The sequence below is a fragment of the Gorillibacterium terrae genome, assembly GCF_051594785.1.
GTDB lineage: Bacteria > Bacillota > Bacilli > Paenibacillales > NBRC-103111 > Gorillibacterium.
In genome coordinates, this window is the sequence record NZ_JBPPGI010000001.1 from 115,210 (window position 1) to 228,646 (window position 113,437).

Annotated in this window: 106 protein-coding genes, 1 tRNA gene, 1 pseudogene and 1 riboswitch (2 of these 109 running past the window's edge); of the genes and pseudogenes, 84 read left to right on the forward strand and 24 right to left on the reverse strand. The window is 61.5% G+C overall.

Annotation, left to right across the window (positions count from 1 at the left end; translation table 11 throughout):
* The 5 genes from ACSEXS_RS00460 to ACSEXS_RS00480 all read left to right on the forward strand — a co-directional run.
* Positions 1-742: the 3' portion of a carbohydrate ABC transporter permease gene (locus tag ACSEXS_RS00460; protein ID WP_438431220.1), read on the forward strand. Its footprint begins 155 nt before the window's first position; only the last 742 of its 897 coding nucleotides appear in the window; the start codon falls outside the window, past its left edge; its stop codon occupies positions 740-742.
* 27 nt (positions 743-769) lie between these two features.
* On the forward strand, positions 770-1,768 hold the full coding sequence (locus ACSEXS_RS00465; protein WP_438431221.1) for a carbohydrate ABC transporter permease: 999 nt from the start codon (positions 770-772) through the stop codon (positions 1,766-1,768).
* A gap of 173 nt (positions 1,769-1,941) precedes the next feature.
* Complete coding sequence (locus ACSEXS_RS00470) at positions 1,942-2,991, forward strand: glycosyl hydrolase (protein WP_438431222.1); 1,050 nt, start codon at positions 1,942-1,944, stop codon at positions 2,989-2,991.
* Positions 2,988-4,115: an SGNH/GDSL hydrolase family protein gene (locus ACSEXS_RS00475; RefSeq protein ID WP_438431223.1), complete on the forward strand. Its 1,128-nt coding sequence runs from the start codon at positions 2,988-2,990 to the stop codon at positions 4,113-4,115. The genes ACSEXS_RS00470 and ACSEXS_RS00475 overlap by 4 nt, the downstream gene beginning before the upstream one ends.
* A 39-nt stretch (positions 4,116-4,154) precedes the next feature.
* Entirely contained in the window at positions 4,155-6,731 is a 2,577-nt protein-coding gene (locus ACSEXS_RS00480; protein WP_438431224.1) for a beta-mannosidase, read from the forward strand.
* 95 nt (positions 6,732-6,826) lie between these two features.
* On the opposite strand, the gene ACSEXS_RS00485 is transcribed toward ACSEXS_RS00480, so the two are convergent.
* Entirely contained in the window at positions 6,827-8,143 is a 1,317-nt protein-coding gene (locus ACSEXS_RS00485) for a deoxyguanosinetriphosphate triphosphohydrolase family protein (RefSeq protein ID WP_438431225.1), read from the reverse strand.
* Between the two features lie 490 nt (positions 8,144-8,633).
* Here ACSEXS_RS00485 and ACSEXS_RS00490 point away from each other — a divergent pair, with 490 nt between their 5' ends.
* From ACSEXS_RS00490 to abc-f, 13 genes are all read left to right on the forward strand, one after another.
* On the forward strand, positions 8,634-8,939 hold the full coding sequence (locus ACSEXS_RS00490) for an NIPSNAP family protein (RefSeq protein WP_438431226.1): 306 nt from the start codon (positions 8,634-8,636) through the stop codon (positions 8,937-8,939).
* A 255-nt stretch (positions 8,940-9,194) separates the two neighbouring features.
* Positions 9,195-10,043, forward strand: a complete 849-nt coding sequence (locus tag ACSEXS_RS00495; protein WP_438431227.1) for a helix-turn-helix transcriptional regulator — start codon at positions 9,195-9,197, stop codon at positions 10,041-10,043.
* A gap of 141 nt (positions 10,044-10,184) precedes the next feature.
* On the forward strand, positions 10,185-11,192 hold the full coding sequence (locus ACSEXS_RS00500; RefSeq protein WP_438431228.1) for a Gfo/Idh/MocA family protein: 1,008 nt from the start codon (positions 10,185-10,187) through the stop codon (positions 11,190-11,192).
* 78 nt (positions 11,193-11,270) lie between these two features.
* A complete protein-coding gene (locus ACSEXS_RS00505; protein ID WP_438431229.1) occupies positions 11,271-11,879 on the forward strand; it encodes a TVP38/TMEM64 family protein in 609 nt (202 codons plus the stop codon).
* Positions 11,880-11,939: 60 nt separating this feature from the next.
* Entirely contained in the window at positions 11,940-12,683 is a 744-nt protein-coding gene (locus tag ACSEXS_RS00510) for a DUF1361 domain-containing protein (RefSeq protein WP_438431230.1), read from the forward strand.
* A 168-nt stretch (positions 12,684-12,851) separates the two neighbouring features.
* Positions 12,852-14,537, forward strand: coding sequence for a peptide ABC transporter substrate-binding protein (locus tag ACSEXS_RS00515; RefSeq protein WP_438431231.1), 1,686 nt, complete (start codon positions 12,852-12,854; stop codon positions 14,535-14,537).
* 145 nt (positions 14,538-14,682) lie between these two features.
* Entirely contained in the window at positions 14,683-15,624 is a 942-nt protein-coding gene (locus ACSEXS_RS00520) for an ABC transporter permease (protein WP_438431232.1), read from the forward strand.
* A complete protein-coding gene (gene opp3C / locus ACSEXS_RS00525; protein ID WP_438431233.1) occupies positions 15,617-16,630 on the forward strand; it encodes an oligopeptide ABC transporter permease in 1,014 nt (337 codons plus the stop codon). The genes ACSEXS_RS00520 and opp3C overlap by 8 nt, the downstream gene beginning before the upstream one ends.
* A 13-nt stretch (positions 16,631-16,643) precedes the next feature.
* Positions 16,644-17,738, forward strand: coding sequence for an ABC transporter ATP-binding protein (locus ACSEXS_RS00530; protein ID WP_438431234.1), 1,095 nt, complete (start codon positions 16,644-16,646; stop codon positions 17,736-17,738).
* A complete protein-coding gene (locus tag ACSEXS_RS00535) occupies positions 17,711-18,661 on the forward strand; it encodes an ABC transporter ATP-binding protein (RefSeq protein WP_438431235.1) in 951 nt (316 codons plus the stop codon). Before ACSEXS_RS00530 ends, ACSEXS_RS00535 begins: the two co-directional genes overlap by 28 nt.
* Positions 18,662-18,814: 153 nt before the next feature.
* A complete protein-coding gene (locus ACSEXS_RS00540; RefSeq protein WP_438431236.1) occupies positions 18,815-19,624 on the forward strand; it encodes an alpha/beta fold hydrolase in 810 nt (269 codons plus the stop codon).
* Positions 19,625-19,645: 21 nt separating this feature from the next.
* Positions 19,646-21,289, forward strand: a complete 1,644-nt coding sequence (locus ACSEXS_RS00545; protein WP_438431237.1) for a sensor domain-containing diguanylate cyclase — start codon at positions 19,646-19,648, stop codon at positions 21,287-21,289.
* A 360-nt stretch (positions 21,290-21,649) separates the two neighbouring features.
* A complete protein-coding gene (gene abc-f, locus ACSEXS_RS00550; protein WP_438431238.1) occupies positions 21,650-23,491 on the forward strand; it encodes a ribosomal protection-like ABC-F family protein in 1,842 nt (613 codons plus the stop codon).
* A 218-nt stretch (positions 23,492-23,709) separates the two neighbouring features.
* Here abc-f and ACSEXS_RS00555 read toward each other — a convergent pair whose 3' ends face one another.
* A complete protein-coding gene (locus ACSEXS_RS00555; protein ID WP_438431239.1) occupies positions 23,710-25,173 on the reverse strand; it encodes a sensor domain-containing diguanylate cyclase in 1,464 nt (487 codons plus the stop codon).
* Positions 25,174-25,283: 110 nt separating this feature from the next.
* Here ACSEXS_RS00555 and ACSEXS_RS00560 point away from each other — a divergent pair, with 110 nt between their 5' ends.
* Positions 25,284-26,099: a nitroreductase family protein gene (locus ACSEXS_RS00560; protein WP_438431240.1), complete on the forward strand. Its 816-nt coding sequence runs from the start codon at positions 25,284-25,286 to the stop codon at positions 26,097-26,099.
* A 94-nt stretch (positions 26,100-26,193) separates the two neighbouring features.
* On the opposite strand, the gene ACSEXS_RS00565 is transcribed toward ACSEXS_RS00560, so the two are convergent.
* Positions 26,194-26,973 (reverse strand): MBL fold metallo-hydrolase, encoded by a 780-nt coding sequence (locus tag ACSEXS_RS00565; protein ID WP_438431241.1) that lies wholly within the window; start codon positions 26,971-26,973, stop codon positions 26,194-26,196.
* A gap of 123 nt (positions 26,974-27,096) precedes the next feature.
* Positions 27,097-27,885: an AAA family ATPase gene (locus tag ACSEXS_RS00570; protein WP_438431242.1), complete on the reverse strand. Its 789-nt coding sequence runs from the start codon at positions 27,883-27,885 to the stop codon at positions 27,097-27,099.
* Between the two features lie 207 nt (positions 27,886-28,092).
* Between ACSEXS_RS00570 and ACSEXS_RS00575 the strand changes: the two genes are divergently transcribed.
* From ACSEXS_RS00575 to ACSEXS_RS00625, 11 genes are all read left to right on the forward strand, one after another.
* Positions 28,093-28,165, forward strand: a tRNA-Lys gene (locus tag ACSEXS_RS00575).
* 100 nt (positions 28,166-28,265) lie between these two features.
* The gene (gene murI / locus ACSEXS_RS00580; RefSeq protein ID WP_438431243.1) at positions 28,266-29,072 is read left to right on the forward strand and encodes a glutamate racemase; all 807 of its coding nucleotides are present in this window, start codon (positions 28,266-28,268) and stop codon (positions 29,070-29,072) included.
* The gene (locus ACSEXS_RS00585; protein WP_438431244.1) at positions 29,065-29,361 is read left to right on the forward strand and encodes a hypothetical protein; all 297 of its coding nucleotides are present in this window, start codon (positions 29,065-29,067) and stop codon (positions 29,359-29,361) included. The genes murI and ACSEXS_RS00585 overlap by 8 nt, the downstream gene beginning before the upstream one ends.
* Positions 29,362-29,784: 423 nt before the next feature.
* Positions 29,785-30,327: a helix-turn-helix domain-containing protein gene (locus ACSEXS_RS00590; RefSeq protein ID WP_438431245.1), complete on the forward strand. Its 543-nt coding sequence runs from the start codon at positions 29,785-29,787 to the stop codon at positions 30,325-30,327.
* A gap of 39 nt (positions 30,328-30,366) precedes the next feature.
* Positions 30,367-31,476 (forward strand): ABC transporter ATP-binding protein, encoded by a 1,110-nt coding sequence (locus ACSEXS_RS00595; protein WP_438431246.1) that lies wholly within the window; start codon positions 30,367-30,369, stop codon positions 31,474-31,476.
* Positions 31,466-32,293: an ABC transporter permease gene (locus ACSEXS_RS00600; protein ID WP_438431247.1), complete on the forward strand. Its 828-nt coding sequence runs from the start codon at positions 31,466-31,468 to the stop codon at positions 32,291-32,293. The genes ACSEXS_RS00595 and ACSEXS_RS00600 overlap by 11 nt, the downstream gene beginning before the upstream one ends.
* Positions 32,274-33,071, forward strand: a complete 798-nt coding sequence (locus ACSEXS_RS00605) for an ABC transporter permease (RefSeq protein WP_438433050.1) — start codon at positions 32,274-32,276, stop codon at positions 33,069-33,071. The genes ACSEXS_RS00600 and ACSEXS_RS00605 overlap by 20 nt, the downstream gene beginning before the upstream one ends.
* Entirely contained in the window at positions 33,068-34,138 is a 1,071-nt protein-coding gene (locus ACSEXS_RS00610; RefSeq protein ID WP_438431248.1) for an ABC transporter substrate-binding protein, read from the forward strand. Before ACSEXS_RS00605 ends, ACSEXS_RS00610 begins: the two co-directional genes overlap by 4 nt.
* A 93-nt stretch (positions 34,139-34,231) precedes the next feature.
* Positions 34,232-35,233: an adenosylcobinamide-phosphate synthase CbiB gene (gene cbiB / locus ACSEXS_RS00615; RefSeq protein WP_438431249.1), complete on the forward strand. Its 1,002-nt coding sequence runs from the start codon at positions 34,232-34,234 to the stop codon at positions 35,231-35,233.
* Positions 35,234-35,264: 31 nt separating this feature from the next.
* Complete coding sequence (locus ACSEXS_RS00620) at positions 35,265-36,665, forward strand: pyridoxal phosphate-dependent aminotransferase (RefSeq protein ID WP_438431250.1); 1,401 nt, start codon at positions 35,265-35,267, stop codon at positions 36,663-36,665.
* Entirely contained in the window at positions 36,662-37,423 is a 762-nt protein-coding gene (locus tag ACSEXS_RS00625; RefSeq protein ID WP_438431251.1) for an adenosylcobinamide amidohydrolase, read from the forward strand. Before ACSEXS_RS00620 ends, ACSEXS_RS00625 begins: the two co-directional genes overlap by 4 nt.
* Before the next feature lie 86 nt (positions 37,424-37,509).
* Here ACSEXS_RS00625 and ACSEXS_RS00630 read toward each other — a convergent pair whose 3' ends face one another.
* Positions 37,510-38,385, reverse strand: a complete 876-nt coding sequence (locus ACSEXS_RS00630; protein ID WP_438431252.1) for an SDR family oxidoreductase — start codon at positions 38,383-38,385, stop codon at positions 37,510-37,512.
* A 112-nt stretch (positions 38,386-38,497) separates the two neighbouring features.
* Between ACSEXS_RS00630 and ACSEXS_RS00635 the strand changes: the two genes are divergently transcribed.
* From ACSEXS_RS00635 to ACSEXS_RS00655, 5 genes are all read left to right on the forward strand, one after another.
* Positions 38,498-39,448 carry a helix-turn-helix transcriptional regulator gene (locus ACSEXS_RS00635; RefSeq protein ID WP_438431253.1) on the forward strand — a complete coding sequence of 317 codons (951 nt, stop codon included), beginning with the start codon at positions 38,498-38,500 and terminating at the stop codon, positions 39,446-39,448.
* 193 nt (positions 39,449-39,641) lie between these two features.
* A complete protein-coding gene (locus ACSEXS_RS00640) occupies positions 39,642-40,043 on the forward strand; it encodes a Fur family transcriptional regulator (RefSeq protein WP_438431254.1) in 402 nt (133 codons plus the stop codon).
* Positions 40,016-40,735, forward strand: coding sequence for a winged helix-turn-helix transcriptional regulator (locus tag ACSEXS_RS00645; protein WP_438431255.1), 720 nt, complete (start codon positions 40,016-40,018; stop codon positions 40,733-40,735). Before ACSEXS_RS00640 ends, ACSEXS_RS00645 begins: the two co-directional genes overlap by 28 nt.
* A 206-nt stretch (positions 40,736-40,941) precedes the next feature.
* Positions 40,942-41,883 (forward strand): thioredoxin-disulfide reductase, encoded by a 942-nt coding sequence (trxB, locus tag ACSEXS_RS00650; RefSeq protein ID WP_438431256.1) that lies wholly within the window; start codon positions 40,942-40,944, stop codon positions 41,881-41,883.
* Positions 41,884-42,094: 211 nt separating this feature from the next.
* Complete coding sequence (locus ACSEXS_RS00655) at positions 42,095-42,412, forward strand: rhodanese-like domain-containing protein (protein WP_438431257.1); 318 nt, start codon at positions 42,095-42,097, stop codon at positions 42,410-42,412.
* Positions 42,413-42,550: 138 nt separating this feature from the next.
* Here the strand turns inward: ACSEXS_RS00655 and ACSEXS_RS00660 are convergent, their stop codons facing one another.
* The 4 genes from ACSEXS_RS00660 to proS all read right to left on the reverse strand — a co-directional run bounded on the left by ACSEXS_RS00660 (position 42,551) and on the right by proS (position 46,541).
* Positions 42,551-43,468, reverse strand: coding sequence for a hypothetical protein (locus tag ACSEXS_RS00660; protein WP_438431258.1), 918 nt, complete (start codon positions 43,466-43,468; stop codon positions 42,551-42,553).
* 21 nt (positions 43,469-43,489) lie between these two features.
* Positions 43,490-44,170: an AlkZ-related protein gene (locus ACSEXS_RS00665; RefSeq protein WP_438431259.1), complete on the reverse strand. Its 681-nt coding sequence runs from the start codon at positions 44,168-44,170 to the stop codon at positions 43,490-43,492.
* A gap of 73 nt (positions 44,171-44,243) precedes the next feature.
* Complete coding sequence (locus ACSEXS_RS00670; protein WP_438431260.1) at positions 44,244-45,206, reverse strand: helix-turn-helix transcriptional regulator; 963 nt, start codon at positions 45,204-45,206, stop codon at positions 44,244-44,246.
* A gap of 69 nt (positions 45,207-45,275) precedes the next feature.
* Positions 45,276-46,541: a proline--tRNA ligase gene (proS, locus tag ACSEXS_RS00675; protein WP_438431261.1), complete on the reverse strand. Its 1,266-nt coding sequence runs from the start codon at positions 46,539-46,541 to the stop codon at positions 45,276-45,278.
* Positions 46,542-47,119: 578 nt separating this feature from the next.
* Between proS and ACSEXS_RS00680 the strand changes: the two genes are divergently transcribed.
* Both ACSEXS_RS00680 and ACSEXS_RS00685 read left to right on the forward strand, forming a co-directional pair.
* Positions 47,120-47,992 carry an aldose epimerase family protein gene (locus ACSEXS_RS00680; protein WP_438431262.1) on the forward strand — a complete coding sequence of 291 codons (873 nt, stop codon included), beginning with the start codon at positions 47,120-47,122 and terminating at the stop codon, positions 47,990-47,992.
* Positions 47,993-48,103: 111 nt separating this feature from the next.
* A complete protein-coding gene (locus tag ACSEXS_RS00685; protein ID WP_438431263.1) occupies positions 48,104-51,031 on the forward strand; it encodes a response regulator in 2,928 nt (975 codons plus the stop codon).
* A 165-nt stretch (positions 51,032-51,196) separates the two neighbouring features.
* On the opposite strand, the gene ACSEXS_RS00690 is transcribed toward ACSEXS_RS00685, so the two are convergent.
* Positions 51,197-51,832 carry a TetR/AcrR family transcriptional regulator gene (locus ACSEXS_RS00690; protein WP_438431264.1) on the reverse strand — a complete coding sequence of 212 codons (636 nt, stop codon included), beginning with the start codon at positions 51,830-51,832 and terminating at the stop codon, positions 51,197-51,199.
* Positions 51,833-52,105: 273 nt separating this feature from the next.
* On the opposite strand from ACSEXS_RS00690, the gene ACSEXS_RS00695 reads away from it, so the two are divergent.
* The 4 genes from ACSEXS_RS00695 (at position 52,106) to ACSEXS_RS00710 (ending at position 55,065) form a co-directional block, all read left to right on the forward strand.
* Positions 52,106-52,642, forward strand: coding sequence for a cysteine hydrolase family protein (locus ACSEXS_RS00695; protein ID WP_438431265.1), 537 nt, complete (start codon positions 52,106-52,108; stop codon positions 52,640-52,642).
* A 57-nt stretch (positions 52,643-52,699) separates the two neighbouring features.
* Complete coding sequence (locus ACSEXS_RS00700) at positions 52,700-54,139, forward strand: nicotinate phosphoribosyltransferase (protein ID WP_438431266.1); 1,440 nt, start codon at positions 52,700-52,702, stop codon at positions 54,137-54,139.
* 103 nt (positions 54,140-54,242) lie between these two features.
* A complete protein-coding gene (locus ACSEXS_RS00705; protein ID WP_438431267.1) occupies positions 54,243-54,599 on the forward strand; it encodes a helix-turn-helix domain-containing protein in 357 nt (118 codons plus the stop codon).
* A 298-nt stretch (positions 54,600-54,897) separates the two neighbouring features.
* Complete coding sequence (locus tag ACSEXS_RS00710) at positions 54,898-55,065, forward strand: anti-repressor SinI family protein (protein ID WP_438431268.1); 168 nt, start codon at positions 54,898-54,900, stop codon at positions 55,063-55,065.
* 11 nt (positions 55,066-55,076) lie between these two features.
* On the opposite strand, the gene ACSEXS_RS00715 is transcribed toward ACSEXS_RS00710, so the two are convergent.
* From ACSEXS_RS00715 to ACSEXS_RS00740, 6 genes and pseudogenes are all read right to left on the reverse strand, one after another.
* The gene (locus ACSEXS_RS00715) at positions 55,077-56,657 is read right to left on the reverse strand and encodes a response regulator (protein WP_438431269.1); all 1,581 of its coding nucleotides are present in this window, start codon (positions 56,655-56,657) and stop codon (positions 55,077-55,079) included.
* On the reverse strand, positions 56,629-58,380 hold the full coding sequence (locus tag ACSEXS_RS00720) for a sensor histidine kinase (protein WP_438431270.1): 1,752 nt from the start codon (positions 58,378-58,380) through the stop codon (positions 56,629-56,631). Before ACSEXS_RS00720 ends, ACSEXS_RS00715 begins: the two co-directional genes overlap by 29 nt.
* Before the next feature lie 101 nt (positions 58,381-58,481).
* Positions 58,482-60,041 (reverse strand): type 2 periplasmic-binding domain-containing protein, encoded by a 1,560-nt coding sequence (locus tag ACSEXS_RS00725; RefSeq protein WP_438431271.1) that lies wholly within the window; start codon positions 60,039-60,041, stop codon positions 58,482-58,484.
* Between the two features lie 91 nt (positions 60,042-60,132).
* Positions 60,133-60,993 carry a carbohydrate ABC transporter permease gene (locus ACSEXS_RS00730; protein WP_438431272.1) on the reverse strand — a complete coding sequence of 287 codons (861 nt, stop codon included), beginning with the start codon at positions 60,991-60,993 and terminating at the stop codon, positions 60,133-60,135.
* Positions 60,987-61,864, reverse strand: a pseudogene (locus ACSEXS_RS00735) (ABC transporter permease). Before ACSEXS_RS00735 ends, ACSEXS_RS00730 begins: the two are co-directional and overlap by 7 nt.
* Before the next feature lie 153 nt (positions 61,865-62,017).
* Complete coding sequence (locus tag ACSEXS_RS00740) at positions 62,018-64,345, reverse strand: FAD-dependent oxidoreductase (RefSeq protein ID WP_438431273.1); 2,328 nt, start codon at positions 64,343-64,345, stop codon at positions 62,018-62,020.
* Positions 64,346-64,602: 257 nt separating this feature from the next.
* Here ACSEXS_RS00740 and ACSEXS_RS00745 point away from each other — a divergent pair, with 257 nt between their 5' ends.
* From ACSEXS_RS00745 to ACSEXS_RS00775, 7 genes are all read left to right on the forward strand, one after another.
* Positions 64,603-65,502, forward strand: coding sequence for an ABC transporter ATP-binding protein (locus ACSEXS_RS00745; RefSeq protein WP_438431274.1), 900 nt, complete (start codon positions 64,603-64,605; stop codon positions 65,500-65,502).
* Positions 65,499-66,797: an ABC transporter permease gene (locus ACSEXS_RS00750; protein WP_438431275.1), complete on the forward strand. Its 1,299-nt coding sequence runs from the start codon at positions 65,499-65,501 to the stop codon at positions 66,795-66,797. Before ACSEXS_RS00745 ends, ACSEXS_RS00750 begins: the two co-directional genes overlap by 4 nt.
* A gap of 200 nt (positions 66,798-66,997) precedes the next feature.
* Entirely contained in the window at positions 66,998-68,326 is a 1,329-nt protein-coding gene (locus ACSEXS_RS00755; RefSeq protein ID WP_438431276.1) for an ABC transporter substrate-binding protein, read from the forward strand.
* A gap of 84 nt (positions 68,327-68,410) precedes the next feature.
* A complete protein-coding gene (locus ACSEXS_RS00760) occupies positions 68,411-69,373 on the forward strand; it encodes a carbohydrate ABC transporter permease (protein WP_438431277.1) in 963 nt (320 codons plus the stop codon).
* Positions 69,370-70,215, forward strand: coding sequence for a carbohydrate ABC transporter permease (locus tag ACSEXS_RS00765; protein ID WP_438431278.1), 846 nt, complete (start codon positions 69,370-69,372; stop codon positions 70,213-70,215). The genes ACSEXS_RS00760 and ACSEXS_RS00765 overlap by 4 nt, the downstream gene beginning before the upstream one ends.
* A 102-nt stretch (positions 70,216-70,317) precedes the next feature.
* Complete coding sequence (locus ACSEXS_RS00770) at positions 70,318-72,057, forward strand: cache domain-containing sensor histidine kinase (RefSeq protein ID WP_438431279.1); 1,740 nt, start codon at positions 70,318-70,320, stop codon at positions 72,055-72,057.
* Between the two features lie 39 nt (positions 72,058-72,096).
* A complete protein-coding gene (locus ACSEXS_RS00775) occupies positions 72,097-73,716 on the forward strand; it encodes a response regulator transcription factor (RefSeq protein ID WP_438431280.1) in 1,620 nt (539 codons plus the stop codon).
* 22 nt (positions 73,717-73,738) lie between these two features.
* Here ACSEXS_RS00775 and ACSEXS_RS00780 read toward each other — a convergent pair whose 3' ends face one another.
* Positions 73,739-74,611, reverse strand: coding sequence for a helix-turn-helix domain-containing protein (locus ACSEXS_RS00780; RefSeq protein WP_438431281.1), 873 nt, complete (start codon positions 74,609-74,611; stop codon positions 73,739-73,741).
* 171 nt (positions 74,612-74,782) lie between these two features.
* Here ACSEXS_RS00780 and ACSEXS_RS00785 point away from each other — a divergent pair, with 171 nt between their 5' ends.
* From ACSEXS_RS00785 to mscL, 7 genes are all read left to right on the forward strand, one after another.
* Positions 74,783-76,801 (forward strand): hypothetical protein, encoded by a 2,019-nt coding sequence (locus ACSEXS_RS00785; protein WP_438431282.1) that lies wholly within the window; start codon positions 74,783-74,785, stop codon positions 76,799-76,801.
* Positions 76,802-78,211 carry an ArsB/NhaD family transporter gene (locus ACSEXS_RS00790; protein ID WP_438433051.1) on the forward strand — a complete coding sequence of 470 codons (1,410 nt, stop codon included), beginning with the start codon at positions 76,802-76,804 and terminating at the stop codon, positions 78,209-78,211.
* Positions 78,212-78,227: 16 nt separating this feature from the next.
* Positions 78,228-78,509, forward strand: a complete 282-nt coding sequence (locus ACSEXS_RS00795) for a hypothetical protein (protein ID WP_438431283.1) — start codon at positions 78,228-78,230, stop codon at positions 78,507-78,509.
* Positions 78,510-78,657: 148 nt separating this feature from the next.
* A complete protein-coding gene (locus tag ACSEXS_RS00800) occupies positions 78,658-79,827 on the forward strand; it encodes a cation:proton antiporter (RefSeq protein ID WP_438431284.1) in 1,170 nt (389 codons plus the stop codon).
* Positions 79,828-79,893: 66 nt separating this feature from the next.
* Positions 79,894-80,535, forward strand: coding sequence for a ThuA domain-containing protein (locus tag ACSEXS_RS00805; RefSeq protein WP_438431285.1), 642 nt, complete (start codon positions 79,894-79,896; stop codon positions 80,533-80,535).
* Between the two features lie 24 nt (positions 80,536-80,559).
* Positions 80,560-80,868 (forward strand): hypothetical protein, encoded by a 309-nt coding sequence (locus tag ACSEXS_RS00810; protein WP_438431286.1) that lies wholly within the window; start codon positions 80,560-80,562, stop codon positions 80,866-80,868.
* A 30-nt stretch (positions 80,869-80,898) separates the two neighbouring features.
* On the forward strand, positions 80,899-81,300 hold the full coding sequence (gene mscL, locus ACSEXS_RS00815; protein WP_438431287.1) for a large conductance mechanosensitive channel protein MscL: 402 nt from the start codon (positions 80,899-80,901) through the stop codon (positions 81,298-81,300).
* 122 nt (positions 81,301-81,422) lie between these two features.
* On the opposite strand, the gene ACSEXS_RS00820 is transcribed toward mscL, so the two are convergent.
* Entirely contained in the window at positions 81,423-82,655 is a 1,233-nt protein-coding gene (locus ACSEXS_RS00820) for a multidrug effflux MFS transporter (RefSeq protein ID WP_438431288.1), read from the reverse strand.
* 140 nt (positions 82,656-82,795) lie between these two features.
* Here ACSEXS_RS00820 and ACSEXS_RS00825 point away from each other — a divergent pair, with 140 nt between their 5' ends.
* Positions 82,796-83,443 carry a YhbD family protein gene (locus ACSEXS_RS00825; RefSeq protein ID WP_438431289.1) on the forward strand — a complete coding sequence of 216 codons (648 nt, stop codon included), beginning with the start codon at positions 82,796-82,798 and terminating at the stop codon, positions 83,441-83,443.
* A complete protein-coding gene (locus ACSEXS_RS00830; protein ID WP_438431290.1) occupies positions 83,440-84,174 on the forward strand; it encodes a bactofilin family protein in 735 nt (244 codons plus the stop codon). Before ACSEXS_RS00825 ends, ACSEXS_RS00830 begins: the two co-directional genes overlap by 4 nt.
* Before the next feature lie 211 nt (positions 84,175-84,385).
* Here the strand turns inward: ACSEXS_RS00830 and ACSEXS_RS00835 are convergent, their stop codons facing one another.
* Together ACSEXS_RS00835 and ACSEXS_RS00840 are read right to left on the reverse strand one after the other, a co-directional pair.
* Positions 84,386-85,021, reverse strand: coding sequence for an FMN-dependent NADH-azoreductase (locus ACSEXS_RS00835; RefSeq protein WP_438431291.1), 636 nt, complete (start codon positions 85,019-85,021; stop codon positions 84,386-84,388).
* A gap of 213 nt (positions 85,022-85,234) precedes the next feature.
* On the reverse strand, positions 85,235-85,585 hold the full coding sequence (locus ACSEXS_RS00840; RefSeq protein ID WP_438431292.1) for a winged helix-turn-helix transcriptional regulator: 351 nt from the start codon (positions 85,583-85,585) through the stop codon (positions 85,235-85,237).
* Between the two features lie 111 nt (positions 85,586-85,696).
* On the opposite strand from ACSEXS_RS00840, the gene ACSEXS_RS00845 reads away from it, so the two are divergent.
* The 9 genes from ACSEXS_RS00845 to ACSEXS_RS00885 all read left to right on the forward strand — a co-directional run bounded on the left by ACSEXS_RS00845 (position 85,697) and on the right by ACSEXS_RS00885 (position 93,468).
* The gene (locus ACSEXS_RS00845; protein ID WP_438431293.1) at positions 85,697-86,395 is read left to right on the forward strand and encodes a pirin family protein; all 699 of its coding nucleotides are present in this window, start codon (positions 85,697-85,699) and stop codon (positions 86,393-86,395) included.
* 82 nt (positions 86,396-86,477) lie between these two features.
* Entirely contained in the window at positions 86,478-87,593 is a 1,116-nt protein-coding gene (locus ACSEXS_RS00850; protein ID WP_438431294.1) for an aminopeptidase, read from the forward strand.
* Between the two features lie 45 nt (positions 87,594-87,638).
* The gene (locus tag ACSEXS_RS00855; protein ID WP_438431295.1) at positions 87,639-88,268 is read left to right on the forward strand and encodes a TetR/AcrR family transcriptional regulator; all 630 of its coding nucleotides are present in this window, start codon (positions 87,639-87,641) and stop codon (positions 88,266-88,268) included.
* Positions 88,265-88,714 carry a hypothetical protein gene (locus ACSEXS_RS00860; RefSeq protein ID WP_438431296.1) on the forward strand — a complete coding sequence of 150 codons (450 nt, stop codon included), beginning with the start codon at positions 88,265-88,267 and terminating at the stop codon, positions 88,712-88,714. The genes ACSEXS_RS00855 and ACSEXS_RS00860 overlap by 4 nt, the downstream gene beginning before the upstream one ends.
* A 38-nt stretch (positions 88,715-88,752) precedes the next feature.
* Positions 88,753-88,875 carry a hypothetical protein gene (locus ACSEXS_RS00865; RefSeq protein WP_438431297.1) on the forward strand — a complete coding sequence of 41 codons (123 nt, stop codon included), beginning with the start codon at positions 88,753-88,755 and terminating at the stop codon, positions 88,873-88,875.
* A gap of 10 nt (positions 88,876-88,885) precedes the next feature.
* Positions 88,886-88,949: riboswitch (Fluoride riboswitch) on the forward strand.
* Positions 88,950-89,006: 57 nt separating this feature from the next.
* A complete protein-coding gene (locus ACSEXS_RS00870; protein WP_438431298.1) occupies positions 89,007-90,398 on the forward strand; it encodes a voltage-gated chloride channel family protein in 1,392 nt (463 codons plus the stop codon).
* A gap of 358 nt (positions 90,399-90,756) precedes the next feature.
* A complete protein-coding gene (locus ACSEXS_RS00875; RefSeq protein WP_438431299.1) occupies positions 90,757-91,533 on the forward strand; it encodes an ABC transporter permease in 777 nt (258 codons plus the stop codon).
* Positions 91,530-92,321 (forward strand): ABC transporter permease, encoded by a 792-nt coding sequence (locus tag ACSEXS_RS00880; protein ID WP_438431300.1) that lies wholly within the window; start codon positions 91,530-91,532, stop codon positions 92,319-92,321. Before ACSEXS_RS00875 ends, ACSEXS_RS00880 begins: the two co-directional genes overlap by 4 nt.
* A gap of 115 nt (positions 92,322-92,436) precedes the next feature.
* Complete coding sequence (locus ACSEXS_RS00885; protein ID WP_438431301.1) at positions 92,437-93,468, forward strand: ABC transporter ATP-binding protein; 1,032 nt, start codon at positions 92,437-92,439, stop codon at positions 93,466-93,468.
* A 57-nt stretch (positions 93,469-93,525) separates the two neighbouring features.
* On the opposite strand, the gene ACSEXS_RS00890 is transcribed toward ACSEXS_RS00885, so the two are convergent.
* Positions 93,526-94,443, reverse strand: a complete 918-nt coding sequence (locus ACSEXS_RS00890; RefSeq protein WP_438431302.1) for a cation diffusion facilitator family transporter — start codon at positions 94,441-94,443, stop codon at positions 93,526-93,528.
* 433 nt (positions 94,444-94,876) lie between these two features.
* Here ACSEXS_RS00890 and ACSEXS_RS00895 point away from each other — a divergent pair, with 433 nt between their 5' ends.
* On the forward strand, positions 94,877-95,473 hold the full coding sequence (locus tag ACSEXS_RS00895; protein WP_438431303.1) for a thymidine kinase: 597 nt from the start codon (positions 94,877-94,879) through the stop codon (positions 95,471-95,473).
* Positions 95,470-96,780 carry an NAD(P)-dependent malic enzyme gene (locus tag ACSEXS_RS00900; protein WP_438431304.1) on the forward strand — a complete coding sequence of 437 codons (1,311 nt, stop codon included), beginning with the start codon at positions 95,470-95,472 and terminating at the stop codon, positions 96,778-96,780. The genes ACSEXS_RS00895 and ACSEXS_RS00900 overlap by 4 nt, the downstream gene beginning before the upstream one ends.
* Before the next feature lie 170 nt (positions 96,781-96,950).
* Here the strand turns inward: ACSEXS_RS00900 and ACSEXS_RS00905 are convergent, their stop codons facing one another.
* Positions 96,951-98,051, reverse strand: coding sequence for an NAD(P)H-dependent flavin oxidoreductase (locus ACSEXS_RS00905; RefSeq protein WP_438431305.1), 1,101 nt, complete (start codon positions 98,049-98,051; stop codon positions 96,951-96,953).
* A 302-nt stretch (positions 98,052-98,353) separates the two neighbouring features.
* On the opposite strand from ACSEXS_RS00905, the gene ACSEXS_RS00910 reads away from it, so the two are divergent.
* From ACSEXS_RS00910 to glpK, 16 genes are all read left to right on the forward strand, one after another.
* The gene (locus tag ACSEXS_RS00910) at positions 98,354-99,355 is read left to right on the forward strand and encodes an inorganic phosphate transporter (protein WP_438431306.1); all 1,002 of its coding nucleotides are present in this window, start codon (positions 98,354-98,356) and stop codon (positions 99,353-99,355) included.
* A gap of 161 nt (positions 99,356-99,516) precedes the next feature.
* Positions 99,517-99,774 carry a hypothetical protein gene (locus ACSEXS_RS00915; RefSeq protein ID WP_438431307.1) on the forward strand — a complete coding sequence of 86 codons (258 nt, stop codon included), beginning with the start codon at positions 99,517-99,519 and terminating at the stop codon, positions 99,772-99,774.
* Entirely contained in the window at positions 99,759-101,894 is a 2,136-nt protein-coding gene (locus tag ACSEXS_RS00920; RefSeq protein ID WP_438431308.1) for a LuxR C-terminal-related transcriptional regulator, read from the forward strand. Before ACSEXS_RS00915 ends, ACSEXS_RS00920 begins: the two co-directional genes overlap by 16 nt.
* A gap of 27 nt (positions 101,895-101,921) precedes the next feature.
* The gene (locus ACSEXS_RS00925; protein ID WP_438431309.1) at positions 101,922-102,935 is read left to right on the forward strand and encodes a TIR domain-containing protein; all 1,014 of its coding nucleotides are present in this window, start codon (positions 101,922-101,924) and stop codon (positions 102,933-102,935) included.
* Positions 102,932-103,153 carry a hypothetical protein gene (locus ACSEXS_RS00930; protein WP_438431310.1) on the forward strand — a complete coding sequence of 74 codons (222 nt, stop codon included), beginning with the start codon at positions 102,932-102,934 and terminating at the stop codon, positions 103,151-103,153. Before ACSEXS_RS00925 ends, ACSEXS_RS00930 begins: the two co-directional genes overlap by 4 nt.
* A gap of 56 nt (positions 103,154-103,209) precedes the next feature.
* The gene (locus tag ACSEXS_RS00935; protein ID WP_438431311.1) at positions 103,210-103,629 is read left to right on the forward strand and encodes a hypothetical protein; all 420 of its coding nucleotides are present in this window, start codon (positions 103,210-103,212) and stop codon (positions 103,627-103,629) included.
* 241 nt (positions 103,630-103,870) lie between these two features.
* A complete protein-coding gene (locus ACSEXS_RS00940) occupies positions 103,871-104,533 on the forward strand; it encodes an HD-GYP domain-containing protein (protein WP_438431312.1) in 663 nt (220 codons plus the stop codon).
* 142 nt (positions 104,534-104,675) lie between these two features.
* Positions 104,676-105,488 carry a phosphotransferase family protein gene (locus ACSEXS_RS00945; protein WP_438431313.1) on the forward strand — a complete coding sequence of 271 codons (813 nt, stop codon included), beginning with the start codon at positions 104,676-104,678 and terminating at the stop codon, positions 105,486-105,488.
* Positions 105,489-105,550: 62 nt separating this feature from the next.
* Positions 105,551-106,267: an ABC transporter ATP-binding protein gene (locus tag ACSEXS_RS00950; protein WP_438431314.1), complete on the forward strand. Its 717-nt coding sequence runs from the start codon at positions 105,551-105,553 to the stop codon at positions 106,265-106,267.
* A 5-nt stretch (positions 106,268-106,272) separates the two neighbouring features.
* Positions 106,273-107,541: an ABC transporter permease gene (locus ACSEXS_RS00955; RefSeq protein ID WP_438433052.1), complete on the forward strand. Its 1,269-nt coding sequence runs from the start codon at positions 106,273-106,275 to the stop codon at positions 107,539-107,541.
* Positions 107,542-107,686: 145 nt separating this feature from the next.
* Positions 107,687-108,112 (forward strand): HIT family protein, encoded by a 426-nt coding sequence (locus ACSEXS_RS00960; protein WP_438431315.1) that lies wholly within the window; start codon positions 107,687-107,689, stop codon positions 108,110-108,112.
* Between the two features lie 142 nt (positions 108,113-108,254).
* Complete coding sequence (locus ACSEXS_RS00965; protein WP_438431316.1) at positions 108,255-108,668, forward strand: hypothetical protein; 414 nt, start codon at positions 108,255-108,257, stop codon at positions 108,666-108,668.
* A gap of 352 nt (positions 108,669-109,020) precedes the next feature.
* On the forward strand, positions 109,021-109,458 hold the full coding sequence (locus ACSEXS_RS00970; RefSeq protein ID WP_438431317.1) for a BrxA/BrxB family bacilliredoxin: 438 nt from the start codon (positions 109,021-109,023) through the stop codon (positions 109,456-109,458).
* Between the two features lie 198 nt (positions 109,459-109,656).
* The gene (locus ACSEXS_RS00975) at positions 109,657-109,908 is read left to right on the forward strand and encodes a hypothetical protein (protein ID WP_438431318.1); all 252 of its coding nucleotides are present in this window, start codon (positions 109,657-109,659) and stop codon (positions 109,906-109,908) included.
* A 70-nt stretch (positions 109,909-109,978) separates the two neighbouring features.
* Entirely contained in the window at positions 109,979-110,419 is a 441-nt protein-coding gene (acpS, locus tag ACSEXS_RS00980; protein ID WP_438431319.1) for a holo-ACP synthase, read from the forward strand.
* Positions 110,416-111,894, forward strand: coding sequence for a glycerol kinase GlpK (gene glpK, locus ACSEXS_RS00985; RefSeq protein WP_438431320.1), 1,479 nt, complete (start codon positions 110,416-110,418; stop codon positions 111,892-111,894). Before acpS ends, glpK begins: the two co-directional genes overlap by 4 nt.
* A gap of 244 nt (positions 111,895-112,138) precedes the next feature.
* On the opposite strand, the gene ACSEXS_RS00990 is transcribed toward glpK, so the two are convergent.
* Positions 112,139-112,744: a response regulator gene (locus ACSEXS_RS00990; protein WP_438431321.1), complete on the reverse strand. Its 606-nt coding sequence runs from the start codon at positions 112,742-112,744 to the stop codon at positions 112,139-112,141.
* 2 nt (positions 112,745-112,746) lie between these two features.
* On the reverse strand, positions 112,747-113,437 hold the 3' portion of the coding sequence (locus tag ACSEXS_RS00995; protein ID WP_438431322.1) for a sensor histidine kinase. 434 nt of this gene lie beyond the right edge of the window; 691 of the gene's 1,125 nt are visible here — the last part of the coding sequence; the start codon falls outside the window, past its right edge — the gene reads right to left on this strand; its stop codon occupies positions 112,747-112,749.

A 113,437-nucleotide genomic window follows, 5' to 3' on the forward strand; every position in this document is an offset into this window, starting at 1 on the left:
CACGCTGCATAACATCGGCTGGGACAATTTCCATAACGCCCTGTTCGTGGACCCCAACTTCAACCGGATCCTGACGAACTCCATCGGCAGCATGCTCATCAACGTCCCGTTGATCCTGTTCTTCAGCTTGTTCTCGGCGGTGCTGCTCAATCAGAAATTCCCGGGCCGGACCTTGGCCCGCGCCATCTTCTTCCTGCCGGTTATCCTCGCCTCGGGCGCCATCTCCGCGGCGGAGACGGCCGGTCTGATCAACCTGGTCGGGAACGCCACGGTGGCCCAGGAGATGGGTCGGGCCGCTTCCTTCAACGGCGATGCGCTGGTGAACATTCTGGTGCATGCCGGCTTCCCGATCAGCATCACCGATTACGTGGTGGAAGCCGTCGGCCGCATCTATGAAATCATCCGCAGCTCCGGCGTGCAGATTCTGATCTTCCTCGCCGCGCTGCAATCCGTCCCTACCTCCATGTACGAGGTGGCGAAGATGGAGGGGGCGACCGGGTACGAAACCTTCTGGAAGATCACCTTCCCGATGGTGAGCCCGCTCATTCTGACGAACATCATCTACACGATCATCGATTCCTTCGCCGACAGTCCGGTGACGAAGATCATCTACACGACGGCGTTCACTTCCCAGAATTTTGGTCTCAGCGCCGCCATGTCCTGGCTGTATACGATCGCGGTCAGCATTCTGCTGATCATCATCGGCTACGCCATTTCCAAGAAGGTCTTCTATCAAAACTAACATCCGGATATAAGGAGGGAACGCGCGATGGCAACCGTCCCAGAGGCTGTTCAAAAAAAACCGGTCAAGTTCAACACCCACAAGCTGCGCAACAAAAGCGTCGATGTCTTGTGGTACATCTTCCGATACGCCCTGATCATCGGGATTTCCTTCATCATTCTGTACCCGATCCTGACCAAGATCTCGTACGCCCTGAAAGACAAGCAGGATATTTACAACCCGACGATCTATATGATTCCGATCCATTTCACGCTGGATAACCTGAAGCTGGCTGTGAGTCTGCTGCATTATTGGCCGCTGCTCGCGAATACGCTGGTGTTCGTGGGGGTAATGATGTTGCTGACCACCGCCTCCACGGCGCTCGCGGGGTACGGCTTCGCCCGGTTCAGCTTTCCGGGCAGCAACATCCTGTTCGTCCTCGTCATCCTGACCATCCTCGTGCCGCAGAGCACGCTGATGGTTCCGATGTATCTGCACTTCCGCAGCTTCGACATCCTGGGAATTATTCACGCCATTACCGGCAAGGACGGGCTTCATCTGCTGAACAGCTACTGGCCGTCGATCATCACCTCGGTCACGGCGAACGGCCTGAAGGCGGGCCTGTTCATCTACATCTTCCGCCAGTTCTTCAAGGGGCTGCCGAAGGAAATTGAAGAAGCGGCGCTGATCGACGGCGCGGGCGGCATCAAGACCTTCTTCCGGATCATGCTGCCCAACGCGATCCCGCCGATCATCACGGTCATCCTGTTCTCGTTCGTCTGGACGTACAACGATACCTTCTACACCTCGCTGTTCATGAGCCAGAGCAACCTGCTCCCGCTCAAGATCGCATCGCTGCCGGCGGATACGGCTCAGAAGCTGCCGATCCTCATGGGACTCGGCACCTCCGGCAAGGCGGACCCGAACTACGTCGCCCTGATTGTCGATACGGGCATCCTGCTGGCGATCATCCCGCTGATCGTGCTGTACCTGTTCGTGCAGCGCCACTTCGTTGAGAGCGTGGAGCGGACGGGTGTCGTCGGCTAACGCAAAGAAACCGATTCAGATTGAAAAGGCGGCCGGGTGTCGTCGGCTAACGCAAAGAAACCGATTCAGATTGAAAAAAGCGGCCGGAGCCGCGCCCGACGGGTGCGATTCCGGCCGCTCCTACCTAAGCCGCTAACCCGATTTATCGGCTGGAAAGAGAAAGGTGAGACGAGATGAACGAGACGATGGACCGCTATCGGGTGGAGCCCCGATTAGTCAATCCGCAAGCGGATGAAGGCGCTAGGCGCTTAATGGCTTACTTATGCGACATGTACGGCAAGCATATGCTGCTCGGCCAGCAGATCGGCGTGATGTCCACGCCCGAGTTCGAGATTCTGCACCGGGAGACGGGCAAGTACCCGGCCGTCGGCGGCTTCGACTTCATGAATTACTCCCCCTCCCGCGTCGAGCGCGGGTCGGTCTGCGAGGACACCGAGCTGGCCATCCGGCACTGGAACGAAGGCGGCATCGTCACCTTCTGCTGGCACTGGAACGCCCCCAAGGATCTCATCGACCTGCCGCCCGACCGGACCTGGGGCTCGGGTTTCTATACGAAGGCTACCACCTTCGACGTGGACTACGCCATGAGCCATCCCGAATCCGAGGAGTACCGGCTCTTGATCCGGGACATCGACTGCATCGCGGTCCAATTGAAGCGGCTGCGGGACGCCGGAGTTCCGGTGCTGTGGCGCCCGCTCCACGAAGCCCGCGGCGGCTGGTTCTGGTGGGGAGCCAAGGGGCCCAAGCCGTACCTTGCTCTGTGGCATTTGCTGTACGAGCGGCTTACGGTGTATCATCAATTGAATAACCTGATCTGGGTGTGGAACGGCGAACAGGCGGATTGGTACCCGGGAGACGAGACGGTGGATATCATCGGTGTGGATATCTATCCGCCCGCCCGGGATTACACGCCCCATGCGGACCGCTTCCGGGAAGCCCTGTCCTTCACCGCGATGAATAAAATCATTGCGCTGAGCGAAAACGGCACCCTGCCCGATCCCGATCGGATGCTGGCCGAAAACGCCCGGTGGGCTTGGTGCTGCACCTGGTACGGCTCGTTCGTGTACAAGCAAAGCGAGCGGAAGGAGCACGACTACTCCGAGGAGTTTACCGAGCTGGCCCAGCTTCGCAAGCTCTACGAGCATCCCTATACCTTAACAAGAGAAGATCTGCCGGATTTGAAAACCTACCGGCTGCCCGAAACGGAGGAACCTGGCCGATGACCTCACCGGACCTGATTTGGAAACACCGCAAACCCCTGAGCCGCCTGCTGATGGATAAGGCGGCCGACCTGCTTACCGTCGGCTTCATCGGCGGCTCGATCACCGATGGCCGTCCGCGCCACAATTGGCCGGAGCCGGTTACGGCCTGGCTGGTCGAGCAGCTCCCGAACACGCGAATCGCCGTGGAGAACGCGGCGATCGGCGCCACCGGCAGCGACCTGGCGGCGCTCCGGGCCGACCGCGATCTCATCGCGAAGGGCTGCGACCTCGTCTTCGTCGAATTCGCGGTCAACGATTACGGCGAGCCCGCCGAGAAGCGCGGCCGCACGCTGGAAGGACTCGTCCGCAAGCTGCTGGCGGACGGAAAGCGCGAGGTCGTCCTGGTCTATACCTTCAACCAGGACATGTACGAGGAAGCGATGAAGGCCGGCGAAGTGCCCGCCATCATCCGGCAGTACGACGACATCGCCGATTATTACGGCATCGGCTCGGTCTGGATGGGCCTGAATGCGCTGGACGAAGTCCGCAGAGGCCATCTGCGCTGGGAGGAATGGCTCCCGGACGGCCTGCATCCGACAAGCCGCGGCAGCCTGAGCTACGGACAGAGCGTCATCCGGTTCCTGGAGCAGGAACGGCAAAGGGCGGACGAGCGGGAAGCCCCGGACGCTGTCGATTGGCAGCAGCGGCGCGAACGGGCGCTCGAGCATCCGCTGAATCCCCGCAACTGGCAGAACGCCCGGCTGCTCGGGCTGAACGAGGTGCAGACCGAGGGGCCTTGGACGCTGCGCCGCTGGCTGTATTACCCCTGGCTCGACCAGGTGCTGGAGACGGCGGCGGTCGGTGCGAAGCTGTCCTTTGCTTTCGAGGGGCGCGGCTTGGCCCTCGGCTTTGACTTCGGCAAGACTTCCGCCGAATTCAACTATCGGATCGACGGCGGAGAGTGGACCGCGGTGACGCGGACCCGCGAGGATTGGGTCGGTCCCGACGGCTGGTTCCGGCTGAGCGTATTGGCCGAGGAGCTGGAGAGCGGCTCGCATGTCTGCGAGCTCGAAGTGGTCCACGGCGGCGGACCGAACTGCGCCGGAACGAACTTCCGGCTCGGGTTGATCGGCTTGTTACCTTGACGCTGCACCTAGAGAGAACAGCGAGAGACGGAGGATGGCATGAGCAAGAAAGTAGAGAAGCTGGCAGGCTGGAGGTTCAAGGCCTGGGACGAGACGGAATGGATGCCCGCCGAGGTCCCGGGCTGCGTCCATACCGACCTTGTGCGGAACGGACTCATTCCCGATCCGTTCTATGAGACCAACGAGAAGAATCTGCAATGGATCGACAAGAAGGATTGGGAATACGAAACCGTCTTTGACGCGCCTGCCGGTTTTTTGGAGGAGTCCCGCCAGGAGCTGGTCTTCGAGGGGTTGGATACCTATGCGGAGGTGATCGTCAACGGGCGGAAAATCCTGTCGGCGGACAACATGTTCCGCCTCTGGCAGACCGAGGTGACCGGTCTGCTTAAGCCGCAGGGCAATTCGCTGCTCGTGCGTTTCCGTTCCCCGATCAAGGAGGATCTGCCCAAGCTGGAGCGGCTCGGCTACGCGCTGCCCGCGGCGAACGACCAATCGGAGCTGGGCGGACTGGGCGACAAGAAGATCAGCGTATTCGCGCGCAAGGCGCCGTATCACTACGGCTGGGACTGGGGCCCCCGCTTCGTGACCAGCGGAATCTGGCGGGACGCCTGGCTCACGGCTTGGTCGGACTGCCGGATCACCGATCTGTTCATCCGCCAGGACAAGGTGACGGCCGAGACGGCTTGGCTCACGGCCGTGGTCACGGTCGAGGCGGAACGGGCCGCTCAGGGAACGCTGCGGCTGTCTGCCGTGGGCCGCACCTGGGAGCAATCGGTCGCGGTCGAAGCGGGCTTCACCCGCTTGGAGCTGCCGCTTGTGCTCGACCGTCCCGCTCTGTGGTGGTGCCGCGGGCTGGGCGAAGCGACCCTCCATGCCTTCCGCGCCGAGCTGGAGCTTGCCGGGGGAGCCGCGTCCGAGAAGAGCGTCCGCACCGGACTGCGCTCCGTTCGGCTGGTCCGGGAGCGGGACGAGGCCGGCGCGTCCTTCTTCATCGAGCTGAACGGCAAGCCCGTCTTCGCCAAGGGAGCCAACCATATTCCGAACGACAGCTTCCTGCCTTCGGTTACGGATGAGCGCTACCGGCATGAGATCGCCACGGCGGCGGCCTCGAACATGAACATGCTGCGCGTCTGGGGCGGCGGGGTCTATGAGGATGATCTCTTCTATGAGCTGTGCGACGAGAACGGCATTCTCGTCTGGCAGGACTTCATGTTCGCCTGCAGCATGTACCCCGGCGACGCGGCTTTCCTGGAGAACGTGAAGGCGGAGGCGGAAGACAACCTCGTCCGGCTGCGCAATCACCCCTGCCTTGCTCTCTGGTGCGGCAACAACGAGATGGACTCGGCTTGGGCCCACTTCAAGGAGAACGCGGGCTGGGGCTGGAAGCAGCCGTTCTCGCAAGCGCAGCGGGACAAGATCTGGAACGATTATGAAGCCGTCTTCCACCGCATTCTGCCGGAAGCGGTGGAGCGTCTGATGCCCGGTATGGCGTACTGGCCGTCCTCGCCGCTGTTCGAGCTGACCGGAGATATGCGGCAGCACGCAACGGGCATGGCCGGCGGCGGCGACATCCATTACTGGGGAGTATGGCACGGCAAGGAGCCGTTCGAGGACTACAACCGCAAGATCGGCCGCTTCATGAGCGAATACGGCTTCCAGTCGTTTCCGGAATGGAGTTCCGTGCAGAGGTATGCCGAGGACAAGGACATGGAGCTGGAGTCCGAGGTTATGCTGGCCCACCAGAAGAACGGCCGCGGCAACACGCTGATCAAGGAATACATGGACGAGTACCTGCCCGTTCCGAAGGACTTCCCGTCCTTCCTGTATGCGAGCCAGGTGCTGCAGGCGGATGCGATGGCGATGGCGATTGAGGCGCACCGCCGCAGCAAGCCGTACTGCATGGGAACGCTGTACTGGCAGATCAACGACTGCTGGCCGGTGGCCTCCTGGTCCAGCATGGACTATTACGGCAAATGGAAAGCCATTCAGTATCATGCCAAGCGCAGCTTCCGCGACGTGATGGTCTCCGCCGAGGAGACGGACGGCCTCGTCCGCTTCACGGCGGTGAATGACCTGCCGGTCGAGTTCCGCGGGCGGCTGACGGTCCGGCTGATCGACTTCTCCGGCCGCTGCCTGAAGGAAGAGAACGTCGAGATCCAGGTAGCCGGAGGGGGAACCGCCCCCGTGCTGCTTGCCGACCGCGGCGAGTGGCTCGGCGACGCCGATCCGGCGCAAACGGTGCTGGCGGCATCGCTGGCGGCCGAGGATGGAGCCCTTATTCATACCACGGAGCATTACTTCGCTCGGACCAAAGCGCTCGCGCTGCAGAAGCCGGACCTTCGCGTTGAGGTTTCGGCAACCGCCGACGGGAAGGGAGCCCGTCTCACGCTGACGACCGATACGCTCGCGAAGCAGGTCTGGCTTACGGCCGAGGCGGATGGCATCTTCTCGGACAACTACTTCGATCTGCTGCCGGGCGTGCCGCACACCGTCGAGTTCCTCGCCCGGCCGGAGGGCTCCGTCGCCTTTCTGCCGGCTGAGCCGGGAGCCGTCACGGTCCGCTCGATGGCCGACTTCGTTCACCTGCCGGCTCAGGAAGGCTCGGTCCGCGGGTAAGCCGCTTCTTCTCCGTTTGCATCGAAACGCCCCAACTGCGCAAGCCTCGCTCGCGCGGTTGGGGCGTTTATCTTTTCCAGCGGTCCCGGCGGGGGTTAGTCCATCTCGTAGATCGAGCCGGTCTTGCTGGCAAACAGCTCGGAGTACACCTTCTCGGCGTACGCGTCGGTCATGCCCGACAGATAGTCGGCGATGAAGCGCGGCCAGGCCCAATCGTGCTTGTGCCGGTCGTAATTGGCCAGCCAATCGGGCGGAATGATCCGTTTTCCCGCTTCGGGGTCGATGAAGCTCTCCCAGAGCCGCTTGATCATGATCTCGCTGCGCATCTGCAGCCGCTGAACGCGGAAATCCTTGATCAGCGTGACCCAGGCCAGCTTCTTGAGGATCTCCATCGTGCGCAGGAGCTCGAAGTCCTGCTCGCCGTCCCGCACGAAGGTCACCTTCTTCCAGCTCCGCGCCGGATCGTCGATGATGCCGATCCGTCCGGCGAACGTGCTGACCCAACGGGCCTTCATCTCGCGTCGGGCCCGCGAGGACTCCTTGCCGCTCAGCGTGTACACCTCTTCCCATTGATCGAGATAGGCCCCGAGCACCCGCCCGACCATCGCCTCGATATCGACCTGGTCCCAGCCGACCTCCAAATTGCCCTGGTCGTTCACGATTTCTTCGACCAGGTGCTTTTTCAGCCAGCCGTCCTCGAAGAAGGGGCGGTTCATCTGGATTTTGCCGGCCCGGATGCCATCTTCGATGTCGTGGGTGGAATAGGCGATATCGTCGCACAGGTCCATGAGCTGCGTTTCCAGGGTCGAGCAGCCGTCCGGGATCGCCCACTTGCGGCGCAGCTCGGCGATGGCCGCCCACTCCGACGAATAGACGCCCTTCAGCCGTCCCGGTTCATCGAGGTTGAACGGGTATTTGTTGATGGCGAGCAGGGTGGCGGCCGTCAGGTCGAGTCCGCTGCCGCTCTCGGCGCGCTTTTCCAGGAACATCAGGATGCGGAAATTCTGCGCGTTGCCCTCGTATTTCAGCCCGTACTGCTCCTGCAAAAGCCGGTTCAGAACATCCTCGCCTTTGTGTCCGAAGGGAGGGTGGCCGAGGTCGTGGGCGAGGGCGGCGCATTCGACCACCGCCTGCTCCAGCATGAGGGCGGGATGCTCCTTCTTGTCCAGGAACGGATACTGCTGGCCGAGACGCCGGGCCGCCTCCCGGGCGATCTGCGAGACCTCCAGGGAGTGGGTCAGCCGCGTGCGGTAATAGTCGCCGGACCCCGCTCCGAAGACCTGCGATTTGCCCTGCAGCCGCCGGAAGGCGGGGGATTGGATCAGCCGGGCGTAATCCCGTTCGTATTCTTCACGTTCCTCGCTGAACGTGCCGGTTGTCGATTCGTCGAGACGCATTTTGCGCAAATCCATAGCCATTCCTCTTTCCGCTTAAGCATGTCGTGTCCGCTCCCGTTCTCATTCTGGAAAAAAGGTCTTGTCGGGGTCGCAGCCGCCGAAAACCCATCGCCTACGCAGATTCCGAACCATCCGCTTCGTCTGTCACGGGCCTCGGGGTCCGCCTGTTCCTTCGCGCTGATAAGGGGAGTTAAGCATGAGACTAGCATAAAATTCGGCTAATTTCTATCCGCCGCAAGCGGAGGCCATGGATTGGCCGTTTATTACCACCGGAGAGCCGAGAATCAGGTGGGCCTCATCATCAACGAAGGAACGGCGGTGAATCGCCTGGATTACGCATATCTGCATGATTCCTGGGAACCGTTGCAAGCGCCCTTTTGATCAGACAAAAGAGAGGTTAAGAGGCTTCGTTGCTAAAACGGCGAGGCCATGATAAGGTTTTTGCAACTGCAAAAAGCGAGCTTGTCGCCGGCACCAGCCATCAAATCGTGGAGGAGGATGAGAAATGGTTACCTGCTATTTGAAATATGTGATTGACCCTTATAAAGTCAAAGAATTCGAGGAATATGGCAAGACGTGGATCAGGTTGGTCACTAAATTGGGCGGCAATCATCACGGGTATTATCTTCCGCATGAGGGAGCGAATAACATCGCGTATGCCTTATTCACCTTTCCCTCTTTAGCCGCGTACGAGGACTATCGCGAGAAGATGCATGTAGACGCAGAGTGTCAAGAAGCTTATAAATTTGCTGAGGACACAAGATGCATACTAAGCTATGAGAGAAGCTTTATGCGCCCAGTATTCGAATAAACAAGTATAAGGAGGCACCCGGATTGTCGGGGCCTCCTTATTTTTTGCGATCATCCTCGATAACATCGGGAATGTCCCGTTGACGAATGTTCAAGTGAACGATCCACCCCTGGACGCCTGGTGAGCGGCTTGCCGGTGGGCGATGATCGCAAAATCCTTCGTTTTCGTAAGGATTCTTGGCGGCTCGCGCGAAATATTCTACAAACCTTGCGTTTGTCCCGCTTCCTCGGCATAATCAAGGGAGGAGGTGCGGTTATGAACGGAGAAGGGTCCACCCACCCGGCGGACCGGCTGCTCTGGATCGAGGCCGTCAAGCACAGCGAAGCGATCCAGCCGGACGCGCATGACGACCACGAGGCCTACGAGATCTATTATTTGTTGTCCGGGGAGAGGTACTATTTCATTAAGGACCGCACCTATCATTTGCACAAGGGCGATCTGGTGCTGATTCCGACGCATGTGCTGCACAAGACGTCGAGCGCGCGCAAGGACGGCCATGAGCGGGTCCTCGTCAATTTCCGCTGGGAGGCGCTCGCGGGTCTTCTGCCGGAGTATGAGGACCGGATACAGGCGATGTTCGCGGAGTTCCCTCATCTGCGTCTCGCCGCCAAGGAACAGACGGTAATCCGCCGCATTCTCGACAGCATGCTGTACGAGCTGGAAGCGGGGAAAGCGGGGGCGGAACGGTACGCCCGGCTGCTGTTGGCCGAGCTCCTGCTCGTGCTGCTTAGGCTGACGGAGGGCCGCCACGCGGAGGTGGCCGAGTTTCCCAATTCCCTGCACCACAAGGTATCCGAGGTGGCGCAGTACATCGGCATCCATTTCGGCGAGCCGATCACGCTGAACGGCTTGTCCGATCAGTTTCACATCAGCCCGTTCTACCTGAGCCGAATCTTCCATCAGGTGACGGGGCTGCCGGTGGTGTCGTACATCAACCACGTGCGGGTGGAGGAGGCGCGGGTTCTGCTCGCCTCGACCGACCTCAGCGTGACCGAGGTGGCGCTACGCACGGGGTATCAGAGCGTGACCCATTTCGGCCGCGTGTTCAAGGCGGCCGTCGGGCTGACGCCGCAGAAGTTCCGCCAGGAGAAGGGGCGGGGCTGACGCGCTGGAAGCCGTGCGGCTTGCTGCCCAGCCGGAACCGTCGACGATGGGGCGGTGCCGACTGGCCGATCGCGTGCGCAGGTGGGTCGAAGTCTATGGATTCGGGGTATAAAAGGGAAAGGATCGGAGGGAGGAAGCGGTATGGGAAAAAAGTGGAAGGTTCTATTGGTCGGCATGGGCGATTTCGGCTCGACCTGGCTGGAGCGCGTGCTGTTGAAGCATGAGGGCGTGGGCGAGCTGGCCGTGGTGGACCGGCACGCCGACAAGAGGAACAAAGCGATGGAGCTGGCCGCGGGCCGGCAGCTCGCCGCCTACGAAAGCCTGGAAGACGCCCTGGCGGCGGGAAAGCCGGAGCTCCTGATCAACGTCACCCAGCCGCACCTGCACGCCGAGCTGAACCGGATCGCCTTCGAGCAGGGGATTCCGGTTCTGTGCGAGAAGCCGCTCGCCGTCGACTTCGAGGATGCGCTGGAAGCGAGCCGGCTGGCGGAGGAGACGGGAGTGCCGCTCATGGTAGCCCAGAACTACCGGTTCCTCGCGGTCTGCCGCGAGGTTCGCCATCTCTTGGCGGAGGGGGCCATCGGCAAGCTCCATTCCGTAGAGATCGACTTCCGCCGCTGCCACCGGATGACCAATTACCACGGCGAGATGGAGCAGCCGCTCCTGCTCGATGTGACGGTTCACCATATGGATTTGCTGCGGTATTTTACCAGCGAGGAGGCCGAGACGGTGTACGCTGCCGCCTGGAATCCCGCCTGGAGCTGGTACCGCGGCTTGACGAACGCCCATCTGGAGCTCAGGCTCAGCGGAGACATCGCGGCGTCCTACCGCGGCTCGCTGACCTGCCGCGGCGAAGAGACGGATTGGCGGGGGCGCTGGCGGTTCGAAGGCGAGCGCGGAACGCTCGCGTTCGCCGACGGGGAGCTGGAGCTGCGGACTTCCGTCGGCAAGCGCCGCTGGAAGGTCGCCCAGGAGCGGGACAGCCGCTGGGCGCTGCTCGACGAATGCCTGGCATCGCTTTCCGAGAACCGGCCGGGGGAGACGGACGCCCGCGACAACCTGTATACGGCCCGCATCATCCAGGGCGCTCTCGACTCCATCCGCGAGGATCGGTTGATCCGGTTGGACGGGCGCCAGGCGGAAGGCTGATCGTTTGACATTGATTTTGCGGCATGTATATAGTTAAATGACATGATGACACGATAACCGGAGAGTGAACTTGAATCCATGTCCGCACAACTGAACGAGTGGATCGACTGGCTGTTTGCGGCCGCGGGCCTGGACGGTTTTGCGATTCTGGCCATCACCATCCCGCTCGGAATCCTTCAGGGGCTGTTGGGAATCTTCCCCTTCGCCACGCTCATCCTGCTGCAGGTTTCCGCCCTGGGGATCGGCGGCGGACTTCTCGCCAGTTGGCTGGTGGGGACGATCTCCGCCTTGGCGGTCTTCTCCTTCAGCCGTTCCACCTTTGCCGATTGGTTCGAGCGGCGCTGGCTGGGCAAGCTGCAGAAGTACCAGAAGTGGCAGCATTCGATGCAGCTTTACGGCGGTTGGGCGATGGTGTTCCTGCGGACGATTCCGATCATGCCCAACAACCTGATCTCGTTCTCGGCGGCCATCATCAAAATGAAGCCGAGAGATTACCTGTGGTCGAATATCGTCGGCAACCTGTCCCACATTTGGCTGTTCGGCATCCTGAGCGCCGCGGTGCTGTTCCCCGGCGAGGACGTGCGAATGATGATCGTCGGCTACGCCGTCTTCCTGCTCGTCTTGCTCGCCGTCTTTATTTATCGCTACAACACGCATTACCGGCATCAGCGAAAAGCCGAGCCTTAAGACCTGCAAGACCCGCCGGCTGACGGGTCTTTTTGATTGCCCCGAAAAGGAGGAGCTTCCATGAAAGAATACCGCGAGAAGGAAACCGGCCCCCGCCGTGCGCTCTTGGAGCGACGGGAGGCGGTTTACCTGCTCGTTCTGCTTGCCTTTACGCTGTACAGCATGCACCAGGCCGATACCATCCGCCTCGGCACGCGATTCCGGCCGTATCCGTTTCTCGTCTGGAATCTGTTCCTGGCTTGGGTGCCCGTGGCTTTCCAGCTGTTGCTCGCCTGGGCGCACCGCCTTCCCGCCGGAGGATTGCGGCTGTTCCTGGTCCTTGCCTTTGGGGCGGGGTGGCTGTTCTTCTACCCGAACGCGCCTTATCTGGTGACGGATCTGCTGCACGTCTTTGCCCATTACCCGTTCAACCCCGAGAGCTATTTCTGGCGCGATCAGCGCTTCTGGGACCATCTGTTTGCCGTGCTGCTTCCGGCGCTGATCGGCCTCGTCGTCGGCTCGTATTCGCTTATGGCGGTGCATCGGCTCGTTCGCAGGAGCAGCGGCCCGGTTCGGGGGTGGCTGTTCGCGCTGGCGGTGCTTGCGGTAAGCTCGCTCGGCATCTACCTCGGCCGCTTCCTGCGGCTCAACAGCTGGGACCTGGTCTTCAGCCCCCGTTACCTGTGGTCGGTCGTGGCCGAAGCCCTGGAGCCGTCCAAGCTGCCTTTGGTCGCTTCCTTCTGCAAAGGCATGTTTGTTATCATGACATTTACTTATATTGGGTTGGTATTTCTATCATCTGGAAGGTCACAGGAGGAAAAGTGACAAATGTCGCAACGTAATTCCTTATATCCCTGGTTAAATTGATTTATGGAAGGTATATTGACACTAAAATAGGCGGCATTCTATAATTTTTGAAAAGAGAGAAGTCCTCACGCGTCGGGACTTCTTTTCTATTATCCGCATTTTGAGAAACGTGAAGGGGGAATTTCGTTGAAGCAAGCAAAATGGGTCATGGCCTTTACTCTCGTCCTCGTTCTGTTGGCCGGCTGCGCCAACTCCAAATCCGGCTCGTCCGCTCCGCCGGAGGGAACAGCCGGCTCCGCCGCTCCTTCCTCGGCCAGCGGATCGCCCGCCGCCTCGGGCGGGTCCAAGATTATCAACCTCGGCAAGGACGTCGAGCTGGCCTCCATGGACTCCGCCATCGCCACGGACGGCCTGTCCTTTGAGGTCATTGCCGCCACTATCGAGGGCTTGTACACCATCGACGCCGACGGCGTGCCGCAGCTCGCCATCGCCGAGAAGGCCGACGTCAGCGCCGACGGCAAGACCTACACCTTCACCCTCCGGGATGCCAAATGGTCGAACGGCACCCCCGTCTCCGCGAAGGATTTCGAATTCGCTTGGAAGCGGCTGGTCGATCCGGCGACAGCCAGCGAATACAGCTTCATCATGGGCGTAGCCGGTGTGAAGAACGCCGACGACATCGTCGCCGGCAAGAAGCAAATCGACGAGCTCGGCGTCAAGGCGAAGGACGACAAGACGCTCGTCGTCGAATTGGACCGTCCGGTCGCGTTCTTCAACTCGCTGTTGGCGTTCCCGTCGTTTTTCCCGATCAACGAAGCCTTCTACAAGGAAAAAGGCGACCAGTACGCGCTGACGGCCGACGCCCTGCTCGCCAACGGCCCGTTCAAGATGAAGACCTGGGAAGTGGGCGGCACCACCTTCTTCCTGGAGAAGAACCCGGACTACTACGATGCTTCCAAGATTCAGATCGACGGCCTGAATTACAAGGTCATCAAGGATACCCAGCAATCCGTGCTCGCTTACGAGAACGGCGATCTCGACTACGTGATGCTGTCCGGCGAGCAGATTTCCAAATACCAGAGCAATCCGGAGTACCACAGCATCATGGCCGGCTACCTGTGGTACCTGTCCCCGAACCAGAAGGTCAAGGGGCTGGAGAACGTAAACCTGCGCAAGGCGCTGTCGCTCGCCTTCGACAAGAAGGCCATCGTCGACGATATCCTCAAGGACGGCTCGATCGTCGCCGACTTCGCCGTGCCGACGCTGCTTGCGACCGGCCCGGACGGCAAGGACTTCCGCGAGACGGCCGGCACTTACCCGACCACCAATAAGGACGAAGCGAAGAAGTACTGGGAGAAGGCGAAGTCCGAGCTCGGCATCGACTCGATCAAGCTGGAGCTGCTGTTCGAGGATACGGAATCGGCGACGCTGGTCGCCCAGTTCATCCAGTCCGAGATTGAAAGCACACTGCCCGGCGTGACCTTCGATCTGAAATCTCAGCCCAAGAAGAACCGCGTCGAGCTGATGCAGAAGGGCGATTTCCAGGTGGGGCTTACCCGCTGGGGTCCCGACTACGCCGACCCGATGACGTACCTCGACATGTGGGTCACGGACAGCCCGAACAACTACGGCTTCTGGTCCAACAAGGAGTACGACGGTCTGATTCAGAGCGCCAGCAAGGGCGACCTGGCGAGCAAGCCGGAAGAGCGCTGGGCGGCGCTGAAGAAGGCGGAGAAGCTCGTCATGGACAACGCCGTCATCTTCCCGGTGTACCAGAAGGGCAACGCCGTCCTCATCAAGCCGGCCGTGACGGGAATCGAGTTCCATTCCGTAGGCGTCAACATCTACTACAAGAACGCCGTCAAAAAATAACCGGACCGCGTAAGCGCGGATACCGGCAAGACAGCCGATTGGAGTGAGCCCAAAGCCGGATTGCCGTGGCGGACCGCCCGCGCGGCATCCGGCTTTTTAAGAGGAATCGGCGAATTGATTATGCAAGCCCAAGAGGTGGAACGATTTGAGAAAGTATGTGCTTAAGCGCCTGGCCATCGCGGCGGCGACCCTGCTGGCGATTCTGCTCGTGCTGTTCCTGATGCTGGAGCTGATGCCGGGCTCTCCCTTCAACGACGAGAAGATTACAGCCGCCCAGAGAGCGCTCCTGAACGCCAAGTACGGGCTCGACCAACCGGTGTTTGTCCGGTTTCTGCACTATATCGGGGCGATGCTGACCGGCGACTTCGGCGTCTCCTACGTCATTCAGAAGAACATGCCCATTTCCACCATGCTGGGCGGCCGGCTGCCGGTCTCGATGCAGATCGGCCTGCAGGCGGTGGTGCTCGGCACGGCCATCGGACTCGTGCTCGGCATCGTCGCCGCGCTGCGCCGCAACAGCTTTGCCGACAGCTTCACCACCTTCATCTCCGTCATCGGCGTCAGCTTCCCGTCCTATGTGTTCGCGCTCGGGTTGTCCTATTATTTCGGCTCCAAGCTGAAATGGTTCCCGATCCTCTACACCGCCGACAAACCGGTCGTGTCGAGCATCCTGCCGACGGTCGCCCTGTCGATGTTCACCGTTGCGACGGTGGCGCGGTTCGCCCGCTCGGAGATGATCGACGTGCTCGGCTCCGACTACCTGCTGCTCTCCGAGAGCAAGGGAGTCGGACGGCAGAGGCTGATCTACGTGCATGCGCTCCGCAACGCCTTGATTCCGATCATCACCGTGCTCGCGCCGCTGGTCGTGGGGCTCATGACCGGCAGTCTGGTCATCGAACAGATCTTCAGCATCCCCGGCATCGGCAGCCTGCTCGTCACCGCCATCCAGGTCAACGACTATAACGTCATCCTCGCCGTCACGTTCGTCTACAGCGTCATGTTCATCGCCATCATGCTGGCCGTGGACATTCTGTACGGGGTCATCGATCCGAGAATCCGTCTGGCAAAGGGGGACCACCATGTCTAATCCGGCACAAGCCTTCGAGCCAACCGACTTTCAACTGGCGGACAATGCCGCCCGGGCGCAAGTGGACCACACGTACAGCAGCGATTCCTTCTGGAAGGACGCCTTCCGCCGCTTCACCGCCAACAAGGGCGCCGTCTTCGGCCTGATCGTCATCCTGATCATCACCGCGTTCGCCATCGTCGGGCCGATGCTCAGCGACCATACCTACAAATCGGTCAACATCCGGCACAAGAGCCTCGCGCCCCGCATCGAGGGGTTCGAGAAGCTGCCAGTCTTCAACGGTGTCGCGAACGGGATTAATTCGTACAAGGAAAAAGGGCTCGACAACGTCTATTACCCCTTCGGCACCGATACCCTCGGCCGCGACCTCTGGACCCGCACCTGGATGGGAACGCGTATCTCGCTCTACATCGCGCTCATCGCCGTAGCGATCGACATGGTCATCGGCATGGGCTACGGCCTCATCTCCGGCTATTTCGGCGGGGCGGTGGACAACGCGATGCAGCGCTTCATTGAAATCCTGAGCGGGATTCCCAACCTGGTCATCGTCACCCTGCTCATCGTGGTGCTGAAGCCGGGGCTGGTCACGATCACGCTCGCGCTCATGATCACCGGCTGGATCGGCATGAGCCGGGTGGCGCGGGCGCAGATTCTCAAGCTGAAGGAGCAGGAATTCGTACTCGCCTCGCGGACGCTCGGCGCGCGCAATTTCGCCATCATCTTCAAGGACATTCTGCCGAACATCTTCGGCCAGCTCATCATCATGTCGATGTTTTCCATTCCGAACGCCATCTTCACCGAGGCGTTCCTGGCCTTCATCGGCCTGGGGATTCCGCAGCCGATGGCCTCGCTCGGTTCCTTGATCAGCGAGAGCTTCAAGTCGATGACCATCTACCCGTACATGATCGTGGCGCCGGTCGTCGTGCTCGCGCTGCTCATGCTCAGCTTCAACCTGCTGGCCGACGGCCTGAAGGACGCGCTCGATCCGAAAATGAAGGAAATGTAGGAGGACGGACAAGATGAAGGAAACCGTATTATCCATCCGCGACCTGTCCATTTCCTTCAAGACCGGGAACGGCACGGTGAGCGCGATCCGGGGCGTCGATCTGGATCTGCACCAGGGAGAGACGCTCGCCATCGTCGGAGAGTCGGGCAGCGGCAAATCGGTCACGGTCAAGGCAATCATGGGCATTCTGAGCGGCAACCAGGCGATCGATTCCGGATCGATCACCTTCCGGTACGACCGCGACGGCGAGCGGGTTGAGCAGGACCTGCTAAAGCTCTCCAAGCGGGAAATGCGCAAGCGGATCAACGGCAAGCGAATCGCGATGGTCTTCCAGGACCCGATGACCTCGCTCAACCCGACGATGACCGTCGGCAACCAGATCATGGAGGGCATGATCCTCCACCTGAAGCTGAGCCGGGCGGCCGCGCACCGGCGGGCTTTGGAGCTGCTGCGTCTCGTCGGGATCAACGACCCGGAGAAGCGGATGAAGAACTATCCGCACCAGCTCTCGGGCGGGATGCGCCAGCGGGTGGTCATCGCCATCATGCTGGCCTGCAACCCCGAGGTGCTGATCTGCGACGAGCCGACCACGGCGCTCGACGTGACGGTGCAGGCGAAGATTCTTGAGCTCATTAAAGACATCCAGCGCAAGACGAACATCTCCGTCATCTACATCACCCACGACCTCGGCGTGGTGGCCAAGGTGGCGGACCAAGTGGCGGTGATGTATGCCGGCAAGATCGTCGAGCGGGGCACGGTGAACGAGATTTTCTACGATCCGCGCCATCCGTACACCTGGGGGCTGCTGTCGTCCATGCCGGACATCGGGACGGCCGACGAGAAGCTCTATTCGATTCCCGGCAGCCCGCCGAACCTCCTGCACAAGGTGGAGGGCGACGCGTTCGCTCCGCGCAATATCTACGCGCTGAACATCGATTTCAAGCAGGAGCCGCCGATGTTCAAGGTCAGCGACACGCATTATGCGGCGACCTGGCTCTTGCATGAGAACGCGCCGAAGGTCGAGATGCCGCCGGGACTCCGCGAGCGGATCGACCAAGCGGTAAAGGAGGCGGGAGGCATATGGCAGGACAGCCGCTCTTACGGGTAACCGAGCTGAAGCAGCATTTTCGCATGGGCAAGCGCTTCACCGTGAAGGCGGTGGACGGCGTATCGTTCGAGATTCGCGAGGGCGAGACCTATGGGCTCGTAGGCGAGTCGGGCAGCGGCAAGTCGACCATCGGCCGCTCCATCATCCGGCTGTACAAACCGACATCCGGCACGGTGTCCTTCGAAGGGGTGGAGATCTCCGGGCCCCTGCGGGAAAAGGAGCTGTCGCTCTTGCGGACGAAGATGCAGATGATCTTCCAGGACCCGATGGCAAGCCTCAATCCCCGCAAGAAGGTCATCGACCTGATCGCGCAGGGGCTCGACATCCACGGGTTGTACCGGTCCCGGGAGGAGCGGCGGGAGAAGGTCTACCGCATTCTCGACAAGGTGGGGCTGTCCCGGGAGCATGCGAACCGCTACCCGCACCAATTCTCCGGCGGCCAGCGCCAGCGCATCGGCATCGCCCGGGCGCTCGTCATGGAGCCGAGGCTGATCATCGCCGACGAGGCGATCAGCGCACTCGACGTGTCGATCCAGGCCCAGGTCGTGAACCTGATGAAGCAAATCCAGGAAGAGACCAACACGGCGTTCCTGTTCATCGCCCACGATCTGTCGATGGTCAAATACATCTCCGATCGGATCGGGGTGCTGCACCTCGGCCATCTGGTCGAGACGGGGACCACCCGCGAAATCTTCGAGAACCCGGTGCATCCCTATACCAAGTCGCTGCTGTCGGCGATTCCGCTCGCCAATCCGATCCAGGAGAAGGAGCGCGTCGCCATTCCCTACGATTACGCGACGAGCGGCATCGATTACACAGCGGGCACCCAGCACAAGCTGACCCAGACGCACAAGGTGCTGGCCACCCCGGAGGAATTGGCGGCGTGGACGGCGAATCCGCAATCTTTTCTATCCAGCCTATAGGGAGGTTTCCTCCGTACCGGGTCGGCCGCAGGGCCGGCTCTTTTTTTGTCTGTCAAAAGATGTCTTGTCACCTCCGAATTCTGACGATATAGTAAGATGGTGAAATATTTACACGTTTCGACAAAATATGACTAAATCCAGATGGAGGTTGGCATGACAGCATTGATCCGAAACCATGTCCGTGTCATGGGGCAAGGCAGTCAAACCCTCGTCTTTGCCCATGGCTTCGGCTGCGATCAGACCGTATGGCGGTCCATGCTTCCCTATTTTGAGAACGACTACCGGATTGTGCTGTTCGATTATGTCGGTTCCGGCCGGTCGGACAAGGCCGCGTATTCCCCGGAGCGCTATTCCAGCTTGCACGGCTACGCCCAGGATGTGAGGGAGATTGCGGAGGAACTTAAGCTGGAAGGAGCCGTCTTCATCGGCCACTCGGTGAGCGGGATGATCGGCCTGCTCACCGCCATCGAGGCTCCCCACTTGTTCGAACGGCTGGTGCTGATCGGCCCTTCGCCCCGTTACCTCAACGACCCGCCCGGCTATTACGGCGGCTTCGACGAACGCGATATCCGCGAGCTGCTCACGATGATGGAGATGAACTTCGTCGGCTGGGCCAGCATGAATGCGGCCGCGCTGATGGACAACCCCGACCGGCCGAAGCTCTCGGACGAGCTGAAGAGCACCTTCTGCGCCGAAGACCCGGAGATTATGAAGACTTTTGCCCAAACGACGTTCCTGTCCGATCACCGCGCCGATCTGCCGCTCGTTCGGGTGCCCTCGCTCATCATTCAATGCTCGGTGGACAGCATCGTGCCGATTGAGGCGGCCCGCTACCTGAACGGACAGCTGCAGGACAGCGTCCTGCAGGTGATCCCGTCGCGCGGCCACTACCCTCATCTCAGCGAGCCGAAGGCGACGGCGGAGCTCATCCTCCGTTACCTGAACGGTGAGCTTCCGGCCTAACCGGCCAAGGAAGGACAAACGGTGAACGATCGAATCAACCAAGCGCCCTGCGGCTACCTGGCGCTCACTCCCCAGGGAACGATCCGCGGGGCAAACCGGACGTTCCTGGAGCTGGTCGACTATGAAAAGGACGAGCTGGCCGGTCTTCATATCGAAGTCCTGCTGACCGGCGCTTCGCGGATTATCTTCCACACCCTGTTCTATCTCCAGTTATCGGCGACGGGGCGTGTCGAAGAAATCTACTTGACCTTCCGCTCGAAGACCGGCAAGGACGTGCCGCTGTTGCTGAACGGGCGGCTGGTCGAGGACCGGGAAGGCGCGGTCATCGACTGCGTCGTCGTACGGATGACGAAGCGCGACGACTACGAGCAGGAGTTGCGGCAGATCCGCGGCGAATTGGAGGAGGCTTACCGCTCCAAGAATGAAGCGCTGCTTCAGGAGAAGACGCTGCGCGAGCTGTTCGAGACGACCCTCTTTGCCATCAACGAAGCCATCCTGGTCACCGACGGTATGGGCCGGGTCACCCGCATGAACGGACTGGCCGAAGCCCTCACCGGCTGGACCGAGGAAGCGGCGGCCGGCCGTCCCTTCGCCGACGTCTTCCGTTGTCTGGATGCCCGGACCCGGCAGCCGCTCCCGTCCGTGGCGGACGAGGCTCTGAACGCGCGGGAAAGCCGCGATCCGGCGGAGCCGCTCCTCGTCCTGTCCCGGGATGGAACCGAGCGGCTTGCCGCCGGCGCGTGCGCCTGCGTCACGGACAAGGACGGCGCCGTCGCGGGCACGGTGACCTCCTTCCGCGACATCACGAAGGAATACTTGCAGGAAAAAGCCATCGACCACTTCCTCCTCGTCAACATGGACATGCTCTGCGTGCTCGACGGCAATTGGAACCTGCACAAGGCGAACCACAACTTCCAGAGCGCCCTCGGCTACAGCGGCGAGGAACTGCTCGGCCGGAGCCTGCTGTCCTTCGTGCACGGGGAAGATGCGCCTGCGCTGGCCGCCGTTCGGGACGGAAGCGCCGATCCGGATGCGGTTCGCGAATGCACGGTCCGCTTCCGCGCCAAGGACGGCGGCTTCCGCCATCTGGAATGGCGTATCCAGTCCGGCATGGGGACGTACGCTTACGCTTCGGCGCGCGATGTGACCGAGAAGGTCGTCCGGGAGAAGCGGCTGAAGCGGATCGCCGAGAAGGACGAATTGACCGGCTTGTACAACCGGCATTACCTGACGTCCGTTCTGGACCGGGAGATCGGACGGGCCGAGCGCGGCGGACCCGGCCTGTCGCTGGCCATCTTGGACTTGGACCGCTTCAAGCGGGTCAACGATACGTGGGGGCATCCCGTAGGCGATAGCCTGCTGAAGCATACGGCGAAGACGGTGCTCGCCAGCATCCGGCAAAGCGATCTCCTCATCCGGTTCGGCGGCGAGGAATTCGTGCTGCTCATGCCCGACACGCCGGTCCAGGGGGCGGTTCAGGCGCTGGAAAAGGTGCGGCTTGCCGTATCGGACGCCGTCCACCCCGCGACCGGCCGGCAGACCGTCAGCGTCGGAGTGGCCGAGCGGCGGCCGGGCGAGCCGTTCGAGGAGTGGTATGCGCGCGCCGACCAAGCGCTGTACCGGGCCAAGCAGGAAGGGCGCGACCGGGTGGTTGCCGCCCCTTGACGGGCAAGCGGCCCTTGCTTTTCTTTCCATCGGCCGTTATGCTGATAGAGACATCACTTCTGACGAATCACGGAGGATCTCCCCTAAGATGAAAAACTAACGCGTATCCGCACCAGACCGAGAATCTTGCGCAAGACAAGAGGGCGTTCGTTCGCTTGAGAACGGACCGGTCGGGATACGTATGTCCAAGGGGAGACGTGGGTGAACGCAGATGACAGGGTCGGCTACGGCCGTCCCGTCCATTCGCGCCGCCTGCGCATTCTGATCTTTGGCCGTATACCGCCCCTCGGGCGGTTTTTTTGTTGCGTTTTTCCGGGACCGATAAAACGCGGCAACCTACGGAAGAAGGGGAGAATTTCTATGATGGTTCTGGAAGCGAAAGACCTGTGCAAGGAATGGGAGGGTCGGACTCTGTTCCGGGGAGTCCGTTTCGAGATCGCCGAAGGCGAGCGGATCGCCCTCGTCGGCCGCAACGGCATCGGCAAAACGACGCTGCTCCTCGGCCTGGCCGGCCGGCACGAATTCGAAGGAGGCAGCGTGACGCGCGGACTTCCGCTGCCGGAATGGGGGCTGCTGGAGCAGCAGGCGGCTCCCGGCGAGTCGATAAGCGCCCGGGAATTCGTCCTGAGCGGAACGCCGCAGCTGTACGAGAGGAAGCAGCGGCTCGACCGGCTGCTCGCTCAGCTGACTGAGCGGGCGGACGACTCTGTCGTCGCCGACTACGGTCAGGCTTACGAGGCTTATCTGGATGCGGACGGCTACGGCTGGGAGCAGCGGGCCGACCGCTGCCTGACGGAGATGGGCGTCGCGCCCGGCGTATGGAATCTGCCGTTCGCGGCGCTGAGCGGCGGGCAGAAGACGAAGGTTCAGCTCGCCCGCCTGCTGCTCCGGGAACCGGGCTTCCTGCTGCTCGACGAGCCGACGAACCACCTGGACGAGGACACGCTGGACGCGCTCGAGGCGTGGCTCGGCCGGTACCCGGGCACCGTGCTCTACGTGTCGCACGACCGCGAGTTCATCGACCGGACGGCGACGGCCGTGCTGGAGCTTGCTCCGGACGGCTGCCGCAAGTACCCGGGCGGCTACAGCCGCTACCGGGAGGCGAAGGAACGGGAGCGGCGGACGCAGGAAGCGCTCTGCCGCAAGCAGGAGCTGGAGCGGGAGAAGCTCCTGGAGAGCATCCGCCGCTACGCCGAATGGTTCCGGCAGGCGCACCGGGCCGCCGGGCAGAACGATTTCCGCCGCTCGAAGTCGAAGAAGAACGTCTCGCGCCTGCACGCGAAGGAGACGGCGCTCCAGCGGCTGGACCGGGATCGGACGGCGGGGCCTCGGGACGAACCGGGACTAAACATGCGGCTCGTCTCCGCCGCCTTCGAGGCCGGAACGCTGCTGCGGTTCGCGCGGGTGGGGTTTGCTTATCCGGACGGTCCCGACTTATTCCGCGAGGCCGGGTTTACGCTCGCCCGCGGCGACCGCCTGGCGGTGCTCGGTCCGAACGGGACCGGCAAGAGCACGCTGCTTCGGCTGGCGGCGGGCCGGCTCGCTCCGACGCAAGGTGAGGTGAGTCGGCACCCGGAGGCGAAGATCGGCTATTTTTCCCAGGAGCTGTCCGGTCTGCCGTTCGCGGAAACCATTCTGGACAGCCTGCTCGTTCTGCCCGGGATGACGGAGACGCAAGCCCGGACCCTGCTCGGCTGCTTTCTCTTTCCCCGGGAGGACGCGTTCAAGCGAATCGCCGACCTGAGCATGGGCGAGAAATGCCGGGTGGCGTTCCTCCGGCTGTTCTTCGGGCAAGCCAATCTGCTCGTGCTCGACGAGCCGACGAATTACCTCGACATCCCGACCCGGGAGCGGGTGGAGGAGGCGATCCGCGAATACCCCGGTACGGTGCTGCTGGTCAGCCACGACCGGTATTTCGTGCGGCGGACGGCCACCCGGCTCGCTCTGCTGGACGGCGGCGGCAGCGTGCGGCTGTTCGAAGGAAGCTATGCCGAATACGAGGAACGCGGCGGCGGGGCGACGTTCAGCCCGGAGGAGCAGCGGCGCGCCAACGAACGCGGGCTCCTGGAGCTGAAGCTGGCGCGGCTGATCGGCGGCGAAACGCCCGAAGACGAGGAAGCGCGAATCCGGCTGACCGAGGAAATCCGCGAGACGAGGCAAGCGTTGGAAGCCCTGCGCGGCGAAGAAAAAGGACCGGCATGAAGGCCGGTCCGACGGAGGCGGAGGAAGAAACGGACGTTCCAAACGAAAGGCTTGGCTTCGACGTTAGTGAGGCGAGAACGATAGGGGAGCGAGAACGATAAAGAGATGAGAACGATAGAGAGGCGAGAACGAAAGAGAGGCTCTGGCGATATGAGATGAGAACGATAGGGAAGGAGCACGAGCACGGGAGCGGGAAGCACGCCGCGCCGTTCGTCCGGTCACCGCTTCTTGTGCTGCCGCTTGTGCTTGTACATCTCGTGGTCGGCCCGTTCGATCATGTCCTTCACGCTGATCGCCTCGCCCGGCCGGTAAGCGAAGAGACCGTAGCTGATCGACAGGCTGTAGGGCCTGTCCTCATCGTCGTTCAATTCTTCCAAATCGCAGGCGAGCCGCTCCCAGACGGCGAGGGTTTCCTCCTTGGTTCGGCCGAACACGAGGATGAATTCGTCACCGCCGTAGCGGAACAGGAAATCATTCGGCCCGAGCCGGCTGGAGAGCATGCGGCTCGCCTCCACGATCATCTCATCCCCCACCGCGTGGCCATAGCGGTCGTTAACCAGCTTAAGGTCGTTGATATCGGCAAAACACACCGTCAAAGCGTCGCCGGGACCGGTCCCGGCGATTTTCTTTTCCAGCATGGCCATGCCGTGGCCCCGGTTCGGCACGTCGGTGAGCGGGTCGGTGGTGGCGTGCTTTTCCAGCTCGTACTCGATCTTCTTCAGCTCGGTGATGTCGGTGATGCCCGTCAGCACGCAGGCCTCGCCTTCGTACTCGAAGGCTTCGTAATTGATCATGACCCATTTACCGGATGTGGGCGAGACGTTCAACTGACAGACCCGGTTCTTGACGCTTCCCGAGCGCTTCAGCTCCTCGATGATCTCCTCGCGGCTCGACTCGTCGGGGAAGAGAATGGCGGCGTCCACCGATTCGAAGCGCTTGGAGAACAGGTCGAAGAACTGGGAGGCCTTCAGGTTAATGAGCAGGATTTTGCCGTCGCTGAGGCGGGACAGCACCAGCGGAAACGGATTGACCGCGAACAGCTTGCGCAGCTTCTGCTCGCTCTCCTTCAGCCGCCGTTGATTGACGAATTCGCGGGTCATGTATTGGTAGAAGATCCACACAATGAAAATGGCGATGGCCGCGGTGGCGGTGGTGTTGATCTGCTTCGACAGCAGAACGGCGCGGTCCTGGTCGGTGCTGTAGAGCAGGAAGAGAAACAGGATATGGTTGACGGCGACAAACAGGGCGAACCGCTTGGGGTGAATCGGGACGAGCACGGAAATGCCCAGCACGATGATGATATACGCGTCCACGTTGCCGTTCAGGAGCTGGCTGTTCCAAGAGGAGACGGAAGCGGACAGCAGGTAGAGGGCGGTATAGACTTGAATGACAGCGAATACCCCCCGTTCCTGGGTACCGGTCCAATGAAATTTCAGTTGGCGGTGCATGAGCAAAAACAGGGCGGATACGGCCGCGCAAAGGAGATGGGTCGCGATCATCACCGTCCGGTAGCGGGCGGGCGCCGATTCGTCCATTTGGTAGAAATCGACGAAGTAAAAATAGGGATACGACAAGAGCAGCAGCACGGAGATCCATTTGATGCGCCATAGCAGATGCTCGTGGTACCAGCGGCTAAACTGCAGCGAGTCTTCGACTCGGATCGCGGGCGGCTTGGAACTCATCACGGGATACATCCTTTTTGTGGACTCGGTGCTATAATTGTAGCATAAAGTTCGTGCAAATATTTACAATTTATCCGAGATCAGCATGTGGAAAAGACAGGGGGAACGGGATGAGAATCCAGGAGATGGGCCCGGAGCTGTATGCCGGCATGGAGGCACGGGTATCGCGGCGGAAATACACGGCTGCGCCGTCGGCCGAGGAACTGGCGGAGCTTGCGCGGTACGCGGCCGAGCTCAACCGCGATGCGGACGGAGCGGTGCGCATCGGGGTATGGGCGGACGGAGCGGAGGAGGTCTTCGGCGGGCTGACCAACAGCTACGGCATGTTCAGCGGGGTTCGGGCCTTTGCCGGTTTCATCGGCCGCTCGGGCGGGGACGGGGAGCGGACCGGCGTGCTGTGCGGGTATTACGGGGAGCAGTTTATTCTGAAGGCAACCGCGATGGGTCTCGGCACCTGCTGGGTCGCCGGCACCTTCGACAAGAGCATGGCCCGGCGCATTGCCGGGGTAAACGAGGGGGAGACGCTCTACTGCGTGTCTCCGCTCGGAGCCGTACCCGAGGCGCTCGGCCTGCGGGAAAGGCTGGTGAAGGGCTTCTCCGCGAAGCGCAGCCGCAAGCCGCTCGCGGATCTGCTGACAAGTCCAGAGGCGCTTGCCGCAGCGCCCGCCTGGATGGCCTCGGCGCTCGAATCGGCGCGGATCGGACCCTCCGCCATGAACGCGCAGCCCTGGCGGTTCCGCCTGGCGCAGGACCGGCAGGCAATTACCGCCTACCTGGCGAGCCATCCTGCAGCCAAGCGGGTCGACCTCGGCATCGCCCTCGCGCACATCGAGATCGCCGCGCTGCAGGCGGGCGTGCGCGGCGTCTGGACCGAGGGAGAGGAGCCGCACGCCTGGACGTTCCAGGCGGAGGACGTGCGCCGATGAAGCGATTCGGCATCGGCCAGTACGGCCGCTGCGACGAGGAGAAGGACCGGCGGGACTAACGCCCCGGTTTCCGGCTTTCCCTTAAGCCTGCCCCTTATCCGGGAAATGGTCGACTCGCCAGCTCGGCCAGCCGGGGGCAGGCTTCTTCGCCCCGGACGACGCCTCCGTGATAGCACCAGATCACCTCGGGCTGCAGCGCGGCCAGCTTGCGGAGCGAGGCGTAGGCCTGCGCGGCCTCGTGGCATAAGGCGGGGTCGGGGCCGGCGAGCTTGCCGTCCTTCACTTCGAGGGCATCGCCGGCTATGAGCGTGCGGCTCGACGGCTGGAACAGGCTGATGTGCCCCGGTGTATGTCCCGGGGTCGCGACCGCGATCCAATCCGACGCGAACGGCAGCGGCAGCGGTTCGCCGTCGTCGACGATCGCATCCACCGGAGCTTTGGGCGGTTGCTGTAAGAGGCGGAGCAGCGGCCCGCCCATCGCTTCGGGCATCCGCACGAGCTGCTCCCTAGCGGCCGCCAGCTTCAGAAGGGGGAGCGAGCCTTCGACGTAAGGCTGTTCCTCGAAGCTGGTGAGGACGGCCAGCTTGTTTGGGGCCGAGGCGATCAAGCCGGGCAGGCCGCCGATGTGATCGATATCGTGATGGGTGAGGAAGACGGCCGAGAGCGAAGCTTCGGGCAGGCCGGCTTTCCGGATCGCCGCGAGCAGAACGGGCGCTTGCCCGGGATAACCGGCGTCGACCAGCAGCGAGCGGCCGCCGTTTTCGATCAGCATAGGGTAGATGGTACGCGATTCGCCAAGCAGGAATTGGGTAATCTCCAGCGGAATGAGACGGCTGGGCTGAGGGATGATGCGAGGGTCAGGCGATGAAGTCATGGGGGTTCCTCCCGTCCTTGGAATGGGTGCAGGAGGAGTATACCCGTTCGATCAACAAAAGTAAAATTATAGCATAATAATATTAATTTGTCAATATACCGTCCGTGAACATTAGGCGAATCTTTAAGCTTCATCCGAAGAGTCGGCTTCGTCGTCGCCGCGGAACAGCTCCCGCAGCATTTTATCCGGGTTGGTCAGGAACTCCCGGGTGATGAGAAAATGATCGGTTTCCTCCAGCTTTTTCGGCTGCAGCCCATCCGGCGTCAGCTCATAAATCTGCGCATCGGGATAGGCCATGAGAATGGGCGAGTGCGTGGCGATGATGAACTGCGAGCTCTTGCGGACGAGCTGGTGCATCCGCGACAGGAACGCCATCTGCCGGAAAGGCGAGAGAGCGGCCTCGGGCTCGTCCAGAATATACAGGCCGTTGCCGGAAAAGCGGTGAACAAAAGCGGAGAAGAACGACTCGCCGTGCGACTGCTCATGCAGCGAAGCTCCGCCGTAGGAATCCTTGATCGGCGGGCCGAAACTGAATTCCTGGTCCAACTGATCGACATTCGTCGCCAGGTTGTAATAGCTCTCCGCGCGGAAAAAGAACCCGTCCCGCGGACGCCGCACTCCGCGCACCAGCCGCAGCGCTTCATATAATGGCGAATGGGTGGCGGCGGTGGAGAAGTTGAAGTTGAGCGTTCCTCCCTCGGGGTTGAAGCCCCAGGCGACGGCGATCGCCTCGATCAGGGTAGACTTGCCCATGCCGTTCTCGCCCACCAGGTAAGTTACCTTGGGATGAAACTCAAGTGGGTCGAGCGCTTCTACGGCGGGCAGGTTGAACGGATAGACGCCGAAATCGGGAACCCGTTCGCGCAGGAGCTGAACTCGAAGCAAATAGGGGTTCCGGTCGAAGGATGCCATGTCTGTCTCCTCCAGACGAGCCGAATCCGCAGGCAGCGGGCGGAGCAGGCTCCGGTTCTTTCCCCATCTTAGCATTCCGGTTACGCGGAGGAAAGGAGCGGCGGCAAAGGCGAAGGGAAGAATTTACCGGTTCGCGGGGCGATAAAAAGCAGGCCAAAAAAACTTGCGCGCCGATTTTATCCGTGCTATTATATGTTTCGTCGTCTCGGGTCTGTAGCTCAGCTGGTAGAGCAGTTGACTCTTAATCATCTGGTCGTGGGTTCGAGTCCCACCGGACCCACTTTAATACCGAGCGCTAAGAACAGCCGAGTATCCAGGTACCGGTTGTTCTTTTTCTTATATCCGGTGATCCATTCTAAACCAAGCTGGGCGGTGTTCGCATGAGTATTGTGCTAATCGATTCGGGGTTGGGCGGATTGACGGTGCTGCATGAAGCCCTGCAAGAGCTGCCCCATGAACGCTATCTCTTCTTTGCCGACAACGGCAACGTTCCGTACGGAACGAAGCCCAAGGAGACGGTCCGCTCCTGCATCTTGTCCGCCGTCCAGGAGCTGGTGACCGAGGAGACGAAGGCGCTCCTCATTGCCTGCAACACGGCGACCAGCATCGCGATCGCCGACTTGCGCCGCCTTTACTCCATCCCGGTCATCGGCATGGAGCCGGCGGTGAAGCCGGCGGTGGAGCTGAACCGCAACACCGGCAAGCGGAGCCTGGTCATGGCGACTCCGCTCGCCTTGAAGGAAACCAAATACCACGACCTCGTCAACCGGCTGGGCGACACCGAGCACATCGACTCCCAGCCGATGCCCGGCCTCGTCACCTTGGCCGAAGAGCTGGAATTTGACGGCCCGCGGGTACAGGCTTATCTGCAAGAGACGATCGGGGATCGCGACTGGCAGGAGTACGGCACGGCGGTGCTGGGCTGCACGCATTTTTCCTTCTTCCGCACCGCGTTCGCCAAGTTCCTGCCGCCGCATATCGAGCTGATCGACGGCAACCGGGGCACCGTCCGCCGCTTGCAGGAGCTGATCCGCGGCCGGGAGGAAGCGCCGGATTCGGCCGCCGCGGCCGGTCCGGTCGTCGAATTCCGGCATTCCGGCTCAGACCCGGCCTACCGGGAGCGGATGGAGCAAGCGCTGGACTGGTACCGGCGCGACCGGGAGCGGGCGGGACGTCCCCGTGCGTAAGGAGGAGCTCCGTTGGAACGAGGAGCCGATGCAGTTCGACACCCTGCGGGAAGCGCACGAGTGGGCTTACAGCGAAGCCTATAACGAGATCGGCCATCTATATGACGGTTATATCACGACAGACGAGAAGCTGGCCTACGCCTTGCTGTTCGAATTGGTCCGCTCGAATACGCTCCTCTCCAAGCGCTTTGAAGTTTTTGCCGACGTGGACTTCGGAGTTCCCAACCGGTACCGGGTATGGGTGGAACCGGCCGGCCGCACGTCGGACAGTGACCGAGCAGCGGAATAAGCTTTCCCGCATAAATCATTAACGCCATCAACCGGGAGCACCATGAGCCATTCATGCGTGCTCCCTATTTTTTTCTCTAACCAGGATTCAACTCCAGACCAAGCTTCTACTCCACACCAGGCGATACCACCGACCATGCTCTTTATATCGCCTTCTAGACTTCTTCCGATTCCTCTTGGTCGCCTCCGAGACTTCTTCCGATGCTCTGCAAGAGTCAATCCGATGGGTCATCCCGCTCGCAGCAGGACCGTCCGACTCTCCGGGCGGCTATTTGCTTGCTCAATTTTGTCGAAAATTAGCTCTTGCGCTGCGCTTGCTTTGTTGTATAATAATCTGGTTAATACTAAACAAGCAGTAACGTGATTGCAAACATTGTTTACAACGGGTTTAGCGTTTGTAAACTCGGGAATAGAGGGTTTGCCCATGGAAATCGGCAAGAAAATCAAGAACCTGCGGCTCAAGAAGGGCCTCACCCAAGAGGAGCTCGGCGAGCGGACTAATCTGAGCAAGGGCTACATTTCCCAATTGGAGCGGGACCTCAGCTCGCCCTCGATCGAGACTTTTTTCAGCATTCTTCAGGTGCTCGGCTGCAAGCCGAGGGACTTCTTCGACGAGGACGAGCGGGAGCAGAAGGTGGTCTACGGAGCGGAGGAGCTGACCGACATTCGCGACGAGGAACGCGGCTACGGCCTTCAATGGCTGGTGCCCGATTCCAACGAGCGGATCATGGAGCCGATCCGGCTGACGCTTACCGTGCGGGGGCAGTTCAAGGAATTCGAGCCGTCGCGTTCGGAGACGTTCGCTCTCGTGCTGAAGGGCCGGATTCAGATCCGGCTGGGCAAGCGCGTGTACACCGCCAAGGCAGGCGATACGGTTTATTATTACGCCTCGGACGAGCATCAGATCGTCAACGATGGGGAAGGGCCGGCCGAGCTCATTCTCGTGGCGACGGATTCCTATCTGTAGGTTCCGTTACGGCAAGCATTTGGAAAAGGAGAGAGGAACATGACGGAGGATCCGATCATCATTCGATTTGAAGGGGTCACCCAGCAATTTGACGACGACGAGGCGGTGCTGAAGGACGTCAGCTTCGAGATCGAACGGGGCAAATTCTACACGCTGCTCGGGCCCTCCGGCTGCGGCAAGACGACGATACTCCGGCTGATCGCCGGCTTTATCGAGCCGTCGCGCGGCAATATTTTCATGAACGGCAAGGTCATCAACCGGGTTCCCGCCAATCAGCGGCAGGTGAACACCGTGTTCCAGGACTACGCGCTGTTCCCCCACTTGAACGTGTTCGAGAACGTCGCCTTCGGCCTGCGCATCAAAAAGCTGAAGAACGCCGAGGTAAAGAGGCGGGTGCTGGAGGCGCTGAAATTCGTCAACCTCTCCGGTTACGAGAACCGCGAGATCCGCGAGATGTCCGGCGGCCAGCGGCAGCGGGTGGCCATCGCCCGCGCCATCGTCAACGAGCCGGAGATCATCCTGCTCGACGAACCGCTGTCGGCGCTCGACCTGAAGCTGCGCACCGAGATGCAGTACGAGCTGCGCGAGCTGCAGCGCCGGCTCGGCATCACCTTCATCTTCGTTACGCACGACCAGGAGGAAGCGCTCGCCATGTCGGACTGGATCTTCGTGCTGAACGGCGGCGTGATCCAGCAGAGCGGCACGCCGATGGACATTTACGACGAGCCGATCAACCGCTTCGTCGCCGACTTCATCGGCGAGTCGAACATCGTGCCGGGGCGAATGAAGCGCGACTTCCTGGTGGAATTCGCCGGCAAGCAGTTCGAATGCGTCGACCAGGGCTTGCACCCGGACGAGCCGGTCGAGATCGTCATGCGCCCCGAGGACCTGGAGATCACCACGCCGGAGCTCGGCAAGCTGCAGGTGCGCGTGGACACGCAGCTGTTCCGCGGCGTTCACTTTGAGATCAGCACCTACGACGATGCCGGCAACGAGTGGCTCGTCCACTCCACCCGGGCGGCCAAGGTCGGCGACCGGGTCGGCCTCACCTTCGATCCGGAGGCCATTCACGTCATGCGCTTCGGCGAGACCGAGGAAGAGTTCGACGCTCGGCTGGAAGCCTACAGCGAGGCCGGCCATGGAGAATAAATCGCGCAACGTCTACCTGATTCCCTATGTGCTGTGGATCGCCGTCTGTGTGGTCGCGCCGATCCTGATGATTCTGTACTACTCCTTCTTCGACATCGAAGGGCAGTTCACGTTTGCCAATTACGCCAAGTTCTTCACGCCGGTCTACCTGCGGATGACGGTCAGCTCCTTCTGGTACGCGCTGCTCATCACGGCTTTTTCGCTGCTCGTCGCTTACCCGACGGCGTATCTGTTGACCAAGACGAAGCACAAGCAGCTTTGGATGCTGCTGATTATCCTGCCGACCTGGATCAATCTGCTGCTGAAGGCGTACGCCTTCCTCGGCATCTTCGGCACGTACGGCGCCGCCAATCAGATCCTGGACTTCATCGGCATCGGCACCAAGCAGATTCTGTTCACCGACTTCAGCTTCATCTTCGTGTCGGTGTACATCTTCATCCCGTTCATGATCCTGCCGATCTTCAACTCCCTCGAGGAGCTGAACCCGACGCTGGTGGATGCCTCCCGCGACCTCGGCGCCTCGTCGTGGACCACATTCCGGCGGGTTGTCTTCCCGCTGACCGTCGAAGGGGTGAAGTCCGGCAGCCAGGCCGTGTTCATTCCGGCGCTGTCGCTGTTCATGATCACCCGCCTGATCGCCGGCAACCGTGTCATTACGCTCGGCACGGCGATCGAACAGCATTTTCTCGTCACCCAGGACTGGGGGATGGGCTCGACCATCGCCGTGTTCCTGATTATCGCCATGGCGCTCACCATGATCGCAACCGGCCGGAGGAAAGGAGGAACGAAGCGTGAAAATGACGTTAAAGCCGTCTAATCTGTTCCTGGCCTTCATCTTCCTCATCCTGTACGCGCCGATCCTGTACCTGATGTATTACTCCTTCAACAGCGGCGGCACGATGCACGGCTTCGAGGGCTTCACGCTCGACTATTATAAGGAAGTGTTCCAGGACACGCGGCTGATCATCATCGTGATCAACACGCTGGTCATCGCGCTGTTGTCTTCCGCCTTCGCCACCATTCTCGGAGTGATCGGCGCGCTCGCGATCATCGCCGTGCGCCGGGGCCGCCGCAAGAATACGCTGCTCACGCTGAACAACGTCTTGATCGTCAGCCCCGACGTCATCATCGGCGCGTCGTTCCTGATTCTGTTCACGCTGCTTGGCGTCAAGCTCGGGTTCATTTCGGTGCTCCTGTCGCACATCGCCTTCAGCGTGCCGATCGCCGTGCTGATGATCCTGCCCCGGCTGCAGGAGATGAGCCCGACCCTGATCGATGCCGCCCGCGATCTCGGGGCGAGCCGCTGGAACGTGCTGACCAAGGTCGTCGTGCCGTACATCAAGCCGGGCATCTTCGCCGGATTCTTCATGGCGCTGACGTATTCGCTGGACGATTTTGCCGTCACCTTCTTCGTCACCGGCAACGGCTACTCCACGCTGTCCGTCGAGATTTATTCGCGGGCGCGCCAGGGCATCTCGCTGTCGATCAACGCCCTGTCGACGATCATCTTCCTCTTCACGCTGGTCCTGGTCTTCGGCTATTACTGGCTGAACCAGAGGCAGCACCGCCCGACCCGATTGGAGGTGCGCAAATGAAACAGCTCGTCCAGACGTTTGCCGCGATCTTCATCGTTGCCTTCGGCCTGCTGTATGTCACCCATTACATGAACGCGTCGGAGGGGCTCAGCGGGGGCAACACGCTCACCGTCTACAACTGGGGCGATTACATCGATCCCGAGCTCATCACGAAGTTCGAGCAGGAGTCGGGCCTCAAGGTCATCTACCAGACCTTCGACTCCAATGAGGCGATGATGACCAAGATCGAGCAGGGCGGCACCACCTTCGATATCGCCGTCCCGTCGGAGTACGCGGTAGATAAAATGCGCAAGGAAAATCTGCTCCTGCCGCTCGACCCAAGCAAGCTGCCGAACCTGACCAATATCAACCCGGAATTTCTCAACCTGTCGTTCGATCCTGGCAACCGGTATTCGGTCCCGTATTTCTGGGGAACGGTCGGGATCGTCTACAACCCCGAGCTGGTCAGTAACCTTACGTTCAAGAGCTGGAACGATTTGTGGGACCCCAGCCTGAAAAACAAGATTCTGTTCGTGGACGGAGCCCGCGAGATCATGGGCATGGCGCTCAACAGCATGAACCAATCCGTGAACGACACGAACGAAGATCATCTCCAAGCCGCGCTCGCCAAGCTGCATACGCTGACCCCGAACGTGAAAGCCATCGTCGGCGACGAGATCAAAATGCTGCTCGCGAACGAGGAAGCGGCGGTCGGGATCGTCTGGTCGGGCGATGCCTCGGAGATCATCGATGCGAACGACAAGCTGACCTACGTGCTGCCCGAAGAAGGAACCAACCTGTGGAGCGACAATATGGTCATTCCCAAGACGGCGAAGAACATCGAGGGAGCACATCAATTCATCAATTTCATGCTCGATCCCGAGAACGCCGCCCAGAATGCCGAGTACGTCGGCTATTCCACGCCGAACGACAAGGCACTGAAGCTCCTGCCGGAGGACATCTCCCAGGACAAGCGGTTTTATCCCGATCTGGGTTCCATGAAGCTCGAGGTCTACGACAACTTGGGCAAGCGGATGCTGGCCCACTACAACGAGCTGTTCCTGGAATTCAAAATGCATAAAAAATAGCGGCTCGCAAGCCTGATGCGGGGCTCCGGATTGACTCATGCCGGAGTCCCGTTTCGGCTGTGCGGGGCGGGAAAAGGATGGAGGAGAGCGCAAATGGCGGGACTCGGATTCTACGGCTGGCCGGAGGCATGCTGGATGGCGGCCGCCGCCCTCGCCCTGGACTGGCTGATCGGCGATCCGCGGTGGCCGACGCATCCGGTGATCTGGATGGGCCGCGCCGTGCAGGCGCTGGAAAAGCGGCTGCGGCGCAGGGATGGGCTTTCCGCCGCCGCGCTCCGTCGGCGCGGGCAGGTTCTCGCAGCCGCGGTGACGCTGGGCTCCTTGGCGGCGGCATGGCTGGCGGTAGCGGCGGCGCGCTTCGTGCATCCCTGGCTCGGCTACGCGGTCAACACGTGGCTGATCTCCACGACGCTCGCCGTCAAGGGGTTGAAGCAGGCCGCCGACCGGGTGGCGATGCCGCTCGCGGCGGGAGACCTGCCGGAGGCGCGCAAGTATGTCGGCTGGATCGTCGGCCGCGACACGGACCGGCTGGACGAGCCGGAGATCGTCCGGGCGACGGTCGAGACGGTGGCGGAGAACACGGTCGACGCCTTCGTCTCGCCGTTCTGCTTCGCCCTCCTCGGCGGCGCGCCGCTCGCATTCCTGTACCGGGCGGCCAACACCCTCGACTCCATGGTCGGCTACAAGAATGAGCGCTACCTCGATTTCGGCCGGGCCTCCGCCCGGCTCGACGACGCGCTCAATTACTTGCCCTCCCGCTTGTCCGGGCCGCTCATCGCTCTGGCCGCCTGGATGTCCCGCGACCTGCCGGTATCGGCGCGGCGGGCGCTCCGCTCGGTGCGTACCTTTGCCGGGCGGCACCCGAGCCCGAACAGCGGCATTCCCGAGTCGGCGGTGGCCGGCGCGCTCGGCGTCGAGCTGGGCGGCGTGAACATCTACTTCGGCGTGCCGAGCGAACGCGCCCGCATGGGGTGGCCGCTGCGGCCGCTCCGGCAGGAGGACATCCCGGCCAGCGTGAAGCTGCTGTACCGGACGAGCTATCTGCTGTTCGCTGCCGCGCTGCTGGCGGGAATCGGGCTTATGGCTCAAGGATAACGAGAACGAGATGCGAAGGAGACGGGCAACCATGCTGGAACAATACGGACACGGCGGCGACCTGCTCACCGCCCGGCAGCTATACGGGCGGGAGGAATTCGCCGACTTCAGCTCGAACATGAATCCGCTCGGCCCGCCGGAGGCGGTGGAGCGGATTCTGCGCGGGCCGGCGGATTGGATCGTCCGCTATCCGGACCCGGCGGTGCGCGAGCTGCGCGCGCGGCTCGCGGAACGCCACGGAATAGCGGAGGACTGCATCCTGGTCGGCAACGGGGCCGCCGAGCTGATCGATCTCGCGGTGCGCGAGATCCGGCCGAGGCTGACCGCGCTCGCGGCACCCTGCTTCGCCGAATACGGCGAGGCGGCGGTCAAGGCGGGGAGCGGAATCGCGGCGATCGCCCTGGCGGAGCAGGGCGGCTATCGACTGTCCGCCGGACAGGTGGCGGCGCTTGCCGGGACGGCGGGGGAGGGGACCGGCGAGGCATCCCGCGCAGCGTCCGCCGGGGCATCCAGCGTGGCAACCGGCGAGGCATCCCGCGGCGCTTCCGCTGGGGCGGCCGACGGAGCGACCGGCCGGACAGCGTCCGAGGATGGTGCGGCCGTCCCGGACCTGTGGCTGCTCGGCCATCCGAATAACCCCACCGGCCGGCGGCTGGACGCCGAAGCGGTGGCGGCGGCCCGGGCGACCGGCCGGCCGGTGATCCTGGACGAGGCGTTCATGGACTTCATCGAAGCGGCCGAGGAGGCGGGGACCGGGCGTAAGCCCGAATCCGCTGAGAAGAAAACCGCGGCAAGCGCGCCGGAAGCTACGGCGCGGTCGAAAGAAGCGGCCGAACCGAAAGAAGCGGCCGGATCGCATGAAGCGCCGCCGAATCCGGCGGCTTCCCTCATTGCGGCCGCGGCGGAAGACCCAAACCTGCTCGTCCTCCGGTCGATGACCAAATTCTACTCCATTCCGGGCATCCGGCTCGGCTACCTCGTCTCGCATCCGGAGCGCATCGCCCGGCTGCGTGCGCTGCAAGTGCCGTGGAGCGTCAACGGGCTCGCCCAGGCGATCGGCTGCGCCGTGCTGGAAGACGAAGCATTCGCCCGCCGCACCGGCGCCTGGCTCGCGGCGGAACGCCCCTGGCTGGCGAACGGGCTGCGCCGGCTCGGGCTGACCGTCTATCCGAGCGAGGTCAATTACCTGCTCGTGCGCTTGCCCGATTCCTCCGGCTGGACCGCTTCCGCCCTGCAGGCGGCAATGGGACGGAGGGGCTTGCTGGTCCGCGACGCTTCCCGCATGGGCGGGCTCACGCCCGGCCACATCCGCCTGGCCGTCAAGGCCCGGCGCGACCACGAGCGCCTGCTCGCGGCGCTGGAGGAGTGCTTGCGGCTCGGGCCGTCGCCGTCGGAGCCTCCCCAAGCCGCAGAGAGGAGGGAGCGCGGATGACGCTGCCCTTCATCGATGAATCGGCGGGCACCGGCCTGTTTCGGTCCGCCGTCTGGCCGGGCCTGTCGATCCGGCTGGACGGCGACTGCCTCTTGACGGAAGCGCCGGAACCGCTCGACTGCCTGAGCAGCGCCGTGTTCCGGGGCGGGCGGAATCCGGCCAGGCTCATCGCCAACTGGATGGTGCACAAGGATTACGCCGGACACGATCCGGAGGAAGACTGCCGCGCCATGCTGGCCGCGCGCGGCCATAATCCGCAGGAGGCCGTCGCCCTCCAGACGGCGGCCGTCCTGCGCCGCGCGTCCGTGGCCGAGGAGGCGGGAGACGGCTTCGCCCTCTGCGTCTGCACGACGAGCGGCACCCGCAACGCCGCCCGGGCGGGCTGGCCGCGCCAGACCTTCCCCGCCTACCGGGCGGGCACGATCAATACCGTCATCCTGCTTCGCGGCGCGGTGAGCGAATCCGCCCGGGTCGGCGTGTTCCTCACGGCGACCGAAGCGAAGGCCGCGGCGCTGCAGGATGCGGGCATCCTCGATCCGGAGAGCGGCCGGGCCGCGACCGGCACGACGACGGATGCGACCGTGCTGGCCGTCGGAAGCGGACAGGCGGGGGAAGCGGCGCCCGTTCATCTCTATGCCGGAACCGCCACCACGCTGGGCGACGCCGTCGGCCGGCTCGTCTACTCCACCCTGCGGGAAGCCATAGAAGCGGACCGCCGGGGAAACGCCGGCGGTCCGTACGATGCTTTATATCGTTAACGGCCGGCCCCGCTTCCCCCGAATCCCGCCCCGCGCGGTACCCGCTGCGAAGGCCGAGCGATAATCGACTCGTCCTATCGTGGCCTTTACAGATTAGCCTGCTTGAAATAGTTGCCCCAATGCGGCCGCGTGCCGTCCGCATCGGTAAAGTCATATTCCTCGGACAGCCCCCACGTACTGAGCGATTGGCCCGTTTTGGCCGCCACGTTCGGGTCGCCCGCCAAGGCCGCGATAGCCGCGCCGATATAGGCGGGCGTTTCCGAAGCGATGAAATGCGGGTCGATGCGGGCCGCATCGCGCCAATTGTCCTCGGTCACGCCGAAATGATCGAGCATCGACTCGGAGCGCAGAAACCCGGGCGTCACCGCCAGCGCCGTGATGCCGTGCGGTTTCAGATCGGCTGCCATCGCTTCGGCCAGATGAATGGCGGAGATTTTCGCCAGGCTGTAATAGAGGTTCCCCCGGTAATGATAGCCCACCCCGTCCGTGATCTCGACGATGAGGCCGCTCCCGCGAGCAATCATCAGCGGCGCCGCATGATAGCTCGTGATCAGATGCGAGTGAACGGCCTGCCGCTGAAGGAGCAGGCCATTCGCCAGCGAATGCTCCCAGAACGGCGTTTCCCATTCGCTCAGCGGATCGCCTCCCCACACATCGTTCACCAGGATATCGAGCCGGCCGTCCTGCTCCCGCTTCACTTGCTCGAACAAGGCGCATACATCCGCTTCGATCGTATGGTCCGTTCTTACGGCAATGCCGCGACCGCCCGCCGCGTCGACAAGCTCTGCCGTCTCTTCGATCGTCTCCGGCCGGTTCATGCTCGAAGGCATGCCCCGGACGCTGCGGCCGGTGACGTAGACGACCGCCCCCGCTTCTCCCAGCTTAACGGCAATGCCGCGTCCCGCTCCTCGCGTCGCTCCCGCCACGACGGCGACTTTTCCCTGCAACGGTTTTGACTTCATCGGGTTCACTCCTTGGCTTATGGTGGTGGGCTTGCAGGAATAACCGTATCACAACCAATAAGACATCCTTTGTCCTATTGCTGTGTTAGAATATCGGGGAGGAGGGAAGGCCATGCGTGCTGATCGGCTATTGACGATATTGCTGCTCTTGCAGGAAGGGCGAAAATGGACGGTGAAGGAGCTGGCGGAGCGGCTGGAGGTATCGGAGCGGACGATATCCCGGGATATGGAATCGCTCTCGGCCTCCGGTGTTCCGGTCTATGCAGACCGAGGTTACCGCGGAGGATGGAAGCTGGCGGAAGGCTACCGGACGGCGCTGAACGGAATGGGCGGGGAGGAGCTGAGGCTGCTGCTGCTCGCTCAAACATCCCGGCTGTTCGACGATTTGGGCATCCGCAAGCAGTCCGACCGGCTGCTCGATCGGCTGGCGGCGGCGGGGATCGCCTCGGCGGCGCGCCGCGAGGCGAATGCAGTCCAGGAAAAAATCCATATCGACGGAGCCGGCTGGAGTGAATCCATGGAGAATTTCCCGTATTTGCCGCTGCTGTACGATGCCGTCTGGAATGAGAAGTCGGTCGTCATCCGGTATGCGCGCGGGGAAGAGACGGTGGAGCGGGAGCTGCATCCGCTCGGCCTCGTGGCGAAGGGAAGCATCTGGTATGTGGTAGGAAGCGTCGGCGGCGAAATCCGCACCTACCGGGTCTCCAAAGTAACGGACGTCAAGGAGGGGGCCGCGCCGTTCGAACGGCCCGAGGGCTTTTCGCTGGCCGAGTACTGGGAGCGTTCCACCGCCGATTTTCGCAGGAGGCTGCCGAGCTACCCCGCGACCGTCAAGCTGAGAGACGCCTCCGCGATCCGCCGGCTGCGCTCCCTCCGGTACGTCTCGGTTCGAACGGTCGGAACGGAAACGGAGTGGATGACGGCCGACGTCGATTTCGAGACGCCGGAATATGCTTGCGGCGCGGCGCTGAGTCTCGGCAAGGACCTCATCGTTGTAGGTCCGCCCGAGCTGCGGCAGGCTGTGCTCGAGGCCGCTTGCGAAATTGCCGACCTTTATCGATAACGCGTGAAAGGAAGCGGGGGAATGCCATTTTTTCGTGCCGGGCTGCTCGCGTATCGGAATCTTGGGTAATTCCCTCCCTTGCGGGACATACCAAGGAAAGAATAGGAAGCATCGGCGGGCGGGCACCCGCTTGACAGGTTATTAGAATAAATATAAACTTAGATTAAGTTCAAATATAAAGGAGATGCGGCCAATGACTCGCAAGGGACAGTTAACCACGCCGCGCAAAACCGTACTTGAAGTCGTCTGTGCTTCCCACACCCATCCGACCGCTGCGGAGGTCATGGAGCAGCTTAAGGAGCGGGGGGCCAATTTTGCCTATGCGACTGTCTATAATTCATTGCGATATCTGACCGAGGAAGGCCTGATCCGCGAACTCAAGCTCGAGGGCGATGCCAGCCGCTACGACGGGTGCATGGAGACGCATCATCACATCGTCTGCACGAACTGCGGGCGGGTGGATGAGGTGTTTGCCGAATTTCCCGCCCAGTGGCTGGAGCAGGTTGCAAAGGAAACCGGCTACCGCGTGGATCAGGAACAAGTTCTATTCAAGGGGGTGTGCCCGCAATGCCGCAGCTTGAAAGCCGAGGAGTAACCGTTGCCGAGACCGCCGCAATGCCGGAAGGGTTCTACTGCACCACGACCCGCCGCATCGTCATCATCAGTCCCTATCCGGCCGGACTGCTTCCGCTCATCCATGAGATGACGGCCCGCTGCTACGACGTGCTGGTATTCCACAACGAGAACGATCCGGTGCTCGCCGTGCTGCAGGCCGACCTGTTCCTCTTGGACCGCACCATGGGGCTTCCGCTGGAGACCTTTCGGCTGAGGCAGCCCGCCGACGTGCTGGTGCTGGTGCCGAACGGCGACCGGAGTCCGGAGCGCAAGGGAGAGCCCGTCCAGGAGTGGCCGGCCGAACCCCGCAGCGTCCTCGCGCGGATGGAGGCAATCTTCGGCGAGAAGAGTCCGGTCAATCAGTGCGATCCCTATCAGCTTCGCGTAAAGGACTTGGTGCTCGACCTTCGGCGGATGACCGTCCATCGCGGCGATGACAAGATCGAGCTGACCAAGACGGAGTTCGACCTTCTGCGGGTGCTGCTGGAAGCCGACGGCGCGGTGCGGACCCGACAGGATTTCATGGAGCTGGTGTGGGGCGACGAATATTTTGGCGGCAGCAATTACGTGGACGTCCATGTCAAAAGCCTCCGGCAAAAGCTCGGCGACGATTCGAGGAGCCCGCGCTACATTGCGACGGTCCGGGGCGTCGGCTACCGGCTGGCGGATTGACGCATCCGACTGGCGAATGGACGCATCCGACTGGCAAATGGACGCATCCGATATCGCCCCTCTGCCTTTTCACGGCAATTTCATGCATCCTTCATCCGCTCTTCATGCAGGAAGAACCGGCGGGTGATAGGATTTTATTTAAACTCGATAATTATACTTAGTCTAAATTTCGAATTCATGCTTTCCCACAAGGGAGGAGATGCCTTATGTACAAATCGATCATCGTCGGTACCGGCCCCGCCGGACTTACCGCCGCCATCTACATGGCCCGCGCCAATCTGAGCCCGCTCGTGATCGAAGGCCCGCAGCCAGGCGGCCAGCTCACAACCACGACCGAGGTGGAGAATTTCCCCGGTTTTCCCGACGGGGTGCTGGGCTCGGAGCTGATGGACAACATGCGCAAGCAGGCCGCCCGCTTCGGAGCGGAGTTCCGCACCGGCTGGATCACCTCGGTTGACCTGTCGAAGCGGCCGTTCACGCTGAAGGTGGAGGGACATGGGGAGTTGACCGCGGAAACGCTGATCGTCTCCACGGGAGCCTCAGCCCGCTATCTCGGCATCCCCGGCGAGCAGGAAAACATCGGCCGCGGGGTCAGCACCTGCGCCACGTGCGACGGCTTCTTTTTCCGCGGGAAGAAGATCATCGTCGTCGGAGGCGGCGACTCCGCGATGGAGGAGGCGCATTTCCTGACCCGCTTCGCCTCCGAGGTGACCGTGGTCAACCGCCGCGGCGAGCTGAGGGCCTCGAAGATCATGCAGGACCGGGCTCGGGCGAACGCCAAGATCGGCTGGAGTCTGAATCGCACGCCGCTTGCGGTTCAGGCCGGAGACAAGGGCGTGACCGGGCTTAAGGTGCGCAACAACGACACAGGCGAAGACGAAATCCTCGCCGCGGACGGCATCTTCATCGCCATCGGGCATACGCCGAACACCGGCTTCCTCGGCGGCCAACTGACCACCGACGAGCTCGGTTATCTCGTCGTTCGTCCCGGCACGACCGAGACGGGGATTCCCGGCGTGTTCGCCTGCGGCGACGTGATGGACCGCCGGTATCGCCAGGCGATCAGCGCAGCCGGAACCGGCTGCATGGCGGCGATCGACTGCGAGCGGTTCCTGGAAGGCGTGAACGCCGAGGCGCTCGTCCTGTAAGTCCGGATTGCCTGAGGTTATACCGGCGCATCCGGCTTGGGGGAGCAGAGGTGCGGCATTTGGTAAAACCGGGCTTCCTGCGGTACGATGGAGAGGGGGCGGGAGTCCGCCCTTTCCGTTTTTTGCGGAAGCTCAGGACAGCGGCAGGGCTGCCGTCCGCCGGAAACAACTCATGGCGGATTCACAACCGCCGAAAGGATGGAGTAGGAGCATGGCAGGAAAGTTTTCCAAAGCGATTGAACCGGCTGCCGTCCAACGCCGGTTGGAACAAGAGCCCCTCTTCCTCGTCGATGTCCGGGAACCGGATGAATGGGAAGAAGGGCATATCGAAGGGGCGACGCACATTCCGCTCGGCGAACTGGCCCAGCGGCTCGGCGAGCTGCCCCGGGACCGCGAGCTGATCATGGTCTGCCGCAGCGGCAGCCGGAGCGGGCTTGCCTGCGAGTATATGGAATCGCTCGGCTACGATGTGGTCAACATGACCGGCGGCATGACGGCTTGGCCGGGCAAGATCAAGAGAGGACGCTAGATAGAAGGAAAGCCGCTGGGCGCAGGATGAAGCAGGCCGCGCCCAGCGGCTTTTTTGTCGTTCCGACGGACAAGGGCGGTCAGAACCGGCCTTCGCCTACGTCTTCCCTTCGCCAGCGCCCGGCCTTCCGTCGCCGGCTCAGAGCCGGGCAAAGCCCTTCAGATAGAGCAGGTTGTTGATCGCGATATCCGACTTCCAGGCCAACCGGCTGATGGGCCATTCCTCCTCGAAGGCGTCCCACGACCACGTAACTGGCCAGCTGCCGTCCGCTTGCTGCGTCCGTTCGAGGAAGCCGCACTCGAATTCGCTAAGCTCGCGGTTATCGGCATAGAACGGACTCTGCGGGGAGCGCACAAATCGCGACGGCCGGCAGACATAACCGGTCTCCCACTGGGCGGTGTCGGCGGTCAGGCTGTACCGGACTTGCTCATGCAGCCTCGCTTGCAGAGCGGAAAGCTCAAAGGGCAGGTCGGTCTCCGCCCGCTCGGCATATTCCATCAGCCGCACGTAACAGAGCGCCGTATGCATATCCGCAAGAAGCCCCTGGGCGAAATAAGCCTCTACGGCTTCTCCGGCGATCCTCTTTGCCGTTTCGAACAGCTCGCTGCCGGGATCGGCATACACCAGGGCAAACCCGGCCAGACTGGCGGTCGGGTTATACGAATGATGGCTGGAGCTCTCGCTGCCTTTGCGCCACCAGGGCGCATGGGGATAATCGTTGTTGGAGGCGATCACAGCGGCCCAGCTCTGCCCGTCGAAATCCCGGCCGCTGCCGAGGTAGCGCAGGATTCCCTGGACGAGCGGATGCTTCTTGTCCGTGTGTCCGATCTCCAGCAGCAGCTCCGTGGCGGTCCAGGTTTGCATCGGGGACGAGTTCGGATTCCAGGAATCCGGCTCCAGCGCATGGCCGAAGCCGCCGTCTGCATTCTGGTAGTCCGCGAGCGCATCCAGCACGGCTTCGCGGGGACCGCCTTCGAAGTGATACCGCCAGCGGGCGTAATCGAGCGGCCGGGCCGCCCGGGCAAAGAACGGTTTGGCTTTTTCCAGAGCGTTCATGGGCTGTTCCTCTTTTCGCGATTAAAGTAGGTAGAGCTTGCGGAAAAACAACAGTGCTTCCGGACTGACGGCTTCCTCCAGCCGCTGCCGCGCCAACCGGCGGGCGGCGGTGAGGGGCAGCGCTTCCGGCTCGATGTTGCTCTCGCTCATCCAGGTCTCGGCCAGAGCGTACGAGACGCTGCTCCAGCCGCTCGGCCGGCCGTCCGCCTGATAACGGACATGGGCACCGGTGACGACGACGTCCATCGCCTCCTGAAGCGCGCGGATGCCCCGCTCGTAGCCGGCCTTGCTCTCGCGGGCCTTCATGCCGGCGGCGGCTCTCAGCTCGCGCGTGTCGATGCGCCCGGAGGCTTCGATCGTCTCATAGAGGACCAACGCTTCGCGGGGCAGGAGGCCGTCGCGGTACCGATCCCGGACAGACGCTCCGCGGGAGGCGGCGGTCTTGAGGAGCGGGAACAGATCGGGCGCGATCAGTACGGACTTGCCGCGGAAGAATTTGCCGTAGGCGGCATCTCCGGCGGCGGGAAAGCGCACCCGCCACGTCCAGGGATCGCTCTCTTCGCCGGTGTGCCACGCCTCCGGCGGCGTGCAGGCGGCGAACGAAGGGTGATCCGGCACAGCCGGAGCGAGCGGCAGTATGCCTAAGTCTTGAACGAGCTCGCGGGCTTCCTCGTACGTGGTGATGCGGGGTGTCGTTGACAAGGGGGAAACCTCCTTCAATTGAATGGCTGGTGCATGAGACGAATGGGACGAACGGGCCTTCGGTCCGGCAGTCTCACCCATCCGAGGGCGAACCGTCCGGGTCTGCGCCTTCCGCTGCATCGGCTTCATAGCGGCGGGCCACCTCGGCGGCCATCCGGCGAATGTCCGCCCGCAGCCGGGCGGGCTCGAGCACCTCGGCCTCGGGGCCGAGCCCGTAGAAGAAGCGCACCGCCCATTCCCATTCGGCGGCGGGAAGGCGAAAGTCGGCCTCCCAGGCGTCGCCGCCGGCCGGAGCGACCGATTCGCCGATGTGCCGGTCGCGCTCCACCTGCAGCAGGCCCCGCCATGTCAGCCGCACGCGGATTCGCACCGGCGGGCGGAGATCGGCGGCGGGCGCGGGCGCCGGTGCGGGCGGAGCCGCGACCGGCTTCAGCCCGTCCATGCGGTCGACGCGAAACAGCCGCTGCTCGCCGTGCGTCCAGGAATAGGCCTCGCAGTACCAGAAGCCGTGCGAGGCATAGATGCGCTCCGGGCGCAGCAGCACGGTCTTGGCCCCCGACCGGGAGCGGTAGGCCACCTCCAGGCAGCGCTCCCCAGCGGCATGGCCGATCAATTCGGAGAGCAGGGGCGTGCGGTAGTGCCGTTCCGGCACATCCAGATCGATCCGGTCGAGAACCGGCTGGAGGGCGCTCAGCATGTCCGCCGGAAGCAGGGCCGTCAGCTTGTTAAGCAGCGTCCACCGCTCTCGGTTGAAGGGCGTATCGGGATAGCTGCGCAGCGCCTTGGTGGAAAAGAAGAGCGCCAGAGCCTCGCCGGCGTCAAGCTGAAGCGGAGGCAGCCGGTAGCTGTCCATCAGGCGATATCCGCCGGCCGGCCCGCTCTCGGAGTAAAGCGGCACCCCCATCTCCGAGAGCATCTGCATGTCGCGGATGATGGTGCGGGTGGACACTTCGAATTTGGCGGCCAGGCTGCCGGCCGTCTCGTTGCGCTGCTGCAGAGCCAGGATCAGGGCGATCAGCCGGTCCTGTCGCTTCATGCGCTCCGCCTCCTCTGAACCGTCTGGTTTCATTATAAACGCATATCGGTGACAGCTTGAGTGTCACGGTTAATTCCGGCGCAGAATCGCCGCCGCTTCCGCCAGCACCTCTTCGCGGGCGATCAGCCGCTTGTCCCGGCCTGCGGCCAGTTCAAGCCGGCCCGCGGAAGTGTCCTTGCCGACCGTCAGCCGAAGGGGCAGGCCGATCAGGTCGGCGTCGTGGAATTTGACGCCCGGCCGCTCTTCCCGGTCATCCAGCAGCACTTCGTACCCGGCCAGCTCCAGCTCGGAAGAGACCTGCTCGGCCAGCTCCCGCTGTTCCTCATCGCGCGGGGCGAGCAGCAGCAGGTGAATTTGGTACGGGGCCACGGCCGCCGGCCAGTTCAGGCCCGCATCGTCGGCATGCTGCTCGGCAACGGCGGCAAGCAGCCGGGAGACGCCGATGCCGTAGCAGCCCATGAGGACCGGACGCTGCTTACCGTCCGCTCCAACCGCCAAGGCATTCATGGCGGCGCTGTACTTGGTGCCGAGCTTGAACACGTGGCCGACCTCGATGCCCCGGGTCGCCGAGAGCGGCTTGCCGCAGCGCGGGCAGGCGTCCGCCGCCGTTCGGCCCTCCGCCGCTTCGACATTGGCGCCGTAGCCGCAGGCCGGGCAGACCAGCAGCGTGTCCTCGCCGGATTCGGCGAGCGCCATGAACTCGTGCGAGCCGCCTTCGCCTCCGATGGGACCGGAGTCCGCTTCCACGGCGAGCGCCTGCAGGCCGATCCGGCGAAAGATGGTTTCGTAGGCGAAGCGCATACGCCCGTAGGTTTCCTCCAGACCGGCTTCGTCGGCATGGAAGGAATAAGCGTCCTTCATCCGAAATTCCCGGCAGCGGAGCAGCCCGTAGCGGGGCCGCCGCTCATCGCGGTACTTGGTATGAATTTGGTAAAGTGTCACGGGAAGCTGCCGATAGGAGGTCAAATCTTGGCGGATGAGCGCCGTCACGACCTCCTCATGCGTCGGGCCGAGGGCGAAGCCGCGGCCGTTGCGGTCGGCCAAGCGGACGAGCTCCGGCCCGTAGGCGGAGGCTCTGCCCGATTCCTCCCACAGCTCCAGCGGCTGCAGCGTCGGCATCAGAATCTCCTGGGCGCCCGCCGCATCCATTTCCTCGCGGACGATCGCTTCCAGCTTGCGCAGCACCCGCAGGCCGAGCGGCAGGTAGGTGTAGACGCCCGCCGCCAGTTGGCGGATGTAGCCTGCCCGCAGCAGCAGCCGGTGGCTCTTCGCCTCGGAGTCGGCCGGGGCCTCCTTCAGGGTGGGAATCCATCCTTCGCTTTGTCTTTGTCTCATGGGGGTTCCTCCTCTTCGAATCGAGAATAAATAACGCGCCTTCATCCGCAAGGGACGAAGGCGCGTTCGTGGTACCACCCAAATTCAACCCGCCGGCGGCTGCCGAGGGTCCTTTGACTTCGGTAACGGGGCGTTGACCCCGGCCGCGGATACTCGAATTCCCCGCGGCGACTACCGGAGGGGAGGCAAACGGACGGGCGCGAAAACCTCACAGCCAAGGGTTTTCTCTCTGAAGAGCCCGGGTTCCGGTTGCCTGTGTTCCGGATGATCGTCTTTTCACGTTGCTTAAGTTTTTCATTACGTTACCAGATGGCGGTTGTTCCAGTCAAGGGGGAAAAGGAAAGCGCCCGGGCGGCCTATAGGCGAAGCGGACTTCCGGAAGAATCAGCAGGGGCGCGGGGACGGCAGAACGCCGCCGTATGGACCGTCGGCCTAGCAGGAACGCGGCATGGACCGGTGCCGGAGGATGCGGCAGGGTTTGCAAAACCCCGCCGGTTGCGGCATCATAGTAGCGATGAACGACGGCAATTTCCACACCTGAAATCGAAATCCCTTGGGGATTTAAGGAGCTGGCAAACATGGCGGATCACCGCATACAAACGTACACCGATGCTTTTGAAATGGTGGAATTGACGGAAGAGAGCACGGATTCCTCCGTTATCCTCTGTCCGGAACGGGGGGGAATCGTCACCTCGTTTCGCAGCCGCGGCCGCGAGCTGTTGTACCTGGACCGGGAAACCCTCCTCGATCCGGCGGCGAATGTCCGCGGCGGCATCCCTGTGCTGTTTCCGATCTCCGGTCAACTGCCGGGAGGCGAATACGTCTGGGAGGGACAGTCCTACCGCATCCGCAACCATGGCGTCGTCCGCAATCGTCCCTGGAGGGTCGTTGGCACCTCGACGGAGGATGGAGCAGCCGTCACCATTCGGATCGCAAGCGATGCCGGAACGCAGGGCGAATACCCTTTTACCTTCGAGCTGACGTTTACCTACCGGCTTCGGAACGGGGCGCTGCGGATCGAGCAGGAGTACGCGAACCTCTCGGAGCGCGCGATGCCGTTCTACGCCGGGCTTCACCCTTATTTCAACGCCGCGATCGGACCCATTGCCTACGAGACCGACGCGACCCGGCTGCTCGATCTGAACGACGGTGCGGAGAAGCCCTTTTCCGGCACGCTCGACCTGAGCGGCGCGAAGGAATCGGCGGTGCTGCTGGATGCGCGCGAACCCATGATTTCCTTCGCTGCCGATGAAGGCGCCCGAGTAGCCCTCCGCTACAGCCCGGAATTCCGGTATATCGTCCTGTGGACCGTGCCCGGCAAGCCCTTCATTTGCGTGGAGCCGTGGATGGCGAAGAACGAAGAGATGCTTCGCGGCGACGAGCTTGCGCGGCTCGACCCGCAAAGCCGGCTTCGCCTCTTCGTCGAGATTTCCGGCGAATCGGTCCGGTGAACAGCCGCCGTTCCCGATAGGAAGACTTTTTGACTTGAACCCACCTCTTCTTTCGCGATATTATTATTTGATAGAGATTCATCGAATCGCAAGGAGGAGGATTCGGATACCGTGAGCTTTTCGAAGAGGCAGTTTCTGGGGTTTGGCCTGATTCTCGCCATGCTGTTTATTCTGTTTGCCATCATCATTGTCATGTTGAGTTCGCTGAAGGGGGATTTCGACGAGATTACCGGAGACCGTTACGGCAAAGTCGATATCATCACCGACATCCGATCGAATATTTACCAGATAGATAGCCAAATGGGTCTGGCTCTGGCCGACACCGGACGCGCACGGGCTCATCTGGATACCGTGCAAAAGAGCAAGCAGGAAGTGGTGGAGGAGATCGCCACCCTCAAGCAGCTTGTCAACACCAGCCAGGGCAAGGGCATCCTGTCCGTCCTGGAGAGCCGGACGAACGATTATTTTGCCGCCCTGCAATCCTTCTCCGCCAGCCTGACCGACGGAGACGGATCGAGAGCGCGCGAGCTCTATTTGTCGCAGGACCAGATGGTGACGGCTCCGATTGCCGAGACCATTGAAGAATTCGAAGCCTTCCAGAAAAATCTCGTCGATCAGCGGATGAGCGCCTATGAGAACCGGCATAAGTTGACGGTAAGCCTGATTCTCGGATCAGGTGTGCTGTTCCTGCTGTTGGGCATTCTCATCGCCTTGTGGGTGATCCGCAGCACCACCCGCCGCCTGCGCGAGGTGAAGGATACGCTGTATCAGGTCGATGTGGCGAGCGCTTCGGCGCTGCCGTCCCTCGACGTAGCCGTCCAAGACGAGATCGGCGACATCTCCGCCGCCTTCAATCAGATGATCGTCCACTTGGAGAAATACCGGACGAACGAACGGTTGTACAACGCCCGGATGGAGCAGCAGAATCTTCTGCAGACTCGGCTGGCCGAGGTCTCGGAGCTGTACCTCCGGCTGTCCGATACGCCGGCGCTGGCCGAGCGGTTGATCCGCAAGGTGACGCCCATGCTGGAAGCGGCCTTCGGAGCTTTCTACCTGGCCAAGGGCCATCAGCTTCACAAGTTGGCCGCTTACGCAGACCAGGGAAATCCGGCGGGAGAGGACATCGTCGCCTTTGGTCAGGGACTCACCGGGCAGGCGGCGGTCGAGCAGCGGATTCTTCGCCTTAACGAGGTGCCCGATTCTTACATTCGCGTCTCCTCGGCGCTCGGATCGGCTCCGGCGCGTTCCATTCTGGTCGCCCCCGTCGTCTATCAAGGGCGAACCCTGGCCGTGCTGGAATTTGCCTCGCTCGGCGAATTCGGCGAGCAGGAGGAGGAGCTGGTGGCCCGCATCCTCGAGACGCTGGGCATCACCATCGACAATGTCGAAGGCCGGATGGAAGTGGAACGGCTGTTGGTGGAATCGCAGACCTTGACCGAGGAGCTCCAATCGCAATCGGAGGAGCTGCAGACGCAAGCCGTCGAGCTGCAATCCCAGTCCGAAGAGCTGCAATCGCAGTCGGAGGAGCTGCGCATCTCCAACGAACAGCTGGAGGAGCAGAACGGTCTGATTCTGGACCGCGCCCGCGAGCTGGATCAGATTCGCAAGGAGCTGGAGAGCCGCAACGGCGAGCTGGAGCTCAGCTCGCGCTACAAGTCGGAATTCCTCGCCAACATGTCGCATGAGCTGCGTACGCCGCTGAACAGCATTCTCATCCTGTCGCAGATGCTGATGGAGAACCGTCAGGGACATCTGAACCCGGACGAAGAGGAATATTCGCGGACGATCTACCAGTCGGGCCGCGATCTGCTGGCGCTGATCAATGACATCCTCGACCTGTCCAAGGTGGAGGCGGGCAAAATCCAACTGGATATCGGCGAGGTCAGCCTGCGCGACCTGCCGTCCAGCCTCAAGTGGAGCTTCCTGCCCCAAGCGGAGAAGAAGGGACTCGCTTTCTCCGTCGAGGTGGCCCCGGGTCTTCCGGAGGTGCTCAATACGGACGAACAGCGCCTGCAGCAGATTCTCAAGAACCTGCTGTCCAATGCCGTCAAGTTCACCGAGAAGGGCTCCGTGGGCCTAAACATTTACCGGCCGGACGAAGCCGAGCTCGGCCGGACGCTGCCTTGCGGTAAGCGGGGCGACGAAGGGCTGCGGTTGACCGCCGACCCGTTCGGAGACGGCGCAGGCGAAGCGGCGTCCTGCTGCGAGTTCATTGCCTTCGCCGTCCGGGACACGGGTATCGGCGTCCCTTGCGACAAGCAGGCGCTCATCTTCGATGCCTTCCAGCAGGCGGACGGCGCCACCAGCCGCAAGTATGGCGGCACCGGCCTCGGGCTGTCCATCTCCCGGGAATTTGCCGGGTTGCTCGGCGGCTTCATCGCCATGGAGAGCGAGGAGGGCAAGGGAAGCACCTTCATCCTCTATTTGCCGGTTAGCTACAACGAAGGAATGGTGCAGCGGATCGCGGCGCTCGGCGGCGTGGAAGCAGCGGCCGAGCGGATGGCGGCGGCCGCTGCCGAATCGCTCACGGCGTCGGTCTCCGGACGGGTTCTGAACGAATCGGCGGAGCCTATGCCGGACTTGGCGGAAGCCTCCCAGCCGGGAACAGCCATGGCCGAGCATCTGCTTAAGGACTCGGCTTCGCCGCTTCCCGAGAATGAACGTTTCCGCGGCAAGCGGGTGCTGATCGTCGACGACGATGTCCGCAACGTGTTCGCGCTCACGGTAGCGCTGGAAAACCAGGGTATGGTCGTCCATTCGGCGATGAACGGCCGGGAGGCCGTCGAGGAGCTGATGAACAGCGCCGCTTACGATTTGGTGCTGATGGATATCATGATGCCCGAGATGGACGGATACGAAACCATGCGGACCATTCGCGGCGAGCTCGGTCTCGACAAACTGCCGGTGATCGCCCTTACTGCCAAGGCGATGAAGAACGACCGGGAGAAATGTCTGGAGGCGGGGGCTTCGGATTACATCAGCAAGCCGCTTAACCTGGAGCAGTTGTTCTCCCTGATGAGGGTATGGTTGACCTCCTGAGAAGCGGGCTGCCCGATCGACAGCAAAAACGACGCTTTCCACTGCCCGAGCGGAGGAAGCGTCGTTTTTTTGGGGAGGGCGGCGGCAAACGGCCGTCCAATAAAATAACCCGAACATCCGCACACTCGTGAACGTCGGGCGGCAGCTTCGGATTGCCAGTCTTGCTCATGATAGTTGAGGTTTCTCCCGGGAAGGCCGGTACCATTCCGTGTCCCCGAGCAGGATTTCGACGCAGCGGTCGACAAGCCGGGAGGCCCGCTGCACCTGCTCCTTGGGATTGCCGGGCGGGTCCAGGAAGTTCATGATCATGCCGTGCAGCATGAACAGGTAAATGCGGTAAAGCGTCTGGGCAGCATCCATGCGCTTCGCCGGCAGACAGCCGATCACCGCTTCCCGCAGCCGGGAAAAGATGCGGCCGCGCAGCTTGTCGCATTCCTCCGGCTCCTCTTCGGCAGCGGGCTTGGGAGGCGCGCCCTGGAAGAGGATCATCGTGGCGCTTCGCTGAAACAGACAGAACGCGACGACTTCTGTGCTGACGAGCCGAAGCCGCTCAGTCGCACTCAGCACCGGATCGGCCATCAGCTCCTCCAGCTCGGCTTCAAGCTGCTCCAGAAGCGGACAAGCCATCTGGCGCAACAGGTCTTCCTTGTCCTTATAGTACATGTAAATCAGAGTATGGGAGCAGCCGGCTTCCTTGGCGATCTCCCGCATGGTTACCCGGTTGAAGCCCTGGCTGGAAAAGAGCTTGCCGGCTGCGTCCTCAATGTTCTTTTTGGTGACGATTCCCTTCGAAACCCGCATCCGCATCCACCCGCTCTCACCCGGAATCCAACCAATTCCCTGGACTCTGTCTCTAACCATTGGTTGCTTCGTTTTATCATACTGGGAGAGCAAAAAGGGTGTCAATAAAATATTTAGCGAATTAACACTTTAACGCAATAAAAAAATCCATTCACGGCAACAAAAACTCGTTTTCACCTGACGGGACGAGCGTTTGGGATGGATTGTCCTATAGTATATAATAGAACCGGGAAAAGGCAATTGTTTTTTTTCTAAACGAAAGGGGAACTGCTCATGGAAGCCTTGCTCGTGATCGATTATACGGTTGATTTTGTAAATGGGGCGCTGCCGGTCGGCCAGCCGGCGGAGGCGATTGAGGCCCGGATCGCCGAGCTGACCGAGGAGCATCTGAAACGCGGCGATCTGGTGGTCATGGCCGTTGACCTGCACGAAGCCGACGATCCGACTCATCCCGAGAGCAAGCTGTTCCCGCCTCACAATATTCGCGGGACGGCCGGCCGCGAGCTGTTCGGCCGATTGAGGGCCGTCTACGAGCAGAACCAAGACCGCATCCTCTGGATGGACAAAACCCGCTACAGCGCCTTTCACGGCACGGCCCTCGCGGACGAACTGAAGAAACGCGGGATCTCGCGGGTGCATCTCATCGGCGTCTGCACCGATATCTGCGTCCTGCACACGGCCGTGGACGCGTACAACCTCGGCCTCAAGATCGTCGTCCACCCTTCGGCGGTGGCTAGCTTTAATTCGGCGGGCCACGATTGGGCGCTGCAGCATTTTCAAGGGAGCCTGGGAGCGGAAGTTCGCGACTGAGACCGGGCCGTATCTGCCAAATCCGCTTATACTTTGTTGCTAAGGAGAGTTCAGACCATGCCGGAACAAGCGCAAGCCCTGCACACGGACAAATATCAGATCAACATGCTCTATGCCCATTGGGTTAACGGCACGCTCAACCGTCGGGCGGTGTTCGACGTCTATTTCCGCAAGCAGCCCTTCGGCGGCGGCTATGCCGTCTTCGCCGGCCTGGAGCGGGTCATCCGCTATCTGGAGGAGCTGCGCTTCGACGAGGAGGCCATCCGCTACCTGTCGGAGCAGGAGGAGCAGTACGATCCCGCCTTCTTCGACGAGCTGCGGACATTCCGCTTCAGCGGCACCCTGCACTCCGTCGAGGAGGGGGAAATCGTCTTCGCCGGCGAGCCGATCATGCGGGTGGAAGCGCGGATGTTCGAGGCCCAATTGATCGAGACCGCCTTGCTCAACTTCGTCAACTTCCAGACGCTGATCGCCACCAAGGCCGCCCGCATCCGCCATGTCGCTCGCGAGGACGTGCTGCTCGAATTCGGCAGCCGCCGGGCTCAGGAGCAGGACGCCGCCTTGTGGGGGGCACGGGCGACCTATCTCGCCGGGTTCGATGCCACCTCCAACATGTTGGCCGGTTACCGCTTCGGAATTCCGACCAAGGGGACGCATGCCCATTCCTGGGTGCAGGACCATGACAGCGAAGAGGAGGCGTTCGCCCGGTTTGCCGATGCGCTGCCGGATCAGACGACGCTGCTCGTGGATACCTACGATGTGCTGAAGAGCGGTGTGCCCAATGCGATCAAGACGGCCAAGCGGCTCGCGGAGAAGGGCAAGCGGCTGAAGGGCATCCGCCTGGACAGCGGCGACTTGGCCTACCTGTCCATCGAGGCGCGGCGGATGCTGGACGAAGCCGGGCTGACCGATGCCAAGATTACCGCGTCCAACGACCTCGACGAGGATACGATCTTTGAAATCAAAGCGCAGGGGGCGAAGATCGACATCTGGGGCGTCGGCACCAAGCTGATTACCGGCGGAGACCAGCCCGCGCTCGGCGGCGTCTATAAGCTCGTCGCCCGCGAGAAGGACGGGGGGCTCGTTCCGACGATCAAGATTTCGGCCAACCCGGAGAAGATCACCACCCCCGGCATCAAGGCCATTTACCGCATCGTCAGCCGGGTATCCGGGCGCGCCGAAGGCGATCTCATCACGCTGGCCGAAGGGGATGTTCCCGACGGTCAGCCGATTCAGTTGTTCAATCCGACGCACACGTACATTCAGAAGAAAGTCAAGGATTACGAGGCGATCCCTCTCCTGAAGCCAATCCTGAAGGACGGCGTGCAGGTATACCAAATTCCGCCGCTTGCGGAGAGCCGCCGGTTCCATACCGAGCGCCTGAAGCTGTTCTGGCCGCAATACCTGCGGCGGCTTAACCCGGAAATCTACCCGGTCGACCTAAGCCGCAAGGCGTGGGAGATGAAGATGCAGCTCATTCAGGAGCATATGTCCTAGAGCGGACGGGGGCCGCCGCGGGGGCGCGCGGCAACTTCCCCTAATTGCGAATTTTTTGTTATAATGGACGCAGCAAGCATCCACTGGTTCAAGGGAGAATTCAATGATCGGGAAACGAGTCCAAGAGTTGCGTTTGAAGAAAGGGCTAACCCTCTCGGAGTTGGCCGAACGGGCCGGCGTGGCCAAGTCTTACCTCAGTACGATGGAGCGGGACATTCAGTCCAATCCCTCCATTCTCTTCCTGGAAAAAATCGCTTCGGTTCTGAACGTGACGGTCGAATCCCTGATTCATGCAAGCCCGGAAAACGGCGGTGAGGAAGCCAAGCGAAACGAGGAGCTCGACGAGGAATGGCGGACGCTCGTCCGGGACGCGATGGCGTCGGGAGTGAGCAAGGAACAATTTCGCGATTTTTTGGAATACAACAAATGGCGGCTGAACAAAGGCGACAAGGACGAATAAGCCCGTCCGGCGGAGCCTTGGTTTGGACGCGGCAAGCCGACCCTAACCGAACGGCGACCGTTTCCGGGAGAATCCCGGAGGCGGCCGCCGCTTTTTTTGGGGAAAGTTCCCCGCCTCCCCGGACAGGCTGTCGGAAGCTGCTGGAATCGTTCCAATCTTGTAAAAAGTTTCTTCCTTCCGACAACGGATTGCGACAATCATGTACGGGGATATCCGCTATAATCAGGAAACGGAAAAGAACCCGCCTGCGCCGTCATGCGCGAGAGCGGGTCAAAACGGGTCCTTGGAGGCGGAAGCGATGAATGGAACGACCGAGCGTATGAGGGAATGGGACGTCGAGTGGCAGGAGCTGATCCAAACCGCCCGGGACATGGGGTTATCTGTTCAGGAGGTGCGGCTGTTCCTCGCTTGCCCTTGCCCGCCGGTCTTGCTGGAGTCCGCCGGGATCGAGGCCAATTCGGTTTGACCGACACAGGCTCATTCGCGGGATGAGGGAGCATCGCCGTTGTCCTTGCGGTAGCGGCCCGGGGTCTGGCCGGTCCATTTCTTGAAGGTCTTCACAAAATAATTGTCGTTCGGGAAACCGACGATGCGCCCGATCTCGCTGGCGGCGAGGTCCGTCTCCATCAGCAGCAGCCGGGCTTTGTCCACGCGCAGCCGCTGGATGTGGTTGATCAGCGTATCGCCGGTTTTTTGCTTGAACAGCCGGCTCAGGTAATGCTCCTCCATGGCCACCATCCGGGCCATGCCCCGAAGGGAGAGGTTCTCTTCGTAGTGCTGACGCAGGTAATCGAGAATCCGGTTGATCTCGGCGTGATCGGTCCGGCTTTCCCGCGCCTTCGCGGTCGCGGACAGCCGCGCCTCCGCGCGGCCGAGGAGCAGCCGGAGCAGCGCCGTATGGGAGTCCGCGGCGTCGTCCGCGAGCGGCGGGTCGGCGGCCGACGTTCCTTCGGCGATGCTGGCGAAGATCCGGTCGAGCCGCGCCGCCGCTTCGCGGACGAGGCGGAAGTCCGTCCGGTTGTCTTCCAGCCTGCGCCAGTAGGAAGCGAGCGCGTCGGCCAGCCCGTCCCGCCGCTCTCGCTCGAACGCCTGGATGGCTTCTTTCTCCGCCGCCCAGGAGAGGGCCTCCCCGGCAGGAGACGCAGGGGAGGGAGACGCGGGCGAGTTGGGGGAGGCGAAGGAAGCGGAGCTTCTCTCCGGCCGCCAACCCGCCGCGCCGTCGTACCAGAGCCGTCGCATCTCCGCCAGATGGCCCCGCCACCTGGCGGCAAGCTGCTCCGGCGGGACGGGGTGGCTGTAGACGCCCCGGCCGGGCAGGGCGGCAAAACTCGCCGGCGCCGCTGCAACGGGCGCGTCGCGGTACCAGAAGAACAGTGTGCGGAGGCCGTCTGCGGCAAAGGCGCCCGTCCATATCCCCGGCTCCCGGGATAGCGCCCCTCGCTCCAGCACGTCGGCCGGGGACAGCGCATCCGGGCCGTCCAGCTGCGTGAGCAGAATCACCCGGCCGAAGCGGGGAAGGGCCGGGGAGACGGGAGGCACGGGCAGAACGGGCGGGCATTCGGCATCCTGCGCCCCCTGCCTGCCCGTTGCGCCCGTCCCGGATTCGCAGACCGCCGTCCATACCTGGCGGTAATAGTCGTCGTAGAGGCGGCTCATCAAGAGGTCGTTGCGTTCGTGCTTCTCGGCCAGCTCCGCGCCAGCCTTCGTAAGCGTATCCTGCAGCGCAGCCACGCTCATCGACAGCTTCAGCAGATACCCGCTCGCCCCCAGCTCCAGCGCCCGGCGGGCATATTCGAATTCGTTCATGCAGGTCAGCATGACGAACCGGCTGGACATGCCTTCGGCGCGGGCCGCCTTCAGCAGCTCCAGCCCGTCCATGACCGGCATGAGAATATCCGTGATGACCAGATCGGGAAGCTCTCGGCGCATCTCGGCGAGCGCCTCCTCGCCGTTGGCCGCTTCCCCGGCGACGGAGAAGCCCAACTCCTCCCAAGCGATCAGCTTGCGGAGCTTCCTCCGGACAAAGGGCTCATCTTCCACCAGAAGTACCTTCCACACCGAACTCGCCTCCTGACTGATACGGTTTTGCGATGAGCAGCGGCAGCTCGATCCGGGCGAGCGTCCCCCGTGTGACACCGACGAGCGAGATGCGGCCATCCTCGCGGAACAAGAGCTGCAGCCGCTGCGCGAGATTGGCGACGCCGATGCCCTTGCGCCCTCCCGGCGGCGTCTTCGCCGCCGGCTTCAATCCGCTTCCGTTGTCCTCGATTTCCATCACCAGCGCGGAGCCTTGCTGCCGGGCCCGGACCGTGATCCGCGCATCCTCCGGCATTCGGGCAAAGCCGTGCTTTACGGCATTCTCCGCCAGCGGCTGCAGGCTCAGCTTGGGGACGAGGGCGTGCTCCAACTGCTCCTCCACTTCGTACACGACCGTAAGCAGACCGTCATAGCGGAAATTCTGAAGGAACAGATAAGCCTGCAGCAAATCCAGCTCGTCCTTCAGCCGGATCAGCTCGACCTCCGAGTTAAGGCTCGTCTCCAGCAGCTTGCCGAGGGAGATGCAGATGTCCGCCGTTTCCTCGTCCCCCTTGTCCAGCGCGTTCCATTTGATAATGTTCAGCGTGTTGAGCAGGAAGTGGGGGTTCATTTGAGCCGTCAGCATTTGATAGTGAACCGCTTCCTTCTGTCGTTCCTCCAGCTTCAGCTTGAGCAGCAGGCTGTGGATATCCTCCATCATCGTATTGAAGGTCAGCGCCAATTCCTGCATCTCTCCCTTGAACAGCCGTTCCGGGACACGGGTGCGCAGTTCCTTGGCGGCCGATTCGGCCATTTTGCGCCGGAGCAGCTGCAGGGACCGGGAGATGGCGGAGGAAATGAACACCGTGACCAGAATGAACGCCAGCGACAGCAGGAGATACGACCCCAGCAGATTGCTGCGGATTTCCTTCATGTTCCCCAGGTAGGTGTTCATCGGCAGATAGGACAGGAGATACCAGTCGAATTCATACAGCCGGGTCCCGCTGAGAATCGAGGTACCGCTTCGATCTACCAACTGATAGCGGTCGTTCGCTCCCAAATGTCGGATCAGCCGTTCGGTCAGGCCCGGCTCGATCTCCATACGGGCGTCGCTCTGACCGAGCGGCGTCCCGTTGCTGTCCACCAACTGGTAGCTCTGCTGCAGCAGCAGGTCCCGCGAGGTCTCGCTTAGCCAGTTGCCGTAAAAGAACTCAAGACGAAGATACCCGAAGGGTTCGCCGTTATCGCCGATCAGGAGAGCGTAGAGCGAGAGGGTGGAGCCGGGAACCCAGCGGTAGCTGTCCGACTGGGGGGAGAGACCGACGAAGCCGGGATCGTTGCGGAAGGCTTCGTAATCTCCCGGCTCCCCGTTCTGGCCGTCGGGAAGGTATAACTGGCCGCTTCGGTCGGCGAAGGTGACCGCCACCTGGGCGGGCAGCGCAAGCGAGCGAACCCGGGCGGAATCCTCCAGGACCAAGACGCGCTCCTGTCGGTTCATCGAGCTTGGCTCGGCAAGCGCCTGTTGGGTGTTCCGGTCCTTCTCCAAAAACAGATAATAGCGAAACATATTGCCGATGGCATCGGTCAGGGACCGCTTCATGAGGTCGAGCTGTTCGGCCGCCTTGTCCTCGAATTCGCCGGTGACGGAAGCTTCGATCTGCCGGTAAGAGTAGAGCTGCAACAGGAACAGAGGCAGCAAGATAAACAGGAGGACGGCAGCGAACAAGCGGTTTTTCAAGGTCTTGGGCCATAGCCGGATCCGCATGCTGCCTCACCTCCTCCGATGGTCCTATTTTTTCCATTATAACACGGAGCCACAAAGCCGGCGCCCGCTTAAAGCGGTGCCGGCCAGATGCAGCTTGTGTGTTACGGGGCGAACCCGAGTTCTTTCAACTGGGACATGGCGCTGTCCCGATAGGTCTTATATTGGAAGGTGGTGTCCAGCTTCTTCAGGAAGGCGTCAAAGCTCTCCAGCTTGTTCTTGCCGTAATAGAATTTCAGCAGCTCCTCCTGCTTGAAGCGCTCGGCGTCGGCTGAATTGTAGCCGGCGGGAAGCGTGATGTAGCCGCCGAAGATTTCGATCAGCTTGGCCGCATCGTTGGCTTCGATATACGGCTTCTGCTCGGGGAATTTGGTGCTGAGGTAATCCTTTTCCGGTCGGCCGGCCAGTTGATACACATAGGTATAGGCGGCTTCGGGAGATTTGTCGGTAAGGACGGCTTTGCCGTCGGCTCCGAGCGTGAAGTGGGTATCTTTCACTCCGAATTGGACCAAGAGCGAGCCGTCGCCCTTCGCCATGTAATTCAGCATTTCCAGAATCTTGTTCAGCTTGGTTTCATCCTTGGCTGCAGCCTTCGAAATGGTTACAAAGCCGCTGGTGACTGCGGTGTCGTTCTGGCCGACCATGCTGCCGCCGGGGCCGGTCAAGTCGCTGACCATCACCCAATCGGCGTTCGGGTTGGCTGCCTTCCATTTCTGTTTTTCCTCGTTCTTCATAATCAGCGACCAGTCGCCGACGAAGATGCCCGCCTTGCCCTGGAACGCTTTGTCTTTGGCGTTTTCCGGCTTGTTGCTGGCGATTTCCGGGTCGACCGATCCGGTGGCGAGCAGCTTGTTCATGTAGCTGATGGCCGCCTTCATCTCCGGCTCATAGAGGCCATGGACCATTTTGCCGTCCTTCAAATAGAAGTTGTCCGCCGTTCCGTGCAGGTTGGTAACGACGCTGCTCAGCATGCCCAGCTGTCCGGTGATTCCGAAGGTATCCTTCTTGTTGTTGCCGTCGGGATCTTTCTCGGTAAACGCTTTCGAAACCTCGACCACTTCATCGAGCGTCTTCGGAACGGGCAGGCCCAGATGATCCAGCCAGTCCTTGCGAATCCAGAAGAAGGGGTAATAGGCGGTGGGATTCTTGGACACTGCATAGATCTTGCCATTGACCTTGGAGCGCTCAAACGTCTGGTCGCCGATGGCAGACTTGACGTCGGCCAGCTTGTCCATATACGGCGTCAGATCGAGGAGCAGGTTCTTCTTGGCGTATTCCTCATACTGAGTCTTGTCCTTGAATTCGATCACATCCGGCAAGTCGCCGCCGGCGGCGCGCACGTTCAGCTTCTGAATCATCTCTTCGGGCGTTGCGGACAGGGTCAGCTTGATGTCGGTGTTCAACGCTTTGTCGAGTCCTTGCTTGACGAAATCGTCAGCCGGCTTCGGCAAGGTGTTCGTAACGGACCAGCCGACTTCCATGATCTCGATCGGCATCGCCTTCGCCGAAGCGGAGCCCGGCTTGGCAGAGGCACCGCTTGCCGCCGGATCGGCCGAAGCCCCGCTGTCGGATGCCGATTTGCCGCAGCCGGTCAGGATCGTGGCCGTGATCAGCGTGACGCTCATGGCGGTGGCGGCCCACTTCTTGGCTTGCTTGTTGTTCATTCGCTACATCCCCTCTGTAGTTGAATAGTTAGGAAGTTCTCTATTGAGCCGGGGCCGGAATGCGAGAGCCGGCCCCGGATTCAAACGTTCGTCAGCCCTTCAGGGCTCCGATCAGCATTCCCTTCGTTAGGTGCTTCTGTACGAAGGGGTAGATCGCGATGACAGGCAAGCAGGCGACCACCACCGAAGCCATGCGCAGCGTGTTGGTCGGCAGTGTGGCATCGACGTTGCTTTCCGCCGATTCGGCGGACATCAGCAGGCCGCGGACGATCACCTGCAGCGGATTCAGGTCGGTGTCCGTCACGTAGAAGACGGCGGGGAAGAACACGTTCCAATTGCCGACCATGTAGAACAGGCCGACGGTCAGCAGCACTGGAATAGAGAGCGGCAGAGCGATGCGGGTCAGGATGGTAAATTCGCCCGCTCCGTCGATGTGCGCCGATTCGTACAGTTCCTCCGGAAGACCTTCGAAGAAGGTTTTGGCCACCAGAACGTTGAAGGTCGAGACCGCTCCGGGGATGATCATCGCCCAGATGGTGTTGAGGATGCCGGTTCCTTTGACCACCAGGTAGGTGGGGATGAGTCCGCCGCTGAACATCATGCTGAACACGATCAGGAAAATGAACAGCCCGCGGCCCTTCAGTTTTTTGCGGCTTAAGGGAAAGGCCAGCAGCACGGACAGGATGAGGTTAACTGCCGTTCCGACCACCGTGACGAAGGCCGTTACCCCGAATGCCCGGGGAATGGACTCCATGCCGAAGAGAAGCCGGTATGCCTCGAAGGTAATCTTGTGCGGGATGACCACGAAGCCGCCGTTCCTCAGCACTTCGCTGTACGGGGTCAGCGAGACGGAGAACACGTACAACAGGGGAAAGACGGCGACGACGGCGATGAGGATCAGGAAGCAATAGATCAGGATATCGAAATAGCGCTCCGAGCCGCGGTTCACCATAAGCTGCCACCCCACCTTCGGCCGAGCAGATTGGACAAGTAGACCAGCGTCAGGCCGATCAGCGATTTGAACAAGCCCACGGCGGTGGCCAGGCTGAAATTCATCTGCTCCAGACCGACCCGGTAAACCCAGGTATCGATGACGTCGGCGACGGGATAGACCTGAATGTTGTACATGATGTAGATCTGCTCGAAGCCGGCATCCATGATCGAACCGAGCTTCAGGATCAGCATCAGCATGATCACGGTGCGAATGCCGGCAGCGTGATATGCCAGATCCGGCGCAGCCGGCCCGCTCCGTCGATCCGCGCCGCCTCGTAGAGCGTCGGATCGATGCCGGACATGGCTGCCAGGTAGACGATGGCTCCCCAGCCCATGTCCTTCCAGACGTCGGTGCCGACGAGAACGCTGCGGAACAGCTCCGTGGAGGTCAGGAACGGGATCGCGGCGTGGCCGCTGTCCACCGCCAATCGGTTGACGAGACCGGAGGTCTCGGAGAGGAAGGCGATGCAGATGCCGTAGATGATCACCCACGACAGGAAGTGGGGCATGTAGCTCAGCGTCTGAACGATCCGGTTGAGCCACATCACGCGCCCCTCCTGGAGCAGGATCGCGACGAAGATCGCCGGGATCATGCCCCAGAGCAGCTTGTAGAAGCTGATCAAGAACGTGTTGGTGATGAGCTGCGTGAAGTAGGGCGAATCGAAAAAGAATTTGAAGTGCTTATACCAGGGATCGGCCCAGGGACTCTTCAGGATGCCTCCCAGAATGTCGTAATCCTTGAAGGCGATGAGTACGCCGTACATGGGCACATATTTATAGATGATGTAATAGGCGATTCCGGGCAGCAGCATCAGATAGAGGGTGCGCATCCGCCAGATTTCCCGGTACCAGCTGACCGCTTTCGCTTGCTTCGGAGAGGCTGTCGCCTCAAGAGCAGCGGTTGGTTCATCCAAGGCCTTTCACCTCCTGTGTGTGAAACTCGCCTGCGGTAGGGAAGCAAGCGGATAGGAGCAGCGATGGGTTTACCCGTAGCAGCGAATCTCGTAGACGGCGGCGGCCGGGTCGCCGTTCGTGGCGGTTATGACAACGCGCAGCTTCGAGGCGAGCACGGCTGCGTCCAGCGCATGCACGCGCTTCTGCTGGTAATTGCCGCTCTCCCGGTGCAGGACGGTCCATTGGCCGTCGATCCAGCCTTCGATCTGGTAATCCTTCGGGCACTGGGGATCGCGATAGAATGGCGGGTAGTCGTGATATTCGCGTATCAGATGGCCGGGAAAGACCAGCTCCACCGAAGCGATCCGCTGCGGCTCGGACCAGCCGAGCTCCAGCCACTGCGGCAGCGGCTGTGCCGGATCGGAGCGCCACAGGTTGGTCTTGCGGTGCGGCCGGGTCGCGCCGCTCACCGCATGGGCGGCTCCGTAGCAGGGCTGCGGCGGATCGATGCGGAAGCTCCGCGTGTTCCAGCCGCCCCGCAGCCGATCCTCCGTGATGCTGTAGGCGAAGGGATGGCCGGGCACGATGGTGCCGGTGGAATGCCAGATCACTTGCTCGTTCGGCAGAAGATCGAGCCGGACATAGCGATTGGCGGCAAGTCCGGTAAGGGCGGGGGACCAGGCGATCCATTGCTTCTCGCCCGGAGGCACCTCAAGCGTGCCTTCGGCGATCGGCTCGCCGGTCTCGAGGCGGTAATCCCAGATGTGCTCGGTGGGCATGAGCCGTACCCGGAGCGTCTCCGTGCTGTCGCCGGTATTGGTTAAACAGACGCTGATCGTGTTCAGCTCGCCGCATCCCAGGCCGATCCATTGGGTTTTGACATCCCGGAGCCGATCCCACTCCCATCCGGCGTGGGGGTCCGGCTCGACCGGCTTCTGCGGCCGGGTTTCGCCCCAGCCTACCAGGGCAGTCGGGTCATTCGGCTTCGGCTCAGCCGGTTCCGCGCCGAAGAGCAACGCTTCGCTGCTCGCGGAGACGGAGGCGGAGCGGGCCAAGTCGGCGGGATCGCCGTTGACCGCATTGGGCAGGAAGCAGCCGTCGCGCAGCAGCGTCTGCTTCAGCGTCTCCGCTTCGGTGCCGCCGCCGTAGGCGGCGAGGGGCAGGCCGCTCTTGCGGGCGAGCGCGGCAGCCGTGCCTACCGCTTGGCCGAGCAGGGCCGTTGTGCCCTGCACGCGCACGGTTCCGAGCGCAGCGTGGGTCACGCTGATGTTGCGCCCGGCGAGCAGCAGGTTGTCCATATCCTTCGACACGCAGGAACGATAGGGAATCCCATAGGGGCCGCAGTACTTCTGGGCGCCTTCCTTGGCATTGTAGTCGTTGGCGGCTTCCGGCTCGCTGCTCGCCGCAAGCAGTCCGCCCGGCGTGTGCAGGTCGAGAAACCAGCCGCCGAACGCAATCTCGTCGGGAAAGACGGTCAGCTGCGTGATGTCGTGTTCGGTCATGAGGTACTGACCCATGACCCGGCGGCTTTCCCGCTTGCCGGGGACTTGTCCTACCCAATCGAGCGCATAGTTGGCGGCAAGCTCCTTGGTCTCGGGGTCCTTGTTCTTGATCCAGTCCCATACGCCGAGGGTGTGGCGGGTTAACTCGTGGCGGATGAGCTCCGCATCGTAGATCGTATGCCAGGGCATGCCGATCTCCAGCCACCAATAGCCGCCGCGGATGTCGTAGGGCTTGCGCCCCTGGTTATAGAAGAAGCTGGCATCGTCGTATTTGATGGCCCAGTCCGGCGCGTGAAAGGGAACCGGCCGGCCCATGTCCTTGGCCTTGAAGTGAATCGAGTTGCCCATGACGTTGTTGTTGGCCGTGAGGGGCGCGTGCGGCTCTCCGAATTCGTCCCGGCCCTCGCAGCCCATCCGCCATTCGCATCCGGCCAGATCGGCCACGAGGCCGTCGCCGGTGCAATCGATGAAGGTGTCCGCTTCGAAGCGGATGCGGGTTTCGCCGTTCGCGACGATGCCGGTAACGCTCCGGATGGTCCGGTCGTCGGCTTTTTCCACCTCCTGAACGCTTGTATTCAACCGGATGGCCAGATTGGGCGTATTCACCGCCATGTCGTACATAACCATGTCCCAGACGCTGTTGGTCCAGCCATTCTCCAGGATGACCTCATGGTTCAGGGCCCGCTCCTCGATCAGCAGCTCGGAAATGATACCGGTTTCCCGGGCATAGGGATGAAAGGCGGCAGCGCCGTGGGGCGTGACGCGAACCTCGGAGGAGCTGTTGCCGCCGAAAACGGGCCGGTCCTGAATGAGGCAGACGCTCGCTCCGTGGCGGGCCGCGGCGACCGCCGCGCAGAATCCCGCCAGTCCGCCGCCGCATACGGCGATGTCATACCGCTCTGTGATGTGCTTCATAAGTTCTCTTGTGCCTCCTTGTATAGGGCTTCCCTGTCAGTATAGCGGGAGCGCCGGAAAGGAGGGAGGAACAGATTTGACCACTTAGTAGAACAAATTTATCTTTTTTTGAGCGACGGGGGCCTTGTCCCTCTCTTTTTTCGGCGGAGAAGGTTGGCAGGTGATTCCCAATCCGTTACCATGAGAATGGAACGTTTTATGAATCTTTTTCAAGACGAAGCGCGTATAGACCGGATATCGACAGGGGAGGGAACCGAATGAGTGTTTTGCAGCTGGAGGGAGTCACCAAGCGCTACGGCGACAAGACGGCCGTCAGCGGAATAAGCCTGAATGTGGAGCGCGGCGAAATCTTTGGTCTGCTCGGGGGAAACGGAGCGGGAAAAACGACGACCATGCGCATGGTACTGGGGCTCATCTACCCGGACGAGGGCCGGATTCTGTATCACGGCAAACCGTATTCGAAGGAACTGATCGGCAAGCTGGGCTACCTGCCCGAAGAGCGCGGACTCTACCCGAAGATCAAGGTCAGCGACCAGATTCTGTATCTGGCCGAGCTCCGCGGCGTCCCGCGGGCGGCGGCGGACAAGGCGCTGAAGGGCTGGTTGGACAAGTTCGAGGTGCCGGAGTATTACGGCAAGAAGGTCGAGGAGCTGTCGAAGGGCAACCAGCAAAAGATTCAGTTCATCGCCGCCGTCATCCACAATCCGGATATCCTCGTGCTGGACGAAGCGTTCAGCGGTCTCGACCCGGTCAATGTCGAGCTGCTGAAGGCGACCGTGCTGGAGCTGCGCGAGCAGGGGAAGACCATCCTGTTCTCCAGCCACCGGATGGACCATGTGGAAGAGCTGTGCCGGAATATCTGCATCTTACATAAGTCGAATACGGTGCTGAAGGGAAGCCTGCGCGACATCAAGGCCTCCTATCCGAAGGAGCGGGTGCTCCTGGAAACATCGGTGCCGGTGACGGGGCTCGACCGGCTGCCGGGCGTTGCCGTGGTCAAGGCCGAGGAGTCCCGCTACGAGCTGCGGGTGTCCGAACCTTCGGCCGCCCAGCAGATCCTGCAAGCCGCGATGGCGGAGGCGGACGTCCACCGGTTTCAGATTCTGGAGCCGACGCTCACCGAGATCTTTATCAAGAAAGTGGGGGATGGCGAATGAGAGGCTTCTGGACCGTTCTTCGCTTTACGTTCCTGAACCGCATCCGGTCGAAATCGTTCATCTCGGTCACGATTATCTTCGCCCTGCTGATCGCCGCGGGCGTGAATGCGCCGAGCATCGTTGCCCATTTCTCCGAAGGGAAGACGACCAAGGTCGGCGTATTCGCCGACGGCGAGCTTGCCCCGCTTCTGAAGGAAGTGGTGGGCAGCCAGGAAAAAGACAAGCTGTCGCTGGTCGAGTACCCCGACAAGGGCTCTGCCGCCGCCAATGAAGCCTTCGCCCAGACCGCCGTGGAGAACGGCGAGGTCAGCGGCTTCCTCGTCGCGAAGCCCGGGGCGGAAGGGACGTTTCCGAGCTTCCGCTATCTGTCCAAGGGCACCTTCACCCAGACCGGCACCAGCACCAAGCTGGAGGCGGCGCTGCAGACGGTCAAGCTGAAGCAGACCGTCAAGGAGCTGAAGCTGACGGAGGAGCAGATCGCGCTCCTGAACGCCCCGGTCGTGCTGGAGCGGCTGCAGATCAATTCCGGCGGCACGGGAACCGACCATGCCTCGGAGGGCAAGACGCCCTCGGAGCAACTCGTGTCATACATCCTGGTCTACGCGCTCATGGTGCTGCTGTTCATGGCGCTGTCCATGTACGGCAACATGACCGCCTCCGAAATTACGGCGGAGAAGAGCTCGCGCGTGATGGAGGTGCTCATCACCAGCGTCTCGCCGCTCAAGCAGATGTTCGGCAAGGTCTTCGGCATGTTCCTGCTCGGCGTCGTGCAAATGGCCGTGTTCATCCTCGTGGCGGTGGGCAGCCTGAACCTGCCGAACAACCAAGACTTCTTCGCCGAGAATAACCTCGATTTCGGCAGTGTCCCGGCAAGCCTGTACGTCTACTTCGTGCTGTTCTACCTGCTCGGCTTCTTCCTCTACGTGATTCTCTATGCGGCGATGGGCTCGATCGTCAGCCGCACCGAGGAGCTCGGGCAGGCGATCATGCCGGTCACGATCCTGTCGCTCGCAGCCTTCTACATCGGCCTGTACGGCATCAACGCGCCGTCCGGCACCTTCATCCGCGTGGCGTCGTTCATCCCGTTCTTCACGCCGAACGTCATGTTCCTGCGGATCGGCATGCTGTCCGGCGTCCCGGGGTGGGAGATCGGGCTGTCGCTCGCGCTGCTCGTCGCCGCCATCCTGTTCTTCGGCTGGCTGTCGGCGAAGATCTACCGCACCGGCGTGCTGATGTACGGCAAGCGGCCGTCGATCAAGGAAATCCGCAAGGCGATGAAGGCGTATAAGCTGTAAGGAACGCACTCGAATCCAAACCATACTCGCGTCTGAGTGGGATATCCATTCAGGCGCTTTTTTTGTTTGCGTCGAGCTTCGCTTTCCGCATTTCCGTGAGATTTTAAAATAAATCGTGCATCGCTCTCATAGGAACGGCATTTCCGGGATGATACGATAACGGGGTAGACAATAGGGAGTTCAAAGTAGGAGGGTTTAAGATGTTGAGATGGAAGCGTTCTCTCTCGGTTTTGGCCATGACGGCATTGGTGGGAACCTTGGCCGCATGCGGCGGAAACGGAGGAGCCAAAGATGCCGACTCGTCGGTAAAACCGACGGGCACTTCGGCAGCGGAAACGAAGGCGCCCAGCAACGAGCCCGTCAAGCTGCGCATCATGTGGTGGGGCTCTCAGCCGCGCCATGAAGCCACCTTGGCCGCACTGGATTTGTACACCAAGAACAACCCCAATGTGACGTTTGAGCCGGAGTATTCCGGGATGGATGGCTATTTGGATAAATTATCGACCCAGGCTGCGGCCAAAAACGCACCCGATGTCGTTCAGCTCGATCCGGGCTGGATGCCGGATTGGATGTCCCGCGGCCAATTGGCGGAGCTTGCCCCTGAAGTGGACGTAAGCAAATTCGACGAGAAATTGCTGTCCGGCGGCCAGCTTGACGGCAAGCAGTACGCCGTTCCGCTCGGGTCCGTCGCTTTCGGAATGGTCTACGACAAGGCAGCGATGGATAAGCTCGGCATCAAGAATCCGCAGAACGGCTGGACCTGGGACGATTTCTTCGCGTTGGCCAAGGAATCCAAAGCCAAGCTGCCGAAGGGCCAATACTTTTCCCTGGATTACGGCGGCAACTACTTTGTCTACTCGGCTTACCAATACGCCAAGGGCAAGGGTCAGGTGATTACGGATGACGGCCACTTCAACGTCGATCAAGCCACCTTCCTGGAATGGACCAAGAAGTTCCAGGAGCTTCGCAAGGAAGGGCTGGTTCCGCCTGCGGACGTGAACGCATCCGATAAGGAAAACGATCCGCAAATGGACCTGCTGGCCGCAGGCAAAGTACTCATGCGCTACAGCTTCTCCAATAACCTGGGGACCTGGGACAGCATCAAACCGGGGGCTTACGCCTTGGTCACGATGCCGCGGGCCGAGCAAGCCGGCGGATGGCTGAAGCCGTCGATGTTCCTGGCGGTGACCAAGAACTCCAAGCATGCCGAAGAAGCCAAAAAATTCGTCAACTGGTTCGTCAATAGCCAGGAAGCGGCGAACATCCTGCAGACCTTCCGCGGGTTGCCGGCCAACAAGGAGATTGCCTCTTCACTGGAAAAGAGCATGAGCGACTTGGATAAGGTTGGCTTGGGACTTCTTCGCGCCACGGAGCCGGATGGCCAGAAATGGTCGGCCGGAGCAGGCGGCTGGACGAACTTTATCGACAAGGACTGGGTGCTGGTCCGCGACCAGCTGATGTTCGAGAAGGTGACGCCGGAGCAAGCCTTCGATCAACTGAAGGAAGCCGCGCAATCGTACGAAAAATAATTCATCCATAGTGCCCAAGGGAGCGGTGGCTACCGCTCCTTTGCACTTCGTCCATCCCACACTGAACCTCAAGAGGTGACCGCCATGAACCGAACGACCGCTGCCCTGCCCCCGGCCGCCGCGAAGCCGAAGATAAGGTCCTCCCGTCGAGGCAGATGGGGAGCTTCGCTTACGGGCTATCTGTTTATTTCGCCGTGGCTGATCGGATTTCTCGCGCTCACGGCTTATCCGTTGTTCCTGTCGCTGTATTACTCTTTTACGGACTATACCTTAATGAAACCCATCGAGTGGACCGGAACCCGCAACTATGAGCGCATCTTTACGGCGGACCCGAAATTCATCGCTTCCGTAAGGGTAACCTTCACGTATGTACTGGCCTCCGTTCCTCTGAAGCTCATCGCCGCTCTGCTGGTTGCGATGATCTTAAGCAAAGCGGTACGAGGGATCAGCTTCTACCGGACGGCGATTTACTTCCCTTCGCTGATCGGCGGCAGTATCGGGGTATCCCTGCTGTGGCGCAACATTTTCGGCGTGGACGGGATCTTCAACAAGATCATCGGGTTCTTCGGATTTGAAGGGAAGGGCTGGATCACCAATCCGGACACGGCGCTCGGTACGCTGATCCTGCTGACGGTCTGGCAGTTTGGCTCGACCATGGTTATCTTTCTGGCGGGGTTGAAGCAGATTCCGAACGATCTGTACGAAGCGTCCGCCGTCGACGGGGCCAACCGGGTAACCCAATTCTTCAAGATTACCCTGCCGATGCTATCGCCGATCCTCTACTTCAACTTAATCATGGCGGTCATCGGCGCCTTCCAGATGTTCACCGCCGCCTTCGTCATTACGAACGGCGGGCCGATGAATTCCACGTACGTCTATGCCTTGTACTTGTATGAACGGGCATTCAGCCGGTATGAGCTGGGGTATGCCTCGGCGCTGGCCTGGATCATGCTGGTCATGATCGTGGCGGCCACGGTTCTGATTTCGTATACCTCCAAGTACTGGGTGTTCTACGAAACCGATTCGGGAGGGGGGAAACGGAGATGACGCGGAAGCCATGGAAGCCGGTAATCCGACACACGTTCATGATCCTGTTCAGCTTCATCATGCTGTACCCGGTTCTCTGGTGGGTCGGGTCCTCCCTGAAGCGCAGCACCGAGCTCGGGTCCCCGGGGATTTTTCCGGCCGTCCCGCAGTGGAGCAACTATGTAAAAGGCTGGCACTCCATCCCGGGGCATACGTTTACGGACTTTTACCTGAACACCTTCGGATTGGAACTCGCCGTCATTGCAGCGACGCTCGTCTCCTGCACCCTGGTGGCCTTCGGCTTTGCGCGGCTTGACTTCCCGCTGAAGGGGTTCTGGTTCTCCATCCTGATGCTGACGCTGATGATGCCGGGCCAGGTGCTGATCATTCCGCAATACGCCCTGTTCTATAAACTGGGTTGGGTGAACACGTATCTGCCGTTTATCGTTCCCCACATGCTGGCCGGCGGGGCGGGCGGAACCTTCTTCGTCTTCCTGCTGATTCAATTTATCCGCGGCATTCCCAGGGAGCTCGACGAATCGGCCAAAATCGACGGGTGCTCCTGGTTCGGCATCTACTGGCGGGTCGTGATTCCGCTGACGATTCCGGCGATCATCACGGTCATGATCTTCTGCTTCCTGTGGAATTGGGACGATTTTCTCGGTCATCTGCTGTACCTGAACACGGTCGAGAAGTATACGGTCGGCCTGGCCCTTAGGATGATCAACGATTCCCAGTCGGCGCAGGAGTGGGGCCAACTGCTCGCCATGTCGCTGGTTTCCGTCGTTCCGGCCACGGTGATCTTCACCTTCCTGCAGAAGTACTTCGTCGAGGGGATTGCGACTACGGGGATTAAAGGATAAGATGGAGGCAAAACTCCGTCCCATAGCGGTAAAACGTCGAATTTTCCTTCGCCGTTTTACCGTTATTTCGCTTGAATCGGCAGGAAAGGAAGGCTGGGGCTTTTGACCAATCCGTTTAAGAAATTCAGGATCGACCGCCTGTTCTTTCACGGCTATGCCGGCTTTCTCATTGTGGTGATCGCCGTTACGGCCTGGACGAGCTACAGCAATTCGTCGAAGGCGCTCGTCCGGACGACCTCTTACTACCAGCAGCAGCTCCTGGATGAGCTGAACAATGAGATTACGACCCGTTTGGATATGATCGAGCAGATTTCCCTATCCAGTTCCCGCGACAGCGAGTTAACGAGCTTTCTGCAGAACCGGCAGGATGAATTCGAACGGCACCGCAGGCGGGGGAACGTGGAAAGCGCCCTGTCCAATCTCACCTTCGCGATTCCCTTGATTCAGGGAATCGATCTTTATATGAACAATCCCACCCCGAGCGAGCGGCAGAATTACATTCAATTCCGGGACTTCGGGACGCTCGACAACCAGGAGTTCTCCGCCTGCCTGGAAAAGAATGATTTCTGCTGGTCGAAGGAGTATTCCTTCCCCAGCTTCCAGGGAACAGTTCCGGTGCTCAGCTTCGCCCGGAAGATCGTCTACGACGATGACTATCTGGGCGTCCTCGTGATTCACATCAAGGCGAACGAAATCCGCAAGCTGCTGACCGGCAATTCCCACAGCTCCAACCGAATCCTGGCCAATGTCGAAGGGGATCGGATCATGAAGATCGGTGAACCGCTGGACCAGAACGAGTGGTCGGAGTGGATTCACCAACAAAACGGCAAGTCGGGCTATGTCCATATCAAGGGGCCCGACAAATCCGCCAATACCCTGCTGGTCTATTCCCGGCTGGACAATTCCAACTGGACGCTGATCGAGTTCACCTCGTGGAACCGAATCACGTCAAGCAGCTTGCAACTGGCGGAATGGATCGGTCTGATCGGGATCGCCGCCGTGCTTCTGGTCCTGCTCTTGACCCTCGGGCTCAGCAAACAATTCACCAAGCCCATCAAGCAGCTCGTTACCGCGATGCGCCTGTATTCGGTCGGCGGGACCAAACCCGAGCTGCCGACCGATTACCAGAATGAATTTGGCTATCTGTTCGCCGGCTACCGCAAACAGAACGAGCGGATCGAGGAGCTTTACCTGTCGCTGGAACGCCGTCACGAACAGCAGAGAAAGGCCGAGATCGAGGCGCTTCAGGCCAATATCAATCCGCATTTTCTCTATAACATGCTGGATCAATTGAACTGGATGGCGATCGACGCCGGCCAGAAGGAGCTCAGCCGCATTCTGGAGTTGATGGGACAGATGTTCCGGATTGGCTTGTCCAACGGCAACAGCTTTATCCCGATTGCGGATGAGCTCAAGCATGTCCAATGCTATTTGGAGATTCAGCAGCTGCGCTGGGGCGATGGCCTGGACTACCGGATTGAGGCCGACCCGGAGCTGCATGAGTATTTCATTCCAAAGCTTATCCTGCAGCCGTTCGTCGAGAATTCCATTGTCCACGGCTTCAACAAGCGGCCATGCGGTCAAATTGTCGTCCGCATGCAGCGGGACGGGGAGGGACTGCGGGTGATTATCGAAGACAACGGAACCGGTCTGAAGCCGCAGGAAGACCGGCAACCGAAACGCCATACCGGAGGATACGGCGTACGCAACGTGAAGGAGCGAATCGCCGGTTATTTCGGAGAGGCTTACGACGTGGTGCTGATGGAGCGGGAAGAGGGCGGGACGAGGGTCGAGATTGGTCTGCCCCTGCTGACGGCGCCTCCTTCCATGTCGGAAAGGTAAAAGGCCGCGCTGCTTGGCGGACGCAGGAGGGGGATATTGATGTGGAAAATTGCCATCGTAGACGATGAGCGCCAGGTGCTGCAGGGGATGAAACGGGCCATTCCTTGGGAGGAGCTGGAGGCGGAATGGGCAGGCGAAGCGATGAACGGAGCGGACGGGCTGGAGATGATCCGGTCCGCCTGTCCGGATATCGTGATTACGGATATCTATATGCCGGTGATGAACGGCCTGGAGATGATGGAGCAGCTGCGCAAGGATGGGTTCCCGGGCAAAATCATCATCTTGAGCGGGTATTCGGATTTTGAGCACGCGAGGCAGGCGCTCCGGTTTCAGGTCAGCGACTATGTCTCCAAGCCGATCAGCATCCCTACGCTCACCGCGATCTTGACCAAGGTGATTCAAGAACTTGCCGAGGAAGAGGACAAGCGAAAGCGGCAGGGCGAGCTGGAGCTGAAAATGTCGCTGTTCGAGCCCTTCATCGAGAAGGAATGGGTGCGCTCTGCGGCGATCGGCACCCTCGACCCGGCCTACCGCGAGGATAGCCACCTTCCGCCGCCCTACCGGTATTGGCGGGAGCGCAGCCATCTGACGGTTGGCATCGACCTTCTCCGCGACGAGCGGGCGGGCTGTCTATCCGTCTCCGATTGGAACCTGTTTCGCTTTGCGGTCAGCAATATCGCCTGCGAGGTCGCCCGCAAGCCCTTTCCGGATGTGGAATACACCGAGCTCCACAGCACCCGGTCCTTGCTGATTCTTCATCCGCAGCCGGAGGATGAAGGGAGGGAACTGGAGAAGCGACTGGAGGAACTGGGAATCCGCCTGGCCGACAGCATCGGCAGCTATCTGAAGCTGGCCGCGCGAATCGGAATTGGCGGCCTTAAGGCCGAATGGACGAAGATCTCCGATTCGACGGAAGAAGCGTTTCGCGCCATCGACCAGAGGGCGGCAAAGGCCGACGCGGCCTACGAGGTCTACCTGTATCGGGAGGAGCGGGGAAGCCAACCGGAGAGCGTCGTTCCTTTTCCGGTGAAGCTCTCCTACCGGCTGGCCAGCGCGATGAAATCCTCGCAGGAAGCCGAAGCGCATCAGCTTGTGCAGGAATATATGGCTGTGTTGAAGCAGCATAAGGGAATTTCGCCCGCCTATGTGCAGATGCTGGCGAGCGAGCTGTGGGGCATCATCGCCTACTCGCTCTATGAAACGGGCATGCTGCTGGACGAGTGGTTTACGAGCGACCGGATTGCCAGAGAAATCGGCAGCCTGTTGGTGCCGGAGCAACTGGCAGGCTGGCTGAAGGGCAAAATAACCGAGCTTTGCCGCAGCCGGCAATGGAAGGGAAACGGCAAGCACCGGCAGGTCGTCGAATATATGACCGGGTATATTCATGAGCATTACGCCGAGGAGCTTACGCTTGCCGAGCTCTCGGAGAAGGTGTTTATCTCGCGGAATCACCTCTCGATAATTTTCAAGAATGTGACCGGCGAATCGTTCAACACGTATTTGACCCGGGTGAGAATCGAGAAGGCGCGCGAACTGCTCCTGGAGAGGAACATGCTGGTTTATGAGGTCGCAGAACGCGTCGGCTACAAGAATATTCCTTACTTCAGCACGCTGTTCAAGAAGATTACCGGAATGAATCCGACGGAGCTGATTAAATGATCACAGTCCGCCGCGCCGGTGTTTATCGGGCAGGCTTTCCTTGGGGAAGGCCTGCTTTTTTCTTGGCAAACGCCCCGGGAGAAAGGCCGACGAGCTTGGTGAAACTGCGAATAAAGTTGGCGTAGTCGTTAAATCCGGATTGATAGCAGGCTTCCGTGATGCTGAGACCTTCGCCAAGATAGGATTTGGCCATGGCAATGCGGCAGTCCAGGATATAGGAACGCAGGGTAAGTCCCGTATGCTTCTTGAACTGGCGGCTGATGGAAGTCCCATTTAAGTAAAATTCGGCGGCGAGACGCTCAAGCGTAATCTCCTCCGTGAGATGCGAGCCGATGTAATCCATTGTTCGGCGCACCAGCTCCGGCATGATATCCGCAGGAGCGAAGCGGGCCTGTTGGAAGAAGGAATTTGTGAGAACCAACAATTGAGCGATGTGGCAGTTGGCCATGACATCCGACCCATACGCTTCGGACGCGAGAGCTTCCTCCAGAGCCAAGGCGGATTGAAGGAAGGACTTCAACTGGCTTTCGTTCAGATGAACGATGTTTCCCCTTCCCTTCGGGCGGGCATCCAGGCATTCGGAGAGAGGCGTGGCGGCAGTGGACAGCCGCTGCAGGTAAGACTTTTGAAGATTCAGCGTAATCCGCTCATAGTCCGTCTCGTCCAAGCTGTAAGAACGGTGCATTTCTTCCGGTTGGAGCACAATGAAGTCGCCGGGCTCCAGATGGTAGCAGGTCGTCTCAATGTAGAAGTTGACGTTGCCGCGAAGAAACAAGTACAGCTCGTAAGCCTCGTGCCGGTGATAGAAGGTGCCTGCGTTGTTCGTCGTCGTTCGATGCAGGTAGAGAAAATCCCTTCCGATGGGATCATAGCGAAGCTCAAAAGGTTCGATCATCTGAAGCCGGCCTCCCGATCCGTTCGCGCAATAAACTTGGCGGAATGTGCAAGGATTTGTCTTGAGAACTCTACTAAAATGTCATTATCCTATATAGACGCAACAAAAGAAATAGCAAATCGAGCTTCATCAGGCAAGCGCTTTATAGGAAAGCGCGGATCGGAGGAGACCATGAATCTGTTGATAACGGCCAGAAGCAGGGCACAGGAGGATACGGAATACAAAGCGCTGAAGGAGCAGGGCCTCAGCGCAGCGGTAGAGGCAGCGACAGGCACCGGTCGTCCCAGGGACCCCTTCCGGGTCCGAATCGGGATTACCAATGAAGGCAGCGAAGCCTGGTCGGGCGTGATTCACATCGAACTGCCGTTTGCCCAAGTCCATCCGCGCTTTTTCCTGCCGGCCTTCCTGTATGGGCGCAACCGCGGAGAGGCTCCGCAGAATGTTCCGAACGAATTTCCGCGGCTCCGGGAGGGGAATCCCTCGCGTCCGTCCTCCCCGTGGTGGATGGTGCGAAGCGACCGGCTGTCTCATCCGGCGGCATTTGCCTACGACAACGGCAAAGTTTACGGGCTGTGTGCCAGCCCCTATTTTATCCGCAAGGATGGCGTCATCCAGCAGTGGAATCCGGCGGCGGAAGAAGAATTCTATCAATACGGTGGCTACAGCTGCTCGCTTGCGAACGGCACGGTCGGGTATACGCTGGGCTATGAAAATGCGCCGCTGCTGTTCATCAAGTCGCGTCTGGTGAAGGAGCGGGCCCCCTTGGGTGATAATGGCTTCGAACTGGCGGCGTCCGAATCGGTCATGGTCGCCCTCGATGTATATGACTACGAAGCGGAATCGGAGCTCGGGATCAACGAGGCGGTGGAGGAAATCTACTTCCGCTATCACCAGCCTCCCCGGAAGGGAAGCAATATCCAAACTGCGGCGTCCGATTTGGCCGGGGCGATCAGCCGCTATGCCTGGCTTCCCGAAGACAAGAGTTATTCCACGTTTGTCTATGAGGACCCCGGGACGGGAGGCTACCGCTACAACAAGATCCTGTCCATCAGCTGGACGGACGGGTTAACCGTAGCGACGCCGGTGCTTATGGCCGCCCTGCGGCTCGGCGATGAACCGATGCGGCAGCAGGCGCTCACCTGCATCACGAACATAGTCGAGCATTCCCTGAACCCGGCTTCCGGGCTTCCGTACGAGGCTTATCAAGACGGGAAGTGGAGCATTCGCGGCTGGTGGTTCGACGGGATGCGGACGCCGGGGCATTCCGCTTATCTGTGCGGGCAAGCGCTGTTTTATATCCTGAAGGCCTATGAGTTTGAAAAAAGATGCAAGGCTGTCGTCCATGAGGAGTGGATGGAGTTCGTGGAGCGAGTGCTCCTCCGGCTGGAAAAAACCAAAAACTCGGATGAAGAATACCCCGCCATCCTGTCCGAGCGAACCGGAGCCGGCCTCGAGTACGATTCCTTCAGCGGCGCGTGGTGCTTGGCCGCGTTGGCCTACTACAGCTGGCTGACGGGCGACAAGACCCGGCTGGACAGCCTTAGGCGCAGCGAACGGCATTATTATCAGACCTATGTGAAGCGGATGGAATGCTACGGAGCGCCGCTCGATGCCGACAAGGCTCCCGATTCGGAAGGGATTCTGGCGTATATCAAAGCCGTCCGGTTCCTGCACGCCCTGACCGGAGACGACCTCTATCTGGATCATATGAGGGATGCCCTGGGCTACGAGTTCAGCTTCAAATTTGGGTACAACTCGCCGGTTAAGGTGCCTCCGCTGAGCACCGTCGGCTGGTCCAGCTGCGGGGGCAGCGTCACCTCCGTGGCCAATCCGCATATTCATCCGATGTCCAGCAACCTCGTGGATGAACTGCTCTATTACGTGCGGCAGCGGAACGATCCCTATATCCGGCAGCGGATGCAGGATACCGTCGGCTGGGGCTGCCAGACGTACAACCGGTTTGACCGGGAATTCGACCACGGCAAAACAGGCTGGATGTCGGAGCGGTTCTGCCACTCGGAAGGTCTGGTCACCGAGAAATACAGCGACGGAACACCGGCCAGCACCTGGTTCTGCCTGATGCCCTGGGCGGGGGGCAGCGTGATCGAGGGCTTGGTCGGCGACTACTGGGACGCTCATGAGCGCGAGGGATTGCGGGCGGCCGCCGATTCCGGTATAATGAACGAATAAATCCCATACGATTCGACCGGAGGAGCCTGCCACCAGCGGGCTCTTTTTGCGTTTTTTTGGGCATACCAGAAGCGAAACGCGTCGCCGGGGCAGTCGGACGATTCGGCGACCATGCAGGAGGAGGCCATTATGAACGTTCAAGCTTACGGGGCCATCGTCATCTTTGCGGTGACCTACGCCCTCATCATTTCCGAGAAAATTCACCGCACCGTCGTGGCGATGCTCGGGGCGGCGCTGGTGCTGGTCCTCGGCATCGTAAGCCAGGAGACGGCAATCCATCACATCGACTTCAACACGCTCGGCCTGTTGATCGGCATGATGATCATCGTCAGCGTGACCGCCGAGACCGGGGTGTTCAAATACATCGCCGTCTGGGCGGCCAAACGGGCGAAGGGAGAGCCGATCCGCATCCTGATCGCGCTCAGCCTGATCACCGCGGTCGGCTCCGCCTTTCTCGACAACGTCACGACCGTGCTGCTGATCGTGCCGGTCACCTTCAGCATCACCCGCCAGCTCAAGGTGAATCCGGTACCTTTTCTCATGACGCAGATTCTGGCCGCGAACATCGGCGGTACGGCGACGCTGATCGGCGACCCGCCGAACATCATGATCGGCAGCGCCGTCCCGGAGCTTACCTTCGTCTCGTTCCTGACGAACCTCGCCCCCATTGTCGTGCTGATCATGCTCGCGTTCCTGCCGATCTTCGTCCTCTTGTTCCGCAAGAAGATTCAAACGACCCCGGAACTGAAGCAAAACCTGCTCAAGATGGACACGTCGGGGATCATCACCGACCGAAAGCTGCTCATCCAATGCTTGTCCGTGCTGGGTCTCACCCTGGTGGGGTTCTTCCTGCACCAGGCGCTGCACCTGGAGTCGGCGACCGTCGCGCTGACGGGGGCGTTCCTGCTGCTGCTCATGACGGGAGAGCGGGTCATGGAGGAGGCCTTCACCCGAGTGGAATGGCCGACGCTCTTCTTCTTCGTCGGACTGTTCGTGCTCGTCTCGAGCCTGGTGGAGACCGGGGTCATCGCCCAGTTGGCGGAGAAGGCAATCGACTGGACGGGGGGCGATCCGCTGGCGTCCTCCATGCTGATCCTCTGGCTGAGCGCGCTCGCCTCCGCATTCCTGGATAACATCCCGTTCGTCGCCACGATGATCCCGCTCATTCAGGAGATGGGGCAGATGGGCGTCTCGAACCTGGAGCCGCTCTGGTGGAGCCTCGCGCTCGGGGCCTGCCTCGGCGGCAACGGGACGCTGATCGGCGCGAGCGCGAATCTGATTACTGCGGGCCTTTCGGGCAAGGAGGGGTATCCGATCCGGTTCCTGGACTATCTGAAGATCGGGTTCCCGCTGATGCTGCTGTCGGTCGCTATGGCGAGCGTCTATCTCTATTTGCGTTACCTGATGTAGAAAAGGAGGAGCTTCCATGGTTCGCTACGAGTACGATTCCCGGCTGCTTGAGATCGCGGAAACGCAGGACGAGACGGGCACCGAATTTGTCATCCGGTTTCACGAGACCGCGCCGTATGCCGAATGTCTGCAAAAGGTGGAGCATTACTTTGAACGGAACCGGGATTTGACCGATGTGCTGTTCTACAAATACCCCGGTTCGGAATATCGGGTCATCGTGCGAAGAGATCAAGTCGTTCCGTTCCTGGCCGAATTGTTCAAGGCCCGCCTGCTAATCCGGCTGGAGTGGGCAGACTAACGAAAGGGACTCGAGGCCGCCTATATAACCTCATAAGCAAAAAGTAAGTGGAGGAGTCTGTCGCCAAGGGAGTGCCGTGTCTATTTACCGGCATTCATTGGCAGCAGGCTCTTTTTTGTCCAACGACTACTTGAAGGAGGAATTGCCCATGTTGATTTTTGACCTTGCCCTTATCCTTGCCGCATCCAAGTTGGCCGGAGACCTCTCCGTAAAGCTTCGCCAGCCCGCCGTGCTGGGCAAGCTGCTCGTCGGGATTGTGCTCGGTCCGGCGGTGTTCGGCTGGATTCAAGAAACGGAGATTCTGGAGGAAATCAGCCAGATCGGTGTGATCCTGCTGATGTTCCTGGCCGGGCTGGAAACGGATGCGGACGAATTCAAGCGCTCCGCCAAATCCTCCGCCTTCGTGGGAACGGCGGGCATCCTACTGCCGTTCCTCACCGGCTGGGGCGCCGGACTCTGGCTTAACCTGCCGACCCTGCAAGCCGTGTTTCTCGGTCTGCTTCTGTCGGCGACCAGCGTGAGCATCCCGGTGCAGTCCCTGAAGGAGCTGGGCCGGTTAAAATCCAAGGAGGGCGCGACCATCCTGGGCGCGGCCGTCATCGACGACGTCGCGGTGATCGTGGCGCTGGCCTTCGTTATGAGCCTGTCGGGCGGAGACGTCCAGATCGGCGCGGTTCTTGTGAAGAAGGTGGCCTTCTTCGCCGTCGCGATCGCCGCGGGACTCAAGCTCGTCCCCTGGCTGATGAAGCGGTTTGCCGCCCTCCGGGTCAGCGAGACGGTCATCTCGGCCGCGCTGATCCTCTGCTTCGGCTTCGCCTATGCCGCCGAGTCCGCGGGCGTGGCGGCGATTATCGGCGCTTACCTGGCGGGACTCTTCATCAGCCTCACGCCCTTCCGCCACGAGGCGGCGGAGAAGACGGAGACGATCGGGTATTCGATCTTCGTACCGGTTTTCTTCACGATGATCGGGGTCAAGGTGAGCTTCGCGGGCCTATCTGCGCAACTTGGTCTGATCGCGGGCCTGACCCTGCTGGCGGTCGCCGGCAAGCTGGCGGGAGCGGCCCTCGGCGCCCGGCTGGCGGGCTTCGGCTGGCAGAGCTCGCTTGGGATCGGCTCGGCCATGGTCTCGCGGGGAGAGGTGGCGCTCATCCTGGCGGCGATCGGCGAGGAAGCCGGGCTGCTCGGCGGAGAGTGGATGACCGTGCTCGTCGTCGTGGTCTTGGCGACCACCCTGATTTCGCCGCTGCTGCTCAAGGTGTTTTTCGGACGGCAAGGGGAAGGCGTGTCTTTACGGAAACGGGGGGAACGGGTAAAGTGAAGGAGAGAGACGTTGAGAGGAATTACCGGAGCAAGCCTAAGTGAATGAAGCGGAGGAGAGTGCCCCATGGCCATCAAGAAAGCGCTGGCGCTTGGAACTTACGAAGGAGCCCCTTATCATCCCTTTACCGGGGTGGATAAGGTGCTGGAGCAGGTGCTGGCGGACGATTTCGCGGTCGACTGCACCGACGATTACGGCGTCCTGAACGACAAGACGCTGAGCGGGTACGACCTGTTTATCTCTTACACGGAATTTGACGGTGTCGAGCTGTCCGACGAAGCGGCGGCCGCGCTCGTCTCCTTCGTTGCCCGCGGGGGAGGGCTCCTGGCGATTCATAACGGCATCTCCCTGCAGCGCCGCCATGAACTGGCTGCGCTGATCGGCGGGTACTTTACCCACCACCCGGAATTCACGGATCTGCCGATCCGGATCGCGCCGGAGGCGGCGGAGCATCCCGTCGTCCAAGGGCTTGCGGGCTTTACCCTCGGGGAAGAGCCGTACCGGTTCGACCGCTATCCCCATTACGAATCGACGGTGCTGGCCGAGTATGAGCAGGACGGACAGCTTTGGCCGGCGGCTTGGGCCCACGGTTACGGGCTGGGCCGGGTCGTGTACGTCATGCCGGGACATCATCTTCCCTCCTTTCAGGTGAAGGAAGTCCAGGACTGGATTCGCCGGGGAGCCCAGTGGGCGGCAAAACGGATCTGATCCCAAAACGGAGGGGGAGTATTCGTGGCTAATCGACGCAAGGGTTGGTGGGTCGCCATCAATCTGCTGATCGGCGCGCCGGGCGGGTTTGTCTTTGTCTTCACGGCAATCGGCCTGCAGGGCTTCATGGGCCCGCCGACCCGCAAGGGGCAGCTTGCAGCCGCCGTCATGGCGGTCATGTATACGATGATTTGGCTTCTGGCGAACGCCTTCCTGCTGCGGGACGTCACGGGGAAGAGACGCATTCTCTTCTATGGAGGAGGGCTGCTGATCGCCGCCCTCTCGGCATTCCTTGTCACGTTTGCGGTCGTGCAGCTGAGGTTGTTTTCTTGAAGCTTTCTTAACGGACGGGGGGATTGGTTCATGTGGAAGGAATTCAAAGCTTTCGCGCTTAAAGGAAATGTGTTGGATCTGGCCGTCGGCGTCATCATCGGCGGCGCGTTCGGCAAGATCGTGAGCTCCCTGGTTCAGGATCTGATTATGCCGCTCATCGGCATCCTGCTCGGCGGCTACGATTTCACCAAGCTGATGGTCAAGTATGGAAAATCGGAAATCAAGTACGGTCAATTCCTGCAGAACACGCTGGATTTCTTCATCATCGCCTTCTCGATCTTCCTGTTCGTGAAGCTGCTGACCCGGCTGAAGCGCAAGGGCGAAGAGGCTCCCAAGCCGGCGGAACCGGTCGTTCCGTCGCGCGAGGAGCTCCTGCTGACGGATATCCGCGATTTGCTGAAGGAATCGCGGAAGGAACGCTCGCAGGAGTGACCGGAACCGCCGGGCGGAATGCCCCGGCGGGATAGGATATAAAGACGCCGCCCGGCCCCCGGACTGTCCGGAAGGGTCGGGCGGCGTCTTTGGCATGCGCGTACACCGGCGCGGCGGGCCGATCAACGGATCGATCGGCGGGCCGGGCGGGTCATGAACGCGCAGAACAGCACGGCGCACAGGGCCGCGCCCGCCATGAGCAGGCCCATCGGCAGCGCCGAATTCTCGCCGGCCACGCCGACGAGCGGGGAAGCGGCCGCGCCGGCCAGGTACGGCAGCAGGCCGAGGACGGCGGAGGCGCTGCCGGCATGCCGCTTCTGGTTCTGCAGCGCGAGCGAGGTGCAGGTGATGTTGACGCCGCCGATCGAGGCGACGGCTAAGAACAGCGGCACGAGCAGGAACGGGAGCCTGGCGTCGGCGAGAATGGCCGCGAGCACGCCGACGGTCCCGGCGAGAATGAGGCCGAGGCTTGAGCCGAGCAGCCGCTCGGCGGACAGCCGCCCGGCCAGGCGGCCGGTCGTCTGGCTGGCCACGACCATGCCGAAGCCGTTTAAGGCGAACAGCAGGCTGAAGGTCTGCGGCGACACGCCGAAGCGGTTCTGCAGTACGAACGAGGAGCCGGAGATATAGCTGAACAGGGCGGCGGAGGTCGCAGCCTGCGTCAGGGCGTAGCCCATGAACCGCCTGTCGCGCAGGAGCGAACCGAAGGTGGAGAAGGTTTCGCCGATGCCGCCCGTCGTCCGCCGCGCTTCCGGCAGCGTCTCGGGCAGGCGGAAGGCCACGGCCAGCAGCATGACGATGCCGACCAGGCCGAGCACGAGGAACACGCCGCGCCAGGGAGCGAACGTGAGCAGCGCGCCGCCGAGGACGGGAGCGAGAATCGGCGCGGTCCCGTTGACCAGCATCAGCAGGGCGAAGAATTTCGTCAGCTCGTGCCCGGCGTACAGGTCGCGGGCCATGGCCCGCGAGATGACGATGCCGGCCGAACCGGCGAGCCCCTGCAAGAGGCGCAGGACGAGCAGGAGCGGCACCGCCGAAGCGAACAGACAGGCGAAGGAAGCGGCGGCGTAAACCGCGAGCGAGACAACGAGCGGTTTGCGGCGGCCCAGCTTGTCGCTGAGGGGACCGGCGAGAAGCTGGCCGAGAGCCAGGCCGAGCAGGCAGGCGGTGATGGTGAGCTGGGCGAGCGAAGCGGTGGTATGGAGGTCCTGTGTGATGTCAGGCAGGGCGGGAAGGTACATATCCAAGGACAGCGGTCCGAAGGCGGACAGGGTGCCCATGATCAGGACGAAGCCGGCGCTCCGCTTGACGCGGGCATCGGACACGCTCGAAGATTCGGCGGCAGGGACGGACATAACGGAATGAGTCCTTTCTCGCGTTAACGCGGTCGCTACAAGATTATAAAAAGCATCATACCATAAAAATCAGGCGAGGAGGTGTCGATTGTCAACGTAACAGTGTTATGTTACGATACTCTTAAGAGGAGGAAGTGCCAGTGGAGGGCGATCTGATTTCCAAGAAGGAGCTGCTGGAGCGTACGGGAATTTCTTATGGCCAGCTATACCGGTGGAAGCGGAAGAACCTGATTCCCGAAGAGTGGTTCATCCGCAAATCGACGTTTACGGGACAAGAGACCTTCTTTCCCCGGGACCGCATCCTGCAGCGGATCGGCAAGATCATGAATATGAAGGAGGACTTGTCGCTGGATGAGCTGGCGGATGTCTTTTCCCCGGAACCGGCGGCTATGCGGCTGAACGGTGCGGAGCTGGTCCGGCGGCGGGTCGTCTCGAAGGAAGCGCTGGCGCTGTACGAGGAAGCATCGGCGACAGGCTCCGGCGAGCCGCTGCCCTTCGAGCAGTTGCTGTTCGTGTATCTGCTGGACGGCTTCCTGGAACGGGGCGAGATGGTGCTGGAGGAGGGACGGCAGCTGATTCGGCTGCTGCAGGCTCATTATCCGAAGCTGGGAGGCCAGGGCGCGGAGGTGATCCTGATCCGCAAGCTCGGCGTCTCGGCGGTGACTCTGTCGGCGGGGCTGGACGCCGTCTGGTTCGAGGAAGGCGTGCGGATCGTGGCGCGCCGATCGGTCGCGGCGGCGGGCGAGGAACTGAAGCTTAAATTGGGAGCGGGAGGGACAAGCGAATGATGAATAACGAGCAGGGCGGCAATCTGGTCATCAACGGCAGCGGCAGCGCGAGCGGGGGCTTGTACGCCGAGGTCAAGATCAACGGATCGGGCCGGGTAAACGGCGACATTCAGTGTCGGGGCTTCCATGCGAACGGAAGCTCCACGGTGGAGGGGAATTTGCAGGCGGAGCTATGCAAGGTGAGCGGCAGCACCCGCGTCGAGGGCGGCCTCCAAGCCGACAAGCTGGTGGTGAGCGGGAGCATGAAGGCTGCAGGAGGCTTCCGCGGCAAAGACGCGAGAGTCGACGGAGACGCCAAATTTGCAGGCCCGGTGGCGGCCGAGAAGGTGGTTGTCCACGGCGGCATGAAGGTGGAGGGCAACCTGGAAGCGGAGGAGTTTCGCTGCCGGGGAAACTTTCATGTCGAGGGCCTGCTGAACGCGGAGACGGTCGACGTCGTCTTGGCCGGTTCTTCGGAAGCCCGGGAGATCGGCGGCGGTCTGATCCGGGTCAAGCGGCCGCTCTTGGCCAATTCGATCGGCAAGTTCGTCAAGGGGCTGCTGGGCGTGGAGGATCATCTGACGACGGATATCATCGAAGGGGATGAGCTGGAGCTGGAAGCCACCCGGGCGCGCATCGTCCGGGGCAACCGCATCACCATCGGCCCCGACTGCGAGATCGGTCTGCTGGAATACAAGTCCGAGCTGAACCGAAACCCCAACTCCAAGATTAACGAAGAGCGAAAAATGTAGAAGTTTTAAGTGGCGCTGGTTACCTGGCCCATCAGAACCATGAACGCCTGAACTCGTAAGCGGCCAGGAAGCCAAGGAGCAAGGCGCCAAGCAGAAGAGCCGAACTTGAGCGAGCGGAAACCCGCGCAGCCGCGCATCAAAAAAGACGCCGTCCCCGGTGAGGGAACGGCGTCTTGTCTTTTCGGCGGAAAGGGCCGGTAGCCTGAGAAGCTTAGAACGTTTGGGCCGTCTTCTTCGCCCGCTCGATCGCTTCGGCCTTGATCTCTTGCGCCTTGTCCGGGAAGGCGGACATGCCTTCGACGCGCAGCGTCTCGTAATCGGTGATGCCGTAGAATTGGGTGATCGTCTTCAGATACCGGTCGCCCATTTCCAGCTCGGCGGCCGGGCCGGAGGAGTAGATGCCGCCGGCGGCTTGAATGTGGAGAACCTTGCGGCCTTCCAGCAGGCCCACGGCGCCCTGCGGCGTGTACTTGAAGGTCTTGCCGGCGACGCTGACGGCGTCGATGTAAGCCTTCAGCACCGGCGGGAAGCTCAGGTTCCACATCGGCGTAACGAAGACATACTGGTCGGCGGAGACGAACTGGTCGACCAATTCGCCGAGGCGGCTGACCTTCTGTTGTTCTTCGGCCGTCAGGGCCTGGAATTCCTGGCCGCTCGCCAGCTTGCCCCAGCCGCTGAATACGTCGTTGTCGATCTGGGGAATATTCGTCTTGTACAGGTCGAGCCGAATCACTTCGTTGCCAGGATGGGCTTCGCGGTAAGCCTTCAGGAACGCTTCACCCACCGCCATGCTGTAAGATGCTTGCTCATCGTGCGGATGGGCGGTAATGTACAGTACAGTCGCCATGAATGGTTCTCTCCTTTTTTTCGCTCGGAAAAGTAATTGAGTGATGATTCTCACATCCTAAAGCATTTGCTAACGAAAGTCAAGTTCATTACATATAATAAGTTTCGACATAAACCCCATGCCATTTCCCGCTCGGCGGCAAAGAAAAAAAGCAGCCACGGGATAGTATCCGCAGCTGCTCGGGAAGACATTCCTGAAACATTCGGGCAGTCGTTATTTTGTCGATGCCTCTCCCCCGCAAGGGGCCAGCGTCATCCATTTATCCGCCCATTTCTGAACCTCGTTCATAATGGGGGACAGCTCCTTGCCCTTCTCGGTCAGCAGGTATTCGATCCGCACCGGCGTCTCCGGATATACCTCTCGGGTAACAATTCCGGCTTCCTCCAACTGCTTGAGCCGCTCCGCAAGCATGCGGTCGCTCATGTTGGGAATCCGGTCGACGATTTCGCCGAACCGTTTGCTTCCGGTCAAGAGGACTTGAATGATCAGCCCGGTCCACCGCTTGCCGAACAGTTCAAAGGCCGCCTCGAATTTGGGGCACAGAGGATGTAGGTTATCATTCATGCTTCATCATCTCCGCATCCATCATACCACAGTTACTTGACAAAAGTAAGTGGGTAGTTGTATACTTATTAATAGTAAGTAACTTAAATTTTCCGAGAGGGGATTATGGTCATGATGGAGATTCGTCCGGCGGAAGCCCGGTATAAGGCAGATCACGGCTGGCTTACTTCGTATCACAGCTTTTCGTTCGCGGATTACTACGACCCCGACAATTCCGGGTTCGGCCCCCTCCGGGTCCTGAACGACGACTTTGTCGCCGGACACCGCGGCTTCGCCCCCCACCCTCACCGGGAGATGGAAATCGTGTCCATCGTGCTCGAGGGCAAGCTGAAGCATGAGGACAGCACGGGCGAGACCGCCGTCACCGGCTTCGGCGAGGTGCAGCGCATGAGCGCCGGGACCGGCGTCCGGCATTCGGAGATCAACCCGTCCGACCGGCCGGTCAATTTCCTCCAGCTGTGGTTCCACCCGGATACCCCGGGGCTGCCGCCCTCCTACGAAGCCCGTTCATATGATGCCTCCAAGCTGGAGAACGCATTGCTGCCCGTTGTTTCCAGTGTTCCCGGCTTCGGCGCGGCTTCCATTCATCAGGATCTGACGCTTTACCTGTCCCGACTGGAAGCGGGGAAGGCGCTGTCCTTCACGCAGCCGACCGGAAGGCGGATCTATCTGTTCGTGCTCGAAGGCGCGCTGACCCTGAACGGGGAAACAGACGTGAAGCGTCGCGACGACGTCCGCATCACCGATACGCCGGAGCTGGCGATTCAAGCGTCCGCGGACAGCCTGTTCATGCTGATCGATCTTCCTTAAGGGAGCCTTGATATCCTCCGGCGGGTATGCGACAATCAAAGTGACCGAACAGTCACTTTTAATCGCAAAAGGAGCGAAATCCATGAAAGATCCGCGTCTTACCAAGTTGGCCGATCTGCTCGTGAATTATTCCACCTCGGTTCAACCGGGCGAAAATGTAATGATCGAGGCAATCGGCATCGACAATCCGCTCGTTCAGGAACTCGTCAAGGCCGTGCAAGCCGCCGGAGGCCGTCCGTTCGTCGTACTCCGCGACCCGCAGGTAACCCGTACGCTCGTCATGGAAGCGACGGAAGAGCAAATCCGCGAATGGGCGGAGATCGACAACGACATGATGAACCGGATGCAGGCTTACATCGGCATTCGCGGCGGTAGCAACAGCTACGAGATGACCGGCGTTCCCGACGACAAGATGAAGCTGTATCAGACGCTCTACAGCCACAAGGTGCACAGTGAAAACCGGGTGAAGCGGACCAAATGGGTCATCCTCCGCTATCCGACGCCCGGCATGGCGCAGCTCGCCGGCAAGAGCACCGAGGAATTCGAAGATTTCTATTTCGACGTCTGCACGCTCGACTACCGTAAGATGGAGCAGGCGATGGACCCGCTCCACGAGCTGATGAAGAAGACGGACCGGGTCCGCATCGTCGGACCGGGAACGGACCTGAGCTTCTCGATCAAGGACATCGGCGCGGTCAAGTGCTGCGGCAAGCGCAATATCCCCGACGGCGAGGTGTACAGCGCGCCGGTGCGCGATTCCGTGAACGGCGTGCTCAGCTACAACACGCCTTCGCCTTATCAGGGCTTCACCTTCGAGAACGTCAAGCTGACCTTCGAGAACGGAAAGATCGTCAAGGCGGAAGCGAACGATACCGAGCGGATCAACCGGATCTTCGATACCGACGAAGGCGCCCGCTACATCGGCGAGTTCTCCTTCGGCTTCAACCCGTTCGTGCGGGAGCCGATGAAGGATACGCTGTTCGACGAGAAGATCGACGGCAGCTTCCACTTCACCCCGGGCCAATGCTACGACGCCGCCCCGAACGGCAACCGTTCGGCGATTCACTGGGATATGGTCTGCATCCAGCGGCCGGAATACGGCGGCGGGGAGATCTGGTTTGACGACCGCCTGATCCGCAAGGACGGCCGGTTCGTGGTGCCGGAGCTCGAGGTCTTGAACCCCGAAAACCTGAAGTAACCCGTCCGAACGATAGACGGAACGGAAAGGAAGGGGGAGGGACGGATGTCGCCAAAGGTTTCCGAAGCTTATAAGGAAGAGAAGCGGCAGGCCATTCTGGATGCGGCGCTCGATTGCTTCGCCGCCGCCGGCTACGGACGAACGGCGGTCGACGACATCGCCGCCCGCCTCGGAGTGAGCAAGGGAGCGGTCTACCGGTATTTTTCCGGCAAGGAGGAGCTGTACCGGCAGGTGATGAGCGAGAGGCTGCTTCAGTCGCTTTCCCTCCTCTCGGCGCGCTTTCCGGCGGAGGCTTCCGCCTTGGATAAGCTGCGCGAGGTGTTCCGCGCGTTCCGCGAGCAGCCGCTGCCGGAGCTGAAGCGGCTGCTCGCCTTTCATCTGGATTTCTGGCTGGAATCCTCCCGCCGCGAGGACCTGCGCGAGGCCATGGACCGCCAGAGCGAGGCCGCCGAGGCGTTCATCCGCGGCATCGTCGAGGAAGGCGTCCGTGCGGGCGAGCTTCGGTCCGACGCCGATGCGGCCGAGTTCGCCGCGCTGTTCTGGGCGATGCGCGACGGCATCGCGCTGCAGTTCGTCGGCGGCGGCGAGGAAGCGGCGTACCGGGCGCGGATGGCCGCGATGGAGCGGACGCTCCTCGCGGGACTCGTGCCGCCCGGCGGGGGGGATGCGCGATGAAACGGCTGAACGACCCGGCGGTCCGCCGGGTCATCCGCTCGCGCATCGAGCGGCTTTCGCCCGAGGCGCGCCGCCGTTTCGGCACGATGACCGCGGGCGAGATGCTCTGCCACCTGGCCGACCAGCTGAAGGACGCGGCCGGCATCCGGCTTTTCCCGGAGATGGGCGGGTTCTTCCTGCAGCGGATCGCCAAGCCGGCGGCGCTGTGGCTGATGCCCCGCTGGCCGGGCGGCGTCCTACCGACCGCGCCGGAGTTCGACGCCCGCCGGGCAGGCACGAAGCCGGCCGGCTTCGAACGCGACCGAGCGGAGCTGCTTGCCCTGTTCGATGCGCTGGAGCTCGCGGGCGGCTCGCGGCATCCCGCCTTCGGGCCGCTGACGGAACGGGAGTACGGCCGGCTCTTGTACCTGCACTTCGACCATCACCTCCGCCAGTTTGGCGGCTGATGGAGAAGCCGCCGAACCGGCGGAAGAGGCAGGAGAGGATGGAGAGGCAGGAGAAGCTGGAGAAGCAGGAGAAGCAGGAGAAGCAGGAGAAGCTGGAGAGGCGGGGCGCGCGAGCGGGGAACGAACGGTTGACATCCTCCGCGGACTGCCGTATTCTCTAGAAAGCAGCAGCAAGCATACGGCGATGGAGTTCGCCATAACCGCCCGCATTCGGGCTGATGACTCCTACCAGCGAGTTTTGAGGCTGGTAGGAGTCTATTTATTTTCAGAGACAGGAAGAGGGATGGAAGCAATGAACGGGAGAAGAGGCAAGGCAAGCACGGAGGAGGGGCGCCTCCGGCAAGGAGCATCGGAGGTACGGACCCGGCTTGAAGAGACGGCGGTTCGGCTCCGCGAGTTCGGGCCGGCGGCCGCGGTCGCCTTTCTTCTCAAATGGCTGTTGCTCGGCGGCGCTGTGGGCGTCCTGTCGGGTTCCGCCTCCGCCTTGTTCCTGGCGAGCCTGGACGCCGCTACCTCGGCGCGGGAGGCGCATGCCTGGCTGCTCTGGGGACTTCCGGTCGGCGGAGCGTTCGTCAGCTTCCTGTACCTTCGGTACGGCAAGGAAGCGGGGCGCGGCAATAACCTGCTGCTCGACCAGATTCACGGCGGGGAAGGGCAGGTGCCGCTGCGCATGGCTCCCCTGGTGCTCGCCGGCACCGTGCTGACGCACCTCTTCGGCGGTTCGGCCGGCCGCGAGGGTACGGCTGTCCAGATGGGCGGCAGCCTCGCCGAGGGCTTCGGCCGGCTCGTCCGGTTGAACGCGGCGGACCGCCGGCTGCTCCTGATGTGCGGCATCGCCAGCGGCTTCGGCTCGGTCTTCGGGACACCGCTCGCCGGAGCCGTGTTCGGCATGGAGGTGCTGGCCATCGGCCTGCTCCGTTCGGAAGGGCTTGTCCCCTGCCTGATTGCCAGCCTGACGGGAGACGTCGTCACCCGCGCCTGGGGCATCCGGCATCACCTGTATCAAGTGGAAGGCGTCATTCCCGCCTTCACCGCTCCGGTCCTGCTCAAGGTGACGCTGGCCGCGGCGGTGTTCGGACTGGCCGGCCTGTTCTTCAGCGAGGCGACGCGGCTGATCAAGGCGTTCTATGCCAAGTGGATTCCCTATGCGCCGCTCAAGAGCTTCGTCGGCGGTCTGGTGATCATCGCGCTCGTCTATCTCGGCGGAACAAGGGACTACTTGGGCCTCGGCCTGCCGCTGATCGGCGAAGCGTTTCAGGGGCAGACGCCGCCCCTCGCCTTCCTCTGGAAGAGCCTCTACACCTCGCTCACCCTCGGCGCGGGCTTTCAGGGCGGCGAAGTCACGCCGCTGTTCGTGATCGGCTCGACGCTCGGCAGCACGCTGGCCCAGTGGCTGCAGCTGTCGGTTCCCTTCCTCGCCGCGCTCGGCTTCGTCGCCGTGTTCGCCGGGGCGGCCAATACGCCGCTCGCCTGCTTTATCATGGGGGCGGAGCTGTTCGGCGGCGGGTTCCTGCCATATCTGTTCATCGCTTGTACGGTCAGTTACCTGTTCTCCGGGCATACCGGCATCTACCTCTCCCAGCGGGTCGTCTCCGCCAAAACGGCCGGGCGGCCCATTCCTGAGAACGCGACCCTCGCCTTCTTGCGGCAGCGGAAGAATGCAGAGCGGCCGGGCAAGGGGTAAAGGAGGGGCGAGGGCGGAAAGGGGAAGCGTCTCGTCCTATGGAAAAATAGAGCCAAGACCATCCCGTCCGGCCAAGAGTGAGTTCGCTTGCTCCTAAGCCGGAACGGGATTGTTTATGTGGCAAGAAATCCGCAGCTATTAGGCCATTGCCCATTCTTGAAGCTTCTGGTAAACTTAGAAACTCTCTCACGCCTTAGGCTTTCGCTGCAAGTCGGTTTGAAAGTGTACGCACGGCCTCGCCGCCGGTCCGGACGGAATGATCAGATGCTTACCGCGCATCTGTCGCCCGCATACGGCTTAAGCCGAAGCCGCCACCCAAGCTTCACGCTGCGTGTAACTCAAATCCCGGAGGTGCAACATGCTGTTTGCCGTGCTGGTACGCAAAGCGTACCGGGTCAATCTGCAGTACCGAAGCTCCCATCTGATTCACAACTTGGCGAGTTCCTTGTTCGGCTTCATGTACATCTTCATCTGGATGGGCATCGGCCGCACCCATGAGCTGGAAGGGTACGGTGTCCAGGGAATGACCGCCTACGTTGGATTCACCCAGGCCGCCTTGTGGGTAACGACCTTCGCGACCTTGGGGTTGGGCATTCCGGAGCGGGTGAGAACCGGGCAGATCGCGCTCGATCTGATGCGGCCGGTCAGCCTGTTCTACCAGACCGCCGTCCGCGAATGGGGGCAGGTCGGCTATCAATTCCTCTACAAGACCCTTCCCATCTACCTCATCTACTTCTTCGTCTTTTCGCTGCCGCTTCCCACCCGATTCTGGACCTATCCTGAGGTTCTCGCGGCCCTGGCCATGGGAGCATTTCTCTCGATCTGCGTGCAGTACCTGATCGGCGTCGTCTCGCTGTGGACGACCGAATCCCTCTGGTTTCATTGGCTCAACTACGCGTTCTCGATGCTGCTCTCCGGCTTCTTCGTGCCCGTGGAATGGCTTCCCTCCTGGCTGAGGACAGCCAGCCTTCATTCCTTTTATCCCTATCTGCAATACCATCCGGTCAAAATCTTCCTGCAGCAGGAGTCTGCGGCGGTCCTGCTCCCCGGCCTGCTGTGGTGCGGCTCGCTCGCGGCGGTCTGCGGTGCGGCAACCGTGCTCGCCAGGCGCAAGGTGGAGGTGCAGGGAGGATGAGACACCTGCGCGTCTTCCTGCTGCTGATTCGGGCGAGCGTCAAAAGCCGCATGCAGTACCGGTTCAATTTTTGGATGTCTACGCTGTTGGCTTCTCTCGTCTCGATTTCCGAGTTCCTGATGGTGGCCGTGGTCCTGTTCCGCTTTCAGGGCATCGACGGCTGGTCCATCTACGAGGTGGGGTACCTCTATTCGGTGATCAGCCTCTCCAAAGTGGTGTACCGCAGTCTGGCCAACGACGTTCACAACCTCGACCGCTATCTGGTAAGCGGCGGCCTGGACCAGCTCCTGCTTCGCCCGCTGCCGCTGCTCGCCGCCCTGATGACGCAGAACTTCCGGGTTCTTCTCGGCGAAACCCTGCAGGGCGGAGGGATTCTCGCTTTTTGCCTGTACAAGCTGTTGGCCTCCGGGCAAGTGGGATGGATGGCCGTGCCGCTGACCCTGGGGGTGATTCTGAACGGAGCGGCGATTCTGTTCGCCATTGGCCTGGCGACCTCCACGCTCGGGTTCTGGATGACCAAGGTCGAGGTGCTGCAGACGCTGACCGAGGACGCTTCCCGCAGCGCCGCCCAATACCCGCTGACGTTGTATCCCGGATGGCTGAAGGGAGTGTTCTTCACCGTGCTTCCGGTAGCTTTCGCCAATTACGTGCCTGCCCTGTACCTGCTGCGTCATCAATACGGGTGGTGGGTGCTGGCGGCAAGCGCCGGAGTGGCGGGGCTGTGCATCGCCGCTGCGCTCGCTTTCTGGCGAATCGGCGCGGAACGTTATCAAAGCACCGGAAGCTGAGCTTCCGCAACAGCCTCGGGCGGAGCCGGAACCGGCATTAAGGGGATGCAAGAAGGAACGGAAGAAATCGGCCAAGGGACGAAAGGTCCCGATCATAAGGGGGCGAGGATCGGCGATGATCGAAGTGAAGAATTTGCAAAAGGTATTTCGGACCCCGGTTGTCCGGGAGGGAGCGTTTGCGGGAGTGCGGACGCTGTTCACGAGGGAATACCGGACGAAGGAAGCAGTCAAGGGGATCAGCTTTACCCTGCCGGACGGCGAGTTCGCGGGGTACATCGGGCCGAACGGGGCGGGAAAATCGACAACGATCAAGATGCTCTCGGGAATTCTCCGGCCGACCTCGGGTACGGTGAGCATCGGCGGCTTGAATCCGCACCGGGAACGGCGGCGGGTCGCCCGGAAGCTCGGCGTGGTGTTCGGCCAGCGCAGTCAACTGTGGTGGGATCTGCCGGTCAAAGAATCGTATGAGATCCTGGGGGCGATGTATTCGGTGCCGAATGACGTCCGGCGCCTTCGGCAGGGGGAGCTGACCGAGTTGCTCGGGCTTGCTCCGTTCCTGGATACGCCGGTGCGCAAGCTGTCGCTCGGCCAACGGATGCGGGCCGATATCGCGGCGGCTCTGCTGCACGATCCCGACATCCTGTTCTTGGACGAGCCGACGATCGGGCTCGATGCGAACGCCAAGGAGAGCATCCGCGGCTTCCTGCGGACCCTCAATCGGGAACTGGGGAAGACGGTGCTGCTCACCACCCACGATATGGACGATATCGAACGGCTGTGCAGCCGCGTGCTGGTCGTAAGCGACGGCGGCTTGCGCTTTGACGGAAGCATCCCCGAGCTGCGCAGCCGAATCGGCCTGCCGACGGTGATCCGCGTCCGCTACCGCGGCGAGCCGGAGGTGCCGCCGTCCTGGCGCCAAGGGTTCGCTGCCGCAGGAACGGCGGAAATCGCCGAGGGCGGCGGGCGGACCGACGGCGGCTTGCCGTTTCGTCTGGCAGCGTCCGACGGACGGACGCTGTGCCTTGAATGCAACCGCCAAGCCGTCACGGCGATGAGCGTACTCCGCACGGCAGGCGAGTGGGGCGAGATCGAGGACGTGGATATGGCCGAGCCGGAATTCGAAGAGATCGTGAAGCACATCTACTAGAGCGATAGCCAAAGAGGGCGCAGCCGGCTTCTGTGGGAAACGGCAGCGCCCTTAAGTTTACAGCCTCACCGGCTCAGAATCATACCACGGGTTCAGGTGAACCAGCACCTCGCCCACATCGGGATGGGCTCCGGTGATGACCTTCTTGATCTTGCGGCCGATGTCGTGGCCTTCCTGAATCGTCAGGCTGCCGGGGATGGATACGCGGATGTCGACGATGATGTAGTGCCCGTGGTTGCGGCCGCGCAGCCGGTCGATCCGCTTGACCTCCGGCACCGTGCGGATGAGCGCGGCGTAGTCCTTCAGGATGTCCGTGTCGACGCTGTGCTCCATCAGCACGTCGAACGATTCGCGGCCCATGGAGTAAGCCATCCGCATGACCAAGAGCGAGACGATGATTCCGGCGATGGGGTCGCCGTAAGCGAAGTAGGGCGAGTGAATCTGCGCGCCGATCAGCGAGAGCATGATGCCGAGCACCGCCGCCCCCGAGGCGTAGACGTCGGCCAGATGGTCGTTTGCGGTCGCGATCAGTCCCTGGCTGCCCGACTCGCGGCCGATGCGGATCGTATAGACGTACAAGAGCAGCTTCCAGATCAGGGAGACGGCGGCGGCGATCAGCGGCAGCAGGTGAGGGGCGGCCGGTTCCCGGAACAGCGTCTCGACGGATTGATAAGCCATGAACAGCGAGGCGATGGCCAGGATGATGGCGACGAACGCCGCTCCGAGCACCTCGGCCTTGCCGTGTCCGTAGGGATGATCCTCGTCCGCCGGACGGTTGGAGATGCGCATGGAGCTGAGCGCGGCTCCCGACGCGATCACGTCTCCGGCGTTGTGCACCCCGTCGGCCACGAGCACCTGGCTGCCGAACAGCACGCCGACGCCGAGCTTCATGATCGTGAGGCCGAGGTTGCTGATCAGGCTTACCCAAGCTCCCCAAATGGCCGGGCTGATTTTGCCGGCTGGTTCTTGCGACATGGTATTTCCCTCCCGAAACAGTCTTTCCACAAGGAAACAAAAACCTTCAACGTCCCGTTGAAGGTTTTTCCGCTATCCGTATGTCCTGCTTGCCATAGGCGCCATTTTGGCGCTCCTGTGGCGCTCCTTTGCCGATCCCGCACATACGCGTCACCACGTTCCTCAGAGTCCCGCGGCCGGGCCGCGTACGAAAAAGCAATATGCTTACCATACCACAAATGGGCAGGACCATGCGATGACATTTTTGAACAGGCAGCCCTGGAGGGAGGAAGCCTTTTCAACCGAAGGGATCGAAACCGACGATGAATTTCCATCCGGAATAGGGACAAAGTGTATTTCTTTTCGCGCGGCGCGGGAGTACAATAGGGGAGAAATTTTGGGGACCCCGCCGGTCGGCTTTGGCGGCGCCCCTTCGGAAAGGAACTCTTACACCTTGGCCAAACTCTATTACCGCTACGGCACGATGAACAGCGGCAAGTCGATGGATATTCTCAAGATCGCCAACAACTATGAAGAGCAGGGCAAGTCGGTGCTCATCTTCACCTCGGTCGTCGATACCCGGCACGGGATCGGCAAAGTGACATCGCGCGTCGGGTTTCAACGGGAAGCGCTCTTGCTGAACGGGCGCATGCGCGAAATCGTCGAGGAGGCGAAGCCCGATTGCGTCGTGGTGGACGAGGCCCAATTCGCCACGCCGGAACAGATCGACATGATGGCGGACATCGTGGATCAGTTGAACATCCCCGTCATCGCCTATGGGCTCATGACCGATTTTCAGGGAAAGCTGTTCGAAGGGAGCAAGCGGCTCCTGGAGACGGCGGACCGGATCGAGGAAGTCAAGACGGTCTGCTGGTACTGCAACAGCAAAGCCCGCTTCAATACCCGCTTCCAGGGCGAACGGGCCGTATTCACCGGCGAGCAGGTGGATATCGGCGGCAACGACAAGTACCGGCCTTTGTGCCGCAAGTGCTACCGCAAGGAAAAAGAAAAATCCGAGCGTCTCGCGGAAGCGGGCGGAAGGGAAGAATGATGGCACAGAAAGCGAATGACCTGCTGGAGCAGGTAGAAACGGCCGGGGGCGGAGCCTCTGCGCTTCGGGTCGCGTCGGACGCAGGCGATAACCGCCCGGCGGCGAATGCGTGCGTTCGGCCGCTCGACGAGTCGGACCGGATCTACCGGATGCACCTGGGCGGCAAGCTGGAAACGACGCCGAAGCTGGCGATCCGCAACCGCGACGATCTGGCGTGCGTCTACACGCCGGGTGTCGCCCAGGTCTGCATGGCCATCCACGAGAACCCCGAGCAGGCGCACCGCCTAACGATCAAGCGCAACACGGTGGCGGTGGTCTCCGACGGATCGGCCGTGCTCGGCCTCGGCAACATCGGGCCGCTCGCCGCCATGCCGGTGATGGAAGGCAAAGCGATGCTGTTCAAGCAGCTCGGCGGGGTCGACGCATTCCCGATCTGCCTGGACACGCAGGACACCGAGGAGATCATTAAGGCGGTTAAGCAAATTGCCCCGTCGTTCGGCGGCATCAACCTGGAGGACATCTCCGCGCCGCGCTGCTTCGAGATCGAACGGCGGCTCGTCGAGGAGCTGGATATCCCGGTGTTCCACGACGACCAGCACGGCACCGCCGTCGTGATGCTGGCCGGTATTCTTAACGCGGTGAAGCTCGTCGGCAAGGAGCTGGCTTCCTGCCGGGTCGTCATCTCCGGGGTCGGCGCGGCAGGCACCGCCTGCACCGACATTCTCTTGTCGGCGGGCGTGCAGGACATCGTCGGCGTCGACCGGGAAGGGGCGCTGGTCCGCACCCGCCGCTATGAGCGCGACGCCTGGAACGACTACGCCGCCCGCACCAATCCCCGGCTAGCCGAAGGCCCGTTGTCCGAGGTGATCCGCGGTGCGGATATCTTCGTCGGCGTGTCCGCGCCCGGCCTGCTGGGGCGGGAGGACGTGGCCCGGATGGCGAAGGACGCCATCGTCTTCGCCATGGCCAATCCCAATCCGGAGATTACGCCGGAGGAGGCGGCCGGGTTGGTACGCGTCATGGCTACCGGCCGGTCGGATTACCCGAACCAGATCAACAACGTGCTGTGCTTCCCGGGCCTGTTCCGCGGCGTGCTCGATTGCCGGGCCGAACGGGTGACCGAGGGCATGAAGCTGGCGGCCGCCCACGCGATCGCCTCCGCCGTCCAGGCCTCCGACCTGTCGGAGACCTGCATCATTCCGAGCGCGTTCGATCCCGACGTGGCGGAGCGGGTGCGGCTTGCCGTGTTATACGCCGCCTATCAGGAAGGCGTCGCCCGCAGCGGGTTGGACCGCGACGAGGACTGACGGGAGACGGCGGCCAGCCCTCCGCGCTTCCGCCGGTTTGACGATTGCTATCGAAGACGCCTGCTTTCCGCGGTTTAGTCGGGGGAGCAGGCGTCTTTTGGCTTTCGCTTCTTGAGCCGCCGCTTCCGAGCTCGCTGCGTCTCCCCGCTCCTGAACCAGCATTACACGCTTCACCGGTCCCGAAGCCGCGCAATCGCCTCGCCGGTCTCGCGGACCAGCCGCTCGACCACGGCCGCCGCCGGCTGCTCGCTCTGCAGCAGGCGCGAAGCCTGGCCGGTACGAACGGCCATGTACTCCGCCCGCTCCTGCTCCAGCGCCGCTTCCCGGATCGGCCGGGTCAGCAGCTCGGCGAAGGGCTCGGGCGGCAGCAGGTTCTCCCATGCCGCTCCCTCGACGACGAAGCGGTTGCGGACCACCCGTTCGGGGCGGCCCCTATACGCTCGACTCAGCACGGTGCTCTCCTCCATGCTGGCGAGGACGATATCCCGCACGCGGCGGGTGGCCCGGCTTTCCGGGCAAGCGAGGAAGGCGGAGCCGAGCTGGACGCCGCCCGCACCGAGCAGGAGCGCTGCTGCGATGCCTCGCCCGTCCATCACACCGCCGGAGGCGACGACCGGCACATGCAGGGTATCGGCGAGGAGCGGGGTCAGCGCCATGGTGCCGACGGCGGCCTGCTCGGGCGAGCCGAGAAAGGTGCCGCGTTCGCCCGCGGCCTCGCTGCCTTGGCCGACGACCAGATCGATGCCCTGATGCTCCAGATGCGCCCCCTCGGACACGGTGGTAGCCGTTCCGATCAGCAGGGTTCCGTTCCGCTTCAATTGGTCGATCCAGCGGTTATCGAGGATGCCGCGCGAGAAGCTGAGCACCGGCACGCGCTCCTCGTCGACGGCCGCGAGCTGCTCCTCCGCGCGGGCGGCGAGGCGTTTCGCTTCCGCCCGGGCTGCTTCCAACGTAACGGGCTCGCCCAACCCCAACTCCCGGTAGGCCGGAAGCAGGAAGCGGCGGAACTCGTCGAACCGGGCCGGATCGGGCTCTTCCGGCGGCGGGGCGATATGGAGATGCACCGCGAATGTCCGACCGGTGCGGGCCCGTACCGCCCTTACCGCTTCGCGGAGCCTGTCAGCGGATAGATGGGCGGCCGCGATCGTGCCCAGCCCGCCGGCCTCCGACACGGCGGCGGCCAGCTCCGGCCCCGCGGCTTTTCCGATAGCCGCCTGCAGCAGAGGGTAGCGGGTTCCGAGCAGCTCGGCGACGGCGGTCTGATTCCACATGCAAACGGCCTCCTTTTTCGAGGAAAATCTTGGTCAACGACCGCCCGCGACACAGGAGCGTCCGGGAAACGGGAATACTAAAACAAAAAGCAAGGGGGAATTCTAGGCGAATTGTTCAATCTTTAAAGCGCTTTCCGCATGCGGCCATCTTAAAAATTCCTCAACATTTGTCGGGGATTGTGATATTATTTTTCATGTTGCCTTCCGCCTATAACATGTCTTGGTGTGGAAGGTTTCATCCTGATCGACCGCCCGGAACGGCGGGGCTACATACACCAAATCCTTTTTTTAGGAGGGTCCTCGTGACATCGATCGTTATCATTGTCATTCTGGCGCTGCTCTTTGACTTCATCAACGGCTTCCACGATACGGCTAACGCCATCGCCACCTCCGTGTCCACCAAAGCGCTTAAGCCCCGCTTCGCGATTTTTTACGCAGCCATTCTGAATTTTATCGGCGCGATCATCGCCGAAGGCGTCGCCCACAGCATCGGCAAAGGCATCGCCGATCCGAGCCGCCTCGAGAACGGGCTGCACATCGTCATCGCCGCCCTCATTTCCATGATCCTGTGGAATTTGCTCACCTGGATGCTCGGCATCCCTTCGTCCTCCTCGCATACGCTGATCGGCTCCCTCGTGGGCGCGGTCGTCGCCGGCGCCGGATTCCAAGAAATTCACTGGAGCGGGTTCGGCACGATCCTCAGCGGTCTGCTGCTCTCTCCCTTCATCGCATTCGTCGCCGGCTTCATCATCCTGAAGATCATCCGACAGCTTCTCCGCTGGTTCGGCAAAACCTCGCCCGGCACCATCAACAAAGGCTTCCGCAGCATGCAGATTCTCTCTGCCGGCTGGCAAGCGCTGTCCCACGGCATGAACGACGCCCAGAAGGCCATGGGCATCATCTTCTTCGCCCTGGTTTCCGGCGGCTATCTGGACAGCACCTCCCACATTCCGCTGTGGGTCAAGCTGGCCGCCGCAACGGCCATGGGCCTCGGCACCTCGATCGGCGGCTGGAAGATCATTCAGACCGTCGGCAGCAAGATCATCAAGATCGAGCCGATGAACGGCTTCGCTTCCGACTTGACCTCGGCGACGGTGCTTTCGGTGGGGACGCATTTCGGTCTGCCCTTGTCCACCACGCATGTCGTGACTTCCGCCATCATCGGCACCGGCACGGCCATCCGCGCCCGCTCGATCAATTGGGGCATCGTCGGCACGATGATCATGACCTGGGTCATCACGATCCCGATTTCCATGGTGATCGGCTACCTCACCTATCACTTGATCTTTACCCTGTTTTTCTAAATCGCCAACGTCGTCTTTCTTCATCGGCGCTTCCCATCTTCCGTGGCGGAGCGCCTTTTTTGCGTTATGCGGTGCATTTGGTTAAAAGGTGGGTAAAAGAGGGTAATGGGGGCAAGCTTGGCTTCGCCGAGGGCTTCCCTGGAACGGAAAGGAGAATGGCCATGGGCGAGTCTGACTTGACGGAACGAAAGCTGCAACTGGATTGCGCCAATTATTTCCGCGACCATCCGCATGCCAGCGAGACCTGCGAGGGCTTGGCCCTGCTTCTCGGGAGCCGGCCGGAGCCGCTGCTCCTCGCGCTCGGGCGGCTGATGGAGCTGAACATTCTGGAACGGGCGGAGGACGGGCCTCATACCGTCTACCGCTACAAGCTTCCCACTCTGACGACAAGGGACGATCCGCCATGGACCATTACCTAGCGCTGCTGCAGCAACTTCAGGACGCTTATGCGACGGATACCGGACTCTGTCTGCTGGTGACGGATGAATCCGGCCGTTGGGTGACCCGGCCCTCCGGCCGGACCGAATGGATGCGGCCGCTGGAGGACCGCAGCGAGGCGGGCCGGCTGTCGCCGGAGGCCGCCGTACTTACGGAATCGCTCTACGGTCTGCACCGGCCGATGGAGTACGAATTCCGCCCCGGCATCAAGCTGATGGCCGCGCCCATTCCGGGGCGCGAGCCGCTTCGCCATTACATATGGGCCGCCTTTTTCACCGATTCCCGGGCGCGCCTCCTGCTGCAAAGCTATTACGAGGGAGAGGAGAGCGAAGGCGATCTGTACCGGGAGCTGCGGGATTCGGTTCCGGAGCTCAACGGCGAACGCAAGCGCCAGCTCTCCGCCAAGCTGGAAGCCATGGCGGCCACAACCGGCCGGCTCCTGGAGACGGAGACCGAGGAGCGGTCCGGCCGGCGGCAGCTCGCTGCCCTGCGGGAGATCGCTTCGGGCTTCGACCGAAGCGAGATCCGTTTGAAGGACAGCCTGCAGCCGTTCTTCGCGGCGGGGCAGGGGCTCGATTTCGTCGGCTACGCCGTCAAGCAAGACGAAACGCACTACAAGGTCGCGGAGGTGCTGGGGGCCGGCTTCAGCCTCATCGGCTCCAGCTTCGCCCTCGGCGAAGGCTTTCTCGGCCAGACGGCGGCGACCCGCCAGCCGGGAAGGTGGGGCCACGTCGGCCGCGACCCGCGGATTCTGTTCTTCCGCCAGAACAATGTGGCGGTGAAATCGCTGTTCAGCTATCCCCTGATCCGGGATGGCGACGTGGCCGGGGTTCTGTTCGGCGGCAGCCGGAAATTGGAGGAAGTGCCGGACGAATTGTTCGAGTTCGGCCAGACCCTCTGTTCGTTCCTGAACGCGCAGTTCGCCCTGGGAAAGCTCCGCCAGGAGAACAACGACCATTTCCTCCGGCTGTCGATGCTGATGGAGATCGGTCGAACCGTCACCCTGGTTCAGGACCCGAAGCGGGTGATGTTCATCCTCATCGATATGAGCCTGAGCCTGGTGGAGGGGCCGTTTGCGGCCGCCCTGCTCACCCGGGCTGAAGGCAAGGCGCAGATGGTCTCGCGGGGTCTTGCCCAGCAGCAGGTGGAAGCTTACATCCGCGAGCTGGCCGAACGGTACGAGGCGTACGAACCCGAAGACCCCTTCTTCGGCAGGGCCGCGCTTGCGGAGTTCCAAGGCACGCCGGTGCTGGAATGCCCGCTCGTCTATCGGTACGAGCTGCTCGGCGTCCTGCTCGTCGGGCTCCGCCAACGGAGCGAGCACGAGCAGTACCGGGATTTCGTCCAGTCGCTCGCCATCGCCGGAAGCGGGGCGCTGCACCGCATCCGCGAGGACGAGCGGCCGAGGGGCTACGAGGCGCCGGCTCTGCTGCACCGGGCCATCCAGCGCTGGGACCCGCAGGAGTACGAGCGCACGCTTACAGCCCGCGACCTGGCGGCGGAATTCACCCGCAGCCGCGGTCTGGGGGAGCGCGACCAGCGGCTCGCCGGCGAGGCGTGTATGCTGGCGGGTTATGAGCCGGGGATGGTCCGCGATGTGGTCGAGCCCGATCTCATCGCGGTGCTGGAGGAGGTCAAGCGGCTCGCCTCGCCGGACACGGAGAGCGGCCCGGCGGATTCGACGGCCGGCGAAGCGGGCCCGATTGCCGCGCTCGCGCTGGAGCATGTGCAGCCGGAGCGGATGCTGCGGGAGGGAGCGGTTGCCCGCGAGCTGAGGGAAGCGTTCTCCGCGTTTCTCATCCGCAAGGAGACCGTGGACTTCGAGGTCGTGCTGGGCGAGTCCGCCGCCGCCCGCGACGAGCCGGGCTTGCGGGGCGATCCGCTGCAGGCCATCCGCGACCTCCATGCGCTGTCTTCGCGCGAGCAGGAGGTGCTCAGCCTGGTCGCCACCGGGGCGAGCAACCGGGACGTGGCGGAAACCTTATTCATCTCGGAGCACACGGTAAAGAATCATATGACCAATATCTTTCATAAACTGGGAGTAAACGACCGCTCCCAGCTGATCGCCATGGTCTATCAGTTAGGCTTTAACCACTCCTGAACGCGCAAAGTAGGTGAACCATCGGTCATGACGCTCTCCGAGCGCAATCCCCGCGTTTTTATCGGCTGCTCCCGCGAAGCGATCGAGTACGCCCGGGCCGCAGCCTCGCATCTGGAACGCGTAGCCGAGGTCAATCCCTGGTACGCCGGCACCTTCGGCCCGAACGACTACACCATGGAAGCATTGGAGCGGGAGCTGGATGGGAGCGATTTCGGCGTCTTCGTGTTCGCGGCCGAAGACATCGCCTTGATTCGGCAGAAGCCGGTTTTCATCACCCGCGACAATACCCTGTTCGAGCTGGGCCTGTTCTGGGGCCGGCTGCGGCGAAGCCGGGTGTTCTGCCTGGTGCCGCGCGATCTTCCGGAAGCCCCGGACGGCTGGCCCGCCGCCGACTTTCGTCTGCCGTCCGATCTGGAGGGGCTGACGCTGCTGCGTTACGCCGGCCGTGCCGACGGCCGGTATTCCGCCGCGATGGACGTTCCCTGCGGCGAGATTGCGCAGGCTATCCGGCGGGAGCGCCTTTTTCCCGATCCGGTTCGGCTGCTGAAGGAAAAGCAGGACCTCCTGGAGCGCAAGCAGAGCATTCTGCGGTTCTTCTGGGGGTACCTGAAGAACGTTTCCGAGCCCGATCCGGCCGAGCGGTATTCGGCCTACGCCGAAGCGATTCGCAATGCCTTTCTTCCTCCCGCGGGCTTCCGGTCGACGGGGGCCGCCATCTGGAAGGCGGAGGGAGGCGAAATCCGCCAGGTCGGCGGTAATGTCGGCCGGGGACGCAGCTTTCCGCTCGGGGGCGCCCCCCGGGGGTCCGGCGAACAGATTTATGTGCTGGAGGCGCTGAACAGCAACGTTTGGTCCTTTTTTAACCGCCGGGAAATTGAGGAAGTCTACATTCTGTGTTATCCTTTGGGTAAGGAGCATGTCCTGTCCGTGCATATTTCCGGAGAGGAGACCCTGAGCGACGAGCGGCTGGAGGAAACCGTCGCGGCCAACGACGAGCTTCTCAGCACCGTCCGCAACCTGATTGGAGGGGATTCGCGATGAAGAAACGGCTCACTCGGAAAGCCGCGCAAGCGGCCGAATCCGTTCGACCGCGCACCCGCAAGGACAGCGGCGCGGCCGCCTCCGGGAGCGCTGCTCCCTGGGCCAATCCGAACGGCCCGGCCCATGTGTTCGTCGGTCCTTCGCTTGACGGCGCCGACAAGGAATATGTGAAGATCGTGAGCGGCCGCGTGACCGACCGCAAGCCATCCTTCGCTTGACCCGATCTTTTGCCGCCTGTTTGGGCGGCTTATTTTTTTTATGGAGGCGACCGAAAATGAAGGGCTGGAGAAGGCTGGCGCTATGCGTCTGGCTCAGCGCGCTGTTGGCCGGAGCCGGACAAGCTCAGGCTGCGGGCACGACCGTCAGCGTGGGAGTTACGTTCGTCGGGGCGGAGCTGGTCGAAAACAACCACGTCGGAAACGAGTGGGAGACTAAGCTCACCGTGAACGGCAAACCGCTCGAAGAGGGCGATACGGTGAAGCTCAAGCTGAAGAATACGGATAACGTCAAACTGGTTGCGAAAGCGGAGGAAATGGACAAGTACCCCGACATCGGCACGGCGGAAACGAAAGTCCAAGTATCGGCCATCGGTAAAGCGAAGACGAAGAAGTTGACCGTGGTCGTGACGGAGAATCGGGGACGCTATTCGGGCAGCACGGCGACCTGGTCGTTCGAGGTCGAGCTCACCAAATAAAGGAATAAAGTCGACGGCAGCGGGACTGCCGTCTTTTTTGTGCGCATGGTAGGAGGAGTGAAAGCGGATAACCGACCAATGGCCTAGGAGGAGTAGGAAGAAGGTGTGATTCTCCGCACTTTCCGAAAAAAGGCAAAATAAGAAGCTTCGGTGATCGATTTTTTGTCTAATTAATAGGAGAATACTCCGTATAAGGCATCATTCGCGTGCAAGGGGCGGAGAATACGGAAGGATGATTCCCATGATAAACCGCACAGTTAAAAACGTAAGCGAATACCATGACCTGGCCTGGCGCTTTTGTCTGGACAACCGGCAAACCGCCTTCCTGCTGAAACGACTCAAGTCCCACGACCGATTCATATATGACCATTCCCTTCGCGCCGCTTATTACAGCCTACTGCTGGCCCAAGGCCTCGGCCTGACCTCCCGGGAGCAGGAGCTGATCTACCGGTCGGCGCTGCTCATGGACTACGGCAAGCTGCAAGTCCGCGAGCATCAGGGAGGCGAAGTCATCATCGGCGGGGCGACCGTGCTCGATCATCCCCGACTGACCGTCGAGGTGCTTTCCTCGATGGCCGAGCGAGGGTTGATCGACCGGGAAGCGATTCTTGCCCATCACGAGAACCTCGACGGCACCGGCTACCCCTACGGGCTGATGTGGGAGGACATCTCCCTCAACGCCCGCATCCTGCGGGTGGCGGACAGCTTCGCGGCCATGACGGCGCTTGACGCCCGCAACCGGTCCCTGACCGGCATTCCGGACGCCTTGACCGAGCTCTACCGCTGGAGCGAAATCCAATACGACGGCGATCTGGTCGAGCTGCTCTGCCGCTTCTACGGCGACGACCTCGGCAAGGACGACGATCCCACCAAGAGCCGGGTCATCAAGCTCAGCAACCCTTAACCAAGCACAGGCGCCGTCTACCTTTTTTCGCCAGTTTGTGCTAGGATGGGAGAATCGAATAGCCCCGCACCCGCCGAGGGTGCGGGCTTTTTTTTTGCACGCGCATGCGGGTGGACGAACAGCGAATTGGGGGAACGGGAGTATGGGGACGTTGGGACGGATGATCGGCCAGGGACGGACGGCCGTTGTGCATGAATGGGACGAAGGGAAGGTCTTGAAATTGTTTCGCCCGGCTTTCGAACGGAGCTGGATCGAACGCGAATATCAGACGGCTCGGGAAGTGTACGAGGCGGGCGTGCCGTCGCCCGAGCCATACGAAGTGGTCGAGCTGGAGCAGGGCGTGGGCATCGTCTACGAGCGGGCGGAAGGGGTCAGTCTGTTCGATCTCATGCAGAAGGCCCCTTGGAAGATGAAGTCCTGCACGTGCCAGCTGGCCCAGTTGCATGTCCGAATGCATGCCAGCCGCTGCGACCGGATCGGGAAGCAGAGCGAAGCCCTGCCGGGGCGGATTCGGTACAGCCAAGACCTGCTCGGTGCGAAGCTGGAGCGCATTCTCCGCTATACGGAACGGCTTCCCGAGGGAAGCGCCATTCTCCACGGGGACTTCCATCCCGGCAACGTCATGGAAAGCGGCGGAGAGCTCCAGGTACTGGATTGGACCAACGCGGAGGCGGGGAATCCCGCTGCCGATGTGGCTCGAACCCTGCTTATGCTCCAGTCGCCCTATATCCCTCCCGGAACGGGCAAGCTGATCGCCAGGCTGTCGGTGCCGTTTAAGCGCCGCATGGAGAAGATTTACCTGCAGGAATATCTGCGGACAAGCGGCATGACGCTGCCCGAGATCGAAGCGTGGCAGCTTCCGGTCGCGGCCGCCCGGCTGATCGAAGGGGTTCCGGGGGAACGCGAGTGGCTGCTCGCGATCATTGACGAGAAGCTGAAGACCGTTAAAGAGTGAAACGGCCCGAAGGCAGTGCCGTATTCTATGGACAAAAGCGTGAGGGAAGCGAGGCGGCTAGCATGGCAGTCGTGCAGGCAAGCATTGAATCGGCGGGATACAAGGGGAGAGCGGAGGTGATCCGCGACATCCATTTCTCGGTGGGACCCGGCGAGCTGGTGGGGCTCATCGGCCCGAACGGAGCGGGCAAGAGCACGACGATCAAGGCGCTGCTCGGCCTTCTCCCCGAAGTGAAGGGCGAGATCGTCTTCGGAAACGGGGAAGACAGCGAGCCCCACTACGCCTATATCCCGGAGCATCCCGTTCTCTACGAAGACCTCACCCTCTGGGAGCATCTGGAGCTCGCGGCGAGCGCCATGGGGCTGTCGGACGAAGAGTTTCGGGAACGCGCAGAGGAGCTGCTGGCGCGTTATCGGCTGACTGAGGTTCGGGATCACCTGACCTCCAGCTTCTCCAAGGGCATGCAGCAGAAGATCATGCTGGTGCTCGGGTTTCTTCACCGCGCGGAGCTGTACATCGTCGACGAGCCGTTCATCGGCCTCGATCCGCGGGCAATCCGCGATTTCCTCGACATGCTGAACGGCGAGCGGAAGCGAGGCGCAGGCGTGCTGATGAGCACTCACGTGCTCGATACGGCGGAGAAAATTTGCAGCTCCTTCCTGCTCTTGTCGGAAGGAAGCATCGTCGCCCAGGGGACGCTGGAGGATATCCGGGGGGCCTGCGGGCTGCCGGAGGCATCCCTGTTCGACTGCTTTGCGGCCATGACGGAAGGGACGTGAGCGCGATGGAAACCGTCAGCGGGTATTTTCGCAAGCGGCTGCGCGCCAACTGGAGCTTCCAGTGGAGGGTATTCCGGCTCATCGTCGATTGGACCGTAGCGATCTACGTGGTGCTGCCGATTGTCGCCGTCGCGGGTTACAATTACCTGAAATGGTGGCGGACGCCGCCGGAATGGTTCTCGTTCCTCACCTTCGATTTGGTTCGGGCCGGGCTGTTCCTCTTCTTGTTGCAGGGAACGATCCGGTATTTCCTGGAGGAGGCGGACCAGCTTCATTTCCTGCAGGGCGACCGCTGGGCCGACCGCTTCCGGCGCTTCGGCTCCGTCTACTCGGCTATCGTCGATCTGATGGCGACCGCGCTTCTAGGGCTGATTCTCACGCCTGTCCTGCTGTTGAACGATCGGCTCACCCTGCTGCAGTTCCTTCTGCTGATCCTGTATATCTGGCTGTATAAGCTCGGCCTTGCCTTGATCCGGCAGTTTGCCGAAATCCGCTTCTTCGGCTGGCGGCTGTTCCTCGCCAAGTCGGCGCTGGTCGCGGCAGCGGGGGCGCTCTTCGCCGTGACGACGCGGTTGTTCCGGCACGGTCTGGTATCCGGCGCAGCGCTTTGCGCCGCCGCCGGCCTGATCGTTCTCTGGCTGTTCCGCAAGCGGTTCTTGGCCAAGTCGGCCTTCATGGAGGATGTCCGGCGGGACGGCAGGGAAAAATTCAAATACGTGGCCTTCATTCTGCGGGATCAAGTCGTCAAGAAGCCGGCCTATCCGCGCCGCCGGCCGCTGCTGTTCCGCCGCTCGGGGCGAATCTTCCGCAAGCGGACGGCGGCGAACGTGCTCGCCGAATCGGGCCTCAAGGGGCTGCTCCGCAATCCCCAACAGGTCAAGAATTACCTGGTGATCACCGGCGTCTTTGCCGGAGGGAGCCTTCTGACCCGGATCGGCATCGGCTCCCAGCCCGTCTTCACCGTGATTTGGCTTGTATCGGGTCTCATCCTCTGCTATTACGTTCGGCTGCAATGGGGCGAATTTCAGCAAAATGCGTTCTTTGGCCTCTTTTCGTGGAAACCGGGGTCCTGGTACAATGCTCTGCGTACTTATGTCTTCTCTGCCATGCTGCCCGGCTTTCTCGTCGTCGGAGCCGCCGTCTGGCTGCCTGCGGTCAGCGCGGCCCGGGCAGTGGTGATGCTGCCGGTAGCGGTCGGAATCGCGTATATGCTGTCCACGGTCTACAGCTCCTTCGCGGCGCTTAGAATGGACAGGCGGTCGGGAAAACCGTAAGATAGGAAGACAGCAGGACTCAACCCGCCGACAGGCTGCCCGCCGCCATGCGCGACCGCTCTTCCTTCGCCGACGAAGAGGGGTACCGGCTTGGCGGAAAGAAGCGTCTGACGGCTCGACTAGCGGCAAGGAGGATTCGAAAAGAATGCAACGGGAGTGTGTATTTTGCAGCCGCGACGAACGGCTGGACCATCTGATGCTCGAAATTTGCGAGCTGAACGTGTCGACTTTGTATCTCTATAAGGAGCAATCCTATTTCGGCCGCTGCGTAGTGGTGCTGAACGACCACCAGCGGGAGCTGTTCCACCTTCCCGAGGAGACCCGGGCGAAGCTGATGGAGGATATCGCCCGCGTGGCCGCCGCCATCGAGAAGGCGTTCCTGCCCGATAAAATCAATTACGCCATGTACGGAGACACCATGCCCCACATCCATTTCCATATCGTCCCCAAGTACAAGGACGGCGAAAGTTGGGGCAGCGCCTTCGATTTCAATTCCAATCGGACTTATCTCAAGGATGAGCAGTACCAGGCCATGATCGAGAAGCTGATGAAATACCTAGAATTGCCGTAAAAAAAGGGAACCCGCAAAAGTCTCTGCTTCCGCCTGTTGGCCGGAGGCGGAGGCTTTTTACTTTGCAGGCGATTTTTGGCGCGGTTCGGGGAACGCTATAGCCACAACCACCCAACCTGTTTGCGTTCAAGGAGGCAGCGATATGACCATCATCGATTTCCGGTTCGAGGATTCCGGCTCGGCCAAGCTGGCCATGGATACCCTGATCGAGCTGGGCTTCCGGGTGAAGCCCGTCCTGCGGATCGATTTCACCCGGGGTGACCTTACGAGCGCCCTGGAGATTGCGGAATCCTTCGGCGGCACGCTCGATCTGCCGCACGACTCCGCCAACCGGGGGATGCCCGTATCCGAGCGGGCGGCATTCCATGAGGCGTATGGCCTGGCCGAGGCGGAAGGCAATGCGGAGCTGGCCATTCCCGCCCACACGGTGACCGAGGACCTGCCGGAAGGCTACTTGCATCCGGTCGCGGCAACGGACGGAGCCTATTCGGAACGGGAGGGGTTCGATCCTTCGGGCGACGATTACGACCGCCTCGACGCGGGCATTCACCTCTAGCAGGCCGCATGCATAAGTCCCGTTTCCGCGAGTTAAGCTATAGCCATTCCACGGAAAGGAGTGGGAACCATGGCAAAGAACAAGGAGCAGAACCGCAAGCAGCAGAAGACGAATAAATCGACGGCTTCCGTTGCGAACACGGAGAACCGTTCGGATAACGCCAACCGCGTCCAAGAGTAATCGGACGGCAAGGCAGCACGGGAACGGAAAACAAAGCCGGCAGCGACAGCGCGCCGGCTTTTTTGCCTGGGTGACCACATGAATGGTCGTGTCTTTCTTTTCGAATCGAGCTATGATGTGTATAATAGATCACAGACAGATGATTCTTTTTATGATAAGGAGCGGATGTAACATGGTCATGTCCTTTGATCGATACATGCGGGATACGGTTCAACCCATGCGCGACGAGCTGACGCGGATCGGCATCGAAGAGCTGCGCACTCCGGAAGAGGTCGCCGACAAGCTGGGGAACGAAGAAGGCACGGCGCTGCTCGTCATCAATTCGGTCTGCGGCTGCGCCGCCGGCCAGTGCCGCCCCGGCGTGGCCCTTGCCCTGGAGGGAGAAGCGAAGCCGGACCGGCTGTATACCGTATTCGCCGGACAGGACAAGGAAGCGACCGCCGCCGCGCGGGAGCAATTCCTGGCCGAATACCCGCCGTCCTCGCCGTCGATCGCGCTGTTCAAGGACGGCAAGCTGGTGCATTTCATTCCCCGTCACCGGATCGAGGACCGCAGCGCCGAGATGATCGCGGGCGATCTGACGGCAGCGTTTCAGACCTACTGCAGCTGAACGCAGGATGCGAAGTACGGAAGAGCCGGGCCCCCGAGGGTCCGGCTTTTCCTATTCCGAGCTTCGCCCGGCGGGAGAGGCGGGGCCGACGGACTTGCGGCGCTGTTTTTTGATATAATGGAACGGCGGAAGGGCGCGGAATGCGGAACAAGCGGACAAGCGGCCTTCGCAGAATCCGGCTGGAGGGAGACGAGCGGGATGATCGATATGACGTTTACCGATCTCATACGCAAGCTGATCGACGAGCGAGCCTTGGTGACGGTTGGGGCGAGCGGCAACGAGCTGCACGGCATGGTTACCGCCTTTGACGGCGAGCAGAAGGTCCTGACTTTTAAGGACAAGGGCGAGGGCGGAAGCTGGCATTTTATCCCCCTGAGCTCGATCCGGAGCATCGGCTACGACAGCTCGGTGGACGGGGTGTTCTGCTACATCGATCTCTTTAAGAAATGAGAGTCCTAGACTTCGAAATGGACGGAATGAAAGAGCCGTCTATCAAGCGAAAGGAACGGGTGGTTGTCGGGTGATTATCGGAATCGGCACGGATTTGACGGAGATCGCACGGATGGAAGGAATTCTGGATAGACCAACCGGGAAGCGGTTTCTGGCCAAAATTCTGACCGAAGAGGAACGGACGGAGCTGGAGCGCAGGCACCGCTCGGCCGATCCGGCCGGTCGTATTCGGGCGGCGGAGTTCGCGGCCGGCCGGTTCGCCGTGAAGGAAGCGGTCTCCAAGGCCTTCGGCTGCGGCATCGGCGCGCTGCTCGGCTTTCACGACATTCGGGTGACGGCCGACGGCAAAGGGCGCCCGTCCTGCGGGATTTCGGCCGAGGCGCTGAGGCGGCTCGGCCTCGAAGGGCAGGCGGTGTCGGTCCACGTGAGCATCACCCATACGGGGACCCTGGCGGGCGCTTTCGCGGTCGTGGAACGCCTGCCGCAAGAAGATGGAGGGATGCGCCCATGAAGGAGCCGCATTATATCCTTGCCTTGGATCAGGGCACGAGCAGCTGCCGGGCGATTCTATTCGACCACGGCGGCCGTGCTGTCAGCACGGCCCAGCGCGAATATGCCGCGTCTTACCCGAGAAGCGGCTGGGTGGAGCAGGACGCCGCGGAGATCTGGCGCATCCAGCGCGTGGTGATGCGGGAAGCGGCGCAACGGGCGGATGGCCGGATCGAAGCGATCGGCATCACCAACCAGCGGGAGACGGTGATCGTCTGGGACCGGCAGACCGGCCGGCCGCTGCATCCGGCGATCGTCTGGCAGTGCCGGCGGACCGCAGAGGATTGCGCGCGGCTCAAGGCGGACGGCATGGAGGACGAGATCCGGTCCAGGTCGGGGCTTGTCATTGATCCGTATTTTTCCGCGACGAAGCTGGCCTGGTTGCTCCGCGAGGTGCCCGGACTGCGGGAGAAGGCGGAGAAGGGCGACGCCTTGTTCGGAACGGTCGACAGTTGGCTGATCTGGAACCTGACCGGCGGGAAAGTGCATGCGACCGATGTCAGCAACGCGTCGCGCACGATGCTGTTCAATATTCACCGGCTCGACTGGGATGAGGAGCTGTGCCGCCTGTTCGGCGTGCCCCGGGCCATGCTGCCCGAGGTCAGACCGTCCTCGGCCGACTTCGGCCGGGTCGAAGGAATTCCCGAATGCGAAGGCGCGCCGATCGCCGGAGCGGCCGGCGACCAGCAAGCCGCCCTGTTCGGCCAAGCCTGCCACGAGGAGGGCATGCTGAAGAACACGTACGGAACGGGCTGCTTCCTCTTGATGAACACGGGCGAGCGGCCTTGCGCCTCCAAGCACGGGCTGCTGACGACCGTCGCCTGGCAAGCGGAAGGGCGGATCGAATACGCCCTGGAGGGCAGCGTCTTCACGGCCGGGGCCGTCGTTCAATGGCTGCGCGACGGCCTGTCGCTGATCCGGGAGGCGTCCGAGACGGAAGCACTGGCCCTGTCTGTGCCGGACACCGACGGCGTGTACTTCGTTCCGGCGTTCAACGGACTTGGAACGCCTTATTGGAATCCCGATGCCCGGGGAATGATCACCGGCATTTCGCGCGGCACGCGCAGGGAGCATATCGTCCGCGCCGCCCTCGAGGCGGTGGCCTACCAGACCGCCGATGTAATTCGGGCGATGGAGAGCGAATCGGGCATCCCCTTAAGCGAGCTGAGAGCGGATGGCGGGATGGTCAGGAACCGCTTCCTGATGCAGTTCCAGGCGGATATTCTGGGCCGTGCCGTCAGCCTGCCGGAGGAGCCGGAAACCACCGCGCTCGGAGCGGCCTACCTGGCCGGCCTGCAGGTCGGATTATGGAGCGGACGCGGCGAGCTGAAGCGACTGTGGACGGAGCGGGAGCGGTTCCGTCCGGCCATGGAGGCGGAACGCCGCGAGCGGCTGTACGCCGAATGGGAGCGGGCGGTCAAGCGCCAGCTTCGCTGACGGGCGGTTGGGGACGAGGCACTCCGGGAATGCATTCTGACGCAGCGCTTCCGAGCAGCTTAGCCGCCGGCGAGGAACCCGGCCATCCGCCGTTGCGGTGATGCCGGTCAGGGCCTGGCCCGTCGCCGGATGCTAATCCGAAGGAGTCCGAAAAGAAAACCACCTTCATGCTATTCCCGAAAGGGAGAAGCTTGAAGGTGGTTTTGAGTTGTCCTCCGGAGGCGGTTCGTCGCGCCCCAGCCCCTCACTTGAACCAGCCCTTTTCCTTGGACTGTTTGATCGCTTCGACTCGGTTGCCGACCCGGAGCTTGCCCAGAATAACGGAGATATAGTTCCGAATCGTTCCTGGGGTAATAAATAACTCCTCTGAAATCTCTTTCGTGCTTTTGCCTTCGGCAACAAGCAGCAGCACGGCCTTCTCCCGCTCGGTAAGGGGGTTCTCCTCGCCGTAGGCCTCGTCCATCAATTCAGGCGCATAGAGACGCCGACCGCCTACGATAAGGCGGATGGAACTCGCAAGCTCCTCGCTGGGACTGTCTTTAAGCAAGTAGCCATGCACGCCGGCTTTAATGGCTCGTTCGAAGTAACCCGCCCGGGCGAACGTCGTGAGGATGACGACTTTGCAATCCAGCGAGAGCGAGGCAAGCTCCTCGGCTGCTTCCAATCCGTCCTTGAGCGGCATTTCGATATCGAAGATACAGACGTCCGGACGATGAAGACGCGCCAGCTTGACGGCATCTTCCCCGTTGCTCGCTTTCGCGACGACGGTCATATCCTCTTCCAGATCCAGCAGAGCAGCGAGGGCGCCGAGGATCATTCGCTGGTCTTCCGCAATGAGGATTCGAATCATGTTCAAGCCTTCTCTCTCGGATGGGTATGGGGCACTTTCATCACCAGCAAGGTGCCGGGTCCTTCGCCTAACTCCAGGCTCCCGTTGATGAATTCGAGCCGTTCCTTCATCCCTTTGAGGCCGCTGCCTTTGGAGAATAACCCATGCCGGGTTATGCCGATCCCGTTGTCGTCGACAGTGGCAACCAAGGCCAGGGGGTCCGGCCGGATCGAGATGGTACAGACGGAAGCTGCGCTGTGCTTAACGAGATTGGTGACCGCCTCCTTTAGACACATGCAGAGGACGGTCTCGTTCATCAGGGATAAGCTCATTGGCTCGAGGTCCCCTTCGACCACCAGTTCGATGCGCGCCGTCTTCAGAATCTGTTCGATTCGGGACAGTTCTTCCGCCAGCTTCGCGCCGCGCATCTGCATCACGATCTCCCGTACTTCCTTCATGGCATTTCTCGCCGTTTGCCGGACTTCCTCCATCTCCACGATCGATTGCGAGGGACTTTTGGCCATCAATTTTATGGCAAGGTCGCTCTTAAGTCCGATCAGGGAAAGCTGCTGGCCCAGCGTATCGTGCAGATCCCTTGCGATCCGCTGGCGTTCTTCGAGCTTCACCAATTCGGAGATGCGTTTGTTTGCGTCGTCCAGCCGGCCTTGCAGCTGCTCGTTCTTGTTGCGGTTGTAGTTGGAGATGGGAAGCAGG

Coding starts and splice junctions, on each gene's coding strand:
- ACSEXS_RS00725 (WP_438431271.1), bottom strand. CDS start 60,041: ATGAACAACAAGCAAGCCAAGAAGTGGGCCGCCACCGCCATGAGCGTC.
- ACSEXS_RS00605 (WP_438433050.1), top strand. CDS start 32,274: ATGACGTTAAAGCCGTCTAATCTGTTCCTGGCCTTCATCTTCCTCATC.
- ACSEXS_RS00745 (WP_438431274.1), top strand. CDS start 64,603: ATGAGTGTTTTGCAGCTGGAGGGAGTCACCAAGCGCTACGGCGACAAG.
- ACSEXS_RS00655 (WP_438431257.1), top strand. CDS start 42,095: ATGGCAGGAAAGTTTTCCAAAGCGATTGAACCGGCTGCCGTCCAACGC.
- ACSEXS_RS00785 (WP_438431282.1), top strand. CDS start 74,783: ATGAATCTGTTGATAACGGCCAGAAGCAGGGCACAGGAGGATACGGAA.
- ACSEXS_RS00915 (WP_438431307.1), top strand. CDS start 99,517: ATGGGCGAGTCTGACTTGACGGAACGAAAGCTGCAACTGGATTGCGCC.
- ACSEXS_RS00635 (WP_438431253.1), top strand. CDS start 38,498: ATGCGTGCTGATCGGCTATTGACGATATTGCTGCTCTTGCAGGAAGGG.
- ACSEXS_RS00595 (WP_438431246.1), top strand. CDS start 30,367: ATGACGGAGGATCCGATCATCATTCGATTTGAAGGGGTCACCCAGCAA.
- ACSEXS_RS00765 (WP_438431278.1), top strand. CDS start 69,370: ATGACGCGGAAGCCATGGAAGCCGGTAATCCGACACACGTTCATGATC.
- ACSEXS_RS00860 (WP_438431296.1), top strand. CDS start 88,265: ATGAAACGGCTGAACGACCCGGCGGTCCGCCGGGTCATCCGCTCGCGC.
- ACSEXS_RS00865 (WP_438431297.1), top strand. CDS start 88,753: ATGGAGAGGCAGGAGAAGCTGGAGAAGCAGGAGAAGCAGGAGAAGCAG.
- abc-f (WP_438431238.1), top strand. CDS start 21,650: ATGATGGTTCTGGAAGCGAAAGACCTGTGCAAGGAATGGGAGGGTCGG.
- ACSEXS_RS00900 (WP_438431304.1), top strand. CDS start 95,470: ATGATGGCACAGAAAGCGAATGACCTGCTGGAGCAGGTAGAAACGGCC.
- glpK (WP_438431320.1), top strand. CDS start 110,416: ATGAAGGAGCCGCATTATATCCTTGCCTTGGATCAGGGCACGAGCAGC.
- ACSEXS_RS00855 (WP_438431295.1), top strand. CDS start 87,639: ATGTCGCCAAAGGTTTCCGAAGCTTATAAGGAAGAGAAGCGGCAGGCC.
- ACSEXS_RS00930 (WP_438431310.1), top strand. CDS start 102,932: ATGAAGAAACGGCTCACTCGGAAAGCCGCGCAAGCGGCCGAATCCGTT.
- ACSEXS_RS00700 (WP_438431266.1), top strand. CDS start 52,700: ATGCCGGAACAAGCGCAAGCCCTGCACACGGACAAATATCAGATCAAC.
- ACSEXS_RS00565 (WP_438431241.1), bottom strand. CDS start 26,973: ATGACTTCATCGCCTGACCCTCGCATCATCCCTCAGCCCAGCCGTCTC.
- ACSEXS_RS00730 (WP_438431272.1), bottom strand. CDS start 60,993: ATGGTGAACCGCGGCTCGGAGCGCTATTTCGATATCCTGATCTATTGC.
- ACSEXS_RS00940 (WP_438431312.1), top strand. CDS start 103,871: ATGATAAACCGCACAGTTAAAAACGTAAGCGAATACCATGACCTGGCC.
- ACSEXS_RS00560 (WP_438431240.1), top strand. CDS start 25,284: ATGAGAATCCAGGAGATGGGCCCGGAGCTGTATGCCGGCATGGAGGCA.
- ACSEXS_RS00990 (WP_438431321.1), bottom strand. CDS start 112,744: ATGATTCGAATCCTCATTGCGGAAGACCAGCGAATGATCCTCGGCGCC.
- ACSEXS_RS00510 (WP_438431230.1), top strand. CDS start 11,940: ATGAAAGAATACCGCGAGAAGGAAACCGGCCCCCGCCGTGCGCTCTTG.
- ACSEXS_RS00645 (WP_438431255.1), top strand. CDS start 40,016: ATGCCGCAGCTTGAAAGCCGAGGAGTAACCGTTGCCGAGACCGCCGCA.
- ACSEXS_RS00925 (WP_438431309.1), top strand. CDS start 101,922: ATGACGCTCTCCGAGCGCAATCCCCGCGTTTTTATCGGCTGCTCCCGC.
- ACSEXS_RS00840 (WP_438431292.1), bottom strand. CDS start 85,585: ATGAATGATAACCTACATCCTCTGTGCCCCAAATTCGAGGCGGCCTTT.
- ACSEXS_RS00760 (WP_438431277.1), top strand. CDS start 68,411: ATGAACCGAACGACCGCTGCCCTGCCCCCGGCCGCCGCGAAGCCGAAG.
- ACSEXS_RS00950 (WP_438431314.1), top strand. CDS start 105,551: ATGGCAGTCGTGCAGGCAAGCATTGAATCGGCGGGATACAAGGGGAGA.
- ACSEXS_RS00670 (WP_438431260.1), bottom strand. CDS start 45,206: ATGAAGCGACAGGACCGGCTGATCGCCCTGATCCTGGCTCTGCAGCAG.
- ACSEXS_RS00690 (WP_438431264.1), bottom strand. CDS start 51,832: ATGCGGGTTTCGAAGGGAATCGTCACCAAAAAGAACATTGAGGACGCA.
- ACSEXS_RS00845 (WP_438431293.1), top strand. CDS start 85,697: ATGATGGAGATTCGTCCGGCGGAAGCCCGGTATAAGGCAGATCACGGC.
- ACSEXS_RS00945 (WP_438431313.1), top strand. CDS start 104,676: ATGGGGACGTTGGGACGGATGATCGGCCAGGGACGGACGGCCGTTGTG.
- ACSEXS_RS00750 (WP_438431275.1), top strand. CDS start 65,499: ATGAGAGGCTTCTGGACCGTTCTTCGCTTTACGTTCCTGAACCGCATC.
- ACSEXS_RS00570 (WP_438431242.1), bottom strand. CDS start 27,885: ATGGCATCCTTCGACCGGAACCCCTATTTGCTTCGAGTTCAGCTCCTG.
- ACSEXS_RS00780 (WP_438431281.1), bottom strand. CDS start 74,611: ATGATCGAACCTTTTGAGCTTCGCTATGATCCCATCGGAAGGGATTTT.
- ACSEXS_RS00755 (WP_438431276.1), top strand. CDS start 66,998: ATGTTGAGATGGAAGCGTTCTCTCTCGGTTTTGGCCATGACGGCATTG.
- ACSEXS_RS00680 (WP_438431262.1), top strand. CDS start 47,120: ATGGCGGATCACCGCATACAAACGTACACCGATGCTTTTGAAATGGTG.
- ACSEXS_RS00870 (WP_438431298.1), top strand. CDS start 89,007: ATGAACGGGAGAAGAGGCAAGGCAAGCACGGAGGAGGGGCGCCTCCGG.
- ACSEXS_RS00600 (WP_438431247.1), top strand. CDS start 31,466: ATGGAGAATAAATCGCGCAACGTCTACCTGATTCCCTATGTGCTGTGG.
- ACSEXS_RS00955 (WP_438433052.1), top strand. CDS start 106,273: ATGGAAACCGTCAGCGGGTATTTTCGCAAGCGGCTGCGCGCCAACTGG.
- ACSEXS_RS00540 (WP_438431236.1), top strand. CDS start 18,815: ATGACAGCATTGATCCGAAACCATGTCCGTGTCATGGGGCAAGGCAGT.
- ACSEXS_RS00495 (WP_438431227.1), top strand. CDS start 9,195: ATGAACGGAGAAGGGTCCACCCACCCGGCGGACCGGCTGCTCTGGATC.
- ACSEXS_RS00830 (WP_438431290.1), top strand. CDS start 83,440: ATGATGAATAACGAGCAGGGCGGCAATCTGGTCATCAACGGCAGCGGC.
- ACSEXS_RS00530 (WP_438431234.1), top strand. CDS start 16,644: ATGAAGGAAACCGTATTATCCATCCGCGACCTGTCCATTTCCTTCAAG.
- ACSEXS_RS00935 (WP_438431311.1), top strand. CDS start 103,210: ATGAAGGGCTGGAGAAGGCTGGCGCTATGCGTCTGGCTCAGCGCGCTG.
- ACSEXS_RS00965 (WP_438431316.1), top strand. CDS start 108,255: ATGACCATCATCGATTTCCGGTTCGAGGATTCCGGCTCGGCCAAGCTG.
- ACSEXS_RS00850 (WP_438431294.1), top strand. CDS start 86,478: ATGAAAGATCCGCGTCTTACCAAGTTGGCCGATCTGCTCGTGAATTAT.
- ACSEXS_RS00695 (WP_438431265.1), top strand. CDS start 52,106: ATGGAAGCCTTGCTCGTGATCGATTATACGGTTGATTTTGTAAATGGG.
- ACSEXS_RS00465 (WP_438431221.1), top strand. CDS start 770: ATGGCAACCGTCCCAGAGGCTGTTCAAAAAAAACCGGTCAAGTTCAAC.
- ACSEXS_RS00820 (WP_438431288.1), bottom strand. CDS start 82,655: ATGTCCGTCCCTGCCGCCGAATCTTCGAGCGTGTCCGATGCCCGCGTC.
- ACSEXS_RS00590 (WP_438431245.1), top strand. CDS start 29,785: ATGGAAATCGGCAAGAAAATCAAGAACCTGCGGCTCAAGAAGGGCCTC.
- opp3C (WP_438431233.1), top strand. CDS start 15,617: ATGTCTAATCCGGCACAAGCCTTCGAGCCAACCGACTTTCAACTGGCG.
- mscL (WP_438431287.1), top strand. CDS start 80,899: ATGTGGAAGGAATTCAAAGCTTTCGCGCTTAAAGGAAATGTGTTGGAT.
- ACSEXS_RS00640 (WP_438431254.1), top strand. CDS start 39,642: ATGACTCGCAAGGGACAGTTAACCACGCCGCGCAAAACCGTACTTGAA.
- ACSEXS_RS00775 (WP_438431280.1), top strand. CDS start 72,097: ATGTGGAAAATTGCCATCGTAGACGATGAGCGCCAGGTGCTGCAGGGG.
- ACSEXS_RS00630 (WP_438431252.1), bottom strand. CDS start 38,385: ATGAAGTCAAAACCGTTGCAGGGAAAAGTCGCCGTCGTGGCGGGAGCG.
- ACSEXS_RS00505 (WP_438431229.1), top strand. CDS start 11,271: ATGTCCGCACAACTGAACGAGTGGATCGACTGGCTGTTTGCGGCCGCG.
- ACSEXS_RS00975 (WP_438431318.1), top strand. CDS start 109,657: ATGATCGATATGACGTTTACCGATCTCATACGCAAGCTGATCGACGAG.
- murI (WP_438431243.1), top strand. CDS start 28,266: ATGAGTATTGTGCTAATCGATTCGGGGTTGGGCGGATTGACGGTGCTG.
- ACSEXS_RS00800 (WP_438431284.1), top strand. CDS start 78,658: ATGTTGATTTTTGACCTTGCCCTTATCCTTGCCGCATCCAAGTTGGCC.
- ACSEXS_RS00535 (WP_438431235.1), top strand. CDS start 17,711: ATGGCAGGACAGCCGCTCTTACGGGTAACCGAGCTGAAGCAGCATTTT.
- ACSEXS_RS00905 (WP_438431305.1), bottom strand. CDS start 98,051: ATGTGGAATCAGACCGCCGTCGCCGAGCTGCTCGGAACCCGCTACCCT.
- ACSEXS_RS00875 (WP_438431299.1), top strand. CDS start 90,757: ATGCTGTTTGCCGTGCTGGTACGCAAAGCGTACCGGGTCAATCTGCAG.
- ACSEXS_RS00480 (WP_438431224.1), top strand. CDS start 4,155: ATGAGCAAGAAAGTAGAGAAGCTGGCAGGCTGGAGGTTCAAGGCCTGG.
- ACSEXS_RS00795 (WP_438431283.1), top strand. CDS start 78,228: ATGGTTCGCTACGAGTACGATTCCCGGCTGCTTGAGATCGCGGAAACG.
- ACSEXS_RS00920 (WP_438431308.1), top strand. CDS start 99,759: ATGGACCATTACCTAGCGCTGCTGCAGCAACTTCAGGACGCTTATGCG.
- ACSEXS_RS00970 (WP_438431317.1), top strand. CDS start 109,021: ATGGTCATGTCCTTTGATCGATACATGCGGGATACGGTTCAACCCATG.
- ACSEXS_RS00555 (WP_438431239.1), bottom strand. CDS start 25,173: ATGAGTTCCAAGCCGCCCGCGATCCGAGTCGAAGACTCGCTGCAGTTT.
- ACSEXS_RS00885 (WP_438431301.1), top strand. CDS start 92,437: ATGATCGAAGTGAAGAATTTGCAAAAGGTATTTCGGACCCCGGTTGTC.
- ACSEXS_RS00610 (WP_438431248.1), top strand. CDS start 33,068: ATGAAACAGCTCGTCCAGACGTTTGCCGCGATCTTCATCGTTGCCTTC.
- ACSEXS_RS00500 (WP_438431228.1), top strand. CDS start 10,185: ATGGGAAAAAAGTGGAAGGTTCTATTGGTCGGCATGGGCGATTTCGGC.
- ACSEXS_RS00890 (WP_438431302.1), bottom strand. CDS start 94,443: ATGTCGCAAGAACCAGCCGGCAAAATCAGCCCGGCCATTTGGGGAGCT.
- ACSEXS_RS00620 (WP_438431250.1), top strand. CDS start 35,265: ATGCTGGAACAATACGGACACGGCGGCGACCTGCTCACCGCCCGGCAG.
- trxB (WP_438431256.1), top strand. CDS start 40,942: ATGTACAAATCGATCATCGTCGGTACCGGCCCCGCCGGACTTACCGCC.
- ACSEXS_RS00475 (WP_438431223.1), top strand. CDS start 2,988: ATGACCTCACCGGACCTGATTTGGAAACACCGCAAACCCCTGAGCCGC.
- ACSEXS_RS00835 (WP_438431291.1), bottom strand. CDS start 85,021: ATGGCGACTGTACTGTACATTACCGCCCATCCGCACGATGAGCAAGCA.
- ACSEXS_RS00740 (WP_438431273.1), bottom strand. CDS start 64,345: ATGAAGCACATCACAGAGCGGTATGACATCGCCGTATGCGGCGGCGGA.
- proS (WP_438431261.1), bottom strand. CDS start 46,541: ATGAGACAAAGACAAAGCGAAGGATGGATTCCCACCCTGAAGGAGGCC.
- ACSEXS_RS00710 (WP_438431268.1), top strand. CDS start 54,898: ATGAATGGAACGACCGAGCGTATGAGGGAATGGGACGTCGAGTGGCAG.
- ACSEXS_RS00660 (WP_438431258.1), bottom strand. CDS start 43,468: ATGAACGCTCTGGAAAAAGCCAAACCGTTCTTTGCCCGGGCGGCCCGG.
- ACSEXS_RS00960 (WP_438431315.1), top strand. CDS start 107,687: ATGCAACGGGAGTGTGTATTTTGCAGCCGCGACGAACGGCTGGACCAT.
- ACSEXS_RS00625 (WP_438431251.1), top strand. CDS start 36,662: ATGACGCTGCCCTTCATCGATGAATCGGCGGGCACCGGCCTGTTTCGG.
- ACSEXS_RS00490 (WP_438431226.1), top strand. CDS start 8,634: ATGGTTACCTGCTATTTGAAATATGTGATTGACCCTTATAAAGTCAAA.
- ACSEXS_RS00805 (WP_438431285.1), top strand. CDS start 79,894: ATGGCCATCAAGAAAGCGCTGGCGCTTGGAACTTACGAAGGAGCCCCT.
- ACSEXS_RS00705 (WP_438431267.1), top strand. CDS start 54,243: ATGATCGGGAAACGAGTCCAAGAGTTGCGTTTGAAGAAAGGGCTAACC.
- cbiB (WP_438431249.1), top strand. CDS start 34,232: ATGGCGGGACTCGGATTCTACGGCTGGCCGGAGGCATGCTGGATGGCG.
- ACSEXS_RS00485 (WP_438431225.1), bottom strand. CDS start 8,143: ATGGATTTGCGCAAAATGCGTCTCGACGAATCGACAACCGGCACGTTC.
- ACSEXS_RS00880 (WP_438431300.1), top strand. CDS start 91,530: ATGAGACACCTGCGCGTCTTCCTGCTGCTGATTCGGGCGAGCGTCAAA.
- ACSEXS_RS00720 (WP_438431270.1), bottom strand. CDS start 58,380: ATGCGGATCCGGCTATGGCCCAAGACCTTGAAAAACCGCTTGTTCGCT.
- ACSEXS_RS00470 (WP_438431222.1), top strand. CDS start 1,942: ATGAACGAGACGATGGACCGCTATCGGGTGGAGCCCCGATTAGTCAAT.